Annotated in this window: 95 protein-coding genes, 1 tRNA gene and 1 other RNA gene (2 of these 97 only partly in view); 47 read left to right on the top strand and 50 right to left on the bottom strand. The window is 61.0% G+C overall.

What is annotated here, in order from left to right; translation table 11 throughout:
* The 5 genes from truA to fabB all read right to left on the bottom strand — a co-directional run.
* Positions 1–525, bottom strand: partial view of a tRNA pseudouridine(38-40) synthase TruA gene (truA, locus tag FBAL_RS13430; RefSeq protein WP_013346119.1) — the 5' portion only. The gene continues 267 nt to the left of window position 1, outside the view; only the first 525 of its 792 coding nucleotides appear in the window; it begins with the start codon at positions 523–525; its stop codon lies off the left edge, out of view.
* A gap of 79 nt (positions 526–604) precedes the next feature.
* The gene (locus FBAL_RS13435; protein WP_013346120.1) at positions 605–2,335 is read right to left on the bottom strand and encodes a FimV/HubP family polar landmark protein; all 1,731 of its coding nucleotides are present in this window, start codon (positions 2,333–2,335) and stop codon (positions 605–607) included.
* 93 nt (positions 2,336–2,428) lie between these two features.
* Complete coding sequence (locus FBAL_RS13440; protein ID WP_013346121.1) at positions 2,429–3,439, bottom strand: aspartate-semialdehyde dehydrogenase; 1,011 nt, start codon at positions 3,437–3,439, stop codon at positions 2,429–2,431.
* Positions 3,440–3,445: 6 nt separating this feature from the next.
* Positions 3,446–4,564, bottom strand: a complete 1,119-nt coding sequence (locus FBAL_RS13445; protein WP_171814270.1) for a 4-phosphoerythronate dehydrogenase — start codon at positions 4,562–4,564, stop codon at positions 3,446–3,448.
* Between the two features lie 134 nt (positions 4,565–4,698).
* Positions 4,699–5,922: a beta-ketoacyl-ACP synthase I gene (gene fabB, locus FBAL_RS13450; protein WP_013346123.1), complete on the bottom strand. Its 1,224-nt coding sequence runs from the start codon at positions 5,920–5,922 to the stop codon at positions 4,699–4,701.
* Positions 5,923–6,048: 126 nt separating this feature from the next.
* Between fabB and mnmC the strand changes: the two genes are divergently transcribed.
* Positions 6,049–8,019, top strand: coding sequence for a bifunctional tRNA (5-methylaminomethyl-2-thiouridine)(34)-methyltransferase MnmC2/FAD-dependent 5-carboxymethylaminomethyl-2-thiouridine(34) oxidoreductase MnmC1 (gene mnmC / locus FBAL_RS13455; RefSeq protein ID WP_013346124.1), 1,971 nt, complete (start codon positions 6,049–6,051; stop codon positions 8,017–8,019).
* Positions 8,020–8,023: 4 nt separating this feature from the next.
* Here the strand turns inward: mnmC and FBAL_RS13460 are convergent, their stop codons facing one another.
* From FBAL_RS13460 to prmB, 6 genes are read right to left on the bottom strand one after another with little or no spacing between them, the layout of a single operon-like run.
* On the bottom strand, positions 8,024–8,290 hold the full coding sequence (locus FBAL_RS13460) for a YfcL family protein (protein WP_013346125.1): 267 nt from the start codon (positions 8,288–8,290) through the stop codon (positions 8,024–8,026).
* On the bottom strand, positions 8,284–9,414 hold the full coding sequence (locus FBAL_RS13465) for an ATP-NAD kinase family protein (RefSeq protein WP_013346126.1): 1,131 nt from the start codon (positions 9,412–9,414) through the stop codon (positions 8,284–8,286). The genes FBAL_RS13460 and FBAL_RS13465 overlap by 7 nt, the downstream gene beginning before the upstream one ends.
* Positions 9,383–9,937 carry an elongation factor P hydroxylase gene (locus FBAL_RS13470; RefSeq protein WP_013346127.1) on the bottom strand — a complete coding sequence of 185 codons (555 nt, stop codon included), beginning with the start codon at positions 9,935–9,937 and terminating at the stop codon, positions 9,383–9,385. The genes FBAL_RS13465 and FBAL_RS13470 overlap by 32 nt, the downstream gene beginning before the upstream one ends.
* Positions 9,921–11,096, bottom strand: coding sequence for an MFS transporter (locus FBAL_RS13475; protein WP_013346128.1), 1,176 nt, complete (start codon positions 11,094–11,096; stop codon positions 9,921–9,923). The genes FBAL_RS13470 and FBAL_RS13475 overlap by 17 nt, the downstream gene beginning before the upstream one ends.
* 7 nt (positions 11,097–11,103) lie before the next feature.
* Positions 11,104–12,201, bottom strand: coding sequence for a chorismate synthase (gene aroC, locus FBAL_RS13480; RefSeq protein WP_013346129.1), 1,098 nt, complete (start codon positions 12,199–12,201; stop codon positions 11,104–11,106).
* A 20-nt stretch (positions 12,202–12,221) separates the two neighbouring features.
* Positions 12,222–13,157 (bottom strand): 50S ribosomal protein L3 N(5)-glutamine methyltransferase, encoded by a 936-nt coding sequence (gene prmB, locus FBAL_RS13485; protein WP_013346130.1) that lies wholly within the window; start codon positions 13,155–13,157, stop codon positions 12,222–12,224.
* A gap of 91 nt (positions 13,158–13,248) precedes the next feature.
* On the opposite strand from prmB, the gene smrB reads away from it, so the two are divergent.
* The gene (smrB, locus tag FBAL_RS13490) at positions 13,249–13,782 is read left to right on the top strand and encodes an endonuclease SmrB (RefSeq protein WP_013346131.1); all 534 of its coding nucleotides are present in this window, start codon (positions 13,249–13,251) and stop codon (positions 13,780–13,782) included.
* Here smrB and sixA read toward each other — a convergent pair.
* Positions 13,765–14,241 (bottom strand): phosphohistidine phosphatase SixA, encoded by a 477-nt coding sequence (gene sixA, locus FBAL_RS13495; RefSeq protein ID WP_013346132.1) that lies wholly within the window; start codon positions 14,239–14,241, stop codon positions 13,765–13,767. The genes smrB and sixA overlap by 18 nt on opposite strands.
* A 194-nt stretch (positions 14,242–14,435) precedes the next feature.
* Here sixA and FBAL_RS13500 point away from each other — a divergent pair, with 194 nt between their 5' ends.
* The 3 genes from FBAL_RS13500 to FBAL_RS13510 all read left to right on the top strand — a co-directional run bounded on the left by FBAL_RS13500 (position 14,436) and on the right by FBAL_RS13510 (position 23,366).
* Positions 14,436–17,222, top strand: a complete 2,787-nt coding sequence (locus tag FBAL_RS13500; protein WP_013346133.1) for an insulinase family protein — start codon at positions 14,436–14,438, stop codon at positions 17,220–17,222.
* 187 nt (positions 17,223–17,409) lie between these two features.
* Positions 17,410–21,747: an EAL domain-containing protein gene (locus tag FBAL_RS13505; RefSeq protein WP_013346134.1), complete on the top strand. Its 4,338-nt coding sequence runs from the start codon at positions 17,410–17,412 to the stop codon at positions 21,745–21,747.
* 137 nt (positions 21,748–21,884) lie between these two features.
* A complete protein-coding gene (locus FBAL_RS13510) occupies positions 21,885–23,366 on the top strand; it encodes a hypothetical protein (RefSeq protein ID WP_148226756.1) in 1,482 nt (493 codons plus the stop codon).
* 216 nt (positions 23,367–23,582) lie between these two features.
* Here FBAL_RS13510 and FBAL_RS13515 read toward each other — a convergent pair whose 3' ends face one another.
* From FBAL_RS13515 to fadI, 3 genes are all read right to left on the bottom strand, one after another.
* Positions 23,583–23,777 (bottom strand): hypothetical protein, encoded by a 195-nt coding sequence (locus tag FBAL_RS13515; protein ID WP_013346137.1) that lies wholly within the window; start codon positions 23,775–23,777, stop codon positions 23,583–23,585.
* Between the two features lie 105 nt (positions 23,778–23,882).
* Positions 23,883–26,009, bottom strand: coding sequence for a fatty acid oxidation complex subunit alpha FadJ (fadJ, locus tag FBAL_RS13520; protein ID WP_013346138.1), 2,127 nt, complete (start codon positions 26,007–26,009; stop codon positions 23,883–23,885).
* The gene (gene fadI, locus FBAL_RS13525; protein WP_013346139.1) at positions 26,009–27,319 is read right to left on the bottom strand and encodes an acetyl-CoA C-acyltransferase FadI; all 1,311 of its coding nucleotides are present in this window, start codon (positions 27,317–27,319) and stop codon (positions 26,009–26,011) included. The genes fadJ and fadI overlap by 1 nt, the downstream gene beginning before the upstream one ends.
* A 209-nt stretch (positions 27,320–27,528) precedes the next feature.
* On the opposite strand from fadI, the gene FBAL_RS13530 reads away from it, so the two are divergent.
* From FBAL_RS13530 to FBAL_RS13570, 9 genes are read left to right on the top strand one after another with little or no spacing between them, the layout of a single operon-like run.
* On the top strand, positions 27,529–27,870 hold the full coding sequence (locus FBAL_RS13530) for a hypothetical protein (protein ID WP_013346140.1): 342 nt from the start codon (positions 27,529–27,531) through the stop codon (positions 27,868–27,870).
* Between the two features lie 24 nt (positions 27,871–27,894).
* Positions 27,895–28,851: an AAA family ATPase gene (locus FBAL_RS13535; protein ID WP_013346141.1), complete on the top strand. Its 957-nt coding sequence runs from the start codon at positions 27,895–27,897 to the stop codon at positions 28,849–28,851.
* Complete coding sequence (locus tag FBAL_RS13540; RefSeq protein WP_013346142.1) at positions 28,851–29,771, top strand: DUF58 domain-containing protein; 921 nt, start codon at positions 28,851–28,853, stop codon at positions 29,769–29,771. Before FBAL_RS13535 ends, FBAL_RS13540 begins: the two co-directional genes overlap by 1 nt.
* Positions 29,768–30,226, top strand: a complete 459-nt coding sequence (locus FBAL_RS13545; RefSeq protein WP_013346143.1) for a DUF4381 domain-containing protein — start codon at positions 29,768–29,770, stop codon at positions 30,224–30,226. Before FBAL_RS13540 ends, FBAL_RS13545 begins: the two co-directional genes overlap by 4 nt.
* On the top strand, positions 30,220–31,188 hold the full coding sequence (locus FBAL_RS13550) for a vWA domain-containing protein (protein WP_013346144.1): 969 nt from the start codon (positions 30,220–30,222) through the stop codon (positions 31,186–31,188). Before FBAL_RS13545 ends, FBAL_RS13550 begins: the two co-directional genes overlap by 7 nt.
* Positions 31,181–33,007 carry a vWA domain-containing protein gene (locus tag FBAL_RS13555; protein WP_013346145.1) on the top strand — a complete coding sequence of 609 codons (1,827 nt, stop codon included), beginning with the start codon at positions 31,181–31,183 and terminating at the stop codon, positions 33,005–33,007. The genes FBAL_RS13550 and FBAL_RS13555 overlap by 8 nt, the downstream gene beginning before the upstream one ends.
* Complete coding sequence (locus FBAL_RS13560) at positions 33,001–34,677, top strand: BatD family protein (protein WP_013346146.1); 1,677 nt, start codon at positions 33,001–33,003, stop codon at positions 34,675–34,677. Before FBAL_RS13555 ends, FBAL_RS13560 begins: the two co-directional genes overlap by 7 nt.
* Before the next feature lie 36 nt (positions 34,678–34,713).
* On the top strand, positions 34,714–35,280 hold the full coding sequence (locus tag FBAL_RS13565) for a sigma-70 family RNA polymerase sigma factor (RefSeq protein ID WP_013346147.1): 567 nt from the start codon (positions 34,714–34,716) through the stop codon (positions 35,278–35,280).
* On the top strand, positions 35,273–35,974 hold the full coding sequence (locus tag FBAL_RS13570; RefSeq protein ID WP_013346148.1) for a DUF3379 domain-containing protein: 702 nt from the start codon (positions 35,273–35,275) through the stop codon (positions 35,972–35,974). Before FBAL_RS13565 ends, FBAL_RS13570 begins: the two co-directional genes overlap by 8 nt.
* Before the next feature lie 44 nt (positions 35,975–36,018).
* Here FBAL_RS13570 and FBAL_RS13575 read toward each other — a convergent pair whose 3' ends face one another.
* A complete protein-coding gene (locus tag FBAL_RS13575; RefSeq protein ID WP_013346149.1) occupies positions 36,019–36,486 on the bottom strand; it encodes a GNAT family N-acetyltransferase in 468 nt (155 codons plus the stop codon).
* 54 nt (positions 36,487–36,540) lie between these two features.
* Between FBAL_RS13575 and putP the strand changes: the two genes are divergently transcribed.
* The 7 genes from putP (at position 36,541) to FBAL_RS13610 (ending at position 45,046) form a co-directional block, all read left to right on the top strand.
* The gene (gene putP / locus FBAL_RS13580) at positions 36,541–37,983 is read left to right on the top strand and encodes a sodium/proline symporter PutP (protein WP_013346150.1); all 1,443 of its coding nucleotides are present in this window, start codon (positions 36,541–36,543) and stop codon (positions 37,981–37,983) included.
* Between the two features lie 212 nt (positions 37,984–38,195).
* Positions 38,196–39,491 (top strand): OmpP1/FadL family transporter, encoded by a 1,296-nt coding sequence (locus tag FBAL_RS13585; RefSeq protein WP_013346151.1) that lies wholly within the window; start codon positions 38,196–38,198, stop codon positions 39,489–39,491.
* Positions 39,492–39,759: 268 nt separating this feature from the next.
* Positions 39,760–42,333, top strand: coding sequence for an efflux RND transporter permease subunit (locus tag FBAL_RS13590; protein ID WP_013346152.1), 2,574 nt, complete (start codon positions 39,760–39,762; stop codon positions 42,331–42,333).
* Entirely contained in the window at positions 42,326–43,138 is an 813-nt protein-coding gene (locus tag FBAL_RS13595; protein ID WP_013346153.1) for an outer membrane lipoprotein-sorting protein, read from the top strand. The genes FBAL_RS13590 and FBAL_RS13595 overlap by 8 nt, the downstream gene beginning before the upstream one ends.
* A gap of 13 nt (positions 43,139–43,151) precedes the next feature.
* On the top strand, positions 43,152–44,423 hold the full coding sequence (locus tag FBAL_RS13600; protein ID WP_013346154.1) for a hypothetical protein: 1,272 nt from the start codon (positions 43,152–43,154) through the stop codon (positions 44,421–44,423).
* A 17-nt stretch (positions 44,424–44,440) separates the two neighbouring features.
* The gene (locus FBAL_RS13605; protein ID WP_013346155.1) at positions 44,441–44,683 is read left to right on the top strand and encodes a YgaP family membrane protein; all 243 of its coding nucleotides are present in this window, start codon (positions 44,441–44,443) and stop codon (positions 44,681–44,683) included.
* A 12-nt stretch (positions 44,684–44,695) separates the two neighbouring features.
* Positions 44,696–45,046, top strand: a complete 351-nt coding sequence (locus FBAL_RS13610; RefSeq protein ID WP_013346156.1) for a rhodanese-like domain-containing protein — start codon at positions 44,696–44,698, stop codon at positions 45,044–45,046.
* 47 nt (positions 45,047–45,093) lie between these two features.
* On the opposite strand, the gene rssA is transcribed toward FBAL_RS13610, so the two are convergent.
* The gene (gene rssA / locus FBAL_RS13615; RefSeq protein ID WP_013346157.1) at positions 45,094–46,053 is read right to left on the bottom strand and encodes a patatin-like phospholipase RssA; all 960 of its coding nucleotides are present in this window, start codon (positions 46,051–46,053) and stop codon (positions 45,094–45,096) included.
* A 289-nt stretch (positions 46,054–46,342) separates the two neighbouring features.
* Here rssA and FBAL_RS13620 point away from each other — a divergent pair, with 289 nt between their 5' ends.
* On the top strand, positions 46,343–47,899 hold the full coding sequence (locus FBAL_RS13620; RefSeq protein WP_013346158.1) for a SulP family inorganic anion transporter: 1,557 nt from the start codon (positions 46,343–46,345) through the stop codon (positions 47,897–47,899).
* 75 nt (positions 47,900–47,974) lie between these two features.
* On the opposite strand, the gene FBAL_RS13625 is transcribed toward FBAL_RS13620, so the two are convergent.
* Both FBAL_RS13625 and FBAL_RS13630 read right to left on the bottom strand, forming a co-directional pair.
* On the bottom strand, positions 47,975–48,409 hold the full coding sequence (locus FBAL_RS13625; RefSeq protein WP_013346159.1) for a hypothetical protein: 435 nt from the start codon (positions 48,407–48,409) through the stop codon (positions 47,975–47,977).
* A gap of 166 nt (positions 48,410–48,575) precedes the next feature.
* Entirely contained in the window at positions 48,576–49,544 is a 969-nt protein-coding gene (locus tag FBAL_RS13630) for a GlxA family transcriptional regulator (RefSeq protein ID WP_013346160.1), read from the bottom strand.
* Between the two features lie 133 nt (positions 49,545–49,677).
* On the opposite strand from FBAL_RS13630, the gene FBAL_RS13635 reads away from it, so the two are divergent.
* Both FBAL_RS13635 and FBAL_RS13640 read left to right on the top strand, forming a co-directional pair.
* Positions 49,678–50,469 (top strand): MBL fold metallo-hydrolase, encoded by a 792-nt coding sequence (locus tag FBAL_RS13635; protein ID WP_013346161.1) that lies wholly within the window; start codon positions 49,678–49,680, stop codon positions 50,467–50,469.
* Positions 50,470–50,539: 70 nt separating this feature from the next.
* Positions 50,540–52,375 carry an SLC13 family permease gene (locus FBAL_RS13640; RefSeq protein ID WP_041251772.1) on the top strand — a complete coding sequence of 612 codons (1,836 nt, stop codon included), beginning with the start codon at positions 50,540–50,542 and terminating at the stop codon, positions 52,373–52,375.
* A gap of 69 nt (positions 52,376–52,444) precedes the next feature.
* On the opposite strand, the gene flgL is transcribed toward FBAL_RS13640, so the two are convergent.
* The 13 genes from flgL to FBAL_RS13705 all read right to left on the bottom strand — a co-directional run bounded on the left by flgL (position 52,445) and on the right by FBAL_RS13705 (position 64,895).
* Positions 52,445–53,659 carry a flagellar hook-associated protein FlgL gene (gene flgL, locus FBAL_RS13645; RefSeq protein WP_013346163.1) on the bottom strand — a complete coding sequence of 405 codons (1,215 nt, stop codon included), beginning with the start codon at positions 53,657–53,659 and terminating at the stop codon, positions 52,445–52,447.
* A gap of 9 nt (positions 53,660–53,668) precedes the next feature.
* Positions 53,669–55,579 (bottom strand): flagellar hook-associated protein FlgK, encoded by a 1,911-nt coding sequence (gene flgK / locus FBAL_RS13650; protein WP_013346164.1) that lies wholly within the window; start codon positions 55,577–55,579, stop codon positions 53,669–53,671.
* 9 nt (positions 55,580–55,588) lie between these two features.
* Positions 55,589–56,578, bottom strand: coding sequence for a flagellar assembly peptidoglycan hydrolase FlgJ (gene flgJ / locus FBAL_RS13655; RefSeq protein ID WP_013346165.1), 990 nt, complete (start codon positions 56,576–56,578; stop codon positions 55,589–55,591).
* Entirely contained in the window at positions 56,578–57,609 is a 1,032-nt protein-coding gene (locus tag FBAL_RS13660) for a flagellar basal body P-ring protein FlgI (RefSeq protein ID WP_049779660.1), read from the bottom strand. The genes flgJ and FBAL_RS13660 overlap by 1 nt, the downstream gene beginning before the upstream one ends.
* Before the next feature lie 67 nt (positions 57,610–57,676).
* Positions 57,677–58,348: a flagellar basal body L-ring protein FlgH gene (gene flgH / locus FBAL_RS13665; protein ID WP_371877123.1), complete on the bottom strand. Its 672-nt coding sequence runs from the start codon at positions 58,346–58,348 to the stop codon at positions 57,677–57,679.
* A 28-nt stretch (positions 58,349–58,376) separates the two neighbouring features.
* Positions 58,377–59,165 carry a flagellar basal-body rod protein FlgG gene (flgG, locus tag FBAL_RS13670; RefSeq protein ID WP_013346168.1) on the bottom strand — a complete coding sequence of 263 codons (789 nt, stop codon included), beginning with the start codon at positions 59,163–59,165 and terminating at the stop codon, positions 58,377–58,379.
* 18 nt (positions 59,166–59,183) lie between these two features.
* A complete protein-coding gene (flgF, locus tag FBAL_RS13675) occupies positions 59,184–59,921 on the bottom strand; it encodes a flagellar basal-body rod protein FlgF (RefSeq protein WP_013346169.1) in 738 nt (245 codons plus the stop codon).
* A 188-nt stretch (positions 59,922–60,109) separates the two neighbouring features.
* On the bottom strand, positions 60,110–61,516 hold the full coding sequence (flgE, locus tag FBAL_RS13680) for a flagellar hook protein FlgE (RefSeq protein WP_013346170.1): 1,407 nt from the start codon (positions 61,514–61,516) through the stop codon (positions 60,110–60,112).
* Positions 61,517–61,529: 13 nt separating this feature from the next.
* Positions 61,530–62,183 (bottom strand): flagellar hook assembly protein FlgD, encoded by a 654-nt coding sequence (gene flgD / locus FBAL_RS13685; protein WP_083771283.1) that lies wholly within the window; start codon positions 62,181–62,183, stop codon positions 61,530–61,532.
* Positions 62,184–62,232: 49 nt separating this feature from the next.
* Complete coding sequence (flgC, locus tag FBAL_RS13690; protein ID WP_013346172.1) at positions 62,233–62,652, bottom strand: flagellar basal body rod protein FlgC; 420 nt, start codon at positions 62,650–62,652, stop codon at positions 62,233–62,235.
* Between the two features lie 2 nt (positions 62,653–62,654).
* Positions 62,655–63,050: a flagellar basal body rod protein FlgB gene (flgB, locus tag FBAL_RS13695; protein ID WP_013346173.1), complete on the bottom strand. Its 396-nt coding sequence runs from the start codon at positions 63,048–63,050 to the stop codon at positions 62,655–62,657.
* An 82-nt stretch (positions 63,051–63,132) separates the two neighbouring features.
* Positions 63,133–63,966 carry a CheR family methyltransferase gene (locus FBAL_RS13700; RefSeq protein ID WP_013346174.1) on the bottom strand — a complete coding sequence of 278 codons (834 nt, stop codon included), beginning with the start codon at positions 63,964–63,966 and terminating at the stop codon, positions 63,133–63,135.
* Positions 63,963–64,895 carry a chemotaxis protein CheV gene (locus tag FBAL_RS13705; protein WP_013346175.1) on the bottom strand — a complete coding sequence of 311 codons (933 nt, stop codon included), beginning with the start codon at positions 64,893–64,895 and terminating at the stop codon, positions 63,963–63,965. Before FBAL_RS13705 ends, FBAL_RS13700 begins: the two co-directional genes overlap by 4 nt.
* A 190-nt stretch (positions 64,896–65,085) precedes the next feature.
* On the opposite strand from FBAL_RS13705, the gene flgA reads away from it, so the two are divergent.
* The 3 genes from flgA (at position 65,086) to FBAL_RS13720 (ending at position 66,611) form a co-directional block, all read left to right on the top strand.
* Positions 65,086–65,790, top strand: coding sequence for a flagellar basal body P-ring formation chaperone FlgA (flgA, locus tag FBAL_RS13710; RefSeq protein WP_013346176.1), 705 nt, complete (start codon positions 65,086–65,088; stop codon positions 65,788–65,790).
* Between the two features lie 76 nt (positions 65,791–65,866).
* Positions 65,867–66,187, top strand: coding sequence for a flagellar biosynthesis anti-sigma factor FlgM (flgM, locus tag FBAL_RS13715; RefSeq protein WP_013346177.1), 321 nt, complete (start codon positions 65,867–65,869; stop codon positions 66,185–66,187).
* Positions 66,180–66,611, top strand: a complete 432-nt coding sequence (locus FBAL_RS13720) for a flagella synthesis protein FlgN (RefSeq protein ID WP_013346178.1) — start codon at positions 66,180–66,182, stop codon at positions 66,609–66,611. The genes flgM and FBAL_RS13720 overlap by 8 nt, the downstream gene beginning before the upstream one ends.
* 187 nt (positions 66,612–66,798) lie before the next feature.
* On the opposite strand, the gene FBAL_RS13725 is transcribed toward FBAL_RS13720, so the two are convergent.
* Together FBAL_RS13725 and FBAL_RS13730 are read right to left on the bottom strand one after the other, a co-directional pair.
* Positions 66,799–67,245 carry an LPP20 family lipoprotein gene (locus FBAL_RS13725; protein ID WP_013346179.1) on the bottom strand — a complete coding sequence of 149 codons (447 nt, stop codon included), beginning with the start codon at positions 67,243–67,245 and terminating at the stop codon, positions 66,799–66,801.
* On the bottom strand, positions 67,242–67,880 hold the full coding sequence (locus FBAL_RS13730; RefSeq protein WP_013346180.1) for a FlgO family outer membrane protein: 639 nt from the start codon (positions 67,878–67,880) through the stop codon (positions 67,242–67,244). Before FBAL_RS13730 ends, FBAL_RS13725 begins: the two co-directional genes overlap by 4 nt.
* A gap of 113 nt (positions 67,881–67,993) precedes the next feature.
* Here FBAL_RS13730 and FBAL_RS13735 point away from each other — a divergent pair, with 113 nt between their 5' ends.
* On the top strand, positions 67,994–69,112 hold the full coding sequence (locus tag FBAL_RS13735; protein ID WP_013346181.1) for a flagellar assembly protein T N-terminal domain-containing protein: 1,119 nt from the start codon (positions 67,994–67,996) through the stop codon (positions 69,110–69,112).
* Between the two features lie 75 nt (positions 69,113–69,187).
* Positions 69,188–69,263: transfer RNA gene (locus FBAL_RS13740), tRNA-Arg, on the top strand.
* Positions 69,264–69,491: 228 nt separating this feature from the next.
* Here FBAL_RS13740 and ffs read toward each other — a convergent pair.
* An RNA gene (gene ffs / locus FBAL_RS19975) (signal recognition particle sRNA small type) lies at positions 69,492–69,588 on the bottom strand.
* A gap of 393 nt (positions 69,589–69,981) precedes the next feature.
* Here ffs and FBAL_RS20300 point away from each other — a divergent pair.
* Positions 69,982–70,554, top strand: a complete 573-nt coding sequence (locus tag FBAL_RS20300) for a hypothetical protein (protein ID WP_013346182.1) — start codon at positions 69,982–69,984, stop codon at positions 70,552–70,554.
* A gap of 1,167 nt (positions 70,555–71,721) precedes the next feature.
* Here the strand turns inward: FBAL_RS20300 and FBAL_RS19980 are convergent.
* Entirely contained in the window at positions 71,722–72,633 is a 912-nt protein-coding gene (locus FBAL_RS19980) for a hypothetical protein (protein ID WP_013346183.1), read from the bottom strand.
* A 588-nt stretch (positions 72,634–73,221) separates the two neighbouring features.
* Here FBAL_RS19980 and FBAL_RS13745 point away from each other — a divergent pair.
* The 5 genes from FBAL_RS13745 to FBAL_RS13760 all read left to right on the top strand — a co-directional run bounded on the left by FBAL_RS13745 (position 73,222) and on the right by FBAL_RS13760 (position 78,014).
* The gene (locus tag FBAL_RS13745; RefSeq protein WP_013346184.1) at positions 73,222–75,363 is read left to right on the top strand and encodes a methyl-accepting chemotaxis protein; all 2,142 of its coding nucleotides are present in this window, start codon (positions 73,222–73,224) and stop codon (positions 75,361–75,363) included.
* 348 nt (positions 75,364–75,711) lie between these two features.
* On the top strand, positions 75,712–76,539 hold the full coding sequence (locus tag FBAL_RS13750) for a hypothetical protein (protein ID WP_013346185.1): 828 nt from the start codon (positions 75,712–75,714) through the stop codon (positions 76,537–76,539).
* Positions 76,536–76,625, top strand: a complete 90-nt coding sequence (locus FBAL_RS20820) for a KTSC domain-containing protein (RefSeq protein ID WP_171814271.1) — start codon at positions 76,536–76,538, stop codon at positions 76,623–76,625. Before FBAL_RS13750 ends, FBAL_RS20820 begins: the two co-directional genes overlap by 4 nt.
* A gap of 185 nt (positions 76,626–76,810) precedes the next feature.
* Positions 76,811–77,308, top strand: coding sequence for an ankyrin repeat domain-containing protein (locus FBAL_RS13755; protein WP_013346186.1), 498 nt, complete (start codon positions 76,811–76,813; stop codon positions 77,306–77,308).
* Positions 77,309–77,453: 145 nt separating this feature from the next.
* Positions 77,454–78,014: a chalcone isomerase family protein gene (locus tag FBAL_RS13760; RefSeq protein WP_013346187.1), complete on the top strand. Its 561-nt coding sequence runs from the start codon at positions 77,454–77,456 to the stop codon at positions 78,012–78,014.
* A gap of 60 nt (positions 78,015–78,074) precedes the next feature.
* On the opposite strand, the gene FBAL_RS19650 is transcribed toward FBAL_RS13760, so the two are convergent.
* Both FBAL_RS19650 and FBAL_RS13770 read right to left on the bottom strand, forming a co-directional pair.
* A complete protein-coding gene (locus tag FBAL_RS19650; protein ID WP_013346188.1) occupies positions 78,075–78,953 on the bottom strand; it encodes a DUF6268 family outer membrane beta-barrel protein in 879 nt (292 codons plus the stop codon).
* Positions 78,954–79,011: 58 nt separating this feature from the next.
* A complete protein-coding gene (locus FBAL_RS13770; RefSeq protein WP_013346189.1) occupies positions 79,012–79,626 on the bottom strand; it encodes a TetR/AcrR family transcriptional regulator in 615 nt (204 codons plus the stop codon).
* A 128-nt stretch (positions 79,627–79,754) separates the two neighbouring features.
* On the opposite strand from FBAL_RS13770, the gene FBAL_RS13775 reads away from it, so the two are divergent.
* Both FBAL_RS13775 and FBAL_RS13780 read left to right on the top strand, forming a co-directional pair.
* On the top strand, positions 79,755–80,804 hold the full coding sequence (locus FBAL_RS13775; RefSeq protein WP_171814272.1) for an efflux RND transporter periplasmic adaptor subunit: 1,050 nt from the start codon (positions 79,755–79,757) through the stop codon (positions 80,802–80,804).
* A gap of 3 nt (positions 80,805–80,807) precedes the next feature.
* Complete coding sequence (locus FBAL_RS13780; RefSeq protein WP_013346191.1) at positions 80,808–83,891, top strand: efflux RND transporter permease subunit; 3,084 nt, start codon at positions 80,808–80,810, stop codon at positions 83,889–83,891.
* Between the two features lie 47 nt (positions 83,892–83,938).
* On the opposite strand, the gene FBAL_RS13785 is transcribed toward FBAL_RS13780, so the two are convergent.
* Together FBAL_RS13785 and FBAL_RS13790 are read right to left on the bottom strand one after the other, a co-directional pair.
* Positions 83,939–84,187 (bottom strand): HP1242/YdcH family protein, encoded by a 249-nt coding sequence (locus tag FBAL_RS13785; RefSeq protein WP_013346192.1) that lies wholly within the window; start codon positions 84,185–84,187, stop codon positions 83,939–83,941.
* Positions 84,188–84,268: 81 nt separating this feature from the next.
* Complete coding sequence (locus FBAL_RS13790; RefSeq protein ID WP_013346193.1) at positions 84,269–84,844, bottom strand: hypothetical protein; 576 nt, start codon at positions 84,842–84,844, stop codon at positions 84,269–84,271.
* Between the two features lie 268 nt (positions 84,845–85,112).
* On the opposite strand from FBAL_RS13790, the gene FBAL_RS13795 reads away from it, so the two are divergent.
* Entirely contained in the window at positions 85,113–86,612 is a 1,500-nt protein-coding gene (locus tag FBAL_RS13795; RefSeq protein ID WP_013346194.1) for a sensor histidine kinase, read from the top strand.
* Positions 86,609–87,934, top strand: coding sequence for a sigma-54-dependent transcriptional regulator (locus tag FBAL_RS13800; protein ID WP_013346195.1), 1,326 nt, complete (start codon positions 86,609–86,611; stop codon positions 87,932–87,934). The genes FBAL_RS13795 and FBAL_RS13800 overlap by 4 nt, the downstream gene beginning before the upstream one ends.
* Positions 87,935–87,983: 49 nt before the next feature.
* On the opposite strand, the gene FBAL_RS13805 is transcribed toward FBAL_RS13800, so the two are convergent.
* The 3 genes from FBAL_RS13805 to FBAL_RS13815 form a co-directional block, all read right to left on the bottom strand.
* A complete protein-coding gene (locus FBAL_RS13805) occupies positions 87,984–88,235 on the bottom strand; it encodes a hypothetical protein (protein ID WP_013346196.1) in 252 nt (83 codons plus the stop codon).
* A gap of 32 nt (positions 88,236–88,267) precedes the next feature.
* Positions 88,268–89,167 (bottom strand): ribonuclease T2 family protein, encoded by a 900-nt coding sequence (locus FBAL_RS13810; protein WP_171814273.1) that lies wholly within the window; start codon positions 89,165–89,167, stop codon positions 88,268–88,270.
* Between the two features lie 93 nt (positions 89,168–89,260).
* Positions 89,261–91,945, bottom strand: a complete 2,685-nt coding sequence (locus tag FBAL_RS13815; RefSeq protein WP_013346198.1) for a TonB-dependent receptor — start codon at positions 91,943–91,945, stop codon at positions 89,261–89,263.
* A 231-nt stretch (positions 91,946–92,176) separates the two neighbouring features.
* Here FBAL_RS13815 and FBAL_RS13820 point away from each other — a divergent pair, with 231 nt between their 5' ends.
* Entirely contained in the window at positions 92,177–94,192 is a 2,016-nt protein-coding gene (locus FBAL_RS13820; RefSeq protein WP_013346199.1) for a methyl-accepting chemotaxis protein, read from the top strand.
* Positions 94,193–94,377: 185 nt separating this feature from the next.
* A complete protein-coding gene (locus FBAL_RS13825; protein WP_013346200.1) occupies positions 94,378–96,393 on the top strand; it encodes a methyl-accepting chemotaxis protein in 2,016 nt (671 codons plus the stop codon).
* Between the two features lie 356 nt (positions 96,394–96,749).
* Here the strand turns inward: FBAL_RS13825 and cydX are convergent, their stop codons facing one another.
* Genes cydX through FBAL_RS13840 form a run of 3 tightly spaced genes read right to left on the bottom strand, consistent with a single transcriptional unit; the run spans position 96,750 to position 99,639 of the window.
* A complete protein-coding gene (cydX, locus tag FBAL_RS19985; RefSeq protein ID WP_013346201.1) occupies positions 96,750–96,857 on the bottom strand; it encodes a cytochrome bd-I oxidase subunit CydX in 108 nt (35 codons plus the stop codon).
* Positions 96,858–96,884: 27 nt separating this feature from the next.
* A complete protein-coding gene (gene cydB, locus FBAL_RS13835) occupies positions 96,885–98,024 on the bottom strand; it encodes a cytochrome d ubiquinol oxidase subunit II (protein ID WP_013346202.1) in 1,140 nt (379 codons plus the stop codon).
* Positions 98,017–99,639 (bottom strand): cytochrome ubiquinol oxidase subunit I, encoded by a 1,623-nt coding sequence (locus FBAL_RS13840; protein WP_013346203.1) that lies wholly within the window; start codon positions 99,637–99,639, stop codon positions 98,017–98,019. Before FBAL_RS13840 ends, cydB begins: the two co-directional genes overlap by 8 nt.
* Before the next feature lie 1,785 nt (positions 99,640–101,424).
* On the opposite strand from FBAL_RS13840, the gene FBAL_RS13845 reads away from it, so the two are divergent.
* Entirely contained in the window at positions 101,425–102,555 is a 1,131-nt protein-coding gene (locus tag FBAL_RS13845) for a M14 family metallopeptidase (RefSeq protein WP_013346204.1), read from the top strand.
* 58 nt (positions 102,556–102,613) lie between these two features.
* On the opposite strand, the gene FBAL_RS13850 is transcribed toward FBAL_RS13845, so the two are convergent.
* A complete protein-coding gene (locus FBAL_RS13850) occupies positions 102,614–104,383 on the bottom strand; it encodes a S8 family peptidase (RefSeq protein ID WP_013346205.1) in 1,770 nt (589 codons plus the stop codon).
* 311 nt (positions 104,384–104,694) lie between these two features.
* On the opposite strand from FBAL_RS13850, the gene FBAL_RS13855 reads away from it, so the two are divergent.
* Positions 104,695–105,423, top strand: a complete 729-nt coding sequence (locus tag FBAL_RS13855) for a DNA methyltransferase (protein WP_013346206.1) — start codon at positions 104,695–104,697, stop codon at positions 105,421–105,423.
* Positions 105,424–105,701: 278 nt separating this feature from the next.
* Here the strand turns inward: FBAL_RS13855 and purL are convergent, their stop codons facing one another.
* Complete coding sequence (purL, locus tag FBAL_RS13860) at positions 105,702–109,592, bottom strand: phosphoribosylformylglycinamidine synthase (protein WP_041251778.1); 3,891 nt, start codon at positions 109,590–109,592, stop codon at positions 105,702–105,704.
* 103 nt (positions 109,593–109,695) lie between these two features.
* On the opposite strand from purL, the gene mltF reads away from it, so the two are divergent.
* On the top strand, positions 109,696–111,084 hold the full coding sequence (gene mltF / locus FBAL_RS13865) for a membrane-bound lytic murein transglycosylase MltF (RefSeq protein ID WP_013346208.1): 1,389 nt from the start codon (positions 109,696–109,698) through the stop codon (positions 111,082–111,084).
* A gap of 377 nt (positions 111,085–111,461) precedes the next feature.
* On the opposite strand, the gene tadA is transcribed toward mltF, so the two are convergent.
* The gene (tadA, locus tag FBAL_RS13870; protein WP_013346210.1) at positions 111,462–111,974 is read right to left on the bottom strand and encodes a tRNA adenosine(34) deaminase TadA; all 513 of its coding nucleotides are present in this window, start codon (positions 111,972–111,974) and stop codon (positions 111,462–111,464) included.
* Between the two features lie 154 nt (positions 111,975–112,128).
* Between tadA and FBAL_RS13875 the strand changes: the two genes are divergently transcribed.
* The 3 genes from FBAL_RS13875 (at position 112,129) to FBAL_RS13890 (ending at position 115,137) form a co-directional block, all read left to right on the top strand.
* On the top strand, positions 112,129–112,917 hold the full coding sequence (locus tag FBAL_RS13875; protein WP_013346211.1) for an ETEC_3214 domain-containing protein: 789 nt from the start codon (positions 112,129–112,131) through the stop codon (positions 112,915–112,917).
* Positions 112,918–113,121: 204 nt separating this feature from the next.
* Positions 113,122–113,697 (top strand): LPP20 family lipoprotein, encoded by a 576-nt coding sequence (locus FBAL_RS13885; protein ID WP_013346213.1) that lies wholly within the window; start codon positions 113,122–113,124, stop codon positions 113,695–113,697.
* A gap of 15 nt (positions 113,698–113,712) precedes the next feature.
* On the top strand, positions 113,713–115,137 hold the full coding sequence (locus FBAL_RS13890; protein ID WP_013346214.1) for a transglycosylase SLT domain-containing protein: 1,425 nt from the start codon (positions 113,713–113,715) through the stop codon (positions 115,135–115,137).
* A gap of 39 nt (positions 115,138–115,176) precedes the next feature.
* On the opposite strand, the gene punR is transcribed toward FBAL_RS13890, so the two are convergent.
* Positions 115,177–115,343: the 3' end of a DNA-binding transcriptional activator PunR gene (punR, locus tag FBAL_RS13895; RefSeq protein WP_013346215.1), read on the bottom strand. It continues 733 nt past the right edge of the window; only the last 167 of its 900 coding nucleotides appear in the window; its start codon lies beyond the right edge, outside the window — the gene reads right to left on this strand; its stop codon occupies positions 115,177–115,179.

The raw sequence follows: 115,343 nt of genomic DNA on the forward strand, positions 1-115,343 counted from the left end.
GGTTACCCGCAGGTGGTGGATGTTGCGCCACGGGGTGCGGCTCTGGCACTGAATCGCCCGAAACGCGCTGAAATCGTTCTCCCCCAGCAACTGCTGGCCAGCCTGGTGCATCAGCGCCTCATCCAGGGGATGATGGTAGTGGCTGACGCCGTGGCGCAGGATGCCCGGACGCAGGCGGTTGTTGAAAATGATGTAGCGATAGCGGCGGGCCGTGGCGGAAAAACGGGCGTGAAAGTCATCGCTGACCGGTTGCGCCCAACGCACCGCGATGCCGTCCGGCAGGTTGGCGTTGAGGCCCAGGGTCCAGGCGGCGGGACGGCGGTCAAACTGAGCATCAAAGTGCACCACCTGGCCGGTGGCGTGCACACCAGCGTCGGTGCGGCCGGCACAAGCCACTTCCACCGGATGGTTGGCCACTTTGGCGATGGCGGCTTCCAGGCGCTCCTGTACCCCGACCACCTCACGCTGGCGCTGCCAGCCGAAATAGCCGTGGCCGTCGTACTCAATGCCTAATGCGATGCGCATGTTTGCCCCCTGTAATGCGTTAGGGGGCGCATTATAGCGGCGAAAAAAAACGGTGGCCATCGCCACCGTTTCGGATTTTTTACAGCTGCTCCAACAGCGTGCTGGCTTCCGCCTTCTGCTCTTCGTTGCCGTCGTAGGCCACTTCCTTAAGCAGGGCACGAGCACTGTCGTGATCGTCAATCTCGATGTAGGCGCGGGCCAGGTCGAGTTTGGCGTTGATGGCGCTCTCATCCTCCACCATCTCACTGCCCATTGGCGCGCCTTCCATTTCGAAACGCACACCCGGGTAGGCCACTTCCACCTCTTCCTCGCTCTCTTCCAGCAGCTTGTCGATGTCGATAAAGGGCTCATCGTCCATCGCCGGCGTGGCTTGAGCAGAGGCCGGGGTGGGCTCCGGCTCGGACGGCGTCGGCTCCGCCTGCTCAAAATCAGAGGAAGCGGGGTAATCCAGATCCGGCAGTGACTCCGGTTCAGTGGCCGGCTGGATTTCCGGTTCAGCAAACAGGCCAGGTGCCTCCTGGCTCGGTTCGGGCTTAGGTTCGGGCTTGGGTTCCGGCTCAGCCAGCAGGGTGTCAAAGTCGGTATCCACCGATTCGGGCGGTGCTTGGGTCGGTTCCGGATCCACCGGCTTATCCACTTCCGCCAGAAGCGCATCCAGGTCATCGTCCATCATCAGGTGGCTATCCAGGTCCACCTCATCACGGCCAGACTCCTGCTCCCGCAGCAGGTCGCTGAGGGACTGGCCCTCCTCTTCCATCTCCGGGTCCAGTTGCACCGAGGCGGTCTCGGCCTCGTCGAACTGCGGCGGCTCCAGGGTGCCGTCGTTGTGCTCTTCATCCTGAACGGTTTCATCCGCAAACACCGCTTCGTCGCGTTGCTCAACCGACTCATCGCCCTCCTGATCGCTGCGGCGACGCAGCCAGGCAAACAGAGCCAGCAACAGCGCCAGCGCCGGGATCACCGCCGCCAGGGTCAGCAACCACGGGTTACTGGCCAGGCTCTGCCAGAAGCTCGGCGGCTCAGCCGCTTCAACAAACTCCGGCTCCGCCACCACCGCATCCGGCTGGGGCTGAGGCTCAACCTCTGCCGGCAGCGACGGTTCCACCATCTGCTGCTCCAGCTGCTGGTTGACGGTTTGCTGCTCATCCAGAGCGGCCTGAAGCAGCGCCATCTCGGTGTTAAGGGCATCCAGGCGACGCTTCAGTTGCTCATTCTGCTCCAGCATCACCGCCAGCTCCTCAACGGAGGTTGCCAGTTCGCTGCGCAAACGCTGCACCTGTTCGCCATCCCCCTGCTGCTCCGCCAACTGGGCGGCGAGACGGCGGTTTTCCGCTTTCAGGCGGTCAAGCTCGGCGTTGTCCACCACCGGGGCGGCAGGCTGAGTCGGTGCCGGTTTGGCCGCAGCGGGCTTGGCCGGCGCCGGTTGCCATTGCTTATCATCCTGGCGGGCCCGGGCCTTGGCTTCACTGGCGGGCAGTGAGGCCATTACCGCACGGGTGGGAATGCGCAGGATCTTGCCGCGCTCCAGGCTGTTGAAGTTGCTGGAGTTGAACGCATGAGGGTTGGCCTGGAATATCGACAACATCACCTGGTATACGGTGATCCCCTGGTCCGGCCGGACCTCATTGGCAATCCGCCACAGCGTATCGTTACGAGTGGTGGGGCCGTACTCCTGGAACTGGGTGTCCGCCACCTCTCTGACTTGCCCATCCGGGCCAGCGATGCGAAGTGTCTGGGCCGCCAGCCCGCTGCTGAGCAGGGCCGCGCTAAGCAGGGTCGCCAGGCAGATGCCGTGGGTCCGTGTTTTCATGCGTTCAATCCGTTTGTTGATGGTCGCTGAGCCAGCTTACCTAGATAGTACGACCCAAGCCGGCCTCAGATAAAGCACTCAGTTTAAAGGATATTACAGGTATTCGCGCACCAAAAGTTCGGCAATCTGCACGGAATTGAGTGCCGCCCCTTTGCGTACGTTATCCGCCACCACCCAGAGGTTCAGTCCCTGCGGGTGGGAGATGTCCTGACGAACCCGGCCGACAAAGACCTCATCCTGACCCGCGGCATTGGTAAACGGGGTCGGGTAATCTTCATCGTCGGCCATCAGGGTCACGCCCGGAGCCTGCTCCAGCAGTGCCTTCGCCTCTTCCGCAGAGGTGGGCAGACGGGTTTCCAGGTGGATCGCTTCCGCGTGACCATAGAACACCGGCACCCGCACCGCAGTGGCATTCACCTGAATATCGGCATCACCAAAGATTTTTTGAGTCTCCCACACCATCTTCATCTCTTCTTTGGTGTAGCCGTTGTCCATGAACTGGTCGATCTTGGGCAGCACGTTGAACGCGATCTGCTGGTCAAACACCTCATGGGTCGCCGGTTGGGCGTTCAGCAACTGACCACACTGCTTGGCCAGTTCCTCAATCGCCTTGCGACCGGCGCCAGAAACAGACTGGTAGGTGGAGACGTTGATGCGCTCGATGCCGTACGCGTCGTGCAGCGGCTTGAGCGCCACCACCATCTGGATGGTGGAGCAGTTCGGGTTGGCGATGATATTGCGGTTACGGAAGTCAGCCAGGGCGTAAGGGTTCACTTCCGGCACCACCAGCGGGATCTCCGGGTCGTAGCGGAACTGGCTGGTGTTGTCGATCACCACACAGCCGGCATCAGCGGCGATGGGGGCCCAACGCTCAGAGACGCTGCCACCGGCGCTGAACAGGGCAATCTCCACCTGGCTCCAGTCAAACGACTCCACATCCAGCACATCCAGGGTTTCACCGTGGAAGGAGACGGTTTTACCGGTGCTGTTGGCGCTGGCCAGCGGGTACAGCTTCGCCACCGGGAACTCACGTTCCTCGAGAATCTCAATCATGGTTTGGCCAACGGCGCCGGTGGCGCCCAATACCGCGATGTTATATGCCATTTGCGCTTACTCTTTAGTGTCAAATCCAAGGGCAGCGAGGGTGGTCGCCGCCCGGGTGTCTGTGGTCTGCACCGTCAGTGCAGAAAACTCCCGCCGTGCCAGATTGGCCTTACGGCGGGCATCAAATCCTCCCGGCTCGGTGATCGCCTGGCGAAAGCGGCGATCCTCCTCTGCCAGATCATAGACCCGTCGGCACAATCCCAGCAGGCTGGCCTGGTCCAATGGGCCGTCCAGGGTGACCGGGGGCAGCCTCGGCACCTCAAGCAACTGGGCCAATGAAGGGGTGGCGGGCATCGCCTCCAGAGCCGCCGGGCTTTGGGCCAGTGCCTGATGCAGCATCTGGGTGCCCCGGATTTTACCCTCCACCGAATAACCGGCAATGTGCGCCGTGGCGATGTCGCTGCAGTCGACCAGCGCGGCCAGCGGCTCCGGTTCCCCCTCCCACACGTCCATCACCAGGCGCAGATCCGGTCGCGCCGCCTTGACGGCCACCAGGGCGGCATTGTCCACCACCTCACCGCGGCTGGCGTTGACCAGCCAGCTGCCGGGTTTCAGTGCGGCCAGACGCTTATGATCAAGCAGGTGAAAGGTGTCCGTCTGATTCGGGACGTGACAGCTGATCACATCACAGCAGCCCAGCATCGCGTCCAACGTCAGCCAGTTGCCGCTGGCGCCGGCCGCCTGTTTGGGCGGGTCACAGTGCCAGACCGTCAGCCCCAGTGCCGCCAACCGGCGCGCCACCGCGGAACCGGTATTGCCGAGCCCCACCAGGCCAATGGTACGGTCCTGCAGGGCAACGCCATCACGCTCTGCCAGCTCCAGCAGCGCGGTAAGCACGTACTCACCCACCGCCTCGGCGTTACAGCCAGGGGCACTGGCCCAGTGGATGCCACGGGATTCCAGCGCTTCAATATCGAGGTGATCCGTACCGATGGTGGCGGTACCGACAAACCGCAGTGACGGCATCGCCGCAATCAGGGCGGCGTTCACCGGCGTCACGGAACGCACCAAAAGGGTGTGCACCTGTTTCAGCGTGGCGTCATCGAGTTGGTCGAGGGAGATCGCCCTGCCCGGGCGGGTATGGATGGGCGTCAGGTCCGCAAACAGCGGTTCCAGGCACGCCATGTTTTCATCAGCCAGGAGCATGTTGTGAAGGGGGGTTGTAAACGGTCCGGGCGGACAGTGTAACCGATGCGCCGGATTGGCGCGAGATGGGGAAAGAGCGGGCCCGATGCGGAATCACCGGGCCCGACAAGCGGTTAAGGCAGCTTGCGGAAAATCAGGCTGGCGTTGGTGCCGCCGAAGCCGAAGCTGTTGCTCATCACGGTGCTGAGCGCCTTTTCCTGACATTCCGTCACGATGGACATGCCCTCTGCGTCCGGGTCGAGGTTATCGACGTTGATGGAGGGGGCAACAAAGCCGTGCTCCAGCATCAACAGGCTGTAGATCGCCTCGTGTACGCCGGCAGCACCCAGGGCGTGGCCGGTCATCGCCTTGGTGGCGCTGATCATCGGGGTGTTGTCGCCGAAGGTTTCGCGGATGGCACCCAGTTCACGGGTGTCGCCTACCGGGGTGGAGGTGCCGTGAGTGTTCAGGTATTCCACCGGGCCAGCGCCGGCTTCTGCCGCCTGGGTCAGTGCCTGCTTCATGCAGCGCACGGCGCCTTCACCGGAGGGAGCCACCATGTCGTAACCGTCAGAGTTGGCACCATAGCCAACGATTTCGGCGTAGATCTTGGCACCACGCGCCAGCGCGTGCTCCAGCTCTTCCACTACCACGATGCCGCCGCCACCGGAGATCACAAAACCATCACGGTCAGCGTCGTAGGTGCGGGAGGCTTTGGTCGGGTCATCGTTGTATTTGGTGGACAGCGCGCCCATACCGTCGAAGCCCATGGCCAGGGTCCAGTGCAGCTCTTCGGAGCCGCCGGCGAATACCACGTCCTGTTTGCCCAGCTGAATCTGCTCAACCGCGTTGCCAATGCAGTGGGCACTGGTGGCGCAGGCGGAGCTGATGGAGTAGTTCACACCCTTAATCTTGAAGGGGGTAGCCAGACACGCAGAGGCGGTGGAGGACATGATGCGCGGCACCAGGTACGGACCAATTCGACGAACGCCTTTGCTGCGCAGGGTATCAGCCGCTTCCACCTGGTTGAGGGAGGAGGCGCCGCCGGTACCTACGATGATGCCGGTACGCTCGTTGCTGACCTGGTCTTCGCCCAGGCCGGAATCGGCAATGGCCTGTTCCATGGAGAGGTAGGCGTAAGCCGCCGCATCACCCATAAAACGCAGAACCTTACGGTCGATGTGTTCAGCGGGGTTGATCTTCAGATCACCCCAGACGCGGCTACGCAGCCCCATCTCTTCAAATTGTTCGGAGTAGCTCAGGCCGCTCTTGCCGGCTTTGAGGGCAGCTGTCACCTCTTCGGCGTTGTTACCGATGCTGGAGATCACGCCGATCCCGGTAATTACCGCTCTTTTCATGCTTCCATCCTGTAATGTTAGATCTGTCGCAAGCTGCGCTATGTTAGCGCGAAGCCCGGTCACAACTGGTCGGCTTTCACCAAAGGGCGTTAAAATAGCGCTCTGTCTTGCCCCATGAGGACTCCCGTGAGCACTACCTCATCCCCACACGCACTGGAATCAGCCCGCATCGATTGGTCCGATCCGGCTGCGCCTGTGTCCGCCCAGTTTGATGACGTTTACTTTTCCAAACACGATGGCGCGGCCGAAACAGACTACGTTTTTCTGCAGCACAACGGCTTACCCGAGCGCTGGGCCGACCATCCCCGCCGCCACTTCACTGTGGCCGAAACGGGATTTGGTACCGGTCTCAACCTACTGGTGTTGTGGCAACGATTCAATGCCCACCGTAAAGCCAACCCGGACGCCACCTGTCAACGCCTGCACTTTGTCAGTTTTGAAAAGTACCCGCTTAACGTGACGGACCTGAGTCGCGCCCACCGCCAGTGGCCCCAGTTTGCCGAGATGGCGAGCACCCTGCGTGCCCACTACCCGCCCGCCACCAGTGGCTGTCACCGTCTGGTCATGCAGGGTGGCGAAGTGGTGGTGGACCTGTGGTTTGGCGATGTGCTGGAACAACTGCCCACCCTCGACCGCGGCCACAACGGCGTGGTCGATGCCTGGTTTCTGGATGGCTTTGCGCCCAGCAAGAACCCGGAGATGTGGCAGCCCCAGCTGTTTGAGCAGATGGCCCGACTGTCCCGGCCCGGCGCCAGCTTTGCCACCTTTACCGCGGCGGGTGTAGTGCGCCGGGGGTTACAGGAAGCGGGGTTTGAGGTCAGTAAAGTGCCCGGATTCGGCCGCAAACGGGAGATGGCCCGGGGCCAGCTGGCCGCTTCAGCCCCCATTGTTGAACCGGCACAGCCGACCGAGGTCACCATCGTTGGCGCCGGTCTGGCTGCGGCGGCTACGGCGCTGGGGCTGGTGCGACGCGGAGTGGGTGTCACCCTGTACTGCCAGGATGAGGGCCCGGCCATGGCCGCATCGGGGAACCGACAGGGTGCCATCTACCCTCTGCTCAATCAGGCGGACGATGGCCTTTCCCGATTTTTCCAGCAGGCGTTCCCGCTGGCCCGGCAAACCCTGCTCAGCATGGTGGAGGCGGGCTACCCCATTGCCCACGAGCTCAGTGGCGTGCTGCAGCTGGCCATTGATGACAAAAGCGCGCAGCGGCTAACGGCGCTGGGTCAGTGCCCCTACCCCACGGAACTGGTGCACGGCGTTGATGCCTCCAGCGCCAGTGACATCGCCGGGGTGCCGCTGACTCAAGGGGGGGTCTACTACCCTCTGGGCGGCTGGTTGTGCCCGGCGGAGCTGACTGCGGCGCTGCTCACCGAAGCGCAGCAGAGTGGTCGCTTACTTTGCCACTACCGGCACCGCCTGACCGAACTGCACCATGACGGTGAACAGTGGCAGCTGCAGTTCGAAGAGGGCGCACAGGGCCGCGCCCAAACGGTGATTCTGGCGATGGGCCACAACAGTGCCGACCTGCCACAGACGGCGCCTCTGCCGCTCAATCCGGTTCGGGGCCAGATCAGCTACCCGCCGGAAGGCCCCACCACCGCACAACTGAAAACCGTGTTGTGTGCCGACGGCTACCTGGTGCCGGCTCAGGATGGACGGCTCACCTGTGGCGCCAGCTTTGGCCGCGGCGATGCCGGCAGTGACTGGCGCGCCGGGGACCGCGACGAGGTGGCTCAACGGATGACTCGCAGCTTTGGCGAGACCAACTGGCACCACGAGTTGGCACTGGATGACTCCGGCCGTGCGGCGGTGCGGGCAGCGGTGCGTGACCATCTGCCGTTGGTGGGTCCCCTGCCCGACTGGGACGCGTTGGCCCAATGGGAACCGGGTCAACCGCTGCCGTTGCAGCCGGGCTTGCACCTGGTGTCAGGCCTGGGCTCGCGGGGACTCTGCTCAGCAGCACTGTGCGCCGAGTTGCTGGTCAGCCAGCTGCTGGATGAACCCCGCCCCCAGAATCAGGATCAACAAGCCCGGCTGACGCCGGGCCGGTTGTGGATGCGAAAACGGCTGAAGGGGCAACCCATCAGCCGTTAAGGGATCAGCTGAGGCGCTGGGCCAACTCGGCCCAGGCGCCCTGCACCAGTGCCATATCCCCCGGTGCCAGTTCGGAGCGCGCCTGTTCCAGGTGCGCTTCCATACGGCTTTCCAGATCAGTCAGGCTGACCTCGGCTTGCTGCTCCAGCCCCGCCAACACCACAGCAAAGTGGCCCTGCAGATAGCCGCTGGCAAACACCTCATCGTCGCTGCCATTCTCCAGATGCTCAGCAACCCACTGATGGCAGATCTCATCCCACCGCTCTAACATAACGCGTCCTCCGGGTTGGCCAGGGGATACAACACCGCATCCCGATAGCCGGTAATGATTCGATAGTGCCCCTGCAGAGCGCTATCCAGTTGACTGTCGCCAGTGTCCGCCACCATAGGGCGGTGCGCCAGCGCGGTTAATTTGTTCTTACTGGCCAGGATAATGATGTTATCCCGGCCGATGGCCCGAATCACCGCCGGGCTCAGTTGCTGGTTACCCCGACCAAACAGGTGGCCCTGGCCGCCAATCAATGTGATCACCAACTTGGTGGGCACACCCTGTACCCGTTGCAGCAACTCGGCGGCGGTCAGGTCACTGGCCAGCAGTTGGCCGTCCTGTATCAGGTCCACCCCCAACAGGGTGTTGTCCAGTCCCAGTTCCGCCATCACCGCCGCCACCGTGGAGCCGGAGCCCATCACGTACTGCCACTCGGGGTCCATCTGCTCCACCACTTCAGCAGCGATGTCGTCGGTGACCAGAGCGTCATCCTCACGGCCGCCCATCTTCACCGCCTGAACGTAGCGCAGCGCCTCCGGCACGGTCATCTCGCCAAAGTAACGGGCCCGTACCTGACCAGCCCGAAACGCGGCTTCATCAATGTCACGCACTTCGCCATCGGTCACGCTGACCAGCTCACCCTTGACCATCTGGGCCGCGACGATGCCGCTGGCCTTGGGCGTCAGGCCATATACCCCCGAGTGGATCTTGACCCCGGCGGGCACCCCCAGTACCGGTTGCTGTGGCGCCACACTGGCGCACAGGTCACGGGCGGTGCCGTCCCCTCCGGCGAACAGGATCAGGTTGGGACGCAGCGGGGCCATGGCACGAACCAGTGTCCGGGTATCCTCGGCAGTGCTCGGCTCACTGGCCTGGTGCAGCACCTCGACATTGAAGCCCATTTCCCGGGCCAGCGATTCTCCCATAGCGCCGCTGCCGGTCAAGACCCGAATGCGCGCTTTCAGCGGCGCCAGATAGGCCAGCGCCTCGGCCATGCGCAGGTGGGCCCGGGGTTCCGCCCCCAGTGCAAGTGCCTGTTCGGCCACCTGATCGCTGCCTTTAAGCGCAACGCTGCCCCCCAGTCCCGCCAGGGGGTTAATGATCAGTCCCAGTGTAAACACGGCCATCATCCCTTAACTGAAAATCGTCCATCTCCGGCATCGGCCGGTCAAAATGCGCCGCCAGGGTCGCCATCAGGGCCCGGGTCCGGGCCGGGATCCCCTGCTGGTAAACCCGCTGCACTTCGCTCAGTACGGCGCGCCGGAACGCCACCCGGTCCACCTTAATGGCGTGATTGTCGACGCTGACATCGAACGGCTGTCCACAGGCCCGGCAGAGCATCCACTCCAGCGCCTGCGGACGGGCTTCCACCGCTTCGAATGCCGCCTGTTGCACGGCATCACGACCATCCGGCTGGTACCAGTAGCCGTAATCCACCTGTTCACGGCGGGCCGGCCCGGCCTGGCACCAGTGCGCCAACTCATGCAGGGCACTGGCGGTAAAGCCGTGGGCAAAGTAGATGCGATGATAGGGGCAGTGCCAGTCTGCCGGCAGGTACAGCGGCTCATCGGTGCCACGCACCAGACGGGTACCGTATTGCTGTCCCAGCGTCCGGTTAAACACCGCCATCAGTTCATCGACGTCGACCATCCTGCTCCCTGCCCATCAACAACAGTGCCACCAGCGCAGACGCGGCGGCAACGGCCGCCAGTGTCCAGGTCAGGCTGGCGCCGGCGCCATTGTGCCATAACTGGCCACTGATGTAGGCCCCGATGGCCCCACCCAGGCCGAAGCTGACGCTGGCGTACAACGCCTGAGCTTTGCCCTGATGGGCGGCGCTGAAGTTACGATGCACGAACTGGATGCCACAGGCGTGGGCCAGGCCGAAACTGAACGCGTGCAGCAGCTGGGCAACGCCGTGCCCCAGCACACTGGTGCCTGCCGCGTCCGTCAGTACCCAGCGTAACGAGGTCATCACGCAACACAGCGCCATCAGGGTTCGCACCGAGAATCGGCCCAGCAGGCGCGGCGCCAGCAGGAAGATGCCGATCTCCGCCAGTACCCCCACCGCCACCAGGATGCCGGCAGTGCTTTCGCCCAGCCCCAAACCACGCAGGTACAGCACGTAGAAGGTGTAGAACGGGCCATGACTGCCCTGCATCAGCATCGCCGCCAGCAGGAACAGCAGCACCGGCCGCTGCAGCAACTGGCTCATAAAGGGGATGTCGGTTTCCGCTTCGTTGCGGACACGGGGCGCCACTTCGGTCAGCGCCATTGAGGCGCCCAGCAGAGCCAGGAACAGCACCAGCCCAACCCAGGGCAGGTCCGCCGGGCCACGCAGGCCAAACCACCATCCGGCGCCCACCACCAGCACGATGTAACCCACGCTGCCGAAGCTGCGCAGGCCGCCATAATCCTGAGGCCGGTCCGCCAGGGTGGTCAGCGTCACCACTTCCAACTGGGCCAGAATGGCGTTCCAGAAGAAGGTGTAGATCCCCATCACCACCGCCAGCACCAGAAACTCCTTGGCCACAAACAGGCCCAGGTAGGTAAAGGCGGCCAACAGGGCACCGGCACGGATGATCCGCACCGGCGTGCCGAGCCGGTCCGACAGCGCCGCCCAGATGTTGGGGGCGATCATGCGGGTGGCAAAGAGAATCGCCAGCATCCAGCCGATCTGGGCCGAGTTAAAGCCGAGGTGATCCAGATACAGGCTGAGGTAGGGCACCATCAAGCCAAGGATGGCGTAGAACGCAAAATAAGAGGCCGCCAACGCTTTACGCTGACGGCCTTCCAGTAACGCACTCATGCAGTGTTCAATCTCGCATGGACAACACAGGGGTCGTGACAGATACGTCCAGATTCTGGGCGCGGTGACGCAACAGGTGATCCATCAGAACAATGGCCACCATCGCTTCCACAATGGGCACGGCACGGATGCCAACACAGGGATCGTGTCGACCTCGGGTCACCATCTCCACCGGATTGCCATCCACATCAATGCTGTGGCCGGGCACCATAATGGAGGAGGTGGGTTTGAGGGCAATCTCCGCCACCAACGGCTGGCCGGAGCTGATGCCCCCCAGTACGCCACCGGAGTGGTTGCTGGCAAAGCCGTCGGGGTACATCTCGTCACGATGCTCTGAACCCTTCTGGGTCACCACATCAAAACCGTCACCCACCGCCACGGCTTTCACCGCGTTGATGCCCATCAGGGCATGGGCCAGGTCGGCATCCAGGCGATCAAACACCGGCTCACCCAGCCCCACCGGAACGGAGGTGGCTTCCACCCGCACCTTGGCGCCGATGGAGTCGCCCTCCTTTTTCAGTGCCCGCATGTACTCATCAAGTGCCTCCAGCTGGCTGGGGTCGGGGAAAAAGAAGGGGTTGGTTTCCACCACGGACCAATCGAACTGCTGCGCCGCAATCGGGCCCAGCTGACTGACACAGGCGCGGATCTCAATGCCGTGCTGTTCGGCCAGGTACTTCTTGGCGATGGCACCGGCCGCCACCCGCATCGCGGTTTCCCGCGCGGAGCTGCGACCGCCGCCGCGATAGTCGCGGTTGCCGTATTTGTGGTGGTAAGGGTAATCGGCGTGGCCCGGCCGAAACAGCGGGGCGATCTCCGAATAATCCTTGCTGCGCTGGTCGGTGTTCTCAATCAGCAGGCCAATCGGGGTACCGGTGGTCTTGCCTTCAAACACGCCGGACAGGATTTTCACCTGGTCCGGTTCACGCCGTGCGGTGGTAAAGCGCGAACTGCCCGGGCGACGGCGATCCAGGTCGCCCTGCAGGTCGGCTTCGGAGATGGCCAGCCCCGGAGGGCAGCCATCAACAATGGCCCCAAGCGCGGGGCCATGACTTTCACCAAAGGTGGTGACGGTAAAGAGTTTTCCGATGCTGTTGCCGGCCATGGCGACGCACTCCTAATTCTTTAATCGCGGTAGATGGCGAACAGGTCCTGGGCTTCCAGCAGTTGTTCCCGGGTCAGCAGGAACACACCGTCACCGCCACGCTCGAACTCCAGCCAGGTAAAGGGCACTTCCGGGTACTGCTCGGCCAGGGCCACCATGGAGTTACCCACCTCCACGATCAGGATGCCATCGTCGGTCAGGTGGTCGGCGGCACGGGCCAGGATGCGCTTGGTCAGGTCCAGACCGTCGCGGCCAGAGGCCAGGCCCAGTTCCGGCTCGTGGTGGAACTCTTCCGGCAGGTCGCCCATGTCTTCAGCGTCCACGTAGGGCGGGTTGGAGACGATCAGGTCGTACTTCTGCCCTTCCAGCGCGGTAAAGCCGTCAGACTGGATCGGGAACACCCGCTCCAGCATGCCGTGCTGCTCGATGTTGATCTGGGCCACTTCCAGTGCGTCGTCACTGATGTCGACCGCATCCACCTCAGCGTTCTCAAACGCATAGGCACAGGCAATCGCAATGCAGGCGGAGCCGGTGCACAGGTCGAGGATACGATTCACCGGCTTGTTGTAGAGCCAGGGTTTGAAGTCGTTTTCGATCAGTTCGGCAAACGGGCTGCGCGGCACCAGTACGCGCTCATCCACGTAGAACTCCAGGCCAGCGAAGTAGGCGGTGTTGGTCAGGTAGGGAACCGGCACACGCTCACGCACACGGCGGATCACCAATTCGACGATGCGATGCTTTTCGGTGCTGGTCAGGCGGGCGCCACGCACCTGGTTGCCAATCTCCAGCGGCAGGTGAAGGGTGTGCATCACCAACGCAACGGCTTCATCCCAGGGGTTGTCCGTGCCGTGGCCGTAGTAGATCCCAGCGGCGTTAAAACGGCTTACGCACCAGCGCAGCATGTCGTCGATGGTGTGAAGCTCGGTGATGGCTTCATCGAGAAAGATCTTTTCCACAGGGGGGTCCTTAGAGCTGACGAATGGCGGCCATTGTACCCAATGGCGCTGTAGGTTCCTATCTCAAGGCGCCTTGGCATAAAATGGCGTTATGAAGAAAAAGAATACTCTGGCTCCCGACGAACTCGAACTGTTCCGGGATACCGTTGATGGCATCCGCCCCCTGAACCACGACACCGTGGTGCACCGCCGTGCCCAGTCCAGCCGCCAGGCGGTGCAACAGCAGCAACAGCGTCGCGAAGCCGACCACTACTTTTCCGACAGCTACCAGCCTGCCCTGCCTACGGAGGGGCCGATGCGCTATGTCCGTGACGGGGTATCCAGCTACGAAGTGAAGCGGCTGCGCCGGGGTGACTACGTGCCCGACCTGCTGCTGGACCTGCACGGCTACACCCAGGCTGAGGCACGACACGAGATCATCGCCCTCATCAACGCCTGTAAGAAACAGCACATCAGCTGCGCCAGCGTCATGCACGGGCTTGGCAGTGGCGTGCTAAAGCGCCAGGTGCCAGCCTGGTTGACCCAGCACCCGGATGTGATGGCCTTTCACCAGGCTCCACTGGAGTGGGGCGGCGACGGCGCTCTGCTGATATTGGTGGATATCGGTTTAACCGACGAGGGCTAAATCTGACGGCCCCTGCAGGCTGATGAGGGTGGGCGTGGGCTTCAGTTCAATCTGCGCCAGTGCCGAGGTGGCGAACAGCGGGGGAGCTTCAGCGGGAACAAACTCACTGACCAGGTAGCCCAACAACGGCATATGGGCGATCACCAGGCCGGTCTCGGCACCCTGAACGTCCATATATGCCAACAGCAGGTCGTGGGCGGTCTGGGGGCAGGCTTCCGGCACCAGTTCGTTCAGGGTGTGGATCTTCTGAGCCTTGGGCAACAACACTTCACAGGCCTGCCAGCTTTGCTGGGCCCGCAGATAGGGGCTGACAAACACCTGGTCCAGTTGAGCAATCCGGCTGGCCAGGTGGGCGGCCATCTGTTGAGTCTGGGTAACGCCTAATGGTGTCAATGGCCGCTGTCGATCGGTGCTGGCATCGAAGCTGGCCTCACCATGGCGCATCAAAAACAGTTTCATGAATGCGTTCAAAGTGACATCTCAGTCCCTATCTTATCCCGCCGCTTTCTCAGGAAAAAAGCCCTGATTGACTAGTCTTTAGTCGTTAGTGATCGAGGTAACATTGCACCCGTCGGCGACAACGCGCAAACTGGATCTTCTTTCCGAAGGCAGCAGGAGCCAGCCGACCCCGGCGGGTGTTCCAGGATAAGGATATGACCGACAAGCTAATAATCAGTCCCAACGACCCCCGGCACTACCGCTTAGTGGTGCTGGAAAATGGCTTGCGTGTCACCCTGGTGCACGACCCCGAAGCCAGTAAAGGGGCTGCCGCCATGGCGGTGCGTGCCGGCCATTTTGATGACCCTGCCGACCGCGAAGGCATGGCGCACTTCCTTGAGCATATGCTGTTTTTGGGAACACGCGACTATCCCAAAGCGGGGGAGTACCAGCAGTTCATCAGCGAACATGGTGGCAACCATAACGCCTGGACCGGCCCGGAGTTCACCAGCTACTACTTCGATGTGGAGCCCGCAGCCCTGGAATCGGCGCTGCACCGCTTCAGCCAGTTCTTCACGGCCCCGCTGTTTGATGCGGCCCTGGTCGAGAAAGAGCGCCAGTCGGTGGATTCCGAGTACCGCATGAAGCTGCAGGACGACATGCGCCGCTTCTACCAGGTGCACAAGGAAACGGTGAATCCGGCCCACCCCTTCTCCAAGTTCTCCGTCGGCAACCAGCAGACTCTGGCGGACCGCCCGGACCGTCCTGTACGGGAAGAGCTACTGGCGTTCCATCGCCAGCACTACTCCGCCAACCTGATGACCCTGGTGGTGGTCAGCCCGCTGTCCCTGGATCAGGCCGAAGCCATGGTTCAGGCTCATTTCTGTGCCATCGCCAACCTGAAGCTGACCAAATCCCTGCCGGACGTGCCGCTGTACCGCGACGAGGACCGCAACATCGAGATACGGATGCTGCCGAACAAGCGACAGCGCCAGATGACCCTGACCTTCCCGCTGCCCGCGCTCGACCCCTGGTACCGGCATAAGCCACTGACCTACCTCTCCTACCTGCTCGGCTATGAAGGGCCCGGAAGCCTGCTGTCGGTGCTGAAGTATGAAGGCCTGGTCAGCCAGCTCAGTGCCGGAGGCGGCATCAATGGCTACAACTTCAAGGATTACAACGTCAGCTATCAGCTGACCGAAAAAGGACTGGCTGCCCCGGACCGCATCCTGGCCATGACCTTCCAGTATCTGCAGATGATCCGGGAAGGCGGCGTAGAGGATTGGCGCTATCAGGAGCGGCAGCAACTGCTCGAGCGCGCCTTCCGGTTTCAGGAGCCCAGCAAACCTCTGGACCTGGCCAGCCACCTCGCCATCAACATGCACCATTACGACGATGAAGACGTGGCGTATGGCGATTACCGCATGGATGGCCTGGACCACGATACCGTCAACTACATTCTCGCCAGCTTCACCCCGGATGGGGTCCGCCTGACCCTGATCGCGCCGGACCTCGACACCGACCAGCGCGCCAAGTGGTATGACACCCCATACGCCTGCCTGCCCATCAGCCAGGCGCGCCGGGCTGGCTGGCTCAGCGGCGAGCGCCACCCCAAACTGGCACTGCCAGACCCCAACCCCTATCTGGTTGGGCTGCTGGAACCCCGTGAGGAAGCCAGTCCCGGCCCCCATCCGGTGCTGCTGCCGGAGCTGTCACGGCTGTCACTCTGGTTCAAGAAAGACCAGGACTTCCATGTCCCCAAGGCACACCTTTTCCTGGCACTGGACAGTGAGAGCAGTCACCATGATGCCCGCACCGCTGCCCTCACCCGGCTCTATATCGCCATGCTGATGGACTCGCTGGCAGAGCCCACCTATCAGGCGGAAGTGGCCGGACTCAGTTACAACATCTATCCCCATCAGGGCGGTCTGACCCTGCATCTCAGCGGCTTTACCGGTGGCCAGGAGAAGCTGCTTGATCTGTTGCTGCGCAAAGCCCGCCAACGGGACTTCGCGCCCCAGCGCTTTAACGAGTTGAAAGCCCAGTTGCTGCGCAACTGGAATGGCATCCGCACCGCGCGGCCCATCTCCCGTCTGTTCAATGCCCTGACCGCCACCCTGCAACGCCGCAGTCATGAACCCCTGAATATGGCCGCCGCACTGGAGAACTGCTCCCTCGAGCAGCTGCATCACCACATCGATACCCTGTACCAGAGCGTGCACGTGGAGGGATTGATCTACGGGGACTGGCTGCAGGCTGAAGCGGAAGGGTTGAGCCAGCGCCTGAATCACACCCTGTCCCAGGTGTCCAAGCCGGGCCCGGAGGTGCAGCGCCAGCTGATCAGCATCCAGGGCCGCGGCACCATCCTGCGCGAGATCAGCCATGACCATCAGGACAGCGCCATCATCGTTTACTACCAGTCGCGGCAAAGCGATCTGGATAAGATGGCCCTGTTCTGCCTGCTCAACCACAGTATGACCAGCAGCTTCTTTAACGAGCTGCGCACCAAGCAACAGCTGGGTTATATGGTGGGCACCAGCTATGTACCGATGAACCGCTGTCCGGGCATCATATTCTATGTCCAGAGTCCGGTGGCCGGCCCGTTGCAGCTGATGGAGTCCATCGACCAGTTTATTGCCGACTACAGCTACGCCCTGATGCAGATCTCCGCCAGCCAGTGGCAAGCCACCAAAGACGCGCTCTGCAACCAGATCCTGGAGCAGGACAATAACCTCAAGTCCAAGGCCCAGCGCCTGTGGGTCAGCATCGGCAACAAGGACACCGACTTTGACCATCGCGAAAAGATCGCCGAGGCGATTCAGAAGCTGGAGCGGGCTGACCTTATCCGCTACATCATGCAGCAGATGCGGCGCAGCAATCCGGATCGCCTGGTGCTCTACTCCATCGGAGGCTCCCACAGCGAACACGAGCCCCTCTCCGGCGAACGCCAGATCACCGACCTGAGCTACTTTAAGGGCCAGGCCGACCTGATTGATTTCTAGGGAGAATCTACAGCGGCCCCGGATTTTGGTCGCTGTAGATAGGATCCGCCTTCGTGGCTCAAAATGCGGTTGCTTAAAGCATCAGCAATGAATCGTCCTCAGGTGTTGGCGTCACTGCCTCTCAGTGCTATCGTTACCCTCTGATAACAATAATTAATTTGCTTTAAAGGACTCAACGGGACGCCTGATGAAGCCATGGATTGCGCTGCTTCTTCTCTGTATCTGCCTTACAGCGGGCGCCTCTGAGCGACAGCTCACCCCTACCTACAACCTCAGTTACTACGGGCTGGAGCACAACCTCTCCGAAAGCTCCGTCACCAGCATTGTGCAGGACCCGACGGGCTTTATCTGGGCTGGCACCATCAACGGCCTCAATCGCCTTGATGGAGACCGGTTTCGACAGTACAACTCTGCCAATGTAGACAGTCATGGGTTGGCCAATTCCACCATCCGTGACCTGCAGATCGATGAGCAGGGTCACATGTGGGTGCTTACCCGACAAAACATCTACCGCTACCACTTTGCCGCCGATCGCTTTGAAGTCCTTGAACTGCCCTCAGACTCGAGTTACTGGAGTTTACGGGTTCGCCGGGACACCTTATTTATCGGTACCGAGTCCAGCATTATTGAATACAACGTCCGGACCCGAACCTACAAAGAGTATCGGTTGCTGCTTGGCAGCAATAATGGGATACGGCACGTCGAAATAACGGGTGAGCACACCTTGTTGGTCTCCGAGTTCAAAGGCCAAACTTACGAACTCGATATCCAGTCCGGTCAGTTTTCAGAAGTTGAAGTTCCGGGCCAGCTTAACGCCATCATCGACTATAACGGCGTGAATTACGCCGCTACCGATGTCGGCCTTTTCAAAATCGGCGCCGATCATGTCAGCCAACAGCAATGGTTTACCGGAAACGTTATCCACATTGCCAAAAACCGTTCTGAGAATACGCTGTACTTTATCAGTGACAAATCTCTCTACACGCTGAAAGAGTCAGAGAGCGGCGAGGTACAGGTAAACAAAGCGTTTGATTTCGACGCTACGGCACAATCCCTCTATATCGATACTGACGATAACCTCTGGGTAGGACTGGTGGGATTGGGATTAGCCAAAGTCAACTCGCCGGAGTCGGCACTGACCCATTACCAGAACATTTGTGACGCCCCTGGCTGCAATCAAATCTGGAGTCTGGAAACCCACAACAACAAAGTGTGGCTGGCCAATGAAACGAACCAGTTAGTGGCGTTTTCAGCGGATCTCTCCATTGCCCAACAGCTCGACATCGGCATCAATGGTGCCAAGTCCCTGCACCGCCATCTGGACAAGCTTTATGTCACTGGCGAGAACGGGTTAAGCATTGTCGATGCGTCCGATAGCGCGACTCACCTCGAGTACCGCAACACCATCTTCACCTCCATGGCCTCTGCCGGTTCTGAGCTTTATATCGGCACCTTTTCAAAAGGGATTTTGCGCCTCGAGCCTGACCTGTCACTCGACGATGAGCGTCTGTCCCCCCAGCTGACATCTACGGTGTTAACGCTCACCATCGATGGCGACCGTATGCTCATCGGCAGCCAGCGCGGGGTTCATATCTACCAGTTCGAGCCCGACTTAAATCTGTGGGTTCAGCGGGCGAACCTTCTCAAGGACAAAATCATTACCGCCATCGACGTGTTGAGTCATGGTTTGCTGGTGGGTACGGTCGGTGAAGGCTTCTTCCTTATCGATGAGAACAACAAACCCTCGAAGGTGCGTTTTAACCTGCCGAAAGAGAAAGAGATGCTGGTATACAGCATGTCCAGCAACGGCAACTCGGCCTTCGCTTCCACCAGTTCGGGCATTGTTGAGATCGACAAAACCTCGCTCAACGTCGTCAACTTCTACGACGAGGCGTACGGTGCCCAGGCTGAGTTTAACGGAATGTCCTCGCTCTCCACCGAACAGTTTGTCTTCTTTGGCGGCACCGAGGGCTTTAATCGCCTGGAACTGGCTAAACGCCAGATTGATAAGTCCATCAGCCCCCCAAAGTTCACCTCCTTCCGGGTCTTTAATCAGGAGGTTCAGGTTGGCGATAAGCTGAAGCAAAACATCGTTGCGGCAGAACAGGTCAAACTGAAATACAGCGATTACCCCTTCTCCTTCTACTTCACCAGCCTGGAGAGTAACCTGTCGGGGCTGATCACTTATGACTACCGACTGGAAGGATTGAGCGAGAACTGGATCCCGACCGACATCAACCAGCGATTCGCCACCTTCACCAACATTCCCCACGGCGAGTACACCCTCGAGGTCAGAGCCTCGATCCCCTTTATCGACGGCTCCGCACAGACCTCCTCGCTAAACGTCATCATCACGCCCCCCTGGTGGCTGTCCCGCTACGCCAAACTCGCTTATGGTGCGGCCATCCTGGCACTGGTTCTGGTGGTTTACCGGGAGTTCCTGCGTCGTCAGCGGGTTCAGGCGCGCATCGCCCAAAGCGAAGAGCGGTTGAAGTTGTCGCTATGGGGCAGCGGCGATGAGATGTGGGACTGGGATATGGAGGCGGGCCGGATCTACCGCTCCAATATCTGGGGGATTCTTGAGTTTCCCAGGGATGGCAAACGCAGCAGCGGGGCTGAGAGCAATATCCACCCGGACGACGTCGAGCGCGTCAACCAGTTGCTCTCACGCCACTTCAGTGGAGACAGCGACCACTTCGAAGCCACTTACCGGGTAAAGAGCAAACTCGGCGACTGGGTCTGGATCCTTGACCGAGCCAAGATTGTGGAGCGCGACGACCAGGACCGTCCCACCCGGATGACCGGGACCATCAAGGACATCAGCAGCATTAAAGAGGCCGAGGAGCGCCTCAACCTGTTTGCCCGGGCTCTGCGCAACATCTCCGAAGGGATGTTCATTCTCGATGACGACATGCGTTATCTGGAGGTCAACGAAGCCTGCCTTGAGATCACCGGATTCGAGAAGGAGCATTTCGTCAACGAGACACTCAAGTTCGATCGCTATCCGCAGGCCTATACCGATGACATCATCCGCATCGTGCAGCAGCAGGGGCGCTGGAATGGCGAGTTGGAACTCAGCCGCTCCAACGGTCGCCTGATTCAGATTGAACTGACACTCGACCAGATTAAGGAAAGTGGCACCCACAACCACTTCTACGTTGGGGTATTCAGTGACATTACCCACCGCAAACAAGCGGAGTCGGAGCTGCGCCGACTGACCAACAACGACATCCTCACCGGCCTGCCCAACCGCAGTTATCTGCAGATCTCTCTGGACAGCCTGGTGCGTCGTCAGGTGCCGCTGTGCCTGCTGATTTTTGACCTGGACAACTTTAAGAAAGTGAACGACTCACTGGGCCACGGCGCCGGTGATGCCCTGCTTTGCCACGTCGCCAACCGGGTGCGCAACCACCTGCCGGAACAGGCCTCCCTCTACCGTCTTGGTGGCGACGAGTTTGCCGTGATCTTCGACGGCGATCAGGCGATCAACTACAGCACCAAACTGGCCCAGGAGATCCTGGCGGCCTTTAGTCAGCCCTTCCAGCTGGAGCAAGGTGAAGTGGTGGTGAACTCCAGTATCGGCATCGTCACCTTCCCGGACGACGATGTCGACCGTCAGGCTCTGTTGCGTAAAGCCGACCTGGCGATGTACCACGCCAAGGGCCAGGGCGGTCAGTGCTACCAGTTCTTTAACGAATCCCTGAACCAGGCCGCCATGGAGCGCCTCGATACCGAAAACCTGATCCGTCAGGCGCTCAAAGACAACCACTTTGAGGTGTATTACCAACCCAAAGTCGACCTGCCCACCAAGCAGATCAAAGGGATGGAAGCCCTGGTTCGTCTTAACCACCCCACCCGGGGCCTGATCAGCCCGGGCGAATTCATTCCGTTGGCCGAAGAGACCGGGCTGATCGTGGAGATCGGCGAACACGTCCTGAAGCAAGCCTGTTTTGCCGCCGAGAAGTGGCGCCAGATGGGCCTGCTGAAAGGGCGGGTTGCGGTCAACCTGTCGTCCCAGCAGTTTATCCTGCCGGACCTGTGTGAGCGCATTGAGCGCATCCTCAAGCTGACCCGGCTGCCTGCAGACTGGCTGGAGCTGGAGATCACCGAAGGCACCGTGATTCAGCAGCCCGAGCAAGCCATCGCCACCATGCGTACCCTCAACCAACTGGGTATCCACCTGGCGCTGGACGATTTCGGCACCGGCTACTCCTCGCTCTCGTACCTTAAGCGTTTCCCCATCAACACCCTGAAGATCGACAAGTCCTTTGTTGACGATATCGCCATTACGGCAAAAGACCGAATGATGGCAGCCTCCATTATTACCATTGCGCGCAATATGGAATTGTCAGTCGTGGCAGAGGGGGTTGAGGAGAAAGCGCAGCTTAGTGTGCTTGAAGAGTTACGCTGCGATATGGTCCAGGGATATCTGTTCAGCCGTCCTATTCCAGAAATGGAATTCGAGTCCCTGATGTTCTCTCAATCCAAAAGACCCATTTATTTGAGTCAAGAATCCGTCACTTAAACTGGCACAGGGCTTGCTAATCTAAAAACAATTCAAATTGGATTTGTTTTTTTGACTAGGAGCCCGTCATGTTTGCTAAAACCACTGTTTCCGCTTTTGTAGCCTCTATCCTCTTTTCTGCCCAAGCTGCTGCAGGCGTGCCATGGATCGCAAAAGAAAGTCATGACCTCAAAAATATCCCCTGGACTTCAGAGCAGGTAATTAAGCGCGAAACCGACCGAGGCTCCGACAAAACAAAACAGGCAACCGTTCCCTGGATTAAGCAGGTTGAAGAATTTGCGACAGTTCCCTGGATCAAACAAGTCGAAGAGCTGGCCACCGTACCGTGGATTAAGCAGACCGAAGAATTAGCTACCGTACCGTGGATTAAGCAGACCGAGGAATTGGCCACCGTACCGTGGATTAAGCAGACCGAGGAATTGGCCACCGTACCGTGGATTAAACAGACCGAAGAACTGGCCACCGTACCGTGGATTAAACAGACCGAAGAACTGGCCACCGTACCGTGGATTAAGCAGACCGAACTGGCCACCGTGCCGTGGATTAAGCAGACCGAGCTGGCCACCGTGCCGTGGATTAAGCAGACCGAGCTGGCCACCGTACCGTGGATCAAACAGACCGAGCTGGCCACCGTACCGTGGATCAAGCAGACCGAGCTGGCCACCGTACCGTGGATCAAGCAGACCGAGCTGGCCACCGTGCCGTGGATTAAGCAGACCGAACTGGCCACCGTGCCGTGGATTAAGCAGACCGAAGAGCTGGCCACCGTGCCGTGGATTAAGCAGACCGAGCTGGCCACCGTACCGTGGATTAAGCAGACCGAGCTGGCCACCGTGCCGTGGATTAAGCAGACCGAACTGGCCACCGTGCCGTGGATCAAGCAGACCGAACTGGCCACCGTACCGTGGATCAAGCAGACCGAACTGGCCACCGTGCCGTGGATCAAGCAGACCGAACTGGCCACTGTACCGTGGATCAAGCAGACCGAGCTGGCCACCGTGCCGTGGATTAAGCAGACCGAACTGGCCACCGTACCGTGGATCAAGCAGACCGAGCTGGCCACCGTGCCGTGGATTAAGCAGACCGAGCTGGCCACCGTACCGTGGATTAAGCAGACCGAACTGGCCACCGTACCGTGGATTAAGCAGACCGAACTGGCCACCGTGCCGTGGATCAAGCAGACCGAGCTGGCCACCGTACCGTGGATTAAGCAGACCGAACTGGCCACCGTACCGTGGATTAAGCAGACCGAACTGGCCACCGTGCCGTGGATCAAGCAGACCGAGCTGGCCACCGTGCCGTGGATTAAGCAGACCGAACTGGCCACCGTGCCGTGGATTAAGCAGACCGAGCTGGCCACCGTACCGTGGATTAAGCAGACCGAGCTGGCCACCGTACCGTGGATTAAGCAGACCGAACTGGCCACCGTACCGTGGATCAAGCAGACCGAACTGGCCACCGTGCCGTGGATTAAGCAGACCGAACTGGCCACCGTGCCGTGGATTAAGCAGACCGAACTGGCCACCGTACCGTGGATTAAGCAAAGCCAGCAAAAGCCTCAGCCCAAGCCTGAGAGCACCCGCAACATTCCCTGGCTGAAGCCTTCTTCCGTAGCCTAACGACCAGACATCAGAGAGGTAGAAACGATGACTATGCTGACCAAAATCAAACAAGCTCTGGGTCTTTGTCCTCGCCGCAAGAAAGTGGCACTGCCAAGCGGCCTGCAGAACCTGGAAGTGATCACCGCAGAACGTTGGTGGCACTAAGAGAGAACACCAAACCGGTGAGAGTGGGCTCCTGATGAATTGAGGAGCCGACAGGAAAAATCAACGCGGTCAGCTGTCCCAGCTGGCCGCGTTTTTTTGCACCGCACGACGATGCAGCTGGCGCTCGGCCTGGAACAGCGGCCACAGCAACGGGCCCAGCAACAGCCCCTGAATCAGCCAGCGTCGGGGCGCCATCCCCGCTTTCAACGCTTCCAAATAGAAAAACGGTGCCGACAGCACCGCCACAAACAACCACAACAGCATCGAACCCCCTAACATCACTGCGCGAAAATTGTACCAATTAAATTCACCAGCGAAATAAAAAGGCGCCCGGGGGCGCCTTTTTGTGATCAGGATCTCATCCCATTATCAAGGGTAGAAACGCTCGTCCTGCTCGGCCATCGCCACCAGCTTATCCGCAGGAGCGAATCGGTCGCCAAATCGCTCCTGGTAGCTTCTGAGGCGCTCTACCAGGGACTTGGCACCCAAGCGGTCGATGTAGCGGAACGGGCCGCCCAGAAACGGCGGGAAGCCGATACCAAAGATGGCACCGATGTCGCCGTCACGGGGTGAGGCGATGATGCCCTCCTCCAGGCAGCGGACGGCCTCGTTCAGCATCTGCACCACACAGCGCTCCGCCAGCTCAGATTGGCTCAGGCGGCCTTGCGGTTGAATCCCAAGCACCTGGTAAACCGACTCATCGACCGGTTTTTTCCCCTTCGCCTTGCCACCGTACTGGTAAAAGCCCTTTCCGTTCTTCCGGCCCTTCCGGTCGTCCGCCAATAATTTGGCGAAAGCGGCGGGTGCCGCAAACCGTGATCCCAGTTCACTCTCAAGGATTGGCGAAATTTTGGCACCGACGTCAATACCCACTTCATCCAGCAGAGTGACCGGTCCCACCGGGAAACCAAACTTCACCAACGCCTTGTCCAGCGCTTCAACCGGCTCGCCATCCAGCAGCAGGTTGGCGGCTTCGTTCATGTAGAGGGCCAGGATTCGGTTCACATAGAAGCCCGCGCCGTCCTGCACCACGATCGGGGTTTTACCCTGCTTGCGGGCAAAGGCGACGGTGGTGGCGATGGTTTCAGCGGAGGTGCCTTTGTGGGCAATCACCTCCACCAGCGGCATCTTCTCCACCGGAGAGAAGTAGTGCAGGCCGATCACTTTATCCGGACGGCTCGCCGCCTCGGCAATCTGGCCTATCGGCAAGGAGGAGGTGTTGGAGGCGAAGATGGTGTGTTCACCGCAGTTGGCTTCCACATCCTTCACCATCTGGTGCTTCAGGTTCAGATCCTCAAACACCGCTTCCACCACGATATCCACATCTTTGATGCCGTCGTAGCGGGTGGTGGTTGAGAGCAGGCTCATCGCCTTGTCCCGTTGGGCCGGGGTCATCTGGCGTTTCTTAACCCGCTTGTCCACTTGCTTGTAGCTGTAGGCCAGCGCGTTTTGCAGGCCCGGCTCAGCGATGTCCTTGATGCGGGCCGGCAGTTTCGCCTTCAGGGCGGTAACCGAGGCGATACCCCCACCCATCAGGCCGCCGCCCAGTACCATCACCTTGTTCAGCGGTAACGGTTTCGCGTCACCCGCACCACTCTCTTTCTTCATCTCAGTGGTGGCAAAGAAGATGGAGCGCAACGCTTCGGACTCCGGCGTCATCACCAGCTCACCGAAGTGACGGGCTTCCACCTCGTAACCGGCATCCAGCCCCTTCTCAAGGCCGGTGCGCACGCAGTCGATGATCTTCAGCGGCGCTGGGTAGTTGCCCTGGGTCTTGGCCAGCACCTTCTTGCCCGCCTGGTCAAAGATCACCTTGCGGCCAAAGGCGGTGCTTTCCAGCAGCTTCTCCGCCCCTTTGAGGTTCGGCTTCACCGCTTTGCGCTTACCTTTGAGGGCGTACTCACGGGCCACGTCCACTAACACGGACAGCGGCACCGTCTCCTCCACCAGGCCAAATTTCTTCGCCTGCTTGGCGCGCAACTGGCGACCGGACAGCATCATATCCAGTGAGCGGGCCACCCCCACCAGGCGCGGCAGGCGCTGAGTACCACCGCCGCCGGGCAACAGGCCCAGCTGCACTTCCGGCACGCCCAGTACGGTTTTGGCACTGTCGGAGCAGATGCGATAGTCACAGGCCAGGGCCAGCTCCAGGCCACCGCCGAGGCAGGGGCCATCAATGGCTGCCACCACCGGCACCTTCAGGGCGGCCAGCTCATTAAACAGTTGCTGGGCGCCGCGGGAGATCTGATAGGCATCATCGGTGGTTTTGCAGGCCGCCAGCATGGCGATATCGGCACCGGCAATAAAGGAGCCGGGCTTACCGGAGGTGAACACCACCCCTTTGATGCTGCTGTCCTGAACAATCTCACCCAGCAGGTCACGCACCTCAGCGGCAAAACTGTCGCGCAGGGTGTTCATGCTCTCACCGGGGACGTCCATGGTGATGATGGCGACGCCATCATTGCCCACGTCGAGGCTAAAGGTCTTATCACTCATTATTCGGCCTCCACAATCATCGCTGCACCCAGGCCACCGGCCGCACAGGCGGTGGTCAGTGCGGTACCGCCACCGCGGCGTTTCAGTTCACGGCAGACCTGAGTGATCAGGCGCGCACCGGTGGCCGCGAAGGGGTGGCCGTAGGCCAGTGAGCCGCCCATCACGTTGAACTTGGTCATGTCGATTTCGCCGATCGCCTCGCTGCGACCCAGCTTCTCTTCGGCAAACTTGCGGCTGGCAAACATCTTCACGTTGGCCAGGGCCTGAGCGGCAAAGGCTTCGTGCATCTCGATCAGGTCAAGGTCAGCCAGGTTCATGCCGGCACGCTCCAGCGCCAGCGGGGTGGCGTAGGAGGGGCCCATCAACATGTCTTCCCAGACATCGATGGCGGCAAAGGCGTAGCTCTTGATGTAGCCGATCGGCTCATAGCCCATCGCTTTGGCTTTGCTTTCCGGCATCAGCAGCAGGGCTGAGGCGCCGTCGGTTAGCGGGGTGGAGTTGGCGGCACTGACGCTGCCATGTTTGCGGTCAAACACCGGCTTCAGCTTGGCCAGTTTGGCCAGCTGGATATCGGCACGGATGTTGTTGTCACGCTCAATGTAGTGCTTGTAGGGCGGAATGTGGCAGGTCATCACCTCGTCGGTGAGCAGGCCCTCGTCCCAGCTCTTGGCCGCCAGCTGATGTGAACGTACCGCCATCTCATCCTGGGCCTGGCGGGTGATGCCATGACTCTTGGCCATCTGTTCCGCGGTTTGCCCCATCGACAGCCCGGTAGAGTATTCCGCCACCGCCGGCGGCACCGGCAGCAGGTCTTTCATCTTCAGCTTTTTGATGATGTTCAGGCGCTGGCCCAGCGAGCGTGCCTTATTCAGGTCCACCAGGGCGTGTGCCAGTCGGCGGCTGACCCCAATCGGCAGCACCGAGCTGGAGTCCGCACCACCGGCAATGCCCACTTCGACGCTGCCCGCCATAATGGATTCGGCAACGTTGACGGCCGACTGGAAGGAGGTGGCGCACGCGCGGGATACGGAATAGGCGTCGGTGTGCACCGACATGCCGGTGCCCAGTACGATTTCGCGGGCAATATTGGGGGCGGCGGGCATCTGCACCACCTGGCCATAGACCACCTGGTCCACCACTTTCGGGTCCAGATCATGTCGGGCCAGCAGTTCACTGACCACCATCTTGCCCATATCCAGCGCGCTCACCCCGTGGAATTCGGTCGCCTGGCGGGCAAATGGGGTGCGCAATCCCGCCACAATGGCGATCCGATCGCCCGTCGCGGTTTTGACCTCTTGTCGTCGACTCATCGCTGTTCCTCTCGATGGGGGCCAGACTGGGTTCAAAGTGTGATCCGCGATGGTCTGACCAGTAAAACGTGACCTGATTCTAACTTTTCGTGGCGCAGTTTCAAACAGTTGTGTAAATCCGCCAGCCCCGGTTCGCACGTCAGCGCCCCTTGAATCCGATTGCTGTCCTCGTTATAACGGCGAGTACGTTGATTTACACACGTTTTTTTATGAAGCCGGATTTTAATCAAAGTCGTCGCCCTCTCTCCGTTTGGATCGCCCTGCTCTATCTGCCGCTCGGTGTCCAGATGCTGTTCTGGATGATGGGGTTCGGCCATGTCGATTTCTCACTCCCCAACAGCCTGATGGGGATCCCGGATATGCTGCTGCGCTACTACATCGGCGTCACCGTGTTACTGTATCCGGCATTCTTTGCCTATGGCCTGTTCTACGCGCTGCACCTGAATCGCACCGGTGCGCCGGCGTGGAAAGTGGTCCGGGCCAGTTTTATCCCCTTTTTAAGCGCCGCCCCCTACCTGCTGGTAGGCGAGATGCAAGCCACCTTCGCCTGATGGCGTACTAGCGACGAGGACCCCATGCAGCTGGAACGACTCAACCAGATCCAACACTATCTGCAGCAGATGGTGCTGGGTCAGCCCGCCCTGGTAGAAGGGCTGCTTATCGCCCTGATCGCGGATGGCCACCTGCTGGTCGAGGGCCCGCCGGGGCTGGCTAAGACCCGGGCGGTCAAGGCGCTGGCCGACTGCATCCAGGGCAACTTCCACCGGGTGCAGTTCACCCCGGACCTGCTGCCCGCTGACCTCACCGGCACCGACATCTTTCGCCAGGAAACCGGCCAGTTCGAGTTTCAGCCCGGGCCGCTGTTTCACAACCTGATCCTCGCCGATGAGATCAACCGGGCACCGGCGAAAGTGCAATCCGCCCTGCTCGAAGCGATGGCGGAGGGCCAGATCACCGTGGGCAAACGCAGCTACCCGCTGCCCAAGCTGTTCCTGGTGATGGCGACCCAGAACCCGATTGAGAACGAAGGCACCTACCCGCTGCCGGAAGCCCAGCTCGACCGCTTCCTGCTGCATCTGGCGCTGGATTACCCCAACGCCGAGACCGAACGCCAGATCCTGGCCCTGTCCCGCAATGAAGCGATGAGCGCCCCGCTCAGCGCCCCGGAACCCCTGAGCGAAGCGGAGCTGTTCTCCGCCCGCCGTCAGGCGCTGGACCTCTACCTCGCTCCTCAGCTTGAGGGCTATATGGTGGAGCTGGTGATGGCCACCCGAACTCCGGCCCGCTATGACGAAACCCTGGCCAACTGGATTCAGTGGGGCGTCAGCCCCCGTGCCACCATCGCGCTGGAGCGCTGCGCCCGGGCCCGCGCCTGGATCTGTGGCCGCGACTACGTGGCCCCGGAAGACATCCAGGCGGTGGCCCCCAATGTTCTGCGCCACCGCATCCTGCTGAGCTATCAGGCCGAAGCTGAGGGCGTTAACGCCGACCAGGTGATTCACCGCATTCTGAAACTGGTGGCCGTGCCCTGATGTCCGCCCCGTCCGACCTGCCCCGTCACGGCGACGGGGTAACCCTGACCCTGCCGGAGCTGCTGGCCCGGGCCGAACACCGCAGCCTGGTGCAGAGCCACCACAGCGGCCAGGCCCGTGCGCTGATGGCCGGTGAGCGCCTGAGCCGCCTGAAAGGGCGCGGCATGGAGTTCTCCGAAGTGCGCGGTTACCAACCTGGTGACGACGTGCGCACCATTGACTGGCGGGTCACCGCCCGCACCGGCAAAGCCCACACCAAGCTGTTCCGCGAAGAGCGGGAACGGCCAGTGTTGCTGTGCGTCGACCTTGGCCAGCGGATGCATTACGGTTCCGAACTGCTGCTGCAATCGGTGCAGGCCGCCCACCTGGCGGCACTGTTGGGCTGGCACGTCAGCGCCGAAGGGGATCGGCTCGGCGGCCTGATCCTCAGCGAGCGCGGCCACCGGGAGCTCAAGCCCCGCGCCCGTCGCAGCGGGCTGCTGGCCCTGCTGGAAGCGCTGGTGGAGCTGCACCCCGGTGACGACAGCGAGGACAACGATTACTGGTCAGCGGGACTGCAGCGGCTGGAACGACTGGCCCGGCCCGGCACCACCGTGGTGGTGATCACCAATACCCTTGGCCTCGACAGCGCCAGCCTGGAGCGGCTGGCCCGCTTAAAACGTCATGCCGAGGTACGAGTGTTCAACATCACCGATCCGCTGTTTGACCGCCTCAAAGCCAGCCGCGGCCTGCTGCCGGTTCGCCAATCCCATTCCGGCCAATCCGGCTGGCTGAGCCGGGAGCGTCGTGACGCGTTGGCCAACCACTGGCACCAGGCCCAGGCCAACGCCCTCAATGGCGTCCGCCAGCGTCAGCTGATCTACAGCGAGATCAGTGCCACGCAACCACTGGAACAGCAATGGCGGAGGTTGTGGCTATGAACGCCTCCGACGCCCTGCACGACATTATCCTGCCCAGCCAACTCAACCCCTGGCCACCTCTGCTGGTCTGGCTGCTGCTGGCCATCCTGCTGGTTGCCCTGATTGCACTGGCCCTCTGGCAGTGGCGCCGTTACCGCCGCCTGGCTCCGGTGCGCGCAGCGCAGAAGCAGCTTGCTCAACTGCGCGCCGACGACCGTGAGCTGCCACGTCAGGTGCATGACCTGCTGAAACGCACCGCCATGAGTTACGTCCCCCGCGAGCGCGTGGCCGAACTCAGCGTTAAGGATTGGTATGACTGGCTTGACCAAGCACTGCCGGAATCCCAACGGGGCCAATGGCTGGACCTGATGGGCAACCCCTATCGCCGTGACAGTGGTCATGGCGGTCAGGCGCTGCTGAATCATGCCCGCCAAACCCTGCCCAAACTGGCAAACGCCCGGGAGGCCCAATGCTGAGTCTGGCCTTTCCCTGGATCTGGCTCGCCCTGCCACTGCCCTGGCTGTTCAAACGCCAGCGCCACGCTCAGGCCCGCGCCCTGCGTCTGCCCGATGCGCTGCTGGCCAACCAGGGGCTGACCACCGCCCCGCTGCCCCACCCGGCCTGGCGTTATCTGGCCATTTTGGCCTGGTTGCTGATTCTGTTGGCCGCCAGCCGCCCGCTGTGGATTGGGGAACCCGTCGCCATGAAACGTGAGGGGCGAGACCTGATGCTGGCGGTGGACCTGTCCGGCTCCATGCAGATTGAAGACATGGAGCTGGGCAACCGGGTGGTGGACCGCTTTACCATGGTGCGCCATGTGCTCAGTGACTTTATTGAGCGTCGCGACGGTGACCGCCTCGGTCTGATCCTCTTTGCCGACCAGGCTTACCTGCAGGCGCCGCTTACCTTCGACCGTTTTGCCGTGGCCCGTTTCCTCGATGAAGCGGTACTGGGGCTGGTGGGTCAGCAAACCGCCATTGGCGATGCCATCGCCCTCGGCGTAAAACGCTTCAATGATCTGGAGCAGAGCTCGCGGGTGCTGGTGCTGCTGACCGACGGCGAAAACAACGCCGGCCGCTTTACCCCGGCTCAGGCAGTCAGCCTGGCGCGCCAGTCCGGTGTGAAGCTCTACACCATCGGCATCGGCTCCGCCGAGATCCGCCGCCGCGGCTTGCTCGGCACCCGCACCGTTAACCCCTCCAGCGACCTCGACCAAGCCGAGAAAAGCTTTATCCAGCTCAGCGAATCCACCGGCGGGCGTTACTTCCGGGCCCGCAGCACCGAGGAGCTGGAGTCGATCTACCAGGAGCTGGACCAGCTGGAGCCACTGGCCCGCGAACAAAGCCAATGGCGCCCCCAGACGGAACTGTTCTACTGGCCGTTAAGCGCGGCACTGGCTCTGCTGCTGATGCTGTCACTGCGGAGGGCGTATGGCTGAATTCCACCTGATGCGTCCCGCCCTGCTGCTGTTGTGGCTGCTGCTGCCACTGGTGGGCTGGGCCCTACTGCGCCAGCAAAGCCAGGCCGCCCTGTGGCACAAAGTGCTGCCGGCGCACCTGCAGCCCGCCATGCTGGATGACCGGATGGAAACCGGCCAGAAAGTGCAGCCGCTGTGGCTGCTGCTGGCGCTGTTTATTGCCATCTTTGCCCTGGCCGGACCGGCGTGGGACAAGGAGGAGGTGCCCCTGTTCCAGCTGCAGAAAGGTCGGGTGCTGGTGCTGGATATGTCCGACTCCATGTGGGCCACCGACCTGCCGCCCAATCGCCTCACCCAGGCCCGCTTTAAAGCCACCGACCTGCTGCGCCAGGCCGGTGAAGGGGAGATGGCGCTGGTGGCCTATGCCGGAGACGCGTTTATTCTGGCGCCGATGACCGAAGACCGCGCCACTCTGCTGAACCTGCTGCCCGCCCTCTCCCCGGAGATCATGCCGGTGCGCGGCTCCAACCTGCCCGCCGCCCTGCAACAGGCCGACCGCCTCCTGCGGGACGCCGGATACCAGCAGGGGGACATTGTGCTGCTGACCGATGACCTGCCCGCTGAGCATATGGATGCCGCGCTGGAGCTGGCTGAATCCCAGCCCTGGCGCCTGCAAATCCTGGCCCTCGGCAGCGAAGATGGTGCACCGATGAAACGCCCCAGCGGCGAACTGGTGCGGGATTTGGATGGCAGCGTCGCCATCGTTCGTACCCACTTTGAACGCCTGCAGAAGCTGGCCAGTGCCAGCGGCGGAGAGCTGGTGCGCTACCGCCCGGACAGTGCCGACATCAATGCCCTGCTCCATGACGCCCCGGAACTGGGTGAAGAGAACGAAAAAGCGTCCGAGCAACACCACAGCCAATGGCGGGACCGAGGTGGGCAGATCCTGCTGCTGGCCCTGCTGCCACTGGCCTTTGGTATGCGCCGCCAGGGCCTGCTCAGCCTGCTGTTGTTGCTGATGCCGTTGTCATTCACGCCGCAACGGGCGGAAGCCGCCTGGTGGCAAAACGCCGATCAGGCCGCCAAAACCCAGTTCGATGCCGGCCAGTTCAGCGAGGCTGCGGAAGGGTTTACTGACCCGGCCTGGAAAGGCGCCGCCTACTACCGGGCTGGCGACTACGCCCGGGCACTGGCCGCCTTCGAACAGGTTGAGGGCGTCGACGCCCTCTACAACCAGGGCAATGCACTGGCCCAAATGGCGCAGTATCCGCAGGCCGCCGAGCGCTATCGCTCAGTGCTGGCCCAACAGCCGGACCACCAGGCCGCCCGCGATAACCTCGAGTGGGTGGAACAGCAGATGCAACAGTCGCCTGAACAGCAACAAAATGACAGCGACCAGGGCGATAAAGGGGAAGGAGAGAACCCGTCCGAGGGCGAGTCGGACCAAACCGAACCCGGCGAGGGCCAGCAGGATGACAATGGCCAACCCAGCGACTCCGAGCCCTCTGAACCGCCGGGCGAGCAACAGCCGGACGACAGCGGCAGCGCCTCCCCATCGGAGCCGGAACCGCATCAGGGTGAGCAGGAGCCTCCGTCCGAGCAGCCCGGCCAGGCCGAGCCACAACCCGAAAGCGGCGATCCCAGTGAGCGCGAGCCGGAGTCTCAGGGCGAGGCGCAAGCGGCCGAGGCCCGGGAAGGCGACCCCAATGACGAACAACTGCAGCGGCTACTGGACCAGGTGGTGGATGACCCCGCCCGCCTGCTGCGAAACAAAATGGAACTGGAATACGAGCGTCGCCGCCAGAGTGGCGACACCAACAGGGAGCAAACCCAGTGGTAAGTTCACCCCTTTCCCGCCTGCTGTTCATGGCCCTGCTGTGGCTTGGACTCAGCCCCGCCACCCTGGCGCTGACCGAGCTGCAGGCCAGCATCGACCAAAACCCGGTGGTGGCAGGCCAGTCCTTCATTCTTGAGGTGGTGGCCGACGACGACGTGGAGAGCAACGCGCTGGACACCAGCGCCCTGCTGCGGGATTTTGCCGTGGGCCAGACCCGGGTCAGCCGCTCCACCCAGATCGTCAACTTTGATGCCCGCCGGGAAACCCGCTGGACGGTGATGCTGATTGCCCGCAATCCGGGCCAGGTGACCCTGCCGGCACTGGACATCAACGGCGTACGCAGTCAGCCCATCGCCCTGACCGTGCTGGCGCCGGGGGATGCTCAGGTACAGAACCAGACCCCACTGGTCTTTCTGGAAACTGATCTGGCCCAGGACACCCTGTGGCTGGGCCAGCCCGCGAAAGCCACGGTTCGCCTGTTTCTGGGGGCCGACCTGCAACGGGGTGCCCTGAACGCCCCCAGTGCCGATAACGCCCTGATCCGCCAGCTGGGTCAGGACCGGGAATCCAGCCAGATCATCAAGGGCCGCCGCTACCGCATCATTGAGCGCGACTACGTTATCGTGCCGCAAATCACCGGCACCGTGAGCCTGCAACCCGCCAACTTTGAGGGCGACGTATTGGTGCCCAGTGGCCGCCGCGACCTGTTTGGCCGGGCCCAGCCCAAGCCGATGGCGATCCAGGGGGAGCCGATCGAACTGAACGTCAAAGCGCAGCCTGCCAGCTACCAGGGCCACTGGCTGGCCGCAGACCTGGTGACGCTCAATGACAGCCTGGACCCGAGCCAAAGTTTTGAAGTGGGCCAACCCATCTCCCGCACCCTGACCCTCACTGCGGTCGGTGCGGTGGAGGAGAGCCTGGCGGAGATCCCGCTTGAGGTGCCGGAGTCGCTGCGCCTCTATACCGATAAAAACCAGCGCCAGGGCGGCGTGCAGAATGGTCAGCTGATCGCCCGGCTTGAGCAAACCATGGCGATTGTGCCGTCTCAGCCTGGCGAATACACCCTGCCGGAGATCAAGGTGCCCTGGTGGAACGCCCGTCTCGGGCGCCAGCAGTGGGCAACCCTGCCCGCCCAGACCATCACGGTCACCGGCACCGCCGCCAGCCCGGCCACCCCGCCGCCGGTGCTCAGCGACAGCGGCCGCCCGGCGGCCGAACCCATCACCCAAACCCCAAATTCTCCGGGCTACTGGCCCTGGGCAACGGCGCTGTTTGCCCTGCTGTGGCTGGCCACTCTGGTCTGGGGATGGCAGCGGGGCCGTGGCTATCGCACCGAGCCACAACCGGCCGCGACGCCAACCCCTTCCTCCAATACCTTGGCTGCGCTGCACAAAGCCTGTCAGCAGAACCAGGCGGAAACCGCGCTGGCGCTGCTGCCCGAGTGGGCCAGTGAGCACAGTGGCAAGACCATGAGCCTGGCGGATATTGGCCACCATTACCCCAGCCTCGCCGGACCGCTCAAAGAACTTCAGGCATCCCGCTACAGTGTTCGTAATACCCCCTGGCAAGGACAGGCCCTGGCGGCCGAGCTGACCCGCCTGCAAAAGCAGAAGGCCAACCAGCAAGCGAGTCCCTTGCCGCCACTCAATCCCGCCACCAGAATGGAAAGGTGACGAAATCCACCAGGCTTTCGCCAGCAGGATGGAAAAATGTTGAACTGGTTTGGAAAGAAAAACGCGTCGTCGACGGTCTCTACGGACATGATCAGCAAACAACGACGCTACGAGACACTGGTGCGCGCTCTGCACGGTGATCTCTACCGCTATGCCTACTGGCTCAGCCACGACGCCTCCGTCGCAGAGGACCTGGTTCAGGAGACCTTTCTGCGTGCCTGGAAGGCGCTGGACTCACTCAAGGATGATAAGGCCGCCAAGGCGTGGCTGATCACCATCCTGCGGCGGGAGAATGCCCGGCGCTTTGAACGCAAACAGTTTGACCTTACGGACATAGAACAGTGTCAGGTGGCGGATAACGACAGCCTCAGCCACGAGCAGATGGCCGACCATCAGGTGTTGCGCCGACAGATGGCGATGCTCAGCCCGGAGTACCGGGAGCCGCTTATTCTGCAGGTGATGTATGGCTTCAGCGGCGACGAGATTGCCGAGATTCTGGAGCTGAACCGCAATACCGTCATGACCCGCCTGTTCCGGGCCCGTAACCAACTTCGGGACGCACTCAGTCCCAACCAGACTTCAAGGGGCCACAGCAATGGATGAACTGGAATTCCGGCGTCGGGCCTACTCCGACCCTAACCAGGACGATAATGAATTTGTTGCCGCCATGGGCGATGCACCGGGCCGTGCTGAGTTTGTCAAACAGCTGCAGGGCATGGACCGGGAACTGGAACAGGCTCTCAAGGTGCCGGTGCCCGATGACCTGGCCGAGCGCCTGCTGCTGAAGCAGAACATGACGGTACACCGCGACCAGAAGCGTCGACATCGCTGGCAGATGGCCGCTGCCGCGTCAGTGGCGTTTGCCATCGGGCTCTCTTTCGCGGTGTTCAACCAGGGTACCGGCGATCTGGGCCAGCACGCCCTGGCGCACGTGGCCCATGAGGCGGGCTTTACCTCCTACGTGGATGAGCAGGTCGACCTGCGTGCCCTCAACACCAAACTCGCCAGCTTTGGCGGCCAGTTTGATGCGCTTCCGGGTGAGGTGTATTACGCCAACTACTGCGATTTCGAGGGGATCCGCAGTCTGCACATCGTGATGAGTTCCGATCAGGGCCGTGTCACCCTGTTTGTGATCCCCAAGCAGAACGAGATGACGCTTCCCCCACAGTTCGCGGATAAGCGCTATCACGGCATCGGGGAAGACCGGGCCGGTGTGCACCTGGCCGTTGTCGGTGATAAGGGCCAGCCACTGGAGCCGGTACTGAAGCGGGTGGAAGCGGGCTACCAACCGCTGTAAAGCCAACGCACCAACAAAAAAGCGGGCCCTAGGCCCGCTTTTTTTTATTCGGCAGCTTTCACCATATCCAGGTGGAGTACCCCACCGTCGTCGTAGGGCTCTGAGGTGCCGACAAAACCGAACTGACCGTAGTAGTCTTTCAGCGCCAACTGGGCCGAGATCTTCACTGGGCGGGACGGGTACTGACTGGCCGCACGCGCCAGCCCCTCACGGATCAGAGTCGGCCCCAGGCCCGTGCCACGTGCCGCTTTGGCTAACACGATACGCCCGAGTTTCACCGGCCCGACTGCCGGTGCCAGCAGTCTCAGGTAGCCCATCAACTCACCGTCGGCGGTGGCCAACAGGTGCTCAGACTGCTGGTCAAGGTTATCCAGCTCTTCGTACAGGCTGTTCTGTTCGAGCATAAAAACCTGCTCGCGCAATCGCAGTACCGCGTAGAGCTGATGCACATCCAACGCATCAAAGCGCCACCATTTCAGGTCCGGCGCTGAACCCCATTTGTTGGTCAACATCACACTCCTCTGTTAGCATCGTTGCGATTTTTCGAAAAGCATCAGTGTATAACAATGATATCAACCGCAACCATGATCACCTTCTTTGCCTATCTCATCCTCCTGTTGGTGATAGGCACCCTGGCCTGGAAGGCCACGTCCACCTCCTCCGATTACATTCTGGGTGGCCGCAAGATGGGGCCCGCGGTAACCGCCCTCAGCGTGGGCGCCTCCGACATGTCCGGCTGGCTGTTGTTGGGTCTGCCCGGTGCCATCTACCTGTCCGGATTGTCCGAAGCCTGGATTGGCGTCGGCCTGGTACTGGGCGCCTGGCTGAACTGGAAACTGGTGTCGAAGCGCCTGCGCATCTACACCGAGTTCACCAACGACTCCCTGACCCTGCCTGACTTCCTCGAACACCGCTTTGCCGACCCGGGTCTGCTGCGCGGTATCGCCGCCACCACCACCCTGCTGTTCTTCATCTTCTACACCTCATCCGGCATGGTCAGTGGCGCCATCCTGTTTGAGCAGGTGTTTGGCCTGGATTACACCACCGCCCTGCTGATTGGTGCGGCCATCATCGTCTCCTACACCTTTGTCGGCGGCTTCTTCGCAGTCAGCTGGACCGACTTCTTCCAGGGCATCCTGATGTTGATTGCGCTGCTGGTGGTGCCCATGGTGGTGCTCGGTGGCGGCGATGCCGAAGGGGTGCCGGAGCTCGACCCCAGCATGCTGACCATGCTGCCGGAAGGCACCACCCTGCTGGGCATCATCTCTCTGATGGCCTGGGGCCTGGGTTACTTTGGCCAGCCCCATATCCTGTCCCGCTTTATGGCGATCGGCTCGGTCAAAGACCTGCCCACCTCCCGCCGCATCTCCATCGGCTGGATGGTGCTCTCTCTGATCGGTGCACTGGCCACCGGCCTGGCCGGCGCGGTGCACTTTGCCGGCAGCCCGCTGGCCAATCCGGAAACCGTGTTTATTGAACTCACCAAGGTGCTGTTCAACCCCTGGATCGCCGGCATGCTGATTGCCGCCATTCTGTCCGCCATCATGAGCACCATCGATTCCCAGCTGCTGGTCTGCTCCTCGGTGATGACCGAAGACTTCTACCGCAAGTGGATGCGCCCCAACGCCAGTGAGAAGGAGCTGGTTGCAGTGGGTCGGATGACCGTATTGGCGGTGGCAGTGGTGGCCACAGTGATTGCCCTGAACCCGGAATCCACCGTGCTGGAGCTGGTGGCTTACGCCTGGTCCGGTTTTGGCGCGGCCTTTGGCCCGGTCATTCTGCTGGCCTTGTACTGGCAGGGCTACAGCCGCCAGGGCGCGGTGGCCACCATCCTGACCGGTGCCGTGGTCGTGGTGATTTGGGATCAGCTCAGCGGCGGCGTCTTTGATGTCTACCAGCTGCTGCCCGGCTTTATTTTTGCCACCCTGGCCGGGGTTATCGTCAGTAAACTGATGCCGCCACAGGCCGAAGTGGTCAGCCAACACCAGGAGTTTGAGCAGAAGCTCTAAACTTTCCCCCTACAAAGGGCGCCTCCGGCGCCCTTTTTTGATCACCCAAAAGTTACAATCAGCTAACACCGAATGGCATTTTCCGTGCTGTACGCCGCAAAATGACCCCGTTTTCAATGATTTTGCCATCTGGTCGGATATGTCGGACCGGTGACAGTCCCTAGAATCTCGCCCCACTATTACAATTCCAACTGCCACCGACGAGATAGCAGATGAAAACGATGAACAAGACTTTGCTCGCTACTGCCATTGCACTGGCCAGCACCCAATCCCTGGCTGCCGGTTTCCAGCTGAACAGCCAGTCCGCCACTGGCATCGGCCGTGCATTCGCCGGTGACGCCGTAATCGCTGACAACGCCTCCGTTCTGGCCCGTAACCCGGCCGCGATGGCGCTGTTCGATGCCCCGGCTTTCTCCGGTGGCCTGACCTACGCCGACGTTAAGATCGACATCAAAGACGTGAACTTTGCCGGTGGCCTGGTTGATCTGGGTGGCATCGATGACGCCGGCAGCGGCAAAGTGATCCCGAACATCTTCTACATCCACCCGCTGAACGACAAAGTGGCGGTGGGTTTTGGCGCGTTCTCTAACTTCGGTACCGGTACCGACAGCGCCAGCCTGATCAAAGCGGACACTAAAGTCGCTCCGTTTGACCTGATCGGCAACACCGAAGTGACCACCATCAACTTCAACGCCAGTGTGTCCTACCGCATCAACGAACAGCTGAGCCTGGGTGCCGGTCTGGACGTGATCTACGGGGAAGGCTCCCTGGATCGCTACGCTGGTGCCACTCCGCTGGTTGACGTCGAGGCCGACGGCATTGGCTTTGGCGGTATCGTGGGTGCCACCTACGAGATCAACGAAAACCACCGCTTTGGTCTGAGCTACCGCTTCAGCCCGGACATGGGCGTAGAGGGCGACATCAACACCGTTACCCCGCAAAACATCCCGGGAATCGGTATCGCCAACGTGGCCACCAACTTCAACGAGCTGGAAGTCCCCCTGGCTGACATCTTCCAGTTTGCCGGTTTCCACCAGCTGACCAACCAGTTCGCCATGCACTACACCGCCCAGTGGACCCAGTGGAGCAACTTCCACCAGATCACTGCCAAAGACGGTACCGGCATGATCGTGGGCAACCCGGATGCTCCGGCTATCCCGGTAGGCGACGTAGCACTGAAAGAGTACAAGTGGAAAGACTCCTGGTTCCTGAGCCTGGGCGGTACCTACACCGTTAACGACAAGTGGACCCTGCGTGCCGGCTACGCCTACGACCAGGGCGTGGTTGACGAAATCAGCTCCATCTCCATTCCGGACTCTGACCGTCAGTGGTTCACCGCCGGTGTGGGTTTCAACCTGACCCCGAAATCCACCATCGACTTCGGTGTCGCCTACGTGATGGGCGAAGAGGTTGACCTGATCGAGAACAGCGCGGTTGTTGGTCCGGTTAACGCCACCACCGAATCCGGCGCCATGTACTACTCTCTGCAGTACAGCCACCAGTTCTGATTTCAGACTGGGTAATAAAAGGGGCCTTATGGCCCCTTTTTTGTTGCCTGAGTACGCCCCTACCCCGAACTTTTTCTCCACCTTTCCCCTACTGCGGCAAAAGGTCGCACTCCCCGCTATTCTCCTTGCCTGCACTGGTAATCCGGTTTACCACTGATATTGGGCGATGCCGATCCCCCAACAGTAAATTAGATTTTTCTAATTCTTGTAAATTAGAATTACCTAAAGTAGGATCTCACACACTGTTTACTTTACCGTCGGAGCGCACATGAAAGCCGGGCTGATCCGCTTTGCCACAGAACGCCCCCGCACCGTCTACGCCCTTATCTGGGCGCTGGTGCTGGCCACTGCTGCCCTTATTCCCCAGATTCAGATCGACACCGATCCGGAAAACATGCTGCCGGAAGACGCGCCAGCACGGGTGTTCCATAACCAGGTCAAAGCGGACTTTGCGCTGTATGACAGCATCGTGGTGGGCGCAGTGGCCGAAGATGGCATCTTCAACCCCCAGTCCCTGGCCACCATGCACCAGCTCACCGACGCGATTCTGAAATTGGACCCGGTGGTCAAAGCCGACCTGATGGCGCTCTCCACCTCCGACAACATCACCCAGGAAAGCCCCGGCACCATCCGCTTTGAATATCTGATGAAGCAGGCGCCGCAAACTCAGGCGGCCTCGGACGCCATTGCCGACGCGGTGGCGCGCCTGCCGCTACTTAATAACACCCTGGTCTCCGGTGACGGTAAAGCCGCAGCCATCTACGTGCCGCTTTATAACAAAGACGACAGCTACCAGGTGGCGGAACAGATCCGCAGCCTCATCGCCGACCTGAACCCCAGCGACACCTACTACCTCACCGGCCTGCCGGTGGCGGAGAACCAGTTTGGCCACGAGATGTTTGTGCAGATGGCGATCTCTGCGCCGCTGGCTGGCGCCATGATCTTCGCCCTGATGTGGTTCTTCTTCCGCAGCATCCCGCTGGTGGTGGCTCCGATGCTGGTGGCGATGGCCACGGTGATTGCCACCATGGGCACCCTGATCGGCATGGGCTACACCGTGCACATCATGTCGTCGATGATCGCCATCTTCCTGATGCCCATTGCGGTGGTGGACTCGGTTCACATCATGAGTGACTTTACCGACCGCTACCGGGCCGGTGACGACGCCAAAGCGGTGATCCGCGAAGTAATGGGGGACCTGTTTAACCCCATGCTGTTTACCTCCGTGACCTCGGCCGTGGGTTTCTACTCCCTGATGCTGACGCCCATCCCGCCGGTGCAGATCTTCGGTGCCTTTGTTGGCAGCGGCATCCTGCTGGCCTTTATTGTCAGCGTGCTGCTGGTGCCCGCCTACGTGGTACGGATGAAGCCCGCCACCCTGGTGGCGATGCAGGCTCGCCTGCACGGTCAGAATGAGCAGGGTGGCCTGCTGGCCCGTCTGCTGCCGCGTCTGGGTCGCTTCAGTGTACGCCAGTCCAAGCCCATCGTGGCGCTGGCGCTGGTGGTGCTGGTGTTCTCCGCCTTTGGCATCAGCAAGATCCAGATCAACGACAACCCGGTACGCTGGTTTAAGTCGGACCATGAGATCCGCATCGCCGATAACGCGCTGAACCATCACTTTGCCGGTACCTATGACGCCTACCTGGTGCTCACCGACACCCGTCCCCTGCTCAGCGCCGCCCAACTGGCAGAACTGCAACCGCTGTTGGCCCAGGCTTTGCCCAATGATGGCGAGGCCGCCACCCTGCTGGAACAAGCCAATGGCGAGGCGCTGGCCAGCTTGATCAGCCGCCTTGATGACGCCGCCTTTGCCAGCGACAGCGACGCTCAGCTGGACGCCATCGACGCGCTGCTGCCCAAGCTGGAAACCCTCTCGGAACAGAGCCGCCGTTTCCTTGACCCGGCCCTGCTGGCCTGGATGGCCAACCTGCAGGATGATCTCAACCAGAGCGGTCTGGTGGGCAAATCCAACGCCCTGCCGGACATCGTCAAAACCGTGAACCGCGAACTGCACTCCGGTAAGGACAGTGACTTTGTGCTGCCCGACAGTGCCGCAGGCGTGGCGCAAACCCTGCTGCAGTTCCAGTCCTCACACCGGCCTCAGGACCTGTGGCACTTTGTCAGCCGCGACTACCGCCAGGGCCTGATCTGGCTGCAGCTCACCTCCGGTGACAACCAGCATATGAATGCGGTGATCGACCACGTCGACCAGTACCTCACTGCCCATCCGCTGCCCCAGGGGCTGGAGGCTGACTGGGCCGGTAAAGCCTACATCAACGTGATCTGGCAGGACGCCATGGTCAACGGCATGCTGGAGAGCCTGCTCAGCGCCTTCGTGGTGATCTTTGTGATGATGAGCCTGCTGTTCCGCTCGCCGCTGTACGGCCTGATCGCCATGCTGCCGCTGTCCCTGACCATCGCCTTTATCTATGGCCTGGTGGGTTGGCTGGGCAAAGACTACGACATGCCGATTGCGGTGCTCTCAGCCCTGGCGCTGGGCCTGTCGGTGGACTTCGCCATCCACTTCCTTGAGCGCACCCGCTCCATCCACCGTCAAACCGGACAGTGGCGCCAGACCCTCAGCCTGATGTTTGAGGAGCCGGCCCGCGCCATCAGCCGCAACGCCATCGTGATCGCCCTGGGCTTCACCCCGCTGTTGCTGGCCCCGCTGGTGCCCTACATCACCGTTGGCGTATTGATGGCCTCCATCATGGCCGTCTCCGCCAGCGTGACCCTGTTGCTGCTGCCCGCTGCGCTGGCCCTGCTGGCGCGCTGGACCCTGCCGCAGGACGCCCCCCATCACAACGATGCCCAAACCGAAACCGGAGGTTCCCATGCGTAACCGTCGCCTGACGTCCCTGGCCACCGGCCTGCTTGGCGGCCTGGCCCTGCTCAGCCTCACGATCCTGCCCGCCCGTGCAGAGACCCTGAGCGCCGACCAGATCATCGATAAAGCCAACCTGGCCGCGTTCTATGCCGGGGAGGATGGCCGCAGCCAGGCCCGGATGCGCATCCAGGATGCCGGTGGCAGTGAACAGATCCGCCAGTTCACCATCCTGCGCCGCACCAAAGAGGCCGCGGGAGACCAGCAGATGCTGGTGTTCTTCTCCCGCCCCTCCGATGTGCGCGGCACCGTGTTCCGGGTGGAGAAGAAGGTACAGAGCGACGATGACCGGTGGCTCTACCTGCCGGGTCTGGACCTGCTGCGCCGCATCAGTGCCGGTGACAAACGCACCTCGTTTGTGGGCAGTCACTTCTTCTACGAAGACGTCTCTGGCCGCAATCCCCGTGAGGACAACTTCACTCTGGTGGAGGAAACCGCAGACCAGTACGTGATCGACGCCACGCCGAAAAACCCGTCCAGCGTTGAGTTCGCCGGTTACCGGGTGTGGATCGACAAATCCACCTGGCTGCCGATGAAAACCGAATATCAGGACGGCCAGGGTGAGGTGTACCGCCGCATCAGCGTCGCCAAGGTGGACCCCATCCAGGGCCACCCCACCGTGACCCGCTCGATTGTGGAAGACCTGCGCAGCGGCGGCCGCACCCTGATGGAGTTCCGCGGCGTCGAGTACGACATCGGCCTGCCGGAATCGATCTTCAGCGAGCGCAGCATGCGCACGCCCCCCACCCAGTACCTGCGCTGAGCCGGAGGACACGATGAGTCGTATCGCACTGCCGCTGCTGGCCCTGAGCCTGTTACCCGGTGCCTGGGCCAGTGAAGACCCCTGGGAAGATGACTGGGGCGACGACTGGGGGGAGGAGACCGTCTCCCCCTGGCTGCCCGTCTCCGGCTTTGTCGAGGGCGCCGCCGGCTACCGCCTGCAATCCGATGGTGCGGGCCTGCCCCGGCAAACCCTTGGCGAAGCCCGGGCTCGGGTGGAAACCGGCTATCGCAGTGAAACGCTGACCGGTGACCTGCGCGCCGACCTGCGCTACGACGACGTGGTGGAGGGGTGGCAGCTCGATATCCGCGAGTTGACGGTAGGTTTTGGCCTGGGCGACCACATCGACATGAAGATTGGCCGCCAGGTGCTGACCTGGGGCACCGGTGACTTCCTGTTCCTGAACGACCTCTACCCCAAAGACTGGCAGGCGTTCTTTACCGGTCAGGACGACGAGTTTCTCAAAGCGCCGGTGAATGCGGTGAAGGCCAGCTACTTCGGTAAATACGCCAACCTCGACCTGGCCTGGATGCCCCGCTTTGAGAGCGACAACTACCTCAACGGCGAGCGTCTCAGCTTCTACGACCCCAGAGCCGGTGCCCCGGTCGCACCGGGCTTCGATGTGGACGAGCCCAGCGACGACGCCCTCGCCGCCCGCCTGTTTGGCCAACGCGGCCGGATGGAATGGGCGCTGTATGGCTACTGGGGCTACACCGGTTCGCCGGAAGCGATCGATGCCCAGGGCCAGCCGCAGTTTTCCCGGCTGAATGCCTATGGGGCCAGTGTCATGCTGCCGCTGGGTCCGGGCCTGTTCAACCTCGAAGGGGTGGTACAGGACATTCAGCCACAGCAGGGCGGCAGCCCCGGTCAACCCGCCGACAAGCTGATGCTGCTGGCTGGTTACCAGATGGAGCTGATCACCAACCTGACCCTCGGGCTGCAGTATCAACTGGAACACCTGCGGGATTACAGCGACTGGCTCGCCAGCCAGCCGTTACCTGAGTACGCGATGGACCAGAACCGCCACCTCACCACGGTGCGGCTGGACTACCGGGCGATGCAGGAGAAGCTGACGCTCTCCCTGTTCAGCTTCTACAGCCCCAGTGACCAGGATTTCTACCTGCGGCCCCAGGCCAACTACCGGTTGGATGACCACTGGAGCTTTGCCGCAGGCTTCAACCTGTTGGGCGGTCAGGAGGATCACACCTTCTTTGCCCGCCTGAGTGACAACAGCAACGGCTGGGTGCGAGTGCGCTACAGCTACTGAGCAATAAGGAGGCTCCCATGTCCCAATCCTCATTCTGCAGCGCGCCGCGCACCACCGAACGCGCCCTGTTCGCCTTCGCCGGCATCATGGTGCTGATTTCCGTCGCCTTGACCGTTTGGGTACATCCCGGTTTTGTGTGGCTCACCGTATTTATCGGCGCTAATCTGTTTCAAAATGCCTTCACCGGCTTTTGCCCCGCCACCATGGTGATGCGAAAGCTGGGCATGAAGTCGGAACGGGAGTCCGTTTCCCCCAGATAAAGGAAGAGAACAATGAGAAAGTGGTTGGTCAGCCTGGTGCTGGCTATGGGTGTGCAGGGCGGCGTTATCGCCTCCGAGCGGGCAGAAACCGCCTGGCACTGGGTTGAAGAGGGTGCCCTGCTGGTGGACGTCCGTACCCCTGGCGAGTTTGCCGCAGGCCACCTGCCCGGTGCCATCAACATCCCGCTGGACCAGTTACCCGGCCGCCTGGACGAGCTCGGTGACAGCAAAAGCCAGCCTATCGTGGTGTATTGCCGCAGCGGCAACCGCTCCGGCCAGGCCCTGAACTGGCTGAGCCGCCAGGGCTATCAGCAGGTGCAGAATGGCGGCGGTCTGGAAGAGATGCGCAGCAGCCAGCACTGAACCCGCACCACAAACAACAACACCGCCCAAGGGCGGTGTTGTTGTTTTCAGTGGCCGTTGCGGGCCTTATTCATGCGGTCAATTTCCGCCTCAATCTGGTTCTGCACCTTCATCACCGAGGCTTCACCGGCAGCAATCGCCTCCTCGGCGCGCTGGAACTCCATGGTGCCGATGGCGCCAACGTGAGGCAGCACCATCACCTCCGGCGGGTCCCCCATCAGCCGCGCCCGCTTGTGGCGCTGCTCCAGGATCTCCATCGATTGGTGCATCACCGCCAGCATATTGGGGTGATGCTGGTTCTGATTGGGCGCGGTCACGCTGTCCACCACCCGGTTCAACAGCTCCCGGCCGGACACCAGCAGGTCCATAAAGCCATTGCTGGCCTTCTGTCGCTCGACCTGGGCTTCGCTCACCGGCGTGGCCATGTTTACCACTTCCGCCACGTGCTGACGGCCATCACCATGCAGGTCAACGGCGATCACCAGATCCGCACCAAGGGTACGACAGGGGGAGACCGGCACCGGGTTCACCACCGCGCCATCCACCAGCCAGCGGTCACCCATCTGTTTTGGGGACATCAGGCCGGGAATGGAACAGGAGGCCCGCACCACGTCCGACAGCTTACCTTCATCCAGCCACACCTCCTGTCCGGTGTAGAGGTCGGTCGCCACCGCCAGAAAGGGGCGCTTCACCGCACTGATGTCGGACAGGTCAATCGCCTTGCTGGCCGCCTCAAAGACTTTCTCGCCCTCGATCAGGCCGCCGCGACGCCAGGAGACGTCCATCAGTCCCATCACATCCCAGGTAGAGAAGCCACGCACCCACTCCTCCAGCTCATCCAGGCGGTCCGCCGCGTAGGCGGCACCGACGAAAGCCCCGATGGAACAGCCCGCCACCACGTCGGGGTAAACCCCCATCTTGGACAAACCGCGCAGCACACCGATGTGGGCCCAGCCTTTGGCCGCCCCACTGCCCAGCGCTACCCCAATTTTGAGCGAATGACTCATCTACAGACTCCCTGAATAAACAGCTCTTTCTATCGTAGCGCCGAGCGGCCACCCCACTCCAGCATCGGTTTCAGTTTTCCGCTGTGCGGTCGCCTCTTTATTCAGGAATGGCCGACCTGGGCCACTCTAACTTTCTTCACGACCCAACACATTTTGGTTCCTTACCACGCGGGCAGCTTTGCCCGCGTTTTTTTCGTCATCGCTGTGCCATCCTTTTTTGACATCCACTGCCTCGCCTGTTAATTTTCGCGCCTTTTGACAACCTTTTCGCTACAGGGATCCCCTCCTGATGTTTGAACTTCGCAGTAATCCCCAAGCCAGTGTGAAAGCCGACCTGCTGTCCGGCTTAACCGTTGCCCTGGCTCTGGTCCCCGAAGCGGTCGCCTTTGCTTTTGTTGCCGGTGTTGAGCCCATGGTGGGCCTTTACGCTGCCTTTATGGTGGGCCTGATCACCGCGTTGATCGGTGGTCGTCCCGGCATGATCTCCGGCGCCACCGGCGCCCTCGCCGTGGTTATGGTGGCCCTGGTGGCCCAGCACGGCGTGCAGTATCTCTTTGCCACCGTGGTCCTGATGGGGATTCTGCAGATCCTGGCGGGGGCCCTGAAACTGGGTAAGTTTATCCGCCTGGTGCCGCATCCGGTGATGCTGGGCTTTGTAAACGGCCTGGCCATCGTGATCTTCCTGGCTCAGCTGGGTCAGTTTAAAGAGGCCGACGCCTCCGGCCAGATGGTATGGATGCAGGGTGAAGCGCTGTTCACCATGCTGGGCCTGGTGGCCCTGACCATGGCCATCATCCACTTCCTGCCCAAGCTGACCCGCGCCATCCCCTCCTCGCTGGCCGCCATCCTGGTGGTAACCGGACTGGTGCACGGCCTGGGCCTGGACACCGCCTCCGTGATCGACTTTGTGCGCAGCATGACCGGTGACGCCGAAGCCACCCTCAAAGGCACCCTGCCCAGCTTCGCCATCCCGATGGTGCCGCTGAACTGGGAAACCCTGACCATCATCTTCCCCTACGCGCTGGTGCTGGCCGCCATCGGTCTGATTGAGTCGCTGCTGACCCTGACCCTGGTGGATGAGCTGACCCAGACCCGTGGCCAGGGCAACCGCGAGTGTGTCGGCCAGGGCGTGGCCAACGTGGCCACCGGCTTCTTCGGCGGCATGGGCGGCTGCGCCATGATTGGCCAGAGCATGATCAACATTAATTCTGGTGGTCGTTCACGCCTGTCTGGTGCCTCTGCGGCGCTGTTCCTGCTGGGCTTTATCCTGTTCGGTGCCCACCTGATCGAGATGATTCCGGTGGCGGCGCTGGTGGGCGTAATGTTTATGGTGGTTCTGGGCACCTTTGAGTGGTCCAGCTTCCGCATCATGCGCAAAGTGCCCAAGGCCGATGCCCTGGTGATTGTACTGGTGTCCGGCGTTACCGTGATCACCGACCTGGCCGTCGCGGTACTGGTGGGTGTGATTGTCTCCGCCCTGCGCTTTGCCTGGGACCACGCCACCCACATGACCGCCCAGACCGAAACCGACGACAACGGCTGGAAGATCTACAAGCCTCAGGGCCCGCTGTTCTTCGCCTCCGTCACCAGCTTCCTGGACATGTTCGACGCCAAGAACGACCCGCAGGACGTGGTGGTGGACTTCGGCGACTCCCGCGTGGCCGACCACTCCGCACTGGAAGCGATCGACACCCTGGCAGAGCGCTACCTGCGTGAAGGCAAAACCCTGCACCTGCGCCACCTCAGCCCGGAATGCCGCAAGTTGCTGCACAAGGCCGGTGACCTGGTGGAGGTGAACGTACTGGAAGACCCCACCTACAAAGTGGCCACCGACGAGCTGGGTTAACCCGGACTCGCCGCCAGCAAAAACGGGACCCCAGGGTCCCGTTTTTTGTTTCTCAGAATCTGCGCAGCACCGATTTCAGTGCGGCGGCTTCCCCGTGTAATCGTAGCGAATGTGGAAGTCGCCGCTTCCCCGGTTAGTGGGGTCGATGATTCGTACCTGTTGCAGGTCATCGAAGCGCAGTACCAGCAGCTCATCCGATTGCCACTGAACCACCAGGCCCAGGTTACTTGGGCGACCTTCAAAGCCAAACACACGTCTTGACTCGGTGCCCCTCTCCACGTCTTTGATGATGACGGAACCGAAAAAATTGGTGGTAGCCCCGCCGCAATCCCCGATGGAAACTTCCGCCACGAACTTGCCGTTCGGGGAGCGCACCTCATCAACCACCTCGTGGGAACACAAAGAAGCACAGCCCTTGGCGATAAGGGCAAACACCAGCCCCAAACCCAGCAGCCACCAAAAGGCGTACCCACCGAGGCGGAACAACAAAGCCCTGATTTTTGTTACCACACAACATCCTTATTGCGTTATTGGTCGGGAGTGCGGACGCCATTGGGATCGCAACGTCACGCCCGCACCGGTTCCTGCATGCTAGAGGGCCGCGCCATTGCGATCAAACCCTGCCGTCGCGTGCCGTCTGTGGCGAACGGGCCGTGGGCCACAGGCCCACGCTACGTTATTCCCCCTTCTGCCTCTGCCCAAAGCTCTGTCGCCATGCTCTGGGTGACAGCTCAAACGCGGCTTTAAAGTGTTTTCGGAACACGCTTTCGCTGCCAAATCCGGCCTGCTCCGCCACCTGGCTGATGGCCAGGTCACTGTGCTCCAGCAGGTGCTGACTGTGGGCCAGGCGCCGGGCGGTGAGCCAGGCGATAAAGCTCATGCCGGTGTATGCCTGGAACTGACGGGTGAAGGTTCGGCGGCTCATGGCGCAACGCTCGGCGACACTGGCGACGGTATGCGGGGCGGCCAGTTCCATCTGAATCGCTTCCATCACTCGCCCCAGCGTGCCCTCTCCGGCCCGAGGGCGCGGTACCGGCGCCGGAATATACTGCTTCTGCCCACCGTGACGGTAAGGCGGCGCCACCAGCACCCGCGCCACCTCGGACGCCCTGTCGCTGCCCAGCAGGCGCCGTAACAGATGCAGGCAACAATCCATCGCGGCGGCCATCCCCGCCGAGGTCACCACCTGTCCATGGTCGAGATACAGTGGATCCGGGTCCACCCTGACCGAGGGATACGCCTCGGCAAAAGCGTCGGCGAACGCCCAATGGGTGGTGGCACTGAGGCCATCCAGTAACCCGCTTTGCGCCAATACCCCGGCCCCCAGGCACAACCCCACCACAATGGCGCCACGCTGGTGCGCTGTGATAAGTGCCTCCAGCAGAGCTTTGGGGGCCGGGCTGGTGGCATCGGCCCAGCCCGGCACAATCACCACATCCGCCCGTTCCACGGCATGCAGGTCGGCGTCTACTGAGAGAGAGAATCCCGACAAGGCGTTCAGTTCGCGGCCGTGCAGGCTGCACACCTCCAACTCAAACGGGCATTCCCGATACTGGAACGCGTCATGAAACACCGCACAGGGGATGGAGAGATACAGCGGACTGATCCCCTCATAAGCGATCACCACAATGCGTGGTTTGGTCATCTCACTCTCCCCATGTCGTGGCAGTAGCCTAAGCATCAATTTGGCCTATTTTGAGCGAAAGATGCACTTTGAGCCACTTTTGCATCAGACGCTCCCGGGCCACACTGTAGCGGTACCCACTAAGGAGCCCGTCATGAAACTGCATCACCTGCGCAGCGCCACCTTTATCATCGAGTCCGGCGAGCACCACATTCTGGTGGATCCCATGTTGGGCGCTGCGGGCTCCATTCCCCCTTTCTCAGTGGCGCGCTTTAAAGCCCAGCGCAACCCCACCGTCAACCTGCCGGATAACGCCAGCGCGCTGCTGGCCAAGGTTAACCACTGCCTGATCACCCACAGCCAGACGTTTGGCATCAAGTGGCTGCAACACCTCGACCACCTCGACAGTGCCGGTCAGCAACGGTTGGTGGAGGGCAACATCGCCGTCACCGCTCCGGACAAAGACAGCGCTTACCTGGGCAAACTGGGCCTCAATGTCACCCAGGCACTGGCCCCTTGGACCCCCACGCCGTTTCTGGGCGGCACCATCACTGCGGTGCCCTGCCAGCACGGGCACGGCTGGATCCATTCGGTGATGGCCAATGGCTACGGTTTCTTTATCGAACTGCCCGGTGAACCCAGCCTCTACATCAGTGGCGACACCGTACTGACCCAGCACGTCCGTCGCGCCCTGACCGAACTCAAACCCGACATCGCCATTCTGGCCGCGGGCCAGGCGCAGATGGATGTGGGTAAGCCGTTGCTGATGGCAGGGGAGGAGTTGCTGGAGTTTGTTCGTCTCGCTCCCGGCACCGTAGTTGCCAACCATATGGAGGCGCTGAACCACTGCCCCGTCGACCGAGCCACCTTCGCCGCCATGACTGAACAGGCGGGGCTGAGCAGTCGGGTTCGCATACCTGCCGACGGGGAAACGCTGGCGTTTTAGTTCAGGTCGATCACTCCGGTAGTCCGGGTGCCATACTGAATCCATTGTGGAATTCACCATCATGGACGCTATGTCCGAGCACCTTCTGGTCATTACCGTCGTCATCGCCATCATCCTGATGTTTCTGTTCGGCAGCCTGCGACACGATGTCGTCGCCCTGATCGGATTGTTGAGCTGTGTGCTGTTGGGATTGGTGCCCGAAACACAGGTGTTCAACGGCTTCTCCCACCCGGCGGTGATCACCGTGGCCGGCGTGCTGATCATCAGCAGCGGATTGCAATCCAGTGGTGTGCTGAACCTGTTGGCGAATCGGCTTTTGCCCAAAGAGGCCGGACTGATCGCCTCGTTGAGCATTCTTTGCCTGATTGGTGCCTTTATCTCGGCGTTTATGAATAACGTCGGCGCGATGGCGTTATTGATGCCTTTGGCGATCTCGGTGGCTAACAAGTCCGAGGTTCCGCCGGGCAAGCTGCTGATGCCGCTCTCTTTTTGCACCATTCTTGGCGGGATGATTACGCTGATCGGTACGCCGCCAAACCTGATCGTTTCCGGGTTCCGCGAAGAGGTGAATCAAGCGCCCTTCCAGCTGTTTGACTTTGCCCCGGTTGGCGGCGCCGTCGCCCTGGCTGGCATCCTCTTTGTTGTTCTTATCGGGTGGCGGCTTGTCCCCCATCGTCCGGCCAAACTGGGGCAGGATTTCGAAAGTGGCAGCTACCTGACGGAGGTTATCGTCAGTGATGAAAGCCCCGCTATTGGGCAATCTCTGACTCAGCTGGAGAAGCTGCTGGAACAAGAGGGAATTGACGGCCAGTTGGTGGCATTGCATCGAGGCAACCTGAGGCTCCGCCCCGCCCTGCCCTGGCGCCAGGTCGCCCGGGGCGACACCGTGTTGCTTGAGGTGGAGCCTCAGAATCTCAGCAATGCCTTGTCACTGCTTGGGATGACGCTTCCCCCTGCCGAAGCGGAAGCCGATGCAGACGGTGGCGCCAGCACCAAAGGTAAGAACAAAGAGTCAGACAGCGAAGAGGCGGGTGAGAGCCACAAGGAGATCACCTTTCAGGAATACGTCGTCATGCCGAATTCGCCCCTACTGGGGCGTTCGGCTCTGGACATCGGGCTGAGCACCCGATTCGGCTTGACCCTGATGGCCATCTCCAGACAGGGGCAACACAGCATCCATCGCCTGAAAAGCACTCCGCTCAGAACCGGAGACCTCTTATTACTGCAAGGTGACAAAAGGGCGCAGAGCACGTTCGCCAGTGGCTACGGATGCCTGCCCCTGGCCCAACGGGACCTGGCGCTATACGACACCAGCAAAGCCTTACTGGCGATCCTCATTCTGGTGGGGGTATTACTGCTCAGTGGGATCGGCGTTATGTCCTCAGCCAGTGCGTTTGTTCTTGGCGTCGTGCTGTTCTTACTCACCGGCATCATCCCGACGGGGCAGGTTTATGACACCGTTGACTGGCCGGTCATCGTACTGCTTGGCGCCATGATGCCGGTCGCCGAAGCGATGTCGAGTACCGGTACCGCCAGTTGGATCGCGCAAGCGGGCCTGGGCCTGTTCAACACCCAGCAACCGGAAGTGATTCTGGTGTTGGTTATCGTGCTGACCATGACCCTGTCGGACTTTATGAATAACGCCGCCACCGCGGCCCTGATGTGTCCCATTGCCAACAGTCTGGCGGCGCAGCTGGGCGTGAATACCGACACCTTCCTGATGGCGGTCGCCGTGGGGGCCTCCTGCTCCTTCCTTACCCCCATCGGGCATCAAAACAACACCCTGATCCTGGGGCCCGGAGGCTTCCGCTTTGGTGACTACTGGCGGCTGGGACTGCCGATGGAGCTGCTGGTGGTGGCGGTTGCTCTGCCGATGTTACTGCTGATTTGGCCGCTGACCCCCTGACCCTGCCCGGCACCGGAAACCAAAACGCCCGGCTCAGGCCGGGCGTTTTGGTTGTGCGTGTCTGCGACATCAGATGTAGTTAAACAGGCTCAGGCCACTGACCTTACCAAAGGTCTGGGACACCGCGGTCATCGCCATCGACTGCTTCTCAAAGTCGGAGATCGCCTTGGCGTAATCCAGGTCTTCGATGGTGGACTGGGCCGAGGCCGCCACCAGTTCAAGGTTCTCATGCTGAGCCTGATAGGTGTCCAGCGACTTCAGGTAGTTACCGGTTTCCGCCCGAATCACCGACGCATGGGTCATGGTTTCCCCCATGTCCGCCAGCGCCTGAGCGTACTGAGCCTGGGCCACATTACCCACCAGTCCCGCCGGGGTTTCCAGCATGTCGATCACGTCTTTCAGGGTGCTGAATATGTCCACTTCCGACTGGCCTGACAGCGTCACCGCATCGCCAATCTCCGGGTGACCGGACAGCTGCACCTCCATGCCGTTAAAGCTCAGGGGCACGGTGGCGTCGAAGGGCTGGGAGGGCAACAGGGTATTGGGCGGCGTCGCGTCATCCACCACCTGCACATTGACGTTGCCAGCCCCATCATCAACAAACTGGATGCTGAAGTCCCCGGCGGTATGGGCACCGGGGTTCACCACCTCGGTATTCTCCACAAACCACTCGCCGGTCATGGTGGCGTTGGCGTAATCGGCCCGGTAATCACCGCTGGCGTTGGGAACCGACATAAAGATGCGATCCCCGGCTTCGTTCACCGGAATGCTGATGCCATCCGCCACAATCGCTTCGCGCCGACCGCTGTCGCCCTGATAACTGACCACGCCATTGGGGTCTTCGATAAAGGGCTTGGTGCCGGTCTGGTAGCCACCGAACAGGAAGTTACCGGACTCGTCCTGATTGTTCGCCAGTGCCAGAATGGCGTCCCGGGTCTCCCGCAGGTCCTGGGCCAGTGCGCCCTTGTTCTCATCGGACAGCGCACCGTCGTTACCCTGAACAATCAGGTCGCGGCTGTTCATGATGAGGTTTTCATACTCACCCAACCGCCCCTCCTGCTGGGACAGGCGGTTGTTGGCCAGATTGATGTTGGCCTTGTACTGGTTAATCTGCTGGCTCTGCTGCTTCAGGTTCTCCAGTACGATGGACGCCACCGGGTCATCCGCCGCAGTGTGGATCTTCTTACCGGATGACAGGTGCTGAAGCGTGCCGTTGGTGTCCGACTGCAAGCGCAACAGATTGGTGGTGTTCAGGTTGTAGAACTGGTTAGTGGCGATGCGCATACGCTCTCCTTATCGAACCGCCGCAAACAGCGTGTCGAAGGTTTCCTTGGCCACGGTCATGATCCGCGCCGACGCCTGGTAAGCCTGCTGGAACCGCATCAGGTTGGCCGCTTCCTCATCCAGGTTGACCCCGGATTCCGCCGCCACGCGCTCGGTGGCCTGCATCTTGACGGTTTCCGCTGAATCCAGCGCCACCTCGGCGGCACGGGTCTGGCCACCAACGCTGGTGGTGATCCCCTCGTACACGTCGGTCATGGTGGCGTTACCGCCGCCCATGATCTTGGCGGTCGCCAGCCCGGCCATGTTCACCGCATTGCGGTTGTCGCCGGGGCCAAAGCTGATGTCGAGGCTGAACTGGTCGCCGGTGGCGGTATCCGGGTTCAGCGCCAGGGAGAACCCCAGCGCGTCGATCTGGTTGCCGGTGAAGGCGCCGGTGGCCAGCGCATTGCCCTGGCTGTCGCTGATGCTGTAGGTCGGTGACGGCGTGGTGCTGTAGTCCACGTCGATGGTCATCACCTCGCCGTTGCCGGGCAGGTTGGGGTTGGTCCGGTCGACCGCCAGCAGGGTGGCTTCACCATTGCCGGTAACGGTTTCCAGGCCATAGCCCGCCGCCGCCAGGCCACGGGGATTGTCCATCACCACCTCGATGCTGGCCGCCGCGCCTGCCGAGGGCGTCAGCGTCCACTTGTCACCGGCCGCAGGCGTACCGGCGCCAACGCGCAGGGAGAAGCCATCGGGGCTAATCAGGCGGGTGGCGTCATTGGGGTCCGCGCTGAGGGTCGTGGTGGTGCCGTACTGGTCGGTGATCTGGTAGTCGGTGCCGTCAAAGCTCAGATCGTACCGGCCGCCGGTCAGGGCGCTGGTGTCGTCAATCTCCACCCCGAGGGCCTGAGTGCCGGTGTTACCGGCGTACACCGCCACACGCCCAATGGTCATATTGGGACTGTTGATGTCGCTGAACAGGTTCTGGCCGACGTTGCCGTCCAGGTCAAAGCCCGCTGCCTGAGATTGGTTGAAGGCATCGGCCACGCCCAGAGCCATCACACCCAGCTTCTGAATGGCACCGGCCAAATCCTGGTTGCGGTAATCCATCAGGGCCTGCATCTCGCCCCCGACCGCACTGGTGCCCAGCACCACGGTCTGGTCGCCGCTGGTGCCGGTCAGGCGGGTTTCATGGGTGATGGGGTCACCGGAGGTCAATCCCAGCTGCATCGGGGTTTCCCCCGCCACCAGCATGATGGAGCCGCCCGCCATCACACTCTTCACCCCCATGTCCTGGGGGATGACGTTGACCTGCACGTACTCGGCCAGTTCGTTGATCAGGCGGTCCTGCTGGTCCAGCAGTTGCAGATCCTGGCCATTGACCTTCTGCAGCTGCAGGTTGATGTCCGCCAGTTCTGCGGTGATGGCGTTCACCCGGTCGACCACCCCATCCAGCTGCTGATTGACCTGGCGCACCTGGCCTTCCAGCTCCTGCCCCAGCGAGTTGAACGCGGCGGTCAGCTGGCCCGCGGAGGTCAGCAGGTTCTCGCGCACCCCGAGGTCGGAGGGCATGTCCACCAGGTTGTTGACGTTCTCAAACAGGGTGTTGAGGGAGTTGGGTACCGCTTTGCCCACGATGGAGAACAGCTGGTCCAGCTCCGACATCTTGCCGAAGCGGGTTTCCGCCTGGCTGTGCTGGCTGATGGAGAGCGACAGTTCACGCTGGGCGTAATCGTTGTAGATGCGCTTTACGTCGGACACATAGGTGCCGGTCCCCAGAAAATGGCCGGCAATGTGGGTGGATTCCGAGGTGCGCTGCTCCGCCACCTGACGGTTGTAGCCCTCGGTACCAACGTTGGCGATGTTGTTACTGGTCACCCCCATCTGCTTCTGGGCGGCAAGTACTCCAGAGCGGGCAATGCTCATCAAATCGGCCATGGGACGTCCTTACTCTGACAACCTGAAGGGGGTGTACTGTTTCATTAAGCCGTTAAACAACTGCATGATCTTATCGGCGTATTGCGGGTCGGTGGCGTAACCGGCCTGGTGCAGGGCGCGGATGTAGCCCTCGCTGTCGGACGCTTCCAGCGCATCGCGATAACGCGGCTGGCGCACAAACTCCACGTAGTCATCAAAGCTGGCCTTGAGGTCGTCGTAGACCCGGAAGCTGGAGCGGCGCATCACCGGCAGCTCGGATTCGAACTCAAGCGCATTGACGGAGGTTTTCTCCCCCTGCCAACGGTTATCGGCCTTGATGTTGAAAAGATTATGGCTACTTTGCCCTTCACCACTGCCCAGCACCTTACGACCCCAGCCGGTTTCCAGAGCAGACTGGGCAATCAGCATCATCGGCTCAACGCCCAGTGCGTCTGCCGCTTCCTGAGCATGAGGCAGCAGGCTGCGGACAAAGTGCTCCGGGCCTTCGAAGTTCACCGGCTGGCTATTGGCCGCCGCAGCCATCGGCGGATGAGCCGGCTGCGAAGCGGCGTCGGGCTTAGCCGCCACCGGCGTATCGGCTTCCTCGGGATTGGCCGCAGCGGTAGTAACCAGCGGCGGATTGGCAGGCAGACTCAGTCCCGCCAGCCCCTGGCCATGATTCAGCGCCGACGCCGGAGTCAGGGCATCATCGCCGCCCAGCTGGGCCACGATGAGGTCCGCCAGCCCCAGGCTGCCCTGCGCGGACAACGACTGGGCCAGCTGGCTGTCGTGCATCTGCCGGTAAAACTGGGTGGTGTTGGAATGGAACGGGCTTTCGCTGTCTTCGAACGCGGCGTTGGCATCACGCATGCTCTTAAGCAGCATGTTCATAAAGATGCCCTCAAACTGCAGCGCCACCTCCCGCAGGCTGGCGTCCGGGTCCTGCTGGGCCTGCTGACGGAGCTGGTCCAGCCCCGCCAGGTCCATGTAGTGCTGGCCCGTTTGCTTGAGGGTATCCATCAGATGATCACCAGCTCGCCACGCAGGGCGCCCGCCTGAGACAGCGCTTCAAGAATCGCCATCAGATCTGAGGGGGCCGCGCCCACTTCGTTCACCGCCCGCACCAGTTCATCCAGGGTGGTGCCGGTGTCGAACTTGAACATGCGGCTGTCGTCCTGGGTCACGCCAATCTGGGATTCCGGCGTCACTACGGTGTTGCCACCGCCAAAGGCGTTGGGCTGAGACACATTGATGTTTTCGCTGATGGTCACCGTCAGTCCGCCGTGCGTAATGGCGGTGGGCATCAGCCGCACATCCTTGCCCACCACGATGGTGCCGGTGCGGCTGTTGACGATCACCTTGGCGGATTCGTCCGCCGGCTGCACCTGCAGGTTCTCCAGAGTGGCAAGGTAGGAGACGCGCTGGGACGGGTCACGCGGGGCCGACACCTGCACGGAGGTGGCGTCCAGGGCGCGGGCGACGCCGGGGCCCAGCAGGCCGTTTACCGCTTCCACCACCCGCTTGGCGGTAGAGAAATCGGGACGGTGCAGGTTGAACGTCAGGAAGTCGCCGTTGGCAAAGGGGGTCGGCACGCTGCGTTCAACGGTGGCGCCACCGGGGATGCGGCCCACGGTCGGGGTGTTCTGCAACACCTTGGAGCCATCGAGCCCCTCGGCGGAGAAACCGGACACCACCAGGCTGCCCTGAGCCAGGGCGTAGACCTTACCGTCTGCCCCTTTAAGGAAGGTTTGCAGCAGGGTGCCGCCGCGCAGGCTTTTGGCGCTGCCCACGGAGGAGACGGTGATGTCGATGCTCTGGCCCGGCTTGATAAAGGGCGGCAACTCGGCGTGCACCGCCACCGCTGCCACGTTCTTCAGCTTGGGGCGGGCGTTGGCCGGCAGGTTGATGCCGAAGTTGGAAAGCATGGTGGTAAAGCTCTGCTCGGTGTAGCGGCTCTGCTCACCGGTGCCCGGCAAGCCCACCACCAGGCCGTAGCCCACCAGTTGGTTAGAACGCACACCCTGAACGTCGGAGATGTCCTTCAGGCGCATCGCCTGGGCCGACAGGGGCAGCAGCAACAGCAACAGGGAAATGAAAGCTCTCACGATATCTCCCTCCTCAGAACGGCCAGAGCGGGCCGGAGAAGAACTTGGAGAGCCAGCCGGACTTCTGGGAATCGGCAAACGTGCCGGTGCCGGAGTACTGGATGCGGGCATTGGCCACGCGGGTGCTCTCGATGGTGTTATTGGGGCTGATGTCGCGGGGGCGAACGATGCCGGTGATGCGGATAAATTCGTCACCGTCATTGATGGTGATCCACTTCTCGCCGCGGATCACCAGGTTGCCGTTGGCCAGCACCTGCAACACGTTCACGGAGATGGAGCCCGCCAGACTGTTGGATTGGTCCGCATCGGATTCGCGGCTCATGTCGAACTTCTCTTTGTAGGAGAGATCGATGGTCTGGCCGTTAACGGTGATCGGGCCGCCGCCGGCGCTGATCGGGTCCAGCTGCATCTTGTTGTCTTTGGTGATCTCGTTGGAGGCCGACTTCTTCGCTTTGGTCTGCTCACTCAGCATCACGGTGATGACGTCGCCGACTTTCAGCGCCTTGATGTCGGAGTACAGCTCGTTGGCGTAGCCGTCGTTAAAGATGGACCCGGTGGTCACCACCTGGCTGGGCGGCAGATCCGGGTAGACCGGCGCGTAGTACGGGTCATCCGGGATGGGCGAGTTGGGGTGGACACAGCCGGCCAGGGCCAGCAGGGCCGCCAGCCCCAGCACAGTGCGAATCACGGTATGGGCCATCTTACGCTTCCCCTTACAGCTGCTGGTTCAGGTTGGCCAGCATCTGGTCCACGGTGGAGATCACCTTGGAGTTCATCTCGTAGATGCGCTGACTTTCAATCATGTTCACCAGCTCTTCGGTGACGTTCACGTTGGAGGTTTCCAGCGCGCCCTGACGCAGGGTGCCCAGACCATCCAGACCGGGAACCCCCTGAATCGGCGCGCCACTGGCGCCGGTTTCCAGGAACATGTTCTGGCCAATCGGCTCCAGGCCGGTGGGGTTCACAAAGTTGGCGATCTCAATCTGACCAATCACCTGGTTCTCGGCCGCACCGGGCACCCGCACGGACACTTCGCCTTCACCGGAGACAGTGATGCTCTGGGCATCTTCCGGCACCTGAATGCCCGGGTTCAGCAGGAAACCGGCCCCCGGCGTCACCAGCTGGCCTTCGTCATCGAGGGCAAACTGGCCATTACGGGAGTAGGCGATGGTGCCGTCCGGCAGCTGGATTTCGAAGAAGCCGGGGCCTTCGATCATCAGGTCGAGGCTGTTGTCGGTGGTGAGCATATTGCCCTGGCTGAAGATGCGCTGGGTGGCCGCCACCTTGGTGCCGGCGCCCAGCGTCAGGCCTGCGGGCAGCTCGGTGTTCTGGGAGCTGATGCCGCCCGCCTGGTTGATGGTCTGGTACAGCAGGTCTTCAAAGATCGCCCGGCTTTTCTTGTAGCCGACGGTACTGGCGTTGGCCAGGTTGTTGGAGATGGTGGCGATGTCGGTTTGCTGGGCGTCGAGCCCGGTCTTACTGATCCATAATGCCGGTTGCATGGGGGTTCTCCTTCAGGCTCAGCGCATCAATTGCGCGTGAGCGCGATCATTCTCTTCCGCGGTTTTCATCAGCTTGAGCTGCATATCAAACTGACGCTGGGCTTCAATCATGCCCACCAGTTCGTTCACCGGATTCACGTTGCTGCCCTCCACGGCGCCGGTCACCAGCGTGACCTCAACCGCATTGGCATAGGGTTGACCATCCAGGCGACGGAACAGGCCGTCCTCGCCCTTAGTCAGGCTGTTCAGTGGTGGATTGACCAGGCGCAGCTGGCCCACCTCCTCCATGGCGTTGGCCGGCGCGCCTTGGGGACGCACGGTGATCATCCCATCCTGGGCGATCTCCACCTTTTCAATCGGCAGCGGCAGGAAGATGGGGCCGGCCAGACCCATGATCGGCTGGCCTTCGCTGTTCATCAGCATGCCCGCTTCGTCAAAACGCAGGCTGCCGGCGCGGGTCAGCGCCTCGTTGCCGCCGTCATCCTGCACCACGAACCAACCCTGGTCCTTGATCGCCACATCGAGGGTGCGACCGGTGGTTTTGATGGCGCCGGGGTCAAAGTTGGTGGCGGGACGCTCGGTCATGGCGAACACCCGGGTCGGCAGTCCTTCACCGAACGCCTGCATGGCGCGGGCCTGGCTCATGTCCGCCTTAAAACCGTCGCTCTTGGCATTGGCGAGGTTGTTGGCGTGACTGGCCAGTTGATGCAGATTCTGCTTGGCGCCGCTGGCGGCGATGTAGAGGTAGTTGTCCACCGTCGTTCCCTGGGTCAAATTCCTGAAACTCTGGGCTTTACTTAGCAACTATCGTGCCAGTGAATTTTGACGCGTATGGACACGCGCAGAGGCCCAAGGGGCGGGGATCAGCGGGAAGCGGAAAGATTCAGGAGGGGAAACGACTTGCCGCCCCCGAATGGAGGCGGCAAGTGGGAGGCAAACGCCGCTTAGCGGATCTGCAGGATGTTCTGGGACAGCTGGTTGGACACGTCCAGAGCACGGGAGTTGGCCTGGAAGTTGCGCTGGGCGCTGATCAGGTCCACCAGCTCGGTGGTCAGGTCAACGTTGGACTGCTCCAGTGCGGCGGAGCGGATGCTGCCGAACGCGCCCACGTTGGGTTCACCCACCAGCGGCTCACCACTGTCGTTGCTCTGCTTCCAGGAGGTGTTGCCGATCTGGGTCAGGCCCTGCTCGTTGGAGAAGCGCGCCAGTGCCACCTTGCCCAGTGCCTGCTGGGTGCCATTGGAGTACGTGGCGTTGATCAGGCCCTCAGCCGTCACTTCCACGTTGGTCAGTCGGCCCACGGTGGCACCGTCCTGGCTCAGTTCGGTCACTTCAAACGGAGCGGCATACTGAGTCGGGTTGTTGAACTTCAGGGTCAGACGCTGACTGCCGTCCGCACCCGGGCCGATCACGCCGGCGCCGTCACCGGGGGTGGTGGAGCTCGGATCATCCAGGCCCAGGGCCTGAGTCTGGATCAAAGCCGGATCGGAACCGATGTAGCCGCCGACGTCATCGAAGCTCATCACAAAGCCGGTCTGGCCGCTGGCGCCCACCGCGTTGTTGGTGACGTCCGCGACGCCATCACCGTTGGTGTCCTGGCCCCACTGGCCGGAATCCTTGGCGCCGCCCGCCACATCCCAGATGTCTACCGGCTGGTTGTCGACGGTGGTGAAGCACACCCACTGGTTATTGTTGTTCAGTGAACCGCCGGTGGGCTTCACAAAGTAGGTGGTCTGAATATGGGGCTCACCCAGTGAGTCGTAGATGGTCACTGACGTGGCGGTGTTGTAGGTGGTCGGGTCGGTCGGGTCGAAGTTGGCCGGGTTCATCTCAACATCGTTGGCCGGCAGGTTCATCGACATGTTGATGTCGCTGGTGGCCGCTGGCTGACCAGCGGTCTGCGGGATCTGCACCGGCTTGGTGGTGGACAGGGACACCGACTGAACGGAGCCGTCGGCATTCACCGGCAGTGCCATCAGGTAGTTGCCCTGGCTGTCGACCATAAAGTTGCTGTCGTTCAGCTTAAACGCACCGGCACGGGTGTAGGAGAAATCCTGGCCGCCAAGCTCAGAGTTGGTGACGAAGAAACCGTTGCCGTTGATGGCCAGGTCCAGCGCGTTGTTGGTAAAGGAGAGCGCGCCCTGATGGAACTGCTGGGCAATCTGGGCGGTGGCCACACCGGCACCGACGTTGGTTTTGCTGTTGGTGAACAACGAGTTGTTGTACACGTCAGCAAACTCAGCGCGGGACTCCTTAAAGCCAATGGTGTTCACGTTGGCGATGTTGTTGGAGGTGGTGTTCAAATCCTTCTGGGCGGCGTTCAGACCGCTGAGGGAGATATTGAATGACATAACTTAGCTTCCTTTATCCTTCCGCAACGGCCAAAACGTCACCCAGGCTGATCCCGCCCAGGCCACGAAGATTCAATACGGTGTCATAGTCCGCGCCACCTAAGGTGACGCTGTTCACGTGTGCATAAGTGGAGACCGGCAGCTCTTCGTTCGCGCCATCGGCCAGGCCCTGGGCAAAGAAGCTGTAGTTGCCGGGCGGCAACGGGTTGCCCTCGGCATCGGTGCCGTCCCAGCTGAAATCGACGTTGCCGCCCGCGGTGGCATCCACCGGGATGGTGCGCACCACCTGTCCAGTGCTGTCTTCGACCCGAACCATCAGGTTCTGGGTGCCGGTGGGCGCACTGACCACACCGGTCACCGGTGTGCCGGCATCACCGAGGTGGCCGACATTGGACGGGATCAGCACCTTCTGGCCCACCAGGCCGGACGCCTGCAGCGCCTGGTTGGAGGTCATTACACTGTTGAGGGTCTGAATCTCGTCGTTGAGGTTGTTGATGCCGTCCACGGTGGCAAACGAGGACATCTGGGAGATCATCTGATCGTTGTCCACCGGCTTCATCGGGTCCTGCATCGACAGCTGTTGCGACAGCAGCGAGAAGAAATCTTCCTGGGTCAGCGCCTGGTTGGCATTGGACTCCGGCACTGCCGACTCCTGCTGCCAGCGCATGCCGTCGAGGTAGTTGTTGTTAATGGTACTCACGGACAATTACTCCCGGTTAGCCTTTGCCGAGGCGCAGGGTTTGCTGAGCCATATCTTTAGCGGCACTGGCCACCTGTACGTTGGCCTGGTAGCTGCGTGACGCGGAGATCATGTTGGCCATCTCCTCCACCACGTTGACGTTGGGCTTGTAGATGTAGCCCTCCTGGTCTGCCAACGGATGGTTGGGGCTGAACTGGCGCACCAGCGGCTTATCGCTTTCCACGATGCCCGCCACCTGCACCGGCACACTCTGGTTCTGGTAACCGGACGCCTGCTGCAATGCCGCCTCAAAGATGGGCTGGCGAGCGCGATAGGTTTCCCCGGCGCTGGAGCTGACGCTGTTGGCGTTAGCGATGTTGGAGGCGGTGGTGTTGAGGCGCACGGACTGCGCGCTCATGCCGGACCCGGCGGTATCAAAGATCTTGAACAGGCTCATGCTCAGTCTCCTCGGATCGCTTTCTTCAGGCCGCTGAACTTGCCGTCCAGGAAGCCCAGGCTCATCTGATGTTCCAGGGTGTTCTGCATAAACAGATTGCGCTCGGTTTGCAGATCCACGGTGTTGCCGTCACCGGTGTCCGGGTGCAGCGGCACGCGGAACTTCAGGCCCGGCTGGGGATCGATGCTGGCGTCAAAGTGCTTTTCATGGCTGCGCGCCAGGGCAAAGGATTGCCGGCTCTTCGCCCCCGCCAGGGCCTGCTCGAAGTCGAGGTCCTGCGCTTTGTAGTTGGGGGTATCAGCGTTGGCGATGTTGCTGGACAGCACCTCGGCACGCTCCGCCCGCACCCCGAGGGTGTGCTGGTGAATGCCTAACGCCTTATCGAAAGAGATGGCCATAGTTTGCCTCCTGGAACCGTATGGCCAATAAAAAGCAAAAGGCGTGCCATACGACACGCCTTTGCTTGCAACCGGTGACCGCTTATCGCTTGCGATAGAGGATACCCGCGGGGTAGCGGCACATATCGAAATCTTCGCTGAGGTTGGCGATGGACTCCGACGCCCCCAGGAACAGGTAGCCGCCGGGGTTCAAAGCGGCAGCGAATTGCCGCAGGATTTTCTGCTTACTCTCGGGGGAGAAGTAGATCAGTACATTGCGGCAGAAGATGACGTCAAAGCGCCCCAGCAACAGGTAGCTGTCGAGCAGGTTTTGCTGACGGAACATCACGCTCTGGCGGACTTCAGGCTTCACTTTCATGCGGCCACTGCCGAGGCATTCGAAAAACTGCTGTTTGCGGGTGTCACTCAGGCCGCGGGCCATCGCCAGGGCGTCATACTCGCCACGCTGAGCCTGTTCCAGCACCTTGGTGGAGAGATCCGTCGCGAGGATCTCACCGCCCTGAACCAGCCGGCCCGGGTTCTTGCGACGATACTCCAGCAGACTCATGGCCAGCGAGTAGGGTTCCTGCCCGGTGGAGCAGGCCGCCGACCAGATGCGCAACCGACGGTTGGGCTGAGCCAGCTCCGGCAACACCTCGCCTTGCAGCAGGTCGAAGGGATAACCATCGCGGAACCAGAAGGTTTCGTTGGTGGTCATCGCTTCAATCACCTGGGTTTTCAGGGCCGAGCTTTCCGGTCGCATCGCTTCCCGGATCAGGTCCGTCATGGTGGCATGATGGGCCGCCATCAGCGGGCCCAACCGGCTGCGCACCAGGTACTGCTTGTTGTCGCCCAGGACGATGCCGCACTGCCGCTGCAGAAAGTCAGCGAAGGCCTGATAGTCTTGGATTGCCAGAGACATCGTTGGCAATGTCATTCCCCTTGCGTTTTAACGAGGTAGCTGTTGACGGTTCGGGCCAGCTCGTCCGGATTGAATTTGGCGATAAACTCGTTGGCCCCCACCTTCTGCACCATCGCCTGGTTAAACACCCCGGACAGGGAGGTGTGCAGAATGACGCTCAGTGATTTGAGCTTGGGGTTGGCACGAATTTCAGCGGTCAGGGTGTAGCCATCCATCTCCGGCATCTCGATGTCGGACACCACAAGAGTCAGTTTCTCAGAGATGTCCTGGCAGTCTGCGGCCAGCTCTTTGAGCTTATTGAGCGCTTCCAGGCCGTCCTTCACCACAATGATGTCCAGACCCATCGGCTCCAACGCGCGCTGAATCTGCTTGCGCGCCACCGCAGAATCGTCCGCCACCAGAATGGTCTGGCGGGTGGCCGCCGCTGGCGCCAGTTCCGCCACCAGTTCATCGCTGACTTCGGCACGGGCCGGGGAGATCTCATCGAGGATCTTCTCCACATCGAGGATCTCAACCAGCTGCTCTTCCAGCTCGGTCACCGCGGTCAGGTAGTTACTGCGGCCACTGCCCTTCGGCGGCGGCAACACCCCTTCCCAATTGAGGTTGACGATGCGCTCAACCGCGCTGACCAGGAAGCCCTGCACCGAGCGGTTGTACTCAGTGATGATGATGAACGCGGTGTCGAGGTTTTGGGTGATCGGGCCACCAATGGCGGCGGAGAGGTCGATGACGGAGATGGTTTGCCCACGGATATGAGCCACCCCGCGAATCAACCCGCTCTGATGGGGTAACGCGGTGAGACGGGGGCACTGCAGCACCTCACGCACCTTAAACACGTTAATGCCGTAGCGCTGGCGACCTTGGAGGCGGAACAGCAGCAACTCAAGGCGGTTTTGACCCACCAGCTGAGTGCGCTGGTTTACCGAATCCAGAATACTGGCCATAAGGGAACGTCCTTATCAAAACTGTACGAAAATCGGGGCTTTGCCGCCGTTACTGGGTTATATCGGCCGATTGTCGTTATAATGCAGCGGCGTTGTATCAATTTCCGGAACCCGGTTCAACTGATGGTGCCGGAAACGGGATGAAACGCTTCCCTCAATGGGCTCGATTATAGGATTAATGGATCGGCGAATGCGAACTTTCTCAAACGCTTACTCCCGGATTTTGGGGCTGGTATTTGTACTGTTTTGTACCAATGTGGCCTACGCCACCGAAACCCCACTGGAGACCATTCGCGCCACCGCTGCCGATTACGTCCAGGCCCACATCACTGTGCCGGACGGCGCCCGCGTCAGCGTTGAAGCCAATGAACTGGATAAGCGCCTCAAGTACCCACAGTGCCACAGCCCGCTGCTGGCCAGCGCGCCGGGCAACAACGGTTTTGGCCGCTACGTCACGGTAAAAATCAGCTGCCCCGATGACGACGGCTGGTCGCTCTATGTGCCGGTACAGACTCGCTTCGAATACCCGGTGGTGGTGGCCACCACCACCCTGAACGCCGACGCCATCCTTGAACCCCAACACCTTCGTGTTGAATACCGGGACGCTAACACTTTACGCGGCAAAACCGTCAGTGACCCGAGCCAACTGGTGGGCGCCAGACTGGTGCGCCGCATCGGCAATGGCCAGCCGGTCAGCAGCAACAACATCTGTCTGGTGTGCAGCGGCGATCTGGTCACCATCTACGCCCGCACCGGCGGCATCGAGATTAAAACCAGCGGCGAAGCCCGTGGCAGCGGCGCATTGGGCGACACCATCCGGGTGCAAAACAGCCGCTCACAACGTATTATTGATGCCCGAGTGGTCGGAATCGGCGAAGTCGAAGTGAGAATGTAATTTTCTCTAAAGCTTCACCGAATGCGGACGATAACCTCAGTAAGCAAAGACACCTTTTTTACGGAGCCGAGTCATTATGGCGATCGATCTCAGCAAATTGACCACCGGTGCAAACCGCCCCCTGCCCAGCCAGGCCCAGGCGAAACCGGCCGTCAGCAGCGACAACAGCCCGGCCCCTTCCTCACGTCCGGCTGGCGATGCCGTGGTGCTGACTGAGCAAGCCCAGCAGTTGACCCGTGCCGAAAGCAACCTGGCCAATGCCACCGGCATCGACCAGGGCAAGGTAGACAGCATCAAGCAAGCGATTGCGGAAGGCCGTTACCATGTGGACCCGGAGCGCCTGGCCCAGAACATCACCAAGTTCGAAAACGAACTGAACGGACTGCTGGATGACTGAATCCACCCTGTCTGAACTGCTTTCCCAACAGCTGGTCCGTCTGGACCAGCTGTTGGCGCTTCTGGAGCGGGAAACCGACGCGCTGGTGCAACGCGACGTTGACCAGATTGAAGCCCTGCTGAAAGAGAAGCTGGGCCTGCTGGACAGCATCGGCCAGGCCGACCTCCAGCTCAGCCGTCACCCCCATATCCAGCAAGCCAGTGAAGACCCCACCTGTGCCGCCACCCTGGCCCAGGCCCGCGAGCGTCTGGCCCAATGCCAGAGCCGCAACCAGCACAATCAGGAGCAGGCTGAACTGGTGGGCGCCAGCCTGACCCGCCTGCAACAGCTGCTGCAGCGCACCCGCCACGCCAGCGCCATGACCTACACCGGCGAAGGCCAGACCCACGTCGGCCAGCGCTTGGGCAAACGCATTCAGGTGTAATGCGTCGACAATCGCCCTGTGCGTTGAAATCCGCCCGGCCCTGCCGGGTTTTTTATGCCCGCCAACCCGCTTGGTAGCGTGGGCTTCAGCCCACGGTCTGGAGCGACTCCGGGCCTTACTCCCCTTGGGCTCGACGCCCACAAAAAAACCGGCTCATTGGCCGGTTTTTTGATGAGCATATCGGGGCTTAGTAATAGCTGACCGAACGCACCCGCTGGCGCGGCTGCTGCTGATACAGCTCCCACACCACTTTGTAGTCCAGCTCCAGCTCGGTAATGTAGCTGTCACCCACCGGGTAACTGCGCACCACCCGGGCACCGCGGATCACCCCATCCACCTGAGCCCGAAACTCATCACGGCGCAGCACCATCTCATCCATCTCGCTGACACCCTGGATGCGCTGGCCGTACACCTGCTCCGCCAGTTCACGGTAGGCGTCCAGCTTGGCCGCCCGCATCGCCCGGCGCATCTTCTCCTGCTCCGACTCGCCCAACTGGGCGGAGAGCGGCGCAATGCCGGTGGCGGTCAGTACCGGGAAAGACTCCGGCGCCACGGTTTCATACTCAACGTAGCGGTCATAGCCGGCGCAACCGGACAGCGCCGTCAGCAACAGCGCACAAGACAGAATTCTCATCGTTCCTCCAGCTCAACCACACCGCCGCGACCCGGCGCTGAGTGTCGATACAGGCCGCCCTGCTCCAGGCTGACCTGGCGGGCCGGGCCAAAATACTGCGGCAGCTGCTGCCACGGCACGCTGCTCTGTGAGGTGGACAGAATGCGCTTATTGGACACCGAGATAATGCGGCTTTGGATCTCCACCGCTTCCCGGTTGGTGGCGATGGTGGCCACCACCACCTGCTCCACCGGCAACTGGCTGGCCAGCTTCTCAAAATCGCGGCTGAGCAGCAGGTTGCCCCTTTCCGTCACCCGCACCGTATCGCTGCCGTTGAGATCCACCAGGTTCAGGCCCTGCTGGTGCAGCGCCGACGTTAAGGCTTCGCCCAACTGGCGGGCGAACTGGCTGGTCTGGTCAAACTGCTCCAGCATCACCGGGGTGGTCACCGCCGTCAGGGAGGTGGTGTCCAGATTGTCGTGATGACGCACCAGGTCACGGGCGATGGCTTCCGCCAGGACGTTCAATCCCCCCTGTGGCGGCAACGCCTTGCCGTCTTCCGCCACAACGTAGCCGTCGGGGGCGTCCGTTGGGCTGGCGCATCCGCTTAAGGCCAACAACACGGAAGCCGCCAGAAAGGGCGTCATTACTCGCATTAAACCATCTCCTGTCACTCGCATACCTTACTATCGACCCCCGCGCCGTAAGCTTTAGGCACAAGCTTTGCTTATAATCGGGCCACCCTCAATGCCAAGGTCAGTTGTTATCCATGAATCGGTTTTGCCTCGCCCTTTTTGCCCTGTTGCTGCTCACCCCTGCCACCGAGGCGGGTTACGTCGAGCTGAACGGCCAGGCCCAGATCATCAATGACGACATTGAGGATGCCCGTCGCCGCGCCATCGACCGCGCCCTCAGTCAGGCGGTAATGAATGCCGGTGCCCAGCTGGACTATCAACAGCACAGCCGCAACGGCGTACTGATGGATGAACAGCTGAGCATGGAGAGTCAGGCCACGGTGGAATCGATGGAGATCCTGTCTGAGCGCCGCAGCGGCAGCCAATACCACGTCGCCCTGCGGGTGCGTTTGGCCAGTGACACCCTCGGCGAGTGTCGCGGCCCGGCCGGGCGAGTATCGATTTCCGTGCCCCGCGCTCAGGTACGCTACCGCGAACAACTGGTGCCCGGCGGTTTGTATGAACTGGATGGCGCCTTCAGCCGGCTGGTCAGCAACACCCTCAATGGCGAAGGGCGCTACGCCTTCGGCAACGCCCGGGAAGACCTGCGCATCGACATGACCACCCATGACCGCCAGTGGGTGCACTCACTGGGCCAGCAGGACAGCAGCCAGTACGTGCTGGCGTTGGTGTTTGATGACCTGAGCGTCGAACGCCCCGACCGGGTGCTGGGCTACTGGGAGCGCGACGCCACCCGCCAACTGGCGCTGGAAGCGGTGCTGTACGACGCCTTCACCACCGAACGAGTATGGAGCCAGCGCTACCGCAGCCAGGGCGGCTGGCCCTACGAACGACAGGAGATGGCGGACACCGCCACCGAACGGTTCTGGAACAGCGACTTTGGCCAGGAGCTTCGCCGCATCGGCAACGACGTGGTGCAGGACCTCAACGCCACCCTCGCCTGCCAGCCACTCAAGGGCCGAATTGTTGAACTGCGCGGCAATGCCGCGGTGGTCGACCTTGGCCTGCGCCACGGCCTGCGCCCCGGCGACAAGCTGCAGATCCTGCCGCAGCAGGACAGCTGGGCCCAGCCCGGAAATCTGGTGCTGACTCTGGAACAGGTGGAACCGGAGCGGGCCCGCGCCCGGATGGATGGCGCCACCGCCCTGATGGGGGTACAGGTGGGCGACTGGGTTCAGCGCGCACCGCGATAGCACAAACTTTAGACAACTGATTTACGGGCCTTTTCAATCCCGCATCGAGCTGGATAGAATGGGCCTGCCTACCGCCTCCCCATAGCTCAACAGGATAGAGCAGCCGCCTCCTAAGCGGCCGATAGAGGTTCGAGTCCTCTTGGGGAGGCCAGCTTCCACTCGCGATATAAAAACGTCTTTCTCCCTATCAGCTTCGCCTAGTCTTTTTAGATGTGAAAAGCTGATGAGCCGGTCAGAGCCGACTACGAAACTGCTTGTATCGTTATTTGCACCCAAGGCACCCGCCTAAGCCCTCACTCTCATCGGAGTTTCTGCTTTGGCGCAGGATATAAGGTGGATTGAAGGCTCAAGTCCGAGCGGGGAAAGGAAAAGGGATGTGGCACCCCAGCCGCATCCCGGCACATGCGTCCACCGCCTTGGCTGCTCCCTTCCGGGCCTGACCAGGTCAACGATTTAGCATTGCGAGAGGACCGGAGGTCACACCGACCGACATGTTGCCGTGGAGACCTGATTAGTCCGAATTGTCGCTGCGAGTGTATCACCCTGAAGATCGACAAGGGAAGTCGTTAGCCTAGACCCCCAGCTAACGACTGCCTACCATTCACGATTACCTAAGGTAGGCACAATGTAAGTCTTTTAGTTTGTCCTCTTTCGCCCCAAAGCGGTCACCCGCGGCTTTGGTGAGGAAGACCGCGTTGTGCTCATGGCAGACAGTTGGCCCCTAGCGGTGAATGGCCGCTTTCGAGCACTTAACGACCGTTGGTAGGGGGCCTGGACTATTGGGAACGTGAACGTCGGCTATGTGCTATGAGCCGATCCATTCGGCAGAATAGACTACTATTTTACCATTATCTGGTGGTGAGGTTGCCATGGAAACTGAGATTTACCGATTAGAATCAGTCACTGTTCCTAATTCTCTGGAACATCGCCTAGTACATTGTACTCTCGGTGGGCAGACATTGCTTTCTTTGAGTGCCCCTCCAAGCAACAATGGCGGTGTTTTTTTAGCATGGCCAGTTAAAAACGCTCATGAGAGCGTGCGTTGCTATGTGTCAAACGTAATTCGTTTTCCGTTCCAAAGTGAGGATCAGGAGAATTGGTACAGAGTTTGGTACCAAGATGGCAAATATCTGGAAAAGCGTTACCGAAAATTTCATGAATGTATTGCGTGCTTGTTGAAAGAATCGATAAAAGCAGAAACCCGCTTGATACAAGCCTGCATTCGAGGTCGTTTTTTTGAGTATGCTTGGCGTACTGAGCAGCTAGGTAAGGGAACCTTGTTTCTGCCCGAGGCACAGCAAGCAGACAAATATTTTTATGACCACATGATAACGGGAACTCATGCATTCGCTATTCACAAGCATTTTTCGGTTGTAAATGCTGTTTGCAGCATGTACGCGCAAATCATGACCCCTACTACTCTCCAAGAAGGATACCTATGAGGTTTCAAAACAACTGCGGTACCCATCACCTCGAGTTGCAATCTCATCCAGACGCGTTGTGCGTTGGTGGAAAGGGTAAAATGACTCTAAGCTACTCGCACAGAGAATGGGATATGGTGATCTGCAAGCTCGACTCACCAGGGACCAACAATCCCAGTGTAGTAGAAAGCACCCTGACACAGTCAGAGATTTCGATTCCAGGAACCGGTATACCTACGGGGCATCCAAAGCTTGAGAGGAAAACATTGGACGTTGGGCAATGGCATGCCAAGGCAACTGGCAACGCTGTTTTACGAGTAAACGCGGCTATTGTGGATTCAATGTCAACATTGATTGATAGTGCTACGCTAGCTTCAAATTTGGTTACCGTCAATGAATCTAACTAACTCCCAGCTGGATGTCGCTTGGTTGTTTGTCATCTATGCAGTGCGGCTATATTTTTTGCTCGGTGTGTTCAGGCCACCAGAAGTTAATGACCTAATCCCTCGAGGCAGTATATTGCAGCATGCTAGGGACTACCATCGAGTTTTGGTAATGCGTGGGTATTTAGGATCAATTCCTGTTATCTACATGATGGAATTTCTTAGAACATTATCTAAGACCGCTTGCCCAACAGGAAAAGGCGTATTTATCGTGCTGGTTGGATTGTCCGTCATTACTTATCTTTGGTATAAGGCGTTAGAAAAAGTTAAATCTCGGCATCTCTCACAAGGGCCTGTAGCCCTAATTTCGATCCTTGTGGTACTTATAGTTGACCTCTCTTTATTCTGTAAGGGTGAGTTGATAGTAGAATACCTTTGCAATCCGCATTAGAATTAAATCCTAAAGTGTTTAGCCCCGTATTTGACAGACATCGAACGACCGCTTCAGCCCTTGAAACGGTCATAGAATGTTAGGGCGTGAGTGACTGGTATTGGCCGATAGCGCCCTCGTATATCTGGCTGATGAATGACCGCTTCTGGCTTCCAAAGGGACGTTGTTCTGGCCACACAATGACGTACACATCCCAAACGAAAAATGGCGCAAAAATCTGTGTGGACATTTAATCAACCGAGTTACGGAATTTCCCCCCCCTCCCTCCCCAAGGGCAGATTGCTACGTCTCACTTAGCAAAAAGGTTGCATATGGGGAAACTGCACAAAGGAGCTTTACGCAGTTTCACATCTCTTAGCGAAGCAGAGCCTCATATCGCTCAGGCAAAAGCGCGAACTCCCCCCAACCAGGGTTACGAATGCATAAACCGATACCATTTACTTCTACTACGCCATACACCAAAACTATTCGCTCTACAGAGCCATCGTCAATACCATGCTCGCGTGAACTCTGCGTTGTTGTCTTTATACAAAAATCAACATACTCACCGCTGTTGTTGCGAGGGTACTGAAACATTGTCTCGCCGTTTTGGTGTCTCGGGGGAAAAGTATAGGACCGCGCGACAGTTCCAAAATACAGGCGTGGCACAGCGCACGTTTCCCTTACTGTAGCGATATCAATAAGCAGATCTTTCAACTGTACCGCACTGTTCATGCCCGGCATGACATAGTACTTGTAGTAGTTACGGTCGAAGTTCCGGCATATTCCGCGTACCGTGGTAATTCGACTTGGTAAACGAAAAGACTCACCGTTGTGCCGCCCTATCGCAACCTCTGTCGTTTCCCCATGCTGGTCTTCAACATGAGGCCCATCATATACACGCTGCTCACCGGCTACTACCACAGGCCGGTCTGACAAAAACGAGCTGACGACCACTAACTCATCATCTTCAATTGCCTGCCTAGCCTGCTCTTCATTTAAGAACCTACGTCCCTCGGCCCTACGCACTCTCAGGCTGCATTCGGGTTGGTGTGCTCGACCATGTACATAGAATGCCCTTCGCCCACTAGCGTCGTACTCTCTATCGTGCGGGGAGCGGTACAGAGGAGCACAACATTCAGGGCAAAAAATATGCCCACGCATGTTCTGTGTATATTCTGTTGTGGCTACATGTTCAGCGGTCCTGCGCAGCAAGGCTTTACTGCCTGTTTCGTAATTCCACCCCATTAGAAATAGTGCCAACTTTGTGTCGTTATTATCGCTCACCAACTTCACTCCCTTCCAGTTAGAAAATCAGTTACAACTGGACACCATATGCCACTTCGCAAGGTATAAAGTCCAGCATTTCAGGCTTGTCTATGCCTCCACAACGATCCTTTCTCACGTCACTCCCAATGGCTGTCGCCTATATAATGGGTTAGTTACCAAAGCTCTATGGCTTGATTATCGTATGGCCCAAGTCGACTTGAGCAAGAATTCCGACAGCACCTGTAATCCATCGATTTAGGCGACAAATGAAAGATGACTGCTTTCCTTGGCTACACCCGTGTATCTACCAGGTCCTTAAATGGACATTCTTCTGATGCCCCCCAACCCCGCCCTAACACAGTTCCTCCGCCAAAACGGGTAAATTTCTTCACACCCAGAACACGAAGTAAGCAAACGGTATCCCATTTGTAAAAAGTTGGATTGTTTCCTTGCTCACTCCCGATACAGTGTACAGGCGGGTGGCCAGAGCGGTTCAGGCCACTTGCATGCGAATCACCATGGAAGCTGGGGCTGCGCTGGGTCCTGATGGCATTCACCGCTTCCGATTAGCCCGCTCGTTCACTGCAGTCAGGACATGGATAGGTTATGGGCTTCAAACAAACGTCACTCAAAGCAAAGATTCTGTTCGCTTTTCTGCTCTCCGGCCTGCTGCTGATTGCGGCGTTCAGTGTACGCCTCTACTTCGGCCTGAACACCCTGCAAGGCACCCTGGTGGAGCAAACTCAACGCACCTCCGAGCAGGAGGTACTGGCCCGCCTAAAGAGTGAAACCAACACCCTCAGTGAGCAGATTGGCCAAACCTTTGTTGGCCTGAAACGCCTGCCCCTGTCGCTGGCTTCCATCCTCTCCGGCAGCCTCAATGACGGCACCGCCCTCACTCGGGACCAGGTCAATGAGATGGTGGCCAGTGTGTTCGCCGGTAATACCGAGCTGAGCACCATCTACGTGCAGTTTGAGGCCAACGGCTTTGATGGCGCAGACCACAACTATGTCGGCGGTGAGTTCATCCACAGCGTGCCGGAGAACGGCGGGCTGGAGATCTACTACTTCCGCGAAGACGACGGCAGCATCGTGCAGGAGCAGGTGGAAGACCCCAGCGAAAAGTACGACAGCAGCCTCAACGACTCCGGCCAGCGTGAAGCGGAGTGGTACCTGTGCCCGCGGGACAGCGGCAAACTGTGTCTGCTTGAGCCCTACGCTTACGAGGTGGTCACCGGCAGCGGTGAGTATGAGTTGATGACCAGCCTGGTCACCCCGGTGATGGCCGGTGGCACCTTCCGTGGCGTGGTCGGCATTGACGTCAGCCTGCCCCAGTTGCAAAAAACCGTCTCCAACCTCAGCGCGTCCCTCTACGACGGCCAAAGCCGCATCAGCGTGCTGAGCAGCCAGGGCCTGCTGGTGGCCTCCACCCACTACGCTGACAAGCTGGCCAGCCCGCTGCAGGCGGCGCTGCCAGCGCTCGGAGACAAACTGCTGTCCCTGCACACCAGCGCTGAGCGGGTGTGGCTGCAAGATGGCATCTACTACCTCGGCTTCCCCATTGAGATTGCCGGCACCGACAGCCAATGGTCGGTGCTGGTGGAACTGCCGCAGTCGGTGGCACTGGCCAGCGCTGAATCACTGGCCAGCCACATCGATGAGAGTGTGCTGGACATCATGACTTCGATGCAGCTCACCGCGCTGGTGCTGGTGCTGCTGCTCTCCGCCAGCGTGGTACTGCTGGTGCGCTCCATCACCGCACCGCTTAAGCGCCTGCAGGACAATATCGACGAACTGGCCAGCAGCGAGGGCGACCTCACCCGCGAGGTGCACCTGGACACCCACGCTGAGCTGATCGCCCTCAGTGACGGGATGACCCGCTTCATCACCAAGCTGAAAAACCTGGTGATCGAAGCGAAGGGGATCGGCAACGCCGCCAGTGATAACGCCGCCAAGAGCAGTGACCTCAACAACCGCGCCCGCCAGGCCACGGAGCAACAGCAGCACGAGATTGAAGCGATCGTCACCGCCAGCCACCAGATGTCCACCACCGCCTCGGAGGTAGCGCAGCGTGCCGCCGCCGTGGCCGATCACATCCACGCGGCCAATGTGGAGGTCAACACCTCGCAGGGCTACCTGACCGAATCACTGGAGGTGGTTGAGGGGCTGACCCGGGACATGACCCAGGCCAGCGACTCCATCTCCGAGGTGGTGGCCCACACCAGCGACATCAACCGCATTCTGGATGTGATTCGCGCCATCGCTGAGCAAACCAACCTGCTGGCACTCAACGCCGCCATTGAAGCCGCCCGCGCCGGTGAGCAGGGCCGCGGCTTTGCCGTGGTGGCGGATGAGGTGCGCTCACTGGCGTCGAAAACCCAGGTCAGTACCGAGGAGATCCACGCCATGATCGAGGGGCTGACCTCCGTGGTCGACAAGGCGGTGACCGTGATTGAAGCGGGCAGCGGCAAAGCGAAGCAGGCCCAGACCCACACCCAGAGCAGCCACCAGGCGCTGACCTCGGTATCCGAAGGGTTCAGCTCCATCACTGACCACATCGCCCAGGTGGCCACCGCCGCCGAGGAACAGAACGTGGTGACCGATGAGATCAGCCAAAACCTCACCGCCATCAGCGATGCCGCTCAGTCCCTGGCGGAGCTGACCGCGCAGAACCACCACTTCAGTGACGAGCTCCAGACTCAGATGGATCTGCTTATCCATAAGCTCAGCAGCCTCAAAACCGGCTGAGCTTGCTGAGTCCCCCTCAAGAAAAGCGACCCGCCCTCACCGGCGGGTCGTTTTTATGTTCGGCATGGCGATGTTGTCCCGGATTCGTTTTCCCGGGATCAAGCACCAGATACCCCAAACGCCATTCTTGCCCGGGATATCAATCCTGACTCAAAAATAACGGCCTGCCGTCTCAGCAGAAACTCAACAAATTAATACCGACCCAAAATCAATAATTTTAAATAAGGATTCAGTTGAGAACTTAAAAACAAAACGTCTCTATAGTTGACGTTGAGCATCGGTCCAGTACGGAATAACACACCGGACTTTAAATTAAATAATGCTCAATTACATAAATAGGAGATGATTATGTTAAGAGTTCCCATATTACTCATCACCCTGTCGATGTCGTTACCCTCTGCGGCACTGGACTTTGAGGAGTATCAAGCCTATGAGCCGGAACAGCGATATTATCGGGGCCAGGTGGTCAGCCAGCACAGTCACCTTTGGGTTTCCCGATTTCCTTCTCGCAGTAAAGAACCCAAAAATTATCCGTTCCGTTGGGGCAAGGTTAAAATAGAGGACACTCAGGATTGGCGGCGCAATCGGTTTTACCCCATCGGTTCGGTCGTCCAGTTTGACGGGCTCTACTACTTCGCAAAAACCCTCACGCTGTTCCGTCCCAACTCCTATTTCGGCCGTCGGCATTGGGAAAAATTCACTCACCCGGCAATCGGCTACGACCTTCCGGTCATCGACAGAGAAGAGGCCCGCCAGGACCTTGAGGGTATAGACCGCAACCGGAACGGGTTGAGGGATGACTATGAAGTCTATGTGATCATGAACCACCCAAGTCAGGAGATGAAAGACCTTGGTTTTGAAGCAGGAAGACTTTATACGGAGGTAATGTCACTGATTGACAAGGAGTTATATGAAATCAGTTATGCCAGCGCCGAAAGCATGATGAACAGAATGTTGGATATGGATGCTTGTATCAGGTTGAAAGTCCGCGCAGGACAATCTAAGCATGGATTTCATTCCGCGTTCTACAACACGAAAGACAGAATTCTATCCGACTTCCGATCCCAATATAAACTTCACGATATTCTTGGTGATAACTTCTGGGCTACCGTCTCCGACACGCCTTGTGAGGAGTTCAGCTATGCCGTGAGGAAGTCATCATCAGAGCGTCCGTGATCAACGGATTTACCGAAGCCGAATCTCATGGTCGCTTCTTCAACAGCGAGATTCGGGACGTCTATCCCTTCGAACGCATAGAGTAACTCCCCCCACACGGCGGAAGGGCCTCACCTCAGCGCCCTGCCATTTGTTACGCCGTCACTCCACATTTATTACATTTGGCATACACATCAGGCATCCTATTCCTTATATTCGAATCCGATAATAAATCCCTAATGCCAGTTTGTGCTGTTGCCAGCCCAGCTAACCAGTCTCGGAGTCACCTGCTTTGAATGTCCGCCTGCCCCTGCTTTTTCTGCCCTGTGTTTTTGTCTGCCTGCTGGCAGGCTGCCAGCTCATCCCCAGTGCGTCCGGGGACGATGAGCCGATCTGGATGGCGATGGCCCGGGCCGGGCATGTGACTTCTGTGCGCCATTACGCTGATCGGGTGAATCAGCCCCTGCCCGGCGGTCAGTACCCTTTGGCCGTCGCCTATCAGGAGCGCCACCGGCTGGCCTTTGCCACCCTGCTCAAAGCCGGGGCAACCCCGGACACCATTGAAATTGACGGCCAGTCCCTGTTCTGCGCGGCCGCCGCCGACTTTGACCCCTTCTATCTGAACGCGCTGCTGACTCACCAGCCCGACCCCGCATGGCCTGAACCCTACATGGGGTATCCCGAAAGCACCGTGGGGTGTGCTGAGCAGGCGGGGCGCACGCAAAATGCGCTGCAGCTGATAAATGCACAGCATCGATACCAGCGGCTTCATCCCGTTGCCGTGAACTGACGCTTCTCGTCCGCGCACCGGTTTTCTCCAGCGAATTAACAGATTATCTACGCACGTTCGCCACTGGTCGGCGCTGTTTCGCCTTGTGAGGGGGTGGGGCCCATGCTATCAATACGCCACTTTTTTCCGGCATGTTGTAGCGCTAATGAAACACCTGATCGCCCTGCTGGCACTGACCCTGTCCGTGCTCACTCCCGCCCACGCCACCGAAGTCGCTGGCGTCAAACTGGACCCCAGCCTGACCATCCAGGGTGAGTCCCTGAACTACTACGGCGCGGGCATCCGCTCCAAGTACTTTATGAAACTGTACGTGGGCTCTCTCTATGCCCAGCAGGCGGGCCTGGACGCTGACGGCATTCTGGCCAGCGACAAGATCACCGCAGTCCGTCTGAACATCCTCTCCGGCATGATCACCTCTGAGCGCATGATCGACACCATCGAAGAGGGCTTCGACACCGCCACTGACGGCAACGTGGCCCCGCTGCGTGAGCGTCTGGATCGCTTTATGGCGGTATTCGATGCACCGGTAGAGGTGGGCGACCAGTTCACCATGGTTTCCATCCCCGGTGTGGGCCTGGAAGCCTACAAGAATGGTCAGTTGCTGACTCTGGTGGAAGGCGATGACTTCCGCCACGCCCTGTTTGCCATCTGGCTGGGCAACAAGCCGGCGGACAAGAAACTGAAAGCGGCCATGCTGGGCGAGTAAGCCCCACACGGCAACACAAAACGGCGCCCTTGGGCGCCGTTTTCGATGGTAGGGTCTGCGTCAGAACTTCCAGCTGACGTTGACGCCAAAGCCCATCCTGCCATCCAGGTCCTGACTCTGCTCACGCAGGCCATCCCCCTCCCACTTCATCTCCCCTTCGGCGCGGTAACCCAGCGCGGCGGTGACGTTCCAGGTATCGCTGGGGAAGTAGCTCAGACGGCCGAAGAACAGCGGCTCCTCAAACTCCACCGCCCCCTGCTCCGCCGCAAAACGGTCACTGCGGTAGGCGCCACCGACCCCCAGTTCAAAGTGGGGATTCCAGCGGTAGCTCAGCTCCAAGCCGGCGCGCCCGGCGAAGCCGGGGTCAAAGGGGTTATCCAGTTTGAGCTTGTCGGTGATCTGCCACTTCACCAGCAGAATGGGGAAGCTTTTGGTCTCTTTCACGTCATTCAGGTAGGAGAGGCCCAAACCCAGTTGCAGGTCCTCGTTAACCCGGTACATCCCGCCCGCCAGCACACCGTAGCTGAAACCGTCGGAGAGGCTGGCGTCCTCGGCTGCAGCCCACTGGAAACGGGGCGCCACAATCACCTGCCACTCTTTATTGAGCAGGTAGATGCCATTAAAACCCAGCCCGATTCTGTCGCGGTGATCAAAACGTGCCAGCGTGCCATCAAACAAAGTGCGGGCATCAAAGTCGGTGTAACGGCGGTTCACACTGGCACTGGCACCCACAATCCACTTTGGACCAAGACGGGTGCTGTAACCCAGCTCTGCGCCAAAGGCCGAGTCCTTAAAGCCGCCATCTTCAGCCAGGTCGGTGTCCGTCATCTGGATGCCGTACAGGTTCAATTTCCAGGGCGAGGGTGCCCCTTGTGGACGGGCCAAAGCCGGGGTAGCGGCCAGCGCCAGCAGAGACAGGGAGATAAGGGGTAACTTCATGGATTCGTCCTTGAACATCAAAGGTTTGCTTTGATACGAGTCAGTCTTCGGTTTGCGATCACTGTTGCCAGCCGTAACCGCGCAGAAAATGTTCCACAGTTTGTATGACGCGCTGATGTCGCTGGGCGGCGCTCTCCTCAATGGTGAGCCCGAGGGACTTGCGCATGTTCACCATGCCACGGCTCATCAGCAGCAGGTGTTCCGCCGCCAGCACAGGGTCATCAATCTTGAGCAAACCGTTGTCAGACAGCGTGGCAAGGTACTCCGCCACCGCCCCAATCACCTTGGCCGGGCCCGCTTCGAAGTAGCGCTCTGACAGCTCCGGGTGGGTCTCCGCCTGACTGATACAAAGACGATAAACATACACCGCTTCATCGCTGTTGATCATCTCAACAAAGCGCGCCGTAAAGTCCAGCAGCACCTGGCGCGGGTCATCCCCGGACAGGGCAGTCGGCAGCAGTTCGTTGGTGATGCACTTCTGCTCAACGCAGTGGGTAAACAACTCATCCTTACTGCCAAAGTGGGCGTAAACGGTTTGCTTGGACACCCCAGCCTGTTGCGCCACTTCGTCCATGCTGGTGGTGATAAACCCCTGTTGGACAAAGAGTTGCCCAGCAGCCTCAAGGATTTGCCGGCGCTTCTTCTCGCTTCGTGCTGTTAAATTTTGGGTCATTCCCCACCCATCTTGTTAATGGATTTATCAATCAAACTGGACAGTCTAGTTTGGCGTAACTAGACTGGACAGTGCAGTTTAATTATGGACCGATTGTTACCGTCATGGCCAGATCCCTCACTGTTTTGATGTTGTTGGTGTTAACCGGCTGCCAGCCAGCCGAAACCGCCAGCAGCCCCGACAAAGCCCCCTACCCCGTCGTCACCGAAGCGTTGCACACGCAGCCGGACTACCCCATCAGCCACCGCTTTGTCGGTCGCCTTTACTCCTCCACCACCAGCCAGGTGGGATTCGAGTTAGCCGGTGTAGTCGACGCCATTTCCGTGGACACCGGTGAACTGGTCAAACAGGGGCAGGAGCTGGCCAGACTGGACGATGCCCTGCTGCGCTCCGAAGCGGAGCAGCTGACCGCCAACCTGGCGCAGATTGAAGCGCAACAGTCGCTGGTGGACACCACACTGCAACGCCAACGCACGCTGGAGTCCCAGGGCTACCAGTCGCAGCAGCAGATTGATGAGCTGCTCAGCCAACAGAATGAACTGGCGGCGCTGGCCCAGCAGCTGCAGGCCAGCCTCAGTGCCAACACCATCCGCCGCCAGAAGAGCAAACTGACCGCGCCGTTTGACGGCATCGTCTCCCAACGCCAACTGGCACCCGGCCAGGTGGTTTCCCCCGGCCAACCGGTGCTGACTCTGGTGCCCGATGCGCAGGGCGAAGCCCGAATCGGCGTGCCGGTGCGGCTGCTGTCGCGGCTTGAGGGTCAACCGCAATTCACCATCGAGGTGCAGGGCCAGCCGCAACAGGCCACTTTGGTGGGCCGCAGCGCGGAGGTGAACCCGGTCACCCGCACGGTGGAGCTGCGCTTTGCCCTGCCGCCGATGGACAATCTGGTGAACGGCGATCTGGTCTACCTGCAGGTTGAGGAGCGGGTGGCCCAGCCTGCCGCCAAGGTGCCGGTCAGCGCCCTGACCAGCGGCCTGCGCGGGCGCTGGAACCTGATGGTGGCGGCCCCGGCCGACGGCGGTTACGTGCTGGAACGCCGCGACGTCACCATTCTCCACAGCGACGACCAATACGCCTTTGTCAGCGGCGCCATCGCCGATAACGAGCAGGTGGTGGTGATGGGTCTGCAGTCGCTGGTTTCCGGGCAGGCGGTTACGCCCGGCGCCAAGGAGTAAGCCATGGTTCACGCACTGGTACGCAATCCGCGCCTTATCCTGCTGTTGATTGCGCTGATTCTGGTGGTGGGTTTTGGTGCCCTCAGCCAACTGGCGCGCACCGAAGATCCCCACATCACCAACCGCTTTGCCGCGGTGATCACCGCCTATCCCGGCGCCTCGGCAGAACGGGTGGAGCTGCTGGTGACGGAGGTGCTGGAATCGCGCCTGCGTCAGCTCGATGAGCTGGCACTGATCACCTCCAACTCCCGGCCGGGCATCTCCGCCATCACCCTCGAACTGAAAGACAACGTATTTGAAACTGACCCGGTCTGGTCCCGCGCCCGTGACCTGCTGGCCGACGCCGTGACCGACCTGCCCGCCGGCACCGGTCGCCCGGCGCTGGATGACCAGCTGGGCTACGCCTTTACCCGCATCTTCTCGCTGCGCTGGCAGGGTCCGGGGCAGCCGGATCTCACCGCTCTGGGCCGCTACGGCGAAGCGCTGGCCAACCGCCTGAGGGTGTTGCCGGGCACTGACTTTGTGAAGGTGCAGGGCCGCCCCCAGGAGGAGATCCTGGTGCGGGTGGACGACAACCAGATGCAGGCCCTGGGGCTGACCACCGACCGCCTGGCCCAGCGCATCGCCGCCGCCGACGCCAAGGGCTCCGCCGGAACACTGGAAAGCCCCACGGTGCGGGCTCAGGTGGAGGTGGCCGGTGAGCTGGACTCGCTCAACCGCATCCGCCAGATCCCACTGAGACTGGGGGATGATCTGGCCGGTGTGCGGGTTGGTGACATCGCCACGGTCGAGCGCAGCCAGCTTGAGCCGGGGGAGGACCGCGCCATCGTGCAGGGGGAACCTGCGGTACTGGTGGCGGTACGGATGCTGCCGGATGTGCGGGTTGACCGCTGGGACGATCAGGTGGAACGCCAACTGGCCGCGCTGCAGACCCAACTGCCCAGTAATATCCGCCTCGAAACCCTGTTCTCGCAACGGGACTACACTGAAACCCGACTGTCGGAACTGCTGGTCAATTTGGGCCAGGGCTTTGCCCTGATCCTGCTGGTGCTGCTGGTGACCCTGGGGCTGCGCTCCGCCCTGCTGGTGGCCACCGCGCTGCCGCTGACCGCGCTGATCACCCTCGCTTGCATGCAGTTTTACGGCCTGCCCATCCACCAGATGTCGGTCACCGGATTGGTGGTGGCGCTCGGCATCATGGTGGATAACGCCATCGTGATTGTGGACGCGATTGCCCAGCGCCGGGGCCAGGGCCTCGGCCCGGTGGAGGCGGTACGACAAACCCTGCGTCACTTCTGGCTGCCACTGCTGGCCTCCACCCTCACCACCGTGCTGGCGTTTGCCCCCATCTGGCTGATGCCCGGCCCCGCCGGTGAGTTTGTCGGTGGCATCGCGCTGTCAGTCAGCTTTGCGCTGCTTACCTCCTACGTGCTGTCCCACACCCTGATTGCCGGCCTTGGTGGCCGCTTTATTCCGCCCCGCCATGACGGCAGCTGGTGGCAGCAGGGGCTGACCATCGCGCCGCTGGCCAAAGCGCTGGAGCGTTCACTGGCGATTGCGCTGAAACGTCCGCTGCTGGCCGTGGTGGCGATGACCGTGCTGCCGCTGACCGGCTTCTTCGCCGCCGGCCTGATGACCGAACAGTTCTTCCCGCCCTCTGACCGAGACATGTTCCAGATCGAGGTGCGCCTGGGTGAAGCCGCCAGCCTGCCCGCCACCCGGGCCCGGGTGGCGGAGCTGGACGCCTATCTGCGCCAGCAGCCGGGCATCACCCAAACCGCCTGGAGCATCGGCCGCAATGCGCCGTCGTTCTACTACAACCTGCTGCAACGGGAGCAGGGGGTACCCCAGTACGCCCAGGGGATGATCACCACCGACAGCTTCCAGCGCGCCAACCGCCTGATTGAGTCGCTGCAGGGGGACCTGGATCGACGCTACCCGGACCTGCAGATCCTGGTGCGCAAACTGGAGCAGGGCCCGCCCTTCAACGCGCCGGTGGAGTTTCGGGTGTTCGGCCCCGACCTCGCAGAGCTGGACCGCATCGGCGAACGGCTTCGCGGCATCCTTCAGCAGCAGCCCGAAGTCACCCACACCCGCGCCGCGCTCTCCAGTGGCCTGCCCCGGGTGAAGCTGGTGCTGGATGAACCCGCGGTCAGCGCCGCCGGGCTGACCCTGGCGGACGTCACCGCTCAGATCCGGGGCAGCCTTGATGGCAGCCTTGGCGGCACCATTCAGGAGGGGCCGGAAACCCTGCCGGTTCGGGTCCGCCTCAACTCCAATGTGCGCCAGCAAAGCGGGGATCTCGGTAACCTCCAGCTCACCACCGCCGATGGCCAGATCCTGCCCCTGTCGGCACTGGGCGAGCGCACTGTAGTCGCCAGCCGCAGCCAGATCCCCCACCGCAATGGCGAGCGCATCAACACCATCGAGGCGTTCCTGATTGCTGGCGTGCTGCCCGCTCAGGTGCTGGAACAAACCCTGCAGCAGATTGAGGCTGAGGGGCTGGCCCTGCCCCAGGGCTACCGCATCGAAGTGGGGGGCGAAAGCGCTGAGCGCAACGAGGCGGTGGGCCAGCTGATGTCCAACGTCGCCATCATCACCGTGGTGCTGGTGGCCATCGTGGTGCTCTCCTTTAACTCCTTCCGCCTGACCGCCGTGATCCTGGCCAGCGCCTTCCAGTCTGTGGGGCTGGGGCTGCTGTCGGTCTACCTGGCCGGTTACGCCTTTGGCTTTAACGTCATCATCGCCCTGATGGGGCTGATGGGGCTGGCGATCAACGCCGCCATTGTGATTCTGGCTGAGCTGGAAGACTCCCCCGCCGCCAAGGGCGGGGATGTGGGTGCGATGATTCAGGCCGTCACCAGCTGTGGCCGCCATATCGGCTCCACCACCATCACCACCATCGGGGGCTTTATGCCGCTGATCCTGGCCGGTGGCGGATTCTGGCCCCCCTTTGCCATCGCCATCGCCGGGGGCACCGCACTGACCACCCTGCTCTCCTTTATCTTCGTACCGGCCGCCTACCGGCTGGTGCGGCAGTGGCGCAATCCGGTCAGCCGACCGGAACCGGTCGCCATCGCTGCCTGAGCACAAAAAAACGGGCCATTCGGCCCGTTTTCTTTGCTTGCCCTGATTCAGCCACCGTGGCCGTTCAACAAGCGCTTGTGCAGCTCATCCTTTAACGCCACCCGACGCGACTTCAGCGCCACAAAGTTCTCATCAGTGGTGGGCACCGCATTGACCTCCAGACCGCGGATTTTATGGTCAAGCTCATGGTACTCCTTGGCCAGCTGAGCAAACGCTTCATCGGTCTCTTTCAGGTGATGAATGACATCCCGGTACTCCGGAAAGTCGAAGATCAGAGCATGGTTCTCCCCAAGCATGGCACGGCTCCTCAAGCTATTGTCATTCTGCTAAACATAGCCAAGACGGTCTCAGCGCGCCTTGTTGTTGAGCCAACCGTCTTACTTCACCGGGCTTTTCGCGGCCAGCGCCGCTTCAATGGCCGCCAGTTCGTCCGCGCTGAATTCGCCGTGCTCAATCATCGACGTGATGGCCTTGGCCGTGGCGGCGCGTTGCTCAATGAAGATTTTGGGCAGCACCACCTCCGCCATGTGCTTTTCCATCCGCGCGGCTTCCTCCTGCAGGCGAACCCCTTGTTCGGCCAGGCGCTGATGCATCTCGGCGATCTCCAGCTCCATCTCGCCATCCTCTAATATCAGCTCGATATTGGGCACCCGAATCACCTTAACCCCGGCTTCATTGTGCAGGGCCAGGGTCAGCGGCCCCTCACCGTTCAGTACCGACTCAATCATCGAGCGCCAACGCTCGGCATTCGGGTCATCACCCAGTGCCGCATCCAGCGCATCCCAGTCCGGGTTGGCGGGATCCAGCTCCAGCGTGACGCGCTCCTCATCGCGCTCCACCTCCACCGATACCGGCCCCTCGGCAGCGCGTTCAATCCGGATGCTGTTGGCCAGCACCCCGGTAGACACCAGGCCCAGTAATGCCACTACCATCCAGCGAGTCAGTCGTTTCATTGGTCTTGCTCCTTTTTTGCGGTCAATGGGGACAACGGCCCCGCTCACACAAACCATTGAAAAAACCGTACCAACCCGACAAACCCCGCCAGAACCGGCATTATCAACGCCACCACGCAGTCAATCTGCCCATATCGGCATGCCCCACCTGCCGTTATCGGGAACCCCTTGCCCCTTGCACCCCCGCTAACGCCCTGACAAGCTGGGAAACTGGCTTGGCACGAAAGCTGTATTGCCTGTTCCACCTTGTGTTGGAGTTCGCTATCCCATGTCTTTGAAGCGCTACCTGTTCCTCGCCTTTGGCTCTCTGATGTTGCTGTTCACTGTGATGCAGTGGTTCCTGCTCAGCACCCTGACCGATGACTTCCACCAAACCCTGGGCGACCAGTCCGGCCAGGTGGCCCGGCGGGTGGCTGAGGTGACGGTGGAAAACCTGTTTGATGGTGAGCAGTTCCTGATCCAGCTGCCCGAGGCACCCCACTGGCCCAACCCGGAAGCCGCCCACGAATTCGCTGAGCAGCAACGTGAGGTGGTGATTCAGCAACTGGAAGCGGAGCGGCAACGGCAGGAGTCGATCCACCAGGAGTTGGAAGCGCTGAGCGAACAGGGCCGCGCCGTGACCGAGCACATCCTCACCCTGAATGAACCTTCCGCCCTCAGCGAAGCGGAGCAGGCCCAGCTCAAAGCCGAACTGGAAGCGGTGCGCGAACAGGCGCTGGCCCAGGCCCGCCGCATCAAGGTGGAGTTTGAACAGAACAGTGATCGGGTGTGGATCCAGGGTCTGGCGGCCCCGGTGGAGATGCACCTGATGCAGGCGCCGGAGCAACGGCTGCTGGAGGAGTTTCGCCAGACCCTGTTGATATTCCTGGCCGGTTCCGGCCTGGTGGGGCTGGGGCTGGTGTACTGGCTGGCGCAACGACTGGCGCGTCCGCTGGAGGCGCTGGATCAGGGCTGTCAGCGCTTGAGTGAAGGGGATCTGGGGCACACCATTCCGCCCCAGGGCAGCTCCGAAGTGCGCCACGCCATCGGCGCCTTTAACCATATGAGTGGTTCGCTGGCGCGGATGACCGAACAACAGAAAACCCTGCAAAGCCGCCAGCATCTGGCGGAGATTGGCGAGATCGCCCGGGGCCTGGCCCACGCCCTGCGTAACCCGCTGCACACCATCGGCCTGGCACTGGAGCATCTGGACCAGTCCAAGCCCGACGAACGCGCCCGCTGGCGTGACCAGATCCGCGCCAAGCTGCGCCATATGGACCGCACCCTCACCGCCCTGCTGACCCTGGCCGCCAATGGCATCGACCGGCAGACTCAGAACAACGCACGGGCGCTGGTGGACGACATCGTGCTGGAGTTGGCGATGGCCAACACCAGCGGCGTGCGGTTTGACAATCAGGTGCCCGCCGAGCTGACGCTCACCGGTGCCCACTCTGAGCTGCGCACCATGCTTCACACCCTGATGGTGAACGCTCAGGAAGCGCTGGCAGAACAGGGCGGCGAGGATGCCGAGGTGGTGATCAGCGCCCGCCAGCAGCCGGGCAGTGTCAGCCTGCTGGTCAGCGACAATGGGCCGGGCCTGTCGGCGGCGGTGGCCAATCGCCTGTTTGAGCCGCACCAAACCACCAAATCCGATGGCTCCGGCATGGGCCTCTATCTGGCCCGACGCCTCGCCCGCTTGTGGTATCAGGGTGATGTGACACTCAGCAATCGCCAGCCCGGTCCCGGCTGCCAGGCCACCCTGACCCTCAGCCAAGGAGAACAACAATGAGCCACTGCCCCATTCTGGTGTTGGAGGATGATCAGGCCCAACGCACCCTGCTGACCCAGATTCTGGCGGAAGCCGGACACCCGGTTGAGGGCGTTGCCACCGCCGAACAGGCTGATAAAGCCCTGGCCCAGGGGCACTGGCAGCTGCTGCTGTCAGACTGGAAACTGGCCGAAGGGGACGCCGCCGAACTGATCCAGTCCGCCCGCCAGCGCTACCCCACCCTCGGCATCATCGTCGCCACCGCGTACGGCTCAATCGCCCACGCGGTCAGCGCCATCCAATTGGGCGCAGACGATTACCTGGCCAAGCCGTTCCAGCGTCAGGAGCTGATGCTGGCCATCGATAAGGTCAGCCGGGCCCGCCGCCTGCGGGAAGACAACGCCGCCCTGTCGGCCCAACTGTCGGAGCAGGAGCGGCTGGTGGATCTGGTTGGCCACTCCGCACCGATGCAGCGGGTTTATCAGCGCATCCAGCGGATCAGCCAGGTGGCCGCCACAGTGTTGATTCAAGGGGAGAGCGGCACCGGCAAGGAGCTGGCTGCCCGTGCCCTGCACAAGCTGTCGCCCCGGCGCGGCCCCTTTATTGCGGTGAACTGCGGCGCCATTCCGGAGAGCCTGGCGGAGTCCGAGCTTTTTGGCGCTGAGAAGGGGGCCTACACCGGCGCCCATCAGACCATCGTCGGCAAGATTGAAGCGTCCAGCGGCGGCACCCTGTTCCTTGATGAGATTGGCGAACTGCCGCTGGAGCTGCAAACCCGCTTATTACGGGTGTTGCAGGAGGGCTGCATCACCCGGCTCGGCAGCAGCGAAGAGCGCAAAGTGGACCTGCGGGTGATCGCCGCCACCCACCAGGATCTGGCCAACGCCGTGGCCGATGGCCGCTTCCGCGAAGACCTCTACTACCGCCTCAACGTGATCCCGCTTGCCATGCCGCCGCTGCGGGAGCGTCCCGAGGACATCCCTGCGCTGGTCAACTGCCTGCTGACCCGCAGCGCCCAGCGCCACAAGCTCACCCCGCCAGAACTGACGCCGGCGCAGCTGAAGGCGCTGATGGACTGCCCCTGGCCGGGCAATGTGCGGGAGCTGGCCAACGCGGTGGAACGGCTGGTGCTGCTGGGCGAGCTGGAGCTGAGCCCCCTGCCCGCCAATCCGGGCAATGCACCGCTGCTGCCCAGCGAGGGGATTCAGTGGGAGGTGTTGGAGCAGCGCTACCTGCAGGCGGCGCTGGAACGGGCCGAGGGCAACCGTTCCGAAGCGGCGCGACTGCTGGGGCTGGGCTACAAAGCGTTTCTCTACCGGGCGGAGAAATACGGCCTGACCTGAAACGCAACAGGGCGGCCCATTGGCCGCCCTGTTGCTGCATGGGAATGAATTACTTCAGACCCTTGCTGGTGAACAGCACCGCGTTGTCGCCGGCGAAGCCCACTTTAATCTGTTTGTCGTCGTTGCCCCAGACGCAGCTTTCGGTGCCCATCGCCTGTTCGCACTTGTCCGCCCCGCCCAGAATGCCTTCCACTTCGGTTTTGCTCATGCCCATTTCGATTTTATCGTAGTTCTCTTGGGTCAGCTTGCTGCAGCCGGCCAGCAGCAGTACGGCCAGAGCGCCCATCATCAGCGGTTTCATCAATTCACTCCTTACTCGCCAGAAAGTGGCGCCTAGGGTAACAGATCAAAGCGCGCAGGACAGCGTTGTTGTCCCCGGTAGGGCTGAGGTTTCGCCTGGTTCGGCTGCTCCGGCAGCGCCGGTTTCAGGTAAACCCGCACCTCCTCCAGGTAGCCGCTCTTGCAGTGAAGACTAACCGCGCCCCCAAAACCCCACTCATCAAACCACCCCAGCACCGCAGCACGGCTGACCGAGCCCCCGGCATTGGCACGCAGCTGATTGGCCGGGGCAGAGGTGCGCAGCCACTGGCTGTAGGCCACCGCCTGTTCAAAGTAGGGCTGCTGAGCCAGGCCGGAACAGCTGCCGTGCTTGTGCCACTGGTAACGATCAAGACACACCTTGCTACCGGGCATCACCCTGTCCAGCCCCTCACGGGTGTCTTGCTCCAGCGCCAGCGGGCCATAGCCGCAGAATCGCTGCTTTTGGCTGCCGTCGCAAAACGCCGGGTGGGCCCCACGGGAATTGGAGGGCCAGAGGCCGTGCAGCACCAGGTCCGGCTTAGCACCCCGGCAATCGGGCCGGTTGCGGCCATTGCAGAAACCGGTATGCCAGCTCATCGCCAGGGTATAGAAGTCGAAATCCGCCTGGTGGGTTTTCGCCGGTGCCGGTTGGCCGGTGCTGCCCCCCTGGTGGCGCCCGCAGGTTTTGGCCACCCAGCGGCGCTGGCCTTCAACCTCCAGCAACCACCAGTCGCCCCCCGGCTTATTCTCCGCCAGCACCCGGTAATCCTGGCCGGGGCTCACCACCAGATTGCCGGGATTGGTTTGCTTGCGGATGGACTGGTAGGCCGGGCAGGCCTGCTCCGCACTCAGTGCACCGCTGGCAGGGCTTTGGCCGTGGGCAACAAAGGGCAACAGGGAGAGGGAAAACAACAGGGGCAAAAACGCGCGCATGGCGATGAAATACCGAAATATCAGGGAACCGCGAAAGGGTAGCATGGCGGCACAAAAAAGGGCTCCTTTCGGAGCCCTAAACGATGACGACCATCAGAAACTTTGCTTGTAGGTGGCGTACCAGGTACGGCCACGGATGTCGTACAGGGCGGTATCGGTTTCGCCGTTTTCGTCCAGACGCGGGTCTTCATCAAACAGGTTGCGGCCACCCACGCTCAGCGACCCCTGCCACGGCAGGTGATAGGTGTAGCTGGCGTTGACCGAGGTGTAACTGTCGAACTGGTCATACACTTCGCGGACGCCGGTCTCCGGGTCAACCCAGTCGTTTTCCTGCTTGCTGATGTAGTAGGCGTACAGCGCAACGGCGTGGTCGCCCAAAGTCCAGTCAACGGAGACGTTGATGCGGTCATCCGGGTAGTACTTGCGACCGGCCTTGTCTTCCGACACGGCGGTTTCGCCAGTCTCTTCGTCGGTGTACTCCTCGGTGTACTTGAGGTAGTGGGACCAGGCCAGGTTCCAGCCAATGTCACCCAGCTGAGTCTCGTAGTTACCGCCCAGCTCGATATCCAGACCCTCACGCTCGGACGCGCCGAAGTTGCCGGTCAGGGAGTAGATCCCCTGCAGACGGCCATTGGCGCCAATCTCGTAACCCAGGCCAGGCACCACGTCACCGATGTATTCGTCGACGCCGTTCTCCCACAGGAACACCTGGGACAGCAGCACCAGATTTGGGTTGTAGTCCTGGATCAGGTTCTCCAGCTCCAGATGCCAGTAGTCGGCCTTCACATAGTGGTTGTCGCCGATGTTCCAGACCGCGCCGAAGTTGTAGCTTTCGGACTCTTCCGGCTCCAGGTCTTCGTTGCCCCCGGTGTAGGCGGCAGCGTAATCCCACTCGCCGCAATCCGCCGGTGAGGTGCCGTTGTCGTAGCAGCGCACGTAGTTCTTACGCCAGCCGTAGCCCTCCTGCAGACCGGAGTAGAGGTCGGTCAGGGTCGGGGCACGGAAACCGGTGCCCCATGAGGCGCGGAACATCAGGTCTTCGATGGGGTTGTAACGCAACGCCACCTGCGGGTTAAAGGTGTCGCCAAAGTCGGAGTAGTCGTCGTAGCGGCCCGCCACGTTCAACTCCAGGTTGTCCAGAATCGGGAACAGCATCTCAAAGTACGCCGCCCACACTTCACGCTCTGCGGTGCCGCCCGCACCCCCATTGCCGCCGTAGACGTTACCGGCTTCCGCCTGGGCATCCACTTCGGAGCGGTACGCCTCCTCGCGGTAGCTGGCGCCGACATACACGCTGGTGGTGCCGCCGGGCAGCTCAAACACGTCGACGGACACGCCACCCATGGCCTCCCAGTAGGAGGATTCGTTGCGCTTGTCGTAGTTGGCTTTCACCGCATCCGGCACTTCGGAGTACGGGTCACGGGGGTCCCAGCCTTCAAACTCCCCGGTTTCGGCGTTGTAGTCGCCCACCGCGTCGGTCAGGGAGGGGGTATGGATGTAGTTCTGGCCCCAGGTGAAGTTGTTGTAGCGGTTGTGGTTAAAGGAGAAGTCCCAGCTCAGCAGGTCGTGGCTGCCATCCAGCGCGATCATAAAGTCGAGGATGGAGTCGTTATGCTCGGCGCGGCGGTTGCCCATGGTGTTGAAGCGGTACAGCATGTGGTCGCCATTGAACACCTCCACCAGCTCATGGCCTTCGGCGGTGGTGTAGCTGGGCAGATCTTTGTCGAACCAGATCCCGGCCGGAGTCGGCGCTGAGGTGTCGATGGTTTCGTTGTAGGCCCAGTAGGCGCGGGCGGTCAGCGCGATCTCGTCGTTGATGTTGTAGCGGTAGTTCACCAACGCGTTGTCGCGGCGCTGGTCATTCTGAATGGCCGCTTCCAGGGTGTAGTCGTAGGCGCAGATGCGGTCATTGGGGTAGCTGGCGTCCTCCAGCGGGCCAAAGAACTCGTTCTTGCCGGAGGTGTTGTAGGCGCTGCAATCACCGCTGGTCAGCGGCACCAGGTAATCCCAGCTGTCGGAGGAACGCACCAGGGTGCGGCCACTGGCCGACAGGCCGGTGTAGTCGTAGACGTAGCGCGGGTCACCGCCCTCTTTGAGCTGGTTGCGGCTGTAGTCGCGGTCCTTCATAAAGATGGCGTCGCGCTCGTAGTGTTCCCAGGTGAACACCACGGAACCCAGGTCGCCGGAGATGCCGCCGGTAAAGGTGTAGTGGTTGGACTCGCCGCCCTCCGCTTCCGGCCACTCCCCCTTGGCCGCGACTTCCACCCCGGAGAACTCCTTTCTGAGGATGATGTTGATCACCCCGGCGATGGCATCGGTGCCATAGATGGCCGAGGCGCCGTCGGTCAGGATCTCGATGCGCTCTACCGCCGCCATCGGAATGGTATTGAGGTTGGCGGCCCCGCCATCCATTACCGGTGACTTGGCCATGCGGTGGCCATCCAGCAGCACCAGGGTATGGAAGGCACTGGACCCTTTCAGTGCAACGGTGGATTGGGAACCCCAGCCGTTGTTGGCACCGCCGCCCCAGGAGCCGAAGGAGTTGAGGTTGGAGCTGCGCAGCGCGTCGCCCACGGTGGAGAAGCCGGTGTTGATCAGGTCTTCTGCGGACAACACGGTGACCGGCGAGGCCCCCTCCATGTCGATGCGCTTAATGTGGGACCCGGTCACCTCGATCCGTTCCGGTTCCTCGTTGTTGCTGGTCTCTTCGGCCCAGACCGGAGCGGTCGCCAGTGCCCAGGCAGCGCCGATGGAGAGCGCCAGTTGGCTGCGATTCATGGTAATCCCTCTTTCTTGTTGTGATTGCGATTCGGGGCGCCATGGGGACCGCTCACCTCCCACGAATATTGTATACATTTTATGCCCGGGTACATTGTATACATTATTCGTTTACATATTTGCAACATCATTGAACAACGCTTTTCTTGAGGGGGATCAATTCCGTTCCTTGCTTCGAACCCTATTCTTGTCGCTGTAATTACAATGAAAAATGAGCAGTTAGAGGCGGATATGAGGTTTTCTCAATGGCGATTCGGACAGCAGATAGGCTCCCTGTCGCTGGTTATCTCTATGGTGGTGTTGGCCGGGTTGGGCACCCTGACCTACCAGTTGTCAGCCCAGGCACTGCGCCAGACCACAATGGCCGGAGTCCAGAGCCAGCTGGATGCGATGGCCGCACTGGTGGGGATTCAGTACCAATCGCAACGTGACCTGGCCGAACACAATGCCCGCCTCTTTGCCGATCTCTTTCCTGGCGACTTTGAGCTGACCGGCAAGCGCGTCACCGTTGCCGGCACCAATGCGCCGGAACTGCGCAGCGGGCCCCGCCTGATCAACACCACCCTGGCCCAGGTGGACCGCTACGCCAAAATCACCGGTGGCAGTGCCACGGTGTTCGTGCGGGACGGCGATGACTTCCTTCGCATTGCCACCTCACTGCGCACCGAAACGGGCAACCGCGCCACCGGCACCTGGCTGGGCACCGCCCACCCGGGCTACCAGGCGCTGATCAACGGCCAGCCCTATATCGGCTACGCCACCCTGTTTGGACGCGAGCAGATCACCGTGTATGAGCCGGTGATTGACGCCAGTGGCACCGTCATCGCCGTGCGCTTTATCGGTCAGGATGTGACTCAGGCCAGCGAGCAGTTGGCCAGCACCCTGGCCAACATCCGGCTGGGACAGAGTGGCTATTTCAGCCTGATTGACCGACGCAGCGGCCAGTTCCTCTACCACCCGGAGATGAAGGACAACGCCGACGTGGCCACCCAAACCGATGATCAGGGCACGCCCCGTTACCAGCGCGCCCTTGGCGGCGACCACAGTCGCATCGAGCGCCTCATCATCAACGGTGAACCCTGGCTGCAAAGCAGCGCTGAGGTGGCGGGTCCGGGCTGGGTGCTGACCGCCGCCGCGCCCGAGCAGGAGCTGGAGAGCGCCCTCTCCAACCTGCGCCGCTTCTCCGTGATGGCCTCAATCGTGGGCTGTGGTCTGATTGGCCTGCTGCTCACCCTGATGCTGGCCCGCACCCTCAATCGCCCTCTGGAAGCCCTGTGCCAGCGCATTGATGCCATTGGCCACGGCGACCTTGCCCAGCGACTGCCCGAGGTGCCGGCAAACTCCAGCAACGAAGTCCACCGCATTACCGCCAGCGTGGCCACCATGGCAGAGCGTCTGCGCCAGCTGCTGACCGCGATGAACCAGTCGGCCCAGGTGCTGGAGCAGTCCGCCTCCGGCTTGCAGACGGTGGCCCAGCAGAACGGCAGCAGTGCCGCAGAGTTGATGCGCCAAACCGACCAGATCGCCACGGCGATGGAGGAGATGAGTTGTTCTGTGCGGGAGGTGGCGCGCCACGCCAGTGGTTCGGCAGAGCACTCGCAGCAGGTGGACCATGCCGCCAAGGATGGGGACCGCCAGGTGGATGCGGTCATTGGCCAGATGGAAACCCTGGCGCAATCCCTGCGCGAAGGCGCCAACAGCATGGATCGGGTGGCCGAAGAGAGCCAGGCGATCGCCAAGGTGGTGCAGGTGATCAATGAGATTGCTGAGCAGACCAATCTGCTGGCCCTCAACGCGGCCATTGAAGCCGCCCGTGCCGGTGAGCAGGGCCGGGGGTTCGCCGTCGTGGCCGACGAAGTGCGCTCCCTCGCGCAGCGAACCCAGCACTCCACCAAAGAGATTGGCGACACCATCGAGCGGCTGCACCAACGCACCCGTGATGCGGTGGACCAGATGGCGCAGAACCTGTCCCTGAGCCAGCAAGCCACCGGTCAGTCCGGTGAGGCCGGGGTGGCGCTGACCCAGATCAGCCGCAGTGTCACCCAGCTGGCCGAAAACGCCACCTCCATCGCCAGTGCCGCCGAACAGCAAGGGGTGGTGGCCGATGAGATCGCCTCCAACCTCGGCCACATCACCGAACTGGCCCGCACCAGCGAGCAGGACGCCGGACAAACCGTGGATGCCGCCAATGAACTGAGCCGCCTGTCGGAATCCCTGCGCGACCATCTCGGCCGGTTCCGCCTGTAACCCCCCTTCCCTCCCTTCGCGCCGCCTCCGGGCGGCGCACTTTTCACGCCGCGCCCCCCCATAGATACAAACGACATACAAAACATTCGCTAATGTTTGAGTTTCAACAGTAATCCGTGCGGCCTTAAACCGTACGCTGTGCCTGCAATTATGGAAATTCAAAAACTATAAGAAAGGAGCAGGCAATGTCGTTCTCAACATGGCGCGTTGGCAGCCAAATCAGCGTGTTGGCGCTCGGAATATTGACCCTGGTTATGGCCGGTTTGGGCACTACCGCCTACCAGCTGTCCGCCACGGCGCTGCACCAGAAAGCCATACAAAATGTACGAAATGAGTTGGATGCCATGGCCTCATTGGTGGACATCCAATACCAGGCCCAACGCCAACTTGCGCAACACAACGCGCAGGTTTTCTCTGAGCTCTTTCCCGGCCCCTTCCGGCTGGCTGGCCAGAGTGGCACCTCCGGCAGCCCGCGGGTGCCCCAACTGCTCAGTAATCAGGAGGTGATGAATGGGCGGGACCAGGAGGTCGACCGTTTTGCCAGCCTGACCGACGGTAACGCCACCGTGTTTGTACGCTCCGGCGACGACTTTGTCCGGATCGCCAGCTCGCTGCGCAAGGAGGATGGCAGCCGGGCCACGGGCACGACTCTGAAAACCGCCCACCCCGCCTATCAGCGACTGCTGGCCGGGCAAAACTATGTCGGTTACGCCACCCTGTTTGGCCGACAGCTGATCGCCGTCTACACCCCAATCACCAATAACGACAATCACGTGATTGGCGCGCTCTATATTGGCCAGGACGTCACTGACGTGTTCACCCAGTTGTCGGCCACACTGACCAAAATCGAGTTTGCAGACAGCGGCTATTTCAGCCTGCTGGACCGAAGTAATGGCCGATTCCTGCATCACCCATCGCTTGAGGGGGACAGCCTCGCCAGTGACCTTAAGGACGACCTGGGACAACCCCGCTACCAGCAAGCGATGACGTCACCGGACGGGGAGATCATCCGGTTCAGCCTCAACGGCGAAAACTGGCTGCAAAGCCGCACCGAGGTCACCGGCCCCAACTGGCTGCTGCTGGCTGAAGCGCCGGAACAGGAACTGGTGGCCGCACTGTCTACGCTGCAGATCTTCTTTATCTGCGCCTCAGTGGTTGCCGCTCTGTTGCTGGGGCTGTCCCTGCTCTGGGTGCTGCAACGCACCCTCAACCGGCCTCTGGATGCGCTGTGTCAATCCATCGATGCCATTGGCCAGGGCCAACTGAATCTGGAACTCCCCCATGCTCCGGAGAATTCGAAAAACGAGGTGCATCGGATCGTCGCCAGCGTTGGCGCCATGCGAGAGGGTTTGTACACCCTGCTGCAAGCGCTCAATCACTCGGTGGAAGCGCTTGAGCAGGCCGGCAGCGACCTGCAGGGCATGGCCCAGCGCAACAGCAACGGCGCCGCCGACCTGAAGCAGCAGACTGAGCTTATCGCCACCGCCATGGAGGAGATGAGTTGCACCGCGCGGGAAGTGGCCCAGCATGCCAGTCAATCGGCGGAGCACTCGCGCCAGATGGACAGCACCGCGGACACCGGAGACAAGGAGGTGCATGCGGTTATCCGGCAGATGGACACCCTGGCCGAGTCGCTCAACCAGGGCTCCACCAGCATTGATAGGGTGGCGCGGGAGAGCCAGGCCATTGCCAAGGTGGTGCAGGTGATCGATGAGATCGCCGAGCAAACCAATCTGCTGGCACTCAATGCCGCCATCGAAGCGGCCCGCGCCGGTGATCAGGGCCGCGGCTTTGCCGTGGTGGCCGACGAGGTTCGGCAACTGGCCAAGCGGACACAACACTCCACCACCGAAGTGAACAGCACCATTGAGCAGCTTCACAGCCGCACCAGCGACGCGGTGTCGCAGATGAATGCCAGCCTTGAGCTGGGTAAGCGCTCCAGCGAGCAATCCAATGCCGCCGGTGCCGCGCTGCAGGCGATCACCCAGGGGATTGGCCAGCTTTCTGCCAGCACCAACACCATCGCCAGCGCCGCCGAAGAGCAGGAGGCGGTGGCCGCCGACATCGCCGCCAACCTCAGTAAGATCTCGGATCTGGTCAGGCTGAGTGAGGACGATGCGGCCCAGACCGTCCATGCCGCCAGTGAGCTCAATCAGGTGGCCAACAAGCTGCGCACCCATCTGGCCCGCTTCCAGTTGTAACCGCGTCCGGACGCACCGCCATGCGCCGCCCTGCCGGGCGGCGTTTTTTTTTGGGGGGGGCCCGCTGGCTCAATCCCTGCCCGGGCTTATCGAGGCCACAGCTTTCCACGCTCAACCGACACCTGCCACCGCGCCGCAGCGGATGCCCTTGCCCCCAGCCGATGGCCCGTGGTCGCGATACGCATCGGCTACGTGCTCTGCTGGCCCTGCCCGGTGGCAAGGCCACTGCGGGCCCCGGCGACGAAGCATCACACCGTCCAGAAACGACAAAACGCCGTCCCGAAGGACGGCGTTCTCAGTATTGGGTTGGCCCACCACCTGAGCAGTGAGCCAGGACGCGAACTAACGAGGAGTTGTTAGTCTTCGTCCTTGTCCAGCGCTTCCTGAGCTTCCAGCCACAGGCCGTTGATGATGCCAAAGGCACAAGCCAGCAGCACACCCAGGATCCAAGCGAAATACCACATAGTGTTTAGCTCCTAATTTCCCAGGCCTTAGTACAGAGAGGCCGAGTTCTTCTCAATGTGGGCGTCGTTCAGACGACCAAACATCTTCACGTAACACCAGATGGTGTAACCCAGGATGATCGGTACGAAGATCACCGCGGCAACCAGCATCACCTTCAGGGTCAGCTCAGAAGCAGTGGCATCCCACATGGTCAGAGAGTGGTTCGGGTTCTTGGAAGACGGCATAACGAACGGGAACAACGCCACAACCGCAGTCACAATCACACCCACGATGTTCAGGCTGGAGAACAGGAAGGCAAAGCCGTTCTTGTTCGCCTTAGTGGCGCCCATTACCAGCAGCGGCATCAGCACGGCCAGGGCCGGGAATACCCACAGTACCGGGTAGCTGTAGAAGTTGTTCCACCAGGCACCAGCCTGCAGCTCAACGGTCTTGGTCAGCGGGTTAGTGGCCGCACCGGTATCGATGGCGGAGGTGATCACGTAGCCGTCGATGAAGCTGTTCTGCCATACACCAGCAATCACGAACAGCAGCACGGAAGCGGTCGCCAGCACCATGGTGGCCTTACGGGCACGCAGGTACAGTTCGCCTTCGGTCTTCATCTGCAGCCAGGTGGCACCGTGCAGAGTCAGCATGGCGAAGGACAGCAGACCCGCCAGCAGGCCGAACGGATTCAGCAGGCCGAAGAAGCCGCCATCGTAGTAGCTGCGCATCCACTCGTCGTAGTAGAACGGCACGCCCTGGAACAGGTTACCGAAGGCCACACCGAACACCACCGGCGGAACGAAGCCACCAATGAACAGACCCCAGTCCCAGCTCTTACGCCAGCGCGGATCTTCAATCTTGGAACGGTAGTCGAAACCGATCGGACGGAAGAACAGGGCGAACAGGGTCAGCACCATGGCGATGTAGAAGCCGGAGAACGATGCCGCGTAGACCAGAGGCCAGGCCGCGAACAGTGCACCACCGGCGGTCAGCAGCCAAACCTGGTTGCCGTCCCAGTGCGGGGCGATGGAGTTGATCATCACCCGGCGCTCGTTGTCGGTTTTACCAATGATGGGCAGCAGGGCGCCCACACCCATATCGAAGCCGTCAGTTACGGCGAAGCCAATCAGCAGGACTACTACCAGTACCCACCAAATCAGGCGTAGCATTTCATAATCAAGCATTGCTCGGAGTCTCCTTGGCCGGTGCAGTCACGGCTGCATCAAACGCCGCTTCTTGTTGTTGCTGTTGACCTTGCTCGAAGTGGTAGCGGCCGGTTTTCAGGCTGCTCGGACCCAGGCGGGCAAAGCGGAACATCAGGAACATCTCAACCACCAGGGCCACGGTGTAGAAACCGCAGATCAGGATGATGGAGAACCACAGTTCACCAACCGACAGACTGGAGGCGGACATGTAGGTGGGTAGCACCTCAGCAATGGTCCACGGCTGACGACCGTACTCAGCAACGAACCAACCACACAGGATGGCGATCCACGGTGCCGGCAGGATAAACATCAGACCCTTCAGCAGCCACGGCTTCTCGTCGACTTTCTGTTTGCAGCTCTGGTAGAACGCCAGACCAATGGCACCCAGCATCAGGAAGCCCAGACCAACCATCACACGGAAGTTCCAGAACAGCGGGCCCACGGCCGGGATGGAGTCATCCACTGCCTTAGCGATCATCTCTTCAGAGGCGTTCGGAATGTCGTCGGTGTAGCGCTTCAGCAGCATGCCGTAACCGATGTCGTTCTTATGCTCTTCGTAGATGGCGCGCTCTTCCTCGGTCAGCTCGCCTGCGCGCAGCTTCTCCAGCAGACCAAACGCCATCATGCCGTTGCGGATGCGCACTTCGTGCTCCGCTTTCAGGTCGATGATGCCGGTAACCTGCTCGTCCAGGGAGCGGGTTGCGATGATGCCCATCACGTACGGAATGCGTACCGCGAAATGGGTTTCCATGTTCTCGCTGTCCGGGATACCGAAGGCGGTAAAGGCGGCCGGGGCCGGGTGGGTTTCCCACTCCGCCTCAATGGCAGCCAGTTTCACCTTCTGCACGTCACCCACCTCGTAGCCGGACTCGTCACCCAGTACCAGTACGGACAGGATGGAAGCCATACCAAAGGCAGCGGCAACGGAGAAAGAGCGACGGGCAAACGGCAGGTCGCGCTTCTTCAGCAGGTAGTAGGAGCTGATGGCCAGAACAAAGATGGAGCCGGTCACGTAGCCTGCGGCCACGGTGTGAACGAACTTAACCTGAGCAACCGGGTTAAACATCACTTCGGCAAAGGAGACCATCTCCATTCGCATGGTTTCGTAGTTGAACTCGGCGCCGATCGGGTGCTGCATCCAGCCGTTCGCGATCAGAATCCACAGGGCGGACATGTTGGAGCCGATGGCCACCAGCCAGGTTACCGCCAAGTGCTGACGCTTGGAGAGGCGGTCCCAACCGAAGAACATCAGACCCACAAGGGTGGACTCAAGGAAGAAGGCCATCAGGCCCTCGATAGCGAGGGGGGCACCGAAGATGTCGCCCACATAGTGGGAGTAGTAAGCCCAGTTGGTACCGAACTGGAACTCCATGGTGATACCGGTGGTAACACCCAGGGCAAAGTTGATAGCAAACAACTTACCCCAGAACTTACACATGTCTTTATAGACTTGCTTGTTGGTCATCACATAGAGCGATTCCATGATGGCCAACAGGAAAGCCAGACCCAAAGTCAGGGGCACGAACAGGAAGTGGTACATCGCGGTTAACGCGAACTGCAACCTCGATAGATCGACGACTTCATCGATAATCATTGCGTTCTCCTCAACACCTGCGCGCCCACCTAAAAGTAGGCCACACAGGCAACGCCTAGTTCAACAAATGCAGCTTAAGGACGGTAACCCGAAAGTCACCATCCTCAGCTCTGAAAAGGGGCGCGCAAAGACACGACTGAAGGGCGTCAAAGGGGGGGACAGTCCAACCAAGGTCAGAAATGTACTCTTCCATGTCGCGACTCCGCGCAAATAACATCCACTTAACACCGGCTTCGGCAAAATTGCCGCCGATGAGACGGGAAAAAAGTGCGGAAAGCGAATATGATGAAGACCACACTTTTCCTGCTGTTTATAGCATCGCTAGCAGAACGCTCTCAATCCCTGCCAGACCGCGGGATCCCATTTTGTGAGCCACCCCTCAGAACAAGATTTCCGGGCGAAAAACTTTGCCTTGTTTCCAGAATGTTGCAATCACCAGCGGGTACAGATCTCCGGAGCAGAAAAAATGCCCGTCGACGCCAAAACACCAACTGCGTCACATTTTTGGCAGACTTATATTTATCATTTACATTGAATAACTATTCACCACTTCATTTAAGTTATTGTTTTTAAGCGCATTCCAAATCCGAACAAAAAACACACCAAACACAATGGATTAGTTTTCCTAATTTCAAATACAATTTTTCTCGGTTGTTGGGTTGACCCCCTCTCACTACACTAGCGCTGCGACATTGAGACAGGCTTTAACCGCGGCGCTGCGTGCCCCGCCTCAGCCACGTCTCTGCGCAAAGTGTTCTTAATACTGTGTGTGTGGAGGCCCTGATGAAAAAGTTTGTAGATTCCCTGGTGGCAAAGTATCAGCGTTCTTTTGTTGAGCTTTACCGTCAGCAGGCGAAATAAGATTTCGACTGCAACCCCCTTCTTGCGTTACTTGCTAGTGCTTTAAAAACTTGCGTTACTGCTAGTGCTTATTTGACCGCTCACTTTGAGCGGTCTTTTTTTTGCCTGAAAACAAAACAACAACAGATGAGATTCACTCATCCGTGTCTTTTTTCTCGCCCGTCCCAATATTTCACTCTCTTAATTTTCATTAAGCCTCGGGTTTCCAAGTCTTTTTCTCCCGCCAGCGCGTGATCCAGATCAAGCCGCCAGTGCATCTATCCCATTTGGGGTATGTTGCGAACGCCGCTCTGGCAGTACTTTTAAACCTTCATCGGATCTCCTCACATCGTCGGTGCCGTCCCGACTGATGTGATTCCGGATTACTGACCAGACACGATCCATCGTCTCCAATACACTCGATTACGGTTCCCTGCAAACCGGATCGTCTTGGTCAAACGCCCCCTTTCCAGGGGGCTTTTTTTTGGTTCATCGCATATTTTCGTGGGAGTTTTGGCTCCGGGTCCGTTGCTACCTCCCGAGCCGTTGCCGGGATGCCCCGGCGGGCACCAGAAGGGCGTTGCCCCTCTGGACTCCCCTTTGCCTCCGGCGCGGCGAAAGCCCCCTCGCTCCCACTCCTTCCCGTTCAGCACTGGCCAGACTCGCATCCTTGCTCGACTGGCACTCCCAGTCGCTCCCGCTCGGCGCCGCGAGTCGGCCTTTGGTGGACGGCTACGCCGTGATAGTTGGGTGCTCATTCCAATTCGAAATCAGCAGCGATCCCTCGCTTACATGAGGTATGTGCTTTGATAAGTCGCTCATGTCTTCTTTCCCCGCTAATCCGCGAAGAACCTTTTTTTTGCCTTATCAACCGCCCTTGATCTCTGCCCGCCGCCCCGCCACCATGGCGCTTGTCCCCTACCTCAACGCACAAGGAGTGCCAGCGTGCAGATCACCAGCGCTTTTGACAGTGGCAATATCGACGTGGTGTCCATTGAGGACGCCGCCAACATCCAACTGACCATCCGGGCCGACCACAACACCGAGAAGTTCCAGTGGTTCCACTTTGCCCTGCACGGTGCCGCCGGGCAGGACTGCCGCCTTAATCTGACCAACGCCGGCAGCGCCGCCTACGTCGATGGCTGGAAGGACTACCACGCCGTCGCCAGCTACGACCGGGAGACCTGGTTCCGGGTCGAGACCGAATTCGATGGTTCCACCCTGACCATCCTCCACACCCCGGAGCGCAACCAGGTGCACTACGCCTACTTCGCGCCCTACACCAGTGAACGCCACCACGACCTGATTGCCGCCTGCCAGGATGATGACCGGGTCTACTACCAGAGCCTTGGCCTGACCCCGGACGGCCAAAGCCTCGATCTGCTGCGCATCGGCAGCCCGGATGAGGGCAAGAAGGTGTGCTGGATCATCGCCCGCCAGCATCCGGGTGAGACCATGGCCCAGTGGTGGATGGAGGGTTGCCTGGCCGCCCTGCTCGATGATGCGGATGCGGTCAGCCATGCCCTGCTCAGCCAGTGTGTGTTCTACCTGGTGCCCAACATGAACCCGGATGGCAGCCGCCGTGGCCATCTGCGCCATAACGCCCACGGCACCGACCTGAACCGCGCCTGGCGCCAGCCCAGCCTGGAGACCAGCCCGGAAGTGTTCCATGTCCGTCAGAAGATGGAGCAAACCGGCGTCGACTTCTTCCTCGACGTCCACGGCGATGAGGGGCTGCCCTACAACTTTATCGCCGGTGCGGAAGGGATCCCGTCCTGGAGTGAGCACAAGCAGGCCCAGCTGGACGGTTTCAAACAGGCACTGGTGGCCGCCAGCCCGGAGTTCCAAACCGAGTTTGGCTATGACGTTGATGCCCCCGGCCAGGCCAACCTGGACATCGGCAGCAACTTTATTGCCCAGCACTTCGACTGCCTGTCGATGACGCTGGAGATGCCGTTCAAAGACAATGCGGCGCTGCCCAACCCCATTGTCGGCTGGAGCCCGGAGCGCGCTGCCGCGTTTGCCCCGGCCAACCTAAAGGCCCTGCTGGCCTGTTTGCAGCAGCAACTGCTGTAAGCCCTGAGCTCATAAAAAAACGCCCCGGTCGGGGCGTTTTTTTGTTTCTGGCGTTCGCTCAGTCCACGGTCACCGTCAGGGTGGCGCCAGAGTAGGCGCGGTAGCCGTAGATGCCGATGTACCAGGTGCCAGCGGTGGGATTGGCGCCGCTGCAGGTTTCGTTGTTGCCGTTGAGGTAGGGGCGGCAATCGTAGCTGTTACGGGTCGGGTTGCTGCCGTAACGCACGTACAGATCCGCATCGCCGCTGCCGCCAGCCAGACTGATGGTCAGGTTGCTGGCCCCATCGGGCACCTCAACACTGAAGTACTGCCAGCTGCGACGGGCCCCATCGAGATTCTCATAGGTATCAGTGGTGCCATCACCCCCGCCGCCACCGGTATCGCCATTGATGGCAGCGGTCACCGCCGCATCAGAATCCACCAGGCCAGCCCCGCAGTTGCTGCAGTTGTCCGCCCGGGAGGTGGACTTCAGCAGGCTTTCAGCGCGATCCGGCGTCATGGTGGGGTCCGCCTCATACAGCATCGCCACCAGGCCCGCTACGTGCGGCGCCGCCATGGAGGTACCCTGCAGGTAGTCGTAGCTGTCGCTGCCCGGCGACGTGGCACCACTGTTGTAGGTGGAGAGCACGCCGTTGGGATCACTGGCAAAGCTCTGAGCGCCGCCCGGAGCGGAGATGTCTACCGAGGCACCGTAGTTGGAGTAGTAAGCCCGCGCGCCATCGCGGCCCAGAGCCGCCACGTTAATCACGCCACTGCAGTTGGCAGGATTGAAACCACTGGCGTCAGCATTGCTGTTGCCCGCCGCCACCACCACCGCCGCGCCATTGCTGCGGGCGGTGTTGATCGCCGCCTGCGTGGTGCTGCTGCAACTGCCACTGCCCCCCAGGCTCATATTGATCACGTTGGCCGGATTGGCGTTGGTCGGTACCCCGGACACGTTGCCCCCGGAGGCCCAGATGATGCCGTCAGCAATGTCGGAGGTGTAACCGCCGCACTTACCCAGCACCCGAACCGGCACCACCTTGGCGTCATAGGCCACGCCCACCACGCCGGTGCTGTTGTTGGCCACCGCCGCCACGGTGCCCGCCACATGGGTGCCGTGCCAGCTGCTGTCATAGTCTGATGGGGGATAGCCACCACCACATTCACCCTGGGTCATGGCATCGCCAGGATCCTGAGCATCACTGTCGCGACCATCGCCATCCACCGACACAAAGGTATCGCTGATCATGTCATAGCCGGGCAGCAGGTTGGCGTTCAGGTCCGCGTGGGGGCGATAACCGGTATCCAGTACTGCCACCACGGTGCCCGCGCCGGTGGCATTGTCCCAGGCCGCCGGCAGATTCATCCCGGCAGTGGCCTCAAAGTAGTGCCACTGGTCACCGTAGCGGGGATCAGTGGGGGTGGCCGCGGGGCGCAACAGCTGGTCCACTTCAATGGAAACGATATTGGGATCGTTCGCCATCATATCGCTCATCATCGCTTCCGCATCGGCGCGGTTCAGCGCACGATCAGCCCGCATCACGTGACGCTGGGCCAGGCCCATTGCACGAAGGTATTGAATCTCTCGACCCAGATTACGGCCCAGCGCTTCGGTGCGCTCCAGCATCTGCGCCCGGCGCTGCTGAGCGTTCATCAGTCCCCACTGGTTGGGGCTGGCCGTCAGCGCTGCTTCGTCGTACTGGACGATAAAGCGGGTGGCCGGTCCGTCATTCAGGCTGGCCCCCACCGACTTAGCGGCGGGGACATTGGGGCGTTCCAGTGCCGATACGGCAGGGCTGGCCAACAGCACACCGCTCAGCGCGGCACAAAGTAACGTCGGTTTCATAGCGGTTCCTTGCATAGACAAGTTGGCGGACAGAACGTCATAAGCGTGTCGTTTCCACTTATTTCCCTGCCAACACGACGTATCAAAATCTCGGACAACCGAGCCAAGGCCGACGCCTACCCTGAGCCCATCGGGGACATATCTCCATGCACGGAGGCTATTTGGCAGCCAACGTCAGAACGCACTCACGAGCGAATGGGTGCAAAGCCCCGTTTCACTCCAGCAGGACAAGCCATCTCAGCGCAACTTGACGATTCGCACCCAAAAACTGTATATATAACCAGCACTGTTCATTTATACAGATACGTACCATGAGCACATTTCAATTGAGCCATAGCCAGCCAGTGGCCTGGCTGAAATCTCTGGGCCGCCACTCGGTTGACCTGGTGGTGACCGAATTGCCGACCCCGCGTCGCGGGCCAGCCATCGCCACCGAACTGAAAAATGCCCGCTCGGTGCGTAATCAGTGGTTTGCCATCTTCCCCAATGACCCCTACCCCGGCCTGTTTGAACAGCTCTACCGGGTGCTCAAGCCCAACAGCCACTTCTACCTGTTTTGCCGTCAGGAGGCGCTGTTCGTGGTGAAGCCCCTGGCCGAAGCCGCCGGCTTCCGTTTCCAGACCGTGCTGGTGTGGGACCAGCAGCGCAAGAAAACGGGCCGCAACTACCGCAACCAGCTGGGCTGGATCTGCCTGTTTGAAAAGGGCCAGCGGGCGGTGGCCGACCCCAGCCAGAGCGACCTGCTGAGCTACGCCCTGGAGAACCAACACAAGCCCCACGCCCTGCTGGCACTGCTGATGGCGCAAAGCAGCGCTCCCGGCCAGCTGGTGATCGATCCCTTCTGCCTCGACGCCCAGATAGCCCAATCCGCCCTTACGGAGGGCCGACGCTTCTGCGGTGCCTGTGCCGACGAGGCTCAGCATCTGGCCCTGCGCACTCAACTGCGGGCCCTGCCCGACATCACCGAACTGCTGACCCGCCCCGCCAGCACGCCCCTGCCCGGCTGGGCCCAGGGCAGTGCGCAGATGGCGCTGCTCTGAACCCGGCGAAAAAAACCACCTGCATAGCAGGTGGCTTTGATGACCCGAATCCCCTTGGGCTCCGTGCGGCGCAGCCGCACGCTACGGTATAGGCCACCTCTTCGGTTTTAAGTACGGATTCGGCCGTAGTGTGCGCCTATGGCGCACGAACTGAACCAGCATGGGCACGCTACGGGCATAGCCCCGGAGTTCTGTTCACCAGCGCTATCGGCAGTGGTTTAGGGATGGCAATAAAAAACACCGCCCGAGGGCGGTGTTTTTTATTGCCGGTTGGCCGATTAACCCAGGGTCACCCGGGCGCTGCGGAACATCCGCATCCACGGGCTGTCTTCGCCCCAGCCGTCCGGGTGCCAGGAGTTGGCCACGGTACGGAACACCCGCTCCGGGTGCGGCATCATGATGGTGGCGCGACCGTCGGTGGTGGTCAGGCCGGTGATGCCGGCCGGCGAACCGTTGGGGTTAGCCGGGTACTGGGTGGCAATCTGGCCACGGTGGTTGAGGTAACGCAGCGCCACGGTGCCGGAGTTGTCTGCGGCCTGGAACGCGTCCAGGTTGGCAAACTCGGCACGGCCTTCACCGTGAGACACGGCGATCGGCATGATGGAGCCAGCCATACCGCCGAGGAAGGCGGACGGGCTGTCCTGCACTTCCACCAGCGAGAAGCGGGCTTCAAAGCGCTCAGAGCGGTTACGCACAAAGTGCGGCCAGTGCTCGGAACCGGGGATGATGCTCTTCAGGTTGGAGAGCATCTGGCAGCCGTTACATACCCCCAGAGAGAGGGTGTCCGGACGCTCGAAGAAGCCCTGGAACTGCTCACGGGCACGGTCATTGAACAGGATGGACTTGGCCCAGCCCTCACCGGCACCCAGTACGTCACCGTAGGAGAAGCCACCACAAGCCACCAGAGCCTGGAACTGCTCCAGAGTCAGGCGACCTTCCAGGATGTCACTCATGTGCACGTCGATGGCTTCAAAGCCTGCGCGGTCAAACGCCGCCGCCATCTCAACGTGGGAGTTCACCCCCTGCTCACGCAGGATCGCCACCTTGGGCGCGGTGCCCTTGGTGATGTAAGGCGCGGCGATGTCTTCAGCCGGGTTGAAGGTGAGTTGGGTAAACAGGCCCGGATCCTCAGCATCCTGCTTGGCCTTGAACTCCTCTTCCGCACACTCCGGGTTGTCACGCAGAGACTGCATGCGGAAGGTGGTTTCGCCCCACAGGGTGCGCAGCTCGGTGCGGGACTCATCCACCAGCACCTGCTCGCCCTGGCGGATCACGATGCGATCCGCGTCGGACAGGCCACCAATCACGTGGCTGCATGCGGCCAGGCCATGCTCAGCCAGTACCGCCTGCACCGAGGCGAGGTCGTCGTTGCGCACCTGGATAACGGCACCCAGCTCTTCGTTGAACAGCAGGGCCAGCGGGTCGTTGCCCAGGCCAGTCAGATCCACATCCAGACCCAGCTTACCGGCGAACGTCATCTCAGCCAGGGTCACCAGCAGACCGCCATCGCCCTTGTCGTGGTAGGCGATCAGCTTCTGCTCAGCGATCAGGCTCTGAATCGCCAGCCAGAAACCTTTCAGGCGGGCGGCATCGTCCACATCCGGAGCCACGTTACCCAGCTGGTTGTACACCTGGGCCAGGGCAGAACCGCCCAGACGCTGCTGGCCTGCGGCCAGGTCCAGGTACACCAGGGTGCTGTCGCCAAGGTCATTGCGCAGCTGCGGCGTCACGGTGTTGCGGGCGTCTTCCACCCGGCCAAAGGCGGTGATCACCAGCGACATCGGCGCGGTCACGCTCTTGGCTTCGCCGTTCTCTTCCCAGGCGGTCTTCATCGACATGGAGTCTTTGCCCACCGGGATGGTCAGGCCGAGGGCCGGACACAGCTCTTCACCCACGGCTTTCACCGCTTCGTACAGACCCGCGTCTTCACCCGGGTGACCGGCAGCGGCCATCCAGTTGGCGGACAGCTTAACGTGCTTGAGTGCGCCAACGTGGGCAGACGCCAGGTTGGTGAGCGCTTCACCCACCGCCATGCGGGCGGAGGCGCCGTAGTTGATCAGGGCCAGCGGGGTGCGTTCACCCATCGCCATCGCTTCACCGTGGTAGGTGTCGAGGGTGGCGGTGGTGACGGCGCAGTTGGCCACCGGGATCTGCCAGGGGCCGACCATCTGGTCACGGGCCACCAGGCCGGTCACGGAGCGGTCACCGATGGTGATCAGGAAGGTTTTCTCGGCCACGGCCGGCAGGCGCAGCACCCGACGGATGGCGTCTTTCAGCTCAATGCCGCTGGTGTCCAGCGCCGGGGCCGCACACACCGTGGAGGCCACATCGCGGTGCATCTTCGGTGCTTTGCCCAGCAGCACCTCCATCGGCATGTCGATGGGGTTGTTGCCGAAGTGGCTGTCTTCCAGCACCAGCTGCAGCTCTTCAGTGGCTTCACCGATCACCGCGTAAGGGGCACGCTCACGTTTACAGATGGCGTCGAACACATCGAGGTTCTCGGCCGCCACCGCCATCACGTAACGCTCCTGGGATTCGTTACACCACAGCTCCAGCGGGCTCATGCCCGGCTCGTCGCAGGGCACATCGCGCAGTTTGAAGCGGCCACCACGGCCACCGTCGTCCACCAGTTCCGGCATGGCGTTGGAGAGGCCACCGGCACCCACATCGTGGATAAAGGCGATGGGGTTGCCGTCACCCAGCTGCCAGCAGCGGTCGATCACTTCCTGGCAACGGCGCTCAATCTCCGGGTTGTCACGCTGCACGGAGGCAAAGTCGAGGTCTTCGGAGGACTGGCCGGAGGCCATGGAGGAAGCCGCGCCGCCGCCCAGGCCGATGTTCATGGCCGGGCCACCCAGCACAATCAGTTTGGCGCCAACCGGGATCTCGCCCTTCTGCACGTGCTCCTCACGGATGTTGCCGAAACCGCCCGCCAGCATGATCGGCTTGTGGTAACCGCGCACCTCGGTGCCGTTGAAACTCTGCACCTGCTGCTCGTAGGTACGGAAGTAACCGTTCAGGGCCGGACGACCAAATTCGTTGTTGAACGCGGCGCCGCCCAGCGGCCCCTCAATCATGATGTCCAGCGCGGTGACGATGCGGTCCGGCTTGCCGTAGGGCTGCTCCCAGGGCTGTTCAAAGCCGGGGATGTTCAGGTTGGACACGGTAAAACCGGTCAGACCCGCCTTCGGCTTGGAGCCACGGCCGGTGGCACCCTCATCGCGGATCTCACCACCGGAACCGGTGGCCGCGCCCGGGTAGGGGGAGATGGCGGTGGGGTGGTTGTGGGTTTCCACCTTCATCAGGATGTGGACCGGCTCCTGGTGATAGCGGTAGACGCCATCGGCGTCAGCGAAGAAGCGACCCGCGTTGGAACCGGTCATTACCGCGGCGTTGTCCTTGTAGGCGGACAGCGTCTCTTCCGGGGTCACTTCAAAGGTGTTCTTGATCATCTTGAACAGCGACTTGGGCTGCTCAACGCCGTCGATGGTCCAGTCGGCGTTAAAGATCTTATGACGGCAGTGCTCAGAGTTGGCCTGCGCGAACATGTAGAGTTCGATGTCGTTGGGGTTACGGCCCAGCTTCTGGAAGTTCTCGACCAGGTAGTCGATCTCATCCTCGGCCAGCGCCAGACCCAGGGAAACGTTGGCCTGAGCCAGCGCTTCACGGCCGCCAGCGAGGATGTCCACGCTGGTAAACGGCTTGGGTTCCGCCGCTTCAAACAACACCTTGGCGTCGTCGAAGCCCGGCAGTACCGCTTCCACCATGCGGTCGTGGATCAGCCCCAGCAGGGCTTTCTGTTCGGCCGGCTCCAGGTTACGGTCCAGTTTGACGTACCAGGCCAGGCCGCGCTCCAGTCGTTTCACCTCAGACAGGCCGCAGTTGCGGGCGATGTCAGTGGCCTTGGAGGACCAGGGTGAAATGGTGCCCGGGCGAGGCACCACCAACAACAGGGTGCCTTCCGGGGTATGCTCCTCCATACGGGGACCATAAGTCAGAATTTGGGCAAGTTGTTGGGTGTGTTGCTCAGACAGGGGAGCGGAGAGATGGGCGAAGTGAGTGTATTCAGCGTAGAGGTCTGTGACGGGCAGTTTGGCATCTCGGCAAGCTTGCATTAGCTTGTTGACCCGAAACGCGGATAACGCCGGAGCGCCGCGAAGGATCTCAATCACGTCGGTTCACCTTATATATTGTTATGATGCAGGGTATGGTTGAGGTGGGCGCTATTATAGAGAAAAGCCCTGCCTAAAACACCCTCAGTCAATCAGGAAGATGACCCGAATCGTTCACCCCGTGAAGCCAGTCCTGCTGCCGCTGCTGCTGACTCTGCTGTTAAGTGGCTGCCTCGAACTGGCACAACCGCAAACCCAGGCCCGCGCCGTGCCCAGTCGCACCACGCTGGATGTCGGTACCCTGTATGGCCCCACCACCTATGTGGTGGAGGGTCAGGGCGCGTCCGGCTTCGATTATGACCTGGCCACCGAGTTTGCCGCCTACCTCGGGGTGCCCCTGAAAATCCACGCTTACCACACCCATGAAGCGCTGTTTCATGCCATGGAAGCGGGCCGCGTTGACCTGATGGCCGCGGGCCTCACCAGCACGCCGACCCGCCGCCAGTTCTGGCGTTTTGGCCCGCCGCTCTACGACATCACCAACCAGCTGGTGTACCGCAATGGCGTGATGCGCCCCAGAAACCTCGGCAACCTGCACGGCACCCTGATGGTGGCCAAAGGCAGCAGCCACGTTGAGCTGCTGCACCGACAAAGTCAGCAATATCCGGATCTGACCTGGCAGGAGAGCAGTGACTACGATGCCCAGGAGCTGCTGGCGATGGTGGCCGAAGGCAAGCTCGATTACACCCTGGCCGACTCCACTGCGGTGTCCGTCACCCAACGTTTCCACCCGGAGCTGCGGGTCGCCTTCGACCTCGGCCAACCCATGCCCATCGCCTGGGCCCTGCCCCGCACCAACGACAGCGTCCTGTTCAGCGACCTTCTGGATTTCTGGGACAGTCAGGTGCGCGGCGAAAGACTGGAGCGGCTGGAGGAGCGTTACTTCGGCCACGTTCAGGGGTTTGATTACGTCGACACCCGGGCCTTTATCCGCGCCACCCAGTCCAAACTGCCCCGCTACCAGCCGCTGTTTGAGCGCTATGCCGGTGATCTGGACTGGCGCAAACTGGCCGCCATCAGTTACCAGGAGTCCCACTGGAACCCCAACGCCCGCTCACCCACCGGGGTGCGCGGCCTGATGATGCTGACCCTGCCCACCGCCAAGCGGATGGGGATCCGCAACCGCCTCGACCCGGAGCAAAGCATCCGCGGCGGCAGTGAGTACCTGCAACAGCTGCTCACCCGTCTGCCCCCGCGCATCCCCGAAGAGGAGGCGATCTGGTTCGCCATGGCCGCCTACAACATTGGACTCGGCCACCTCGAGGACGCCCGGGTGATCACCGAACGCCACGGCAAGGATCCCAACAGCTGGAAGGACGTGAAGGAGTACCTGCCGCTGCTGCGCAAGCGCAAGTATTACCAGAACACCCGCTACGGTTTTGCCCGCGGCGACGAGGCCGCCCACTACGTCGACAACATCCGCCGCTACTACGACACCCTGGTGTGGCTGGACAGCCAGTCTCGCTTGCCCGACGCCAGCCACTTCTGAACCGATACCAGGGTGTGCGCGCCATCACGCCGACGGCGAAATCTCTGTGAGCCGAACCACAACTGAGCCGCGAAACGTGGACCGAAAACTTGACGGTTCAGCGGGGCCGGGTTAAGGATTAGGTCTGGATGTCGCTTAGAAATAAGGGGAAATCGGCCGTCACTTTGATGTCATCATGACGACACGCCGCCGTCATCCAGGAAGGTCATCGTGATCCCTCACGATGAGTATCAGCAGCACCTAAAGGAGGCATCAGGTATGGCGAGAAAACAGACCCGCCGTCGCAAGGCCTTAAGCAGCTTGATGGAGCGCCGTCGTCAGTGCCGCAAACGCACGCACCTGCGCGTTGTCCATCGCATTAAGTTGTTCTCCGCCAATCAGGCGGAATCCCCTGCAGAGTCCAGCTCTGCCCTCTGAGCCTGTTTCAAGGCTTTCTTTTCCGCCCTGCGCTTCTTGAAAAACGCGCTTAACTGCGTCGCGCAGGGCTCGGAAAGGACCCCCGAAATCACCTCCAGCTGATGGTTCAGCGCCGGATGGCGCACCAGGTCCATCACGCTGCCTGCCGCCCCGGTTTTGGCGTCGGATGCGCCGTACACCAGAGTCCCGATGCGGGCATGCACCATCGCACCGGCGCACATTGAGCAGGGTTCCAGAGTGACGTACAGCGTGGTATCGAGCAGTCGATAATTTTCCAGTGCCTGGCCCGCGGCACGCAGGCACAGCATCTCAGCATGGGCGCTGGGATCATTCAGGGTGATGGACTGGTTAAACCCCTCGGCAATCACTTCACCATCGCGCACCAGCACCGCCCCAACCGGCACTTCGCCCAGGGCTTCCGCTTGTTCGGCCAGCTTCATGGCATGGGCCATCCACTTTTGATGTTGTTCCACCGCACTCTCCTCTTACAGGGCGGCCATTTTACTCCTTCATCCCGGTTATGCCATGGCTGGCGCCAAACGCATCCGCTTCTGCAATAAATTTGCTTACATCCACGTTACTTCTTGGTATAAATTTTAATCAGTTACAAACGCTTGAGAGAAATGGATGTCTCCGACTGAGTCTGTAAACAGCCCGGTGACCTCGCGGCTGAAGCCAAAATGGCGCGTACTGCGTTCCGGTGCACTCTACACCGTGGGCCTGATGATCGCCTTCGGCAACTTTAACGACACCAAAGATCTGACCATCAGCCTCTATGAATGGGGCACCACCCATTTCACCCACCAGGCCGAGCTCAACCGGCTCGAACAGCTGGATGTCGGCAACTTCCTCGCCTACACCGAAACGGTGTTCGGCATCCCCCAGGTGGTGAAAGCCTCACGCCTGGACACCGAGCTGCAGTACCGCTACTACAAAACCGACAAATACCTGCTCACCCTGCAGGTGAAAGAACAGCGGGTACTCGGCTATCTGGTGCAGGCCCTGTCGCTGGAGAACCAGTTCAATACCGCAGGCCCCTTCAGCCCGCCGGTCCCCTTTACTGAGCGCACACTCGACAACGCCCCGTTGGCCACCCTGCCCTTTGCCGATGAGGGTTTTGCCCTGGACAACCACAACCTGGTCTATTTCCTTGAGCGCCACCCGCTGGCCGCCGACGGACTCTACCTCAACCTCTATCTGGGCATCACTGAGTACGACACGCCCCATCCGGGGCTGAGCCAAACCCTGGGCGAACTGGATGAGGCGCTGGTGTTTGGTGAGGAGATCCAAACCCTGGAATCCCTCAACGCGGTGCGGGAACGCTACGCCCCCAACTTCTATGGACTCAGCGAACTGGATAACCCCTACATGGCGGAGTCGCTGTTAACCCGCCACGAATTCAACGCCTACTTCTGACCATGGAGTGTCAGCCATGAGATACGGCTATCTGCCGATGACCTCCGGCCCTCATCCGCACAACAGGGCGGATTGCGGCAACCGCAAAGCGGGCAGACACACCGGCCAACCGGCCGCTCAAAGAGTTGCGCAAACTCGTTGGCTGTTGCAGCCGACGGACGCGCCGAACCACGCCATCGCGATGGCGAATCACAAAGGGACCTGATGATGAAAAAACGGCTGATTTCTCTGTTGGCAGTGGCCACTCTGGCGGGCTGCGCTTCCAACGACGACGTAACCCTGGCCTGCACCTTCCCCGATGCTGCAGAAACCGCGGCGCCGGAGTGGGTGTGCGACGAAGCGGTGGCGGGCTACGCCCTGACCGGCGTGGGCTACGCCAAGCAGAACCCGGCGGGGATCGGCTTTATGAAAGAGGTGGCCGCCAACGATGGTCGGGTCAAGATGGCGCAAGCCTTCCGCACCCGGATTGCCGCCACGTTCCGTTCCAGCGTGGTGGCCAGCGGCATCGACGGTGACGACACCACCAACACCCTGATCGAGACCGCTTCACGCAACCTGACCGAACAAACCCTGTCCGGCGCCCGCATCCTCAAATCCCGCACCAGCCCCACCGGTGCCCTGTATGTGTTGGTCGGCATGAGCGACGCCGATTACGAGCGCACCATGAAAGCGGCGCTGAAAGCCAGCAAGAATCAGGACAGTGAACTGTGGCAGCGCTTCAAGGAAGACGAAGCCGCCAAGCTGCTGGAAGCGATGCTGCAAACCACCAGCCAGCTGTAACGGCAAGGAGAGCCCATGACAGGCGACAGCGCAGGGCCGAAGCGAACGCTTTCGGCCATCACTCTGGCGCTGTTTGCTGGTTTGGCGGGGGCGGCCACGGCCAACACCCCGGCGCCCGGTAGTGAGTTGGCGAGATTCCAGGCCTACAAACAGCAACAACAGTCGGCGTTTGAGCAGTACCGCAGCGCCTACCTTAATGCCTTCGATGCCTATCGGAAGGCGGTGCTGGCGCACTGGGACGACGCGCCCCTGAGTGACCGCCACACGCTGGTGCAGTACAGCGACGACAAGCGCCAGCGCACCGAGGTGGATTACCAGAGCGGCACCATCACCATTGCGGTGGTGCATCAGCCCGACCAGATGCCGGACCCGGCCCAGATCCAGGCCTCCCTGGCCCAACTGGTGCAGGAGGATGTGGCCTCGGCCCAGGCCGCGGACCCGATTATGGCCGAGCTGGATTCCGCCCCCGGGGCGACCGTGGCGACGCCTCTGCCGCTGGTGCCGGCGCTGAACCAGCAACTGGCAGGGCCAGAACAGGACAGCCGTGCCCGGCTGGCGCAAATGGTGGCAAACGCCGAGGTCAACACCCGGCCCCGGGATTACAGTGCCGAGCGACTGGCGGCCCTGCAGGCGGAGCTTAAAGCTCAGGAGCAGGCGGCCCTGCGTGAGCTGGAACGGCAGCAGGAGCTGATCGCTCTGGCCAGGGCGGAAACCCCAGAGCAGGCAGAACCGGCCCCGGTGCCCGCCAGCCAGAGTGCTGCCGTAGTGAGCCAAAGCCTGGAGCGCCAACAGGCGCTGACCACCGCCTACCAGGCGCGCGCTGAGGATCCCACCAGTAAGCAGATCACCACCTACCGCATCCAGCTGCCCAGCCAAAGCCTGCAGAAACGGGCCCGCCCCTTCCTGCCCCAGGCTCAGCAGCAGTCGGCTCAGTTTGAGGTGGAACTGGAGCTGGTGCTGGCAATCATGCAGGCGGAGAGCAGCTTTAACCCGATGGCGCGCTCCCACATCCCGGCCTTCGGCCTGATGCAGATTGTGCCCGGCAGCGCTGGCCGCGATGTGCGCGAGAAGTTTGAGAACTCGAGCCAGCCGCCCAGCGCCGAAGAGCTGTACCAGCCAGAGTTGAATATCCGTTTTGGCAGCGCCTACCTGAACATTCTGGATCAGCGCTACCTGCGCGGGGTGAGTGACCCACAAAGTCGGCTCTACTGCGTTATCGCCGCCTACAACACCGGCGCGGGCAACGTCGCCAAAGCCTTTAATGCCGATGGCAGCCGCCGCCTGAAAAGCGCCCTGCCCCGCATCAACGCCATGGCGCCGGAAGCGGTCTACCAGCACCTGCTGGAACACTTGCCCTATGAGGAAACCCGCAAGTACTTGAAGAAGGTGCGCAGCTACCAGGAGGGCTACGCCGCACTTGGGGATACGCTGCGGCTGTAACGCAACGGGGCGCCACAAGGCGCCCCGTTTTCTGTTGTGTCAGGCCAGCCACTCCCGGTGCAACTGCTGCTCATCCCCCAGATAATCCAGTAACCAGCGCATCAGCGCCGAATCACTCTCCTTACGCCAGGCCAGGCAGCAGGCGCTGGGCCGTTGCCCGCCTGCCATATGACGCTCCACCAGCGTCCCCCCCGCCAGCAACGGCC

The organism is Ferrimonas balearica DSM 9799 (genome assembly GCF_000148645.1).
Lineage (GTDB): Bacteria > Pseudomonadota > Gammaproteobacteria > Enterobacterales > Shewanellaceae > Ferrimonas > Ferrimonas balearica.

Bases quoted from the DNA above. Each gene is read 5' to 3' on its own strand.
- FBAL_RS13790 (WP_013346193.1), bottom strand. From the start codon at position 84,844: ATGAAACGACTGACTCGCTGGATGGTAGTGGCATTACTGGGCCTGGTG.
- flgJ (WP_013346165.1), bottom strand. From the start codon at position 56,578: ATGGATACCCTCAAGCAAACGGGCCAGCACTACATGGACCTGGCGGGG.
- FBAL_RS13800 (WP_013346195.1), top strand. From the start codon at position 86,609: ATGAGCCACTGCCCCATTCTGGTGTTGGAGGATGATCAGGCCCAACGC.
- flgL (WP_013346163.1), bottom strand. From the start codon at position 53,659: ATGCGCATCGCCACTAACCAGTTCTACAACCTGAACACCACCAATCTG.
- FBAL_RS19650 (WP_013346188.1), bottom strand. From the start codon at position 78,953: ATGAAGTTACCCCTTATCTCCCTGTCTCTGCTGGCGCTGGCCGCTACC.
- FBAL_RS13595 (WP_013346153.1), top strand. From the start codon at position 42,326: ATGCGTAACCGTCGCCTGACGTCCCTGGCCACCGGCCTGCTTGGCGGC.
- cydX (WP_013346201.1), bottom strand. From the start codon at position 96,857: ATGTGGTATTTCGCTTGGATCCTGGGTGTGCTGCTGGCTTGTGCCTTT.
- flgB (WP_013346173.1), bottom strand. From the start codon at position 63,050: ATGGCCATCTCTTTCGATAAGGCGTTAGGCATTCACCAGCACACCCTC.
- FBAL_RS13585 (WP_013346151.1), top strand. From the start codon at position 38,196: ATGAAAACGATGAACAAGACTTTGCTCGCTACTGCCATTGCACTGGCC.
- FBAL_RS13460 (WP_013346125.1), bottom strand. From the start codon at position 8,290: ATGTTAGAGCGGTGGGATGAGATCTGCCATCAGTGGGTTGCTGAGCAT.
- FBAL_RS13500 (WP_013346133.1), top strand. From the start codon at position 14,436: ATGACCGACAAGCTAATAATCAGTCCCAACGACCCCCGGCACTACCGC.
- FBAL_RS13440 (WP_013346121.1), bottom strand. From the start codon at position 3,439: ATGGCATATAACATCGCGGTATTGGGCGCCACCGGCGCCGTTGGCCAA.
- mltF (WP_013346208.1), top strand. From the start codon at position 109,696: ATGACCCGAATCGTTCACCCCGTGAAGCCAGTCCTGCTGCCGCTGCTG.
- FBAL_RS13840 (WP_013346203.1), bottom strand. From the start codon at position 99,639: ATGATTATCGATGAAGTCGTCGATCTATCGAGGTTGCAGTTCGCGTTA.
- FBAL_RS13605 (WP_013346155.1), top strand. From the start codon at position 44,441: ATGTCCCAATCCTCATTCTGCAGCGCGCCGCGCACCACCGAACGCGCC.
- flgE (WP_013346170.1), bottom strand. From the start codon at position 61,516: ATGTCATTCAATATCTCCCTCAGCGGTCTGAACGCCGCCCAGAAGGAT.
- FBAL_RS13725 (WP_013346179.1), bottom strand. From the start codon at position 67,245: ATGAGAATTCTGTCTTGTGCGCTGTTGCTGACGGCGCTGTCCGGTTGC.
- FBAL_RS13820 (WP_013346199.1), top strand. From the start codon at position 92,177: ATGAGGTTTTCTCAATGGCGATTCGGACAGCAGATAGGCTCCCTGTCG.
- FBAL_RS13535 (WP_013346141.1), top strand. From the start codon at position 27,895: ATGCAGCTGGAACGACTCAACCAGATCCAACACTATCTGCAGCAGATG.
- FBAL_RS13640 (WP_041251772.1), top strand. From the start codon at position 50,540: ATGTCCGAGCACCTTCTGGTCATTACCGTCGTCATCGCCATCATCCTG.
- FBAL_RS13530 (WP_013346140.1), top strand. From the start codon at position 27,529: ATGAAGCCGGATTTTAATCAAAGTCGTCGCCCTCTCTCCGTTTGGATC.
- cydB (WP_013346202.1), bottom strand. From the start codon at position 98,024: ATGCTTGATTATGAAATGCTACGCCTGATTTGGTGGGTACTGGTAGTA.
- flgG (WP_013346168.1), bottom strand. From the start codon at position 59,165: ATGCAACCGGCATTATGGATCAGTAAGACCGGGCTCGACGCCCAGCAA.
- FBAL_RS13805 (WP_013346196.1), bottom strand. From the start codon at position 88,235: ATGAAACCGCTGATGATGGGCGCTCTGGCCGTACTGCTGCTGGCCGGC.
- FBAL_RS13505 (WP_013346134.1), top strand. From the start codon at position 17,410: ATGAAGCCATGGATTGCGCTGCTTCTTCTCTGTATCTGCCTTACAGCG.
- FBAL_RS13550 (WP_013346144.1), top strand. From the start codon at position 30,220: ATGCTGAGTCTGGCCTTTCCCTGGATCTGGCTCGCCCTGCCACTGCCC.
- FBAL_RS13825 (WP_013346200.1), top strand. From the start codon at position 94,378: ATGTCGTTCTCAACATGGCGCGTTGGCAGCCAAATCAGCGTGTTGGCG.
- smrB (WP_013346131.1), top strand. From the start codon at position 13,249: ATGAAGAAAAAGAATACTCTGGCTCCCGACGAACTCGAACTGTTCCGG.
- flgK (WP_013346164.1), bottom strand. From the start codon at position 55,579: ATGGCCGATTTGATGAGCATTGCCCGCTCTGGAGTACTTGCCGCCCAG.
- FBAL_RS13590 (WP_013346152.1), top strand. From the start codon at position 39,760: ATGAAAGCCGGGCTGATCCGCTTTGCCACAGAACGCCCCCGCACCGTC.
- FBAL_RS13810 (WP_171814273.1), bottom strand. From the start codon at position 89,167: ATGCGCGCGTTTTTGCCCCTGTTGTTTTCCCTCTCCCTGTTGCCCTTT.
- FBAL_RS13770 (WP_013346189.1), bottom strand. From the start codon at position 79,626: ATGACCCAAAATTTAACAGCACGAAGCGAGAAGAAGCGCCGGCAAATC.
- flgC (WP_013346172.1), bottom strand. From the start codon at position 62,652: ATGAGCCTGTTCAAGATCTTTGATACCGCCGGGTCCGGCATGAGCGCG.
- FBAL_RS13545 (WP_013346143.1), top strand. From the start codon at position 29,768: ATGAACGCCTCCGACGCCCTGCACGACATTATCCTGCCCAGCCAACTC.
- FBAL_RS13705 (WP_013346175.1), bottom strand. From the start codon at position 64,895: ATGGCCAGTATTCTGGATTCGGTAAACCAGCGCACTCAGCTGGTGGGT.
- FBAL_RS13600 (WP_013346154.1), top strand. From the start codon at position 43,152: ATGAGTCGTATCGCACTGCCGCTGCTGGCCCTGAGCCTGTTACCCGGT.
- FBAL_RS13515 (WP_013346137.1), bottom strand. From the start codon at position 23,777: ATGCTGTTGTGGTTGTTTGTGGCGGTGCTGTCGGCACCGTTTTTCTAT.
- FBAL_RS13780 (WP_013346191.1), top strand. From the start codon at position 80,808: ATGGTTCACGCACTGGTACGCAATCCGCGCCTTATCCTGCTGTTGATT.
- FBAL_RS13735 (WP_013346181.1), top strand. From the start codon at position 67,994: ATGAATCGGTTTTGCCTCGCCCTTTTTGCCCTGTTGCTGCTCACCCCT.
- FBAL_RS13890 (WP_013346214.1), top strand. From the start codon at position 113,713: ATGACAGGCGACAGCGCAGGGCCGAAGCGAACGCTTTCGGCCATCACT.
- aroC (WP_013346129.1), bottom strand. From the start codon at position 12,201: ATGGCCGGCAACAGCATCGGAAAACTCTTTACCGTCACCACCTTTGGT.
- FBAL_RS13795 (WP_013346194.1), top strand. From the start codon at position 85,113: ATGTCTTTGAAGCGCTACCTGTTCCTCGCCTTTGGCTCTCTGATGTTG.
- flgA (WP_013346176.1), top strand. From the start codon at position 65,086: ATGCGAACTTTCTCAAACGCTTACTCCCGGATTTTGGGGCTGGTATTT.
- FBAL_RS13475 (WP_013346128.1), bottom strand. From the start codon at position 11,096: ATGAGTGCGTTACTGGAAGGCCGTCAGCGTAAAGCGTTGGCGGCCTCT.
- FBAL_RS13570 (WP_013346148.1), top strand. From the start codon at position 35,273: ATGGATGAACTGGAATTCCGGCGTCGGGCCTACTCCGACCCTAACCAG.
- FBAL_RS13435 (WP_013346120.1), bottom strand. From the start codon at position 2,335: ATGAAAACACGGACCCACGGCATCTGCCTGGCGACCCTGCTTAGCGCG.
- fadI (WP_013346139.1), bottom strand. From the start codon at position 27,319: ATGAGTCGACGACAAGAGGTCAAAACCGCGACGGGCGATCGGATCGCC.
- FBAL_RS13815 (WP_013346198.1), bottom strand. From the start codon at position 91,945: ATGAATCGCAGCCAACTGGCGCTCTCCATCGGCGCTGCCTGGGCACTG.
- FBAL_RS13750 (WP_013346185.1), top strand. From the start codon at position 75,712: ATGTTAAGAGTTCCCATATTACTCATCACCCTGTCGATGTCGTTACCC.
- fabB (WP_013346123.1), bottom strand. From the start codon at position 5,922: ATGAAAAGAGCGGTAATTACCGGGATCGGCGTGATCTCCAGCATCGGT.
- FBAL_RS13445 (WP_171814270.1), bottom strand. From the start codon at position 4,564: ATGGCGTGCCTGGAACCGCTGTTTGCGGACCTGACGCCCATCCATACC.
- FBAL_RS13885 (WP_013346213.1), top strand. From the start codon at position 113,122: ATGATGAAAAAACGGCTGATTTCTCTGTTGGCAGTGGCCACTCTGGCG.
- FBAL_RS13470 (WP_013346127.1), bottom strand. From the start codon at position 9,937: ATGGTCGACGTCGATGAACTGATGGCGGTGTTTAACCGGACGCTGGGA.
- FBAL_RS13855 (WP_013346206.1), top strand. From the start codon at position 104,695: ATGAGCACATTTCAATTGAGCCATAGCCAGCCAGTGGCCTGGCTGAAA.
- flgM (WP_013346177.1), top strand. From the start codon at position 65,867: ATGGCGATCGATCTCAGCAAATTGACCACCGGTGCAAACCGCCCCCTG.
- FBAL_RS13730 (WP_013346180.1), bottom strand. From the start codon at position 67,880: ATGCGAGTAATGACGCCCTTTCTGGCGGCTTCCGTGTTGTTGGCCTTA.
- FBAL_RS13555 (WP_013346145.1), top strand. From the start codon at position 31,181: ATGGCTGAATTCCACCTGATGCGTCCCGCCCTGCTGCTGTTGTGGCTG.
- FBAL_RS13775 (WP_171814272.1), top strand. From the start codon at position 79,755: ATGTTGTTGGTGTTAACCGGCTGCCAGCCAGCCGAAACCGCCAGCAGC.
- FBAL_RS13630 (WP_013346160.1), bottom strand. From the start codon at position 49,544: ATGACCAAACCACGCATTGTGGTGATCGCTTATGAGGGGATCAGTCCG.
- FBAL_RS13575 (WP_013346149.1), bottom strand. From the start codon at position 36,486: ATGTTGACCAACAAATGGGGTTCAGCGCCGGACCTGAAATGGTGGCGC.
- FBAL_RS13465 (WP_013346126.1), bottom strand. From the start codon at position 9,414: ATGGCCGTGTTTACACTGGGACTGATCATTAACCCCCTGGCGGGACTG.
- FBAL_RS13785 (WP_013346192.1), bottom strand. From the start codon at position 84,187: ATGCTTGGGGAGAACCATGCTCTGATCTTCGACTTTCCGGAGTACCGG.
- FBAL_RS13540 (WP_013346142.1), top strand. From the start codon at position 28,851: ATGTCCGCCCCGTCCGACCTGCCCCGTCACGGCGACGGGGTAACCCTG.
- rssA (WP_013346157.1), bottom strand. From the start codon at position 46,053: ATGAGTCATTCGCTCAAAATTGGGGTAGCGCTGGGCAGTGGGGCGGCC.
- FBAL_RS13745 (WP_013346184.1), top strand. From the start codon at position 73,222: ATGGGCTTCAAACAAACGTCACTCAAAGCAAAGATTCTGTTCGCTTTT.
- FBAL_RS13660 (WP_049779660.1), bottom strand. From the start codon at position 57,609: ATGCGCCTGAAGGACATCTCCGACGTTCAGGGTGTGCGTTCTAACCAA.
- sixA (WP_013346132.1), bottom strand. From the start codon at position 14,241: ATGAAACTGTTTTTGATGCGCCATGGTGAGGCCAGCTTCGATGCCAGC.
- fadJ (WP_013346138.1), bottom strand. From the start codon at position 26,009: ATGAGTGATAAGACCTTTAGCCTCGACGTGGGCAATGATGGCGTCGCC.
- FBAL_RS13620 (WP_013346158.1), top strand. From the start codon at position 46,343: ATGTTTGAACTTCGCAGTAATCCCCAAGCCAGTGTGAAAGCCGACCTG.
- FBAL_RS13720 (WP_013346178.1), top strand. From the start codon at position 66,180: ATGACTGAATCCACCCTGTCTGAACTGCTTTCCCAACAGCTGGTCCGT.
- FBAL_RS13700 (WP_013346174.1), bottom strand. From the start codon at position 63,966: ATGACATTGCCAACGATGTCTCTGGCAATCCAAGACTATCAGGCCTTC.
- FBAL_RS13760 (WP_013346187.1), top strand. From the start codon at position 77,454: ATGAAACACCTGATCGCCCTGCTGGCACTGACCCTGTCCGTGCTCACT.
- FBAL_RS20300 (WP_013346182.1), top strand. From the start codon at position 69,982: ATGGAAACTGAGATTTACCGATTAGAATCAGTCACTGTTCCTAATTCT.
- putP (WP_013346150.1), top strand. From the start codon at position 36,541: ATGATATCAACCGCAACCATGATCACCTTCTTTGCCTATCTCATCCTC.
- FBAL_RS13875 (WP_013346211.1), top strand. From the start codon at position 112,129: ATGTCTCCGACTGAGTCTGTAAACAGCCCGGTGACCTCGCGGCTGAAG.
- flgD (WP_083771283.1), bottom strand. From the start codon at position 62,183: ATGCGCTGGCAGCAGGAGTCGGCAGTGCCGGAGTCCAATGCCAACCAG.
- FBAL_RS13635 (WP_013346161.1), top strand. From the start codon at position 49,678: ATGAAACTGCATCACCTGCGCAGCGCCACCTTTATCATCGAGTCCGGC.
- FBAL_RS13850 (WP_013346205.1), bottom strand. From the start codon at position 104,383: ATGAAACCGACGTTACTTTGTGCCGCGCTGAGCGGTGTGCTGTTGGCC.
- FBAL_RS13565 (WP_013346147.1), top strand. From the start codon at position 34,714: ATGTTGAACTGGTTTGGAAAGAAAAACGCGTCGTCGACGGTCTCTACG.
- FBAL_RS13610 (WP_013346156.1), top strand. From the start codon at position 44,696: ATGAGAAAGTGGTTGGTCAGCCTGGTGCTGGCTATGGGTGTGCAGGGC.